This is a genomic window from Streptosporangium longisporum (assembly GCF_039534895.1).
Classification (GTDB): Bacteria; Actinomycetota; Actinomycetes; order Streptosporangiales; family Streptosporangiaceae; genus Streptosporangium; species Streptosporangium longisporum.
The window spans coordinates 1-115343 of sequence record NZ_BAAAWD010000029.1; the positions used below are offsets into that span (position 1 = coordinate 1).

The window sequence follows — 115343 nt, forward strand, 5'->3', positions numbered from 1 at the left end:
TCCGCCCACTCGGTGACGGACAGCTTGCCGGACATGAGCTGCCCGGAGGCCGCGGCCACCTCGTCGTGCAGCTCGGCGTACCACTTGCGGAACAGGAACCAGACGGCGTTGTCGCCCGCGGCGGCCAGCGCGGTCGAGGCGCTCTTCAGGCCCGGCTTGAGCGTGCGGCCCTGGTCGGCCCCCTTGACGACGGTGAGCGTGTGAGACCATCTCCATGAACCCGCCCGCCCCCTCCTTGGAGAGCATGGCGCGCATGTACTCCAGGCCCGCGCGGGGGTTGGCCGACCTGGCCGGGACGATGTACTCCTCGCCCGGCTGGGCGTGCAGGGTGCCGTACGGCAGGGCGTCGGAGGAGCCGAAGTCGGGCAGCGGGAACATGGCGTAGTCGAAGCCGCCGGGGGTGGAGTCCTTCTGCTCGTTCTCCAGCCAGGAGCCGCAGGGCAGCATCGCGACCTGGCCCCTGTTCTGGGCGGTCTGGGTCTGCACGTGGTCGAGCCCGGCGGTTGCCCTGGAGCAGGGTACTTCGACCCGAGCTCGGCGAACGCCCCGGCGGCCTGCCTGACCGGCTCGGCCTTCCAGGCGCCCTCCTGGAGGTTGTCGATGTTCTTGAGCACGTCCTTGCCGCCGATCTTCGCGGCGAGCGTGAGGATGGCCTCGTAGATGTAGAACGGGTGCTTGCCCGCGTAGGTGAAGGGGGCCGTCCTGCCCGCCTTCCTGATGGTCTCGCACAGGGCCAGGAAGTCGTCCCAGGTCCTGGGGACCTGCCAGCCCTCGGCCTCGAAGAGCGTGCGCGAGTACCAGATGCCCCAGACGGTGTTGGCGTAGTTGAGGACGTACGGCCTGCCGTCGTAGCTGCCCAGCTCGATGGCGGCGGGGTCGATGGTGTCGCGCACCTTCACCGCGGGGTCGTCCCAGCTCGGCGCGTCGTACAGCGGCGTGAGGTCGGCGAGCTGGCCGTCCTGGACCAGGGCGCCGAAGTCCATGGCGCCCGCGCCGGAGTTGTTGACGACCTCCGGCGGGTTCCCCCCGGCGAAGCGCGGCTGGAGGGTCTTGGCGACCTCCTTGGTCGCGTTGTGCTTGATCTCCAGGTCGGGGTGTTTCGCCGTGAGGATCCGCTCGTGGACGTCGCGGGCGTAGGCGTCGCCGAACCCGCCGTCGAAGATCCAGATCTCCAGGGGCCTGTTCCCGGCGAAGCCGAGGGGGTTGGCCGCGCTGGTGGCCCCGGCGGCGGGGGTAGAGGACGCGGCGCCGTTCCCGGCCGGGGTGGCGCACGCGGACAGGGCCGGCAGGGCGAGACCGGCCAGGGCCGCGCCGCGCAGGAGCTCACGCCTGGACAACTGGGTCATCAGTTACCTCCTGGGAGTGGAAGGCGATGGTCAGGCACCTCGCCGGATCCGTCCGGCGTAGCGGTTCTCGAGGAGGCGGTTGTGCTCGTCGCCTCCGGTCACGTTGGCGGAGCGGTAGATCGGCGGGGTCCGGCCCGCCCGGGTCAGGCCCCGTACCACCTCGGCCACGACCATCTGGGCCAGCAGTGCCGAGGTGATCGTGGAGACCGCCCCGAACGTGCCGCCGCCCGGCAACGGCAGGACCGCGTCGCCGTACGGGGCGCGGTTGTCGAGCACGACGTCGGCGAGGTCGAGCAGTTTGCGGCCCGAGGGGTGGCGGGAGGTCATCGCGGTGCTGTGCCGCACCGAGGTCAGGGCGATCAGGCCGTGCCCCCGCTCCTTGACGATCGAGGCGAGCTCGACCACCGAGCCGTTCACCCCCGAGCTGGAGATCAGCACGAACACGTCCCGGGGGTGGACGGGCGCCAGGTCGTAGATCCTCCGGGCGACCGACGGGTCGCGCTCCAGCTCACCGGCCGGCCCGAGCAGGGTGGCGACCGGGGCCTCGCCGTACAGCACGACGTCGCGCAGGGCCAGGCGGTTGCTGGGCACCAGTCCGCCCGCGCGGCCGGCGATCTCCATGGCGATCGCCTCGGAGTGTCCCGAGCCGAACGCCTGGATCACGCCGTCGTCGAGCAGGCAGGCGACCATGAGCTCGGCCGCCCGTCCCACCGCGTCCGTCTGGGTCCGGGAGACCTCGTCGACGAGGGCCTTCACCCGGTCGACGTAGTCGGCGGCCCCGACGTCCCCCGTGCCGTCGCGCACCCTGCCGTCGTGTCCCGTGCCGTCGCCCACGGCGCCGTCAGCCGTGCCGTCCGCCGTGCCGTCGCCCGCTGTGCCGTCCACGCTCAGTTCCTCTCGACGCGATGGCTCTCCAGAGCCCGGATCGTCCGCTCGAACGCCTCGTTGGTCTGCTCGTAGGTGCGCTGCGCGACCGCGACGTAGACCGCGTCGAGGACGAACAGCTGGGAGTGGACGGCGGCCAGGCCGCCCAGCCGGAAGGTGGTCTCGCGGCTGGCCGTGGTCAGCACCAGGTCGGCCAGCTCCGCCAGCGGGGAGCGGGCGAAGGAGGTGACCGCCACGGTCAGCGCTCCCCTGTCGCCCGCCTCGGCGAGGGACTCCAGCACCTCGCGCGTACGGCCCTGGTGGGAGATGCCGATCGCGACGTCGCCCTCGCCCAGCAGCGCGGCGTCGGCGAGCGCCTCGTGCGCGTCGGCGTGGCTCCAGCAGGGGATCCGGATCCGGCGCAGCCGCCCGCCCGCCATCCCGGCCACCGCGCCGCTGGTGGAGACGCCGAAGATGAGGACGCGGCGGGCCGCGACGACGGCCTCGGCGACCGTGGTGACGGTGCCCGCGTCGAGCTGCGCCGCGGTCTCCTGGATGAGCCGGGAGTCGGCGGCGGCCATCACCCCGATCGCCGCGTCGAGCGGGTCGGTGGGGCCGATCTCGTGGCCCACCCCCATGTCCCAGTTGGCCTGCGCGGCCCGGCCGTCCTCGGTGGCCAGCGCGACCCGCAGCCCCGCGTACCCGGCGAAGCCGAACACCCGGCAGAAGCGGGTGACGGTGGCGGGCGAGCTGCCGCTCCGCTCGGCCAGCGTGATGATCGTGGAGCGGGCCGCCGCGGCCGGATCGGCCAGGATCGCCTCCCCCACCCGGCGCAACGCCTCGGGCAGCGCCGGGGTCTCGGTCCGGATGCGTCCGAGCGCACCTGCGGCCACAGGCATTCCTTTCACCACTGGTCAATTGGATGAAAATTATTCTCACATCGAGACCGCGTCAAGGCCGTCCGGGACACGAAAAGGGCCCGGCTCCCTTCCCTATCGCGGCCTCCGGCGGACGATCCGGGCTTCCGGAGAGAGGATCGACAACCTTTGCGGGGTCCTGGGCGTCGTTTTTAACAGAGGTTCCAGACAAGGAGCCGCCTGACGGAGGCGAACCCACGATGACTCGACGTCCGGCCGACGCGCCGCACCAGGTTCCCGGCACGCACGTCCACGACGAGCTGGCCGCCCGCCGCGCCCGGCGCGCCGGGGAGCAGAGGCTGCGCGACGAACCGCACCTGCGGCTGCTGGAGCGTGAGCACGGTGTCCGCCTGACCGTCGAGGAGCTGCAGGCCGCCGACCGGCGGATGCGGCAGGTGCCGTCACCGCGCCGTAGGGAGTCCGCGCCCCCGGAGCCCAGGTCACGGGATTCCCGGTCGAGGGAGTCCAGGTCGCGGGAGTCCGAGCCGCGCCGGGAGGTCTCGCCGATCGCACGGCTCTCCCCGGCCGAGGAGCCCTCTGCTCCCGTGGAGCCCGCCAGGACCGAGCTGGACGAGGAGACGCTCTCCCTGCAGCTGCTCGTCTGGCGCCGCCTGGGCCCGAGGGGGTTCGCGGGCTTCATGCGGGACCTGGAGGAGATGGAGGCCGAGCTGTCCAAGGCCCGTGACGACGGCTGGGGCGAGCCCGGCTGAGCACCCCTTCCTCAGGCAAGCGACTGCTCGGTAAGCCGGGGGACGTCACTCCATTGGCTACCTGTACTATCCAACAATGCGGATATCAGAACTCAGCGCCGCATCGGGCGTGGCCATCCCAACGATCAAGTACTACCTGCGCGAGGGTCTGCTCCCCGCGGGTGAGCAGACCTCGGCCACCAGGGCGCGGTACGGCGAGGACCACCTGCGGCGGCTCCGGCTGATCCGGGCGCTGCTGGAGGTCGGGCGGCTGCCGATCGCGTCCATCCGCAGGGTCATCGAGGCCGTCGACGACAAGACCCTGAGCCTGCACCACGTGCTCGGCACCGCGCAGTACGCCATCGCTCCCCCCGTCGAGCCGGACGCCTCCGGCCAGGACTGGGCCGAGGCCTGCGCCAGGGCCGACGCCCTGATCGAGGAGCTGGGCTGGCGGATCGACCCGGCCGCCCCCACCCGCCAGGAGCTGGCCCAGGTCATCCTCACCCTCGTCCGGCTGGGCATGCCCGCCGACGGCGAGGCCCTGCTCCCCTACGCGAGCACCGCCCTGAACCTGGTGACCGAGCACGAGATGCGCGTGATCCCCGTCGACGGCCCCAGGGAGGCGGCGGTCGAGGCCCTGGTCCTCGGCACCGTCCTGCACGGCAGGGTGCTGGACATCATGCGGCGCCTGGCCCACGAGTCGGTCTCCGCCCGGATCTTCGCCGACACCCGGACCGACACCTCGGACGACACCTCGGACGGCACCGGACCGCCCGGGTGACGAACGTCTCCCTCACCCTCGCGGACCGGGAAAAGGGCAGCTCACAGCCGTGGAAACGGTGAGTGCGAACTTTTCTCACCGCCTCTGCCTGCCCAAACGGCGGCGAGTAACATTCTGTTCACACATGGGCAACAGATGCGAAATCGCGACTTGCGAATCTTTGGGGGCAGCAGATCCCTCCATCCCAAGGACCTCGCCGATGACCTTCAAGGCTGAATACATCTGGATCGACGGCACCAAGCCGACCGCCAAGCTCCGTTCCAAGACCAAGGTCCTGGCGGACGGCGCCGAGCTCCCGATCTGGGGCTTCGACGGGTCCAGCACGAACCAGGCCGACGGTTCCTCCTCCGACCGCGTGCTCAAGCCCGTGTTCACCTGCCCGGACCCGATCCGCGGCGGTGCGGACGTGCTGGTGCTGTGCGAGGTCCTCGACATCGACATGACCCCGCACGAGAGCAACACCCGTGCGGCCCTCGTCGAGGTCGCGGAGAAGTACGCCGACCAGGAGTCGTGGTTCGGCATCGAGCAGGAGTACACCTTCTTCAAGGAGGGCCGCCCGCTCGGCTTCCCGCTCGGCGGCTTCCCCGCCCCGCAGGGTGGCTACTACTGCGGCGTCGGCGCGGACGAGGTCTTCGGCCGCGAGATCGTCGAGAAGCACCTCGACTACTGCATCCAGGCCGGCCTGGCCATCTCCGGCATCAACGCCGAGGTCATGCCCGGCCAGTGGGAGTTCCAGATCGGCCCGGCCGGTCCCGTGGAGGTCTCCGACCACATGTGGATCGCCCGCTGGCTGCTCTACCGCACCGCCGAGGACTTCAACATCGCCGCCACCCTGGACGCCAAGCCGGTGAAGGGCGACTGGAACGGCGCGGGCGCGCACACCAACTTCTCCACCAAGGCGATGCGCGAGGGCTACGACCCGATCATCACCGCCTGCGAGGCCCTGAGCGGCAACGCCCTGGAGCACGTCAAGCACTACGGCGTCGGCATCGAGGACCGCCTCACCGGCCTGCACGAGACCGCCCCGTGGAACGAGTTCAGCTACGGCGTCTCCGACCGCGGCGCCTCGGTCCGCATCCCGTGGCAGGTCGAGGTGGAGAAGAAGGGCTACATCGAGGACCGGCGTCCGAACGCCAACGTCGACCCGTACCTGGTGACCCGCCTGATCGTGAACACCTGCTGCTCCGCTCTGGAGAAGGCCGACCAGGTCTGATCCGACCGGTCGGCCCGAGGGCCGCGGAACCGTCCCGCCGGGGGCGTTCCGCGGCCTTCGGCGTTCCCGGCGGCCCCTTTGACAAGACGAGACGTATCGGCTCATCACTTGGTACATTCGAGCCGTGAAGACACCGAACCCGGCCCGTCGCAGCGAGCAGTCCCGCCGGGCCATCCTGACCGCCGCCTTCGACCTGGTCGCCGAGACCGGGTACGCCAAGCTGACGATAGAGGCGATCGCCGCCCGCGCGGGAGTGGGCAAGCAGACCATCTACCGCTGGTGGCCGTCCAAGGGCGCCGTCTTCGTCGAGGCCGTGCTCTCCATGGGCGGGGGCGAGGGTCAGGACCTGTCGCTGCCGGACACCGGCGATCTCGGGGCCGACCTGCGGCAGGTGCTGCGGGCCATCGTGGACGAGTACAACGACCCCAGGCTGGAGGCGATGAGCCGCGCCCTGAACCTGGAGCTGCTGCAGGACCCGTCGATGAACACCGAGATCACCGAGCGGGTCATGGGACCGCACCTGGAGGCGACCAAGGAGCGGCTGCGCAGCGCCCAGCGGGCGGGCCAGGTGGCCGCGGACGCGGATCTGGACGTGGCCGTCGAGCTGCTGTACGGGCCGGTCTACCACCGCTGGATGCTGCGGACCGCCCCGCTCACCCACGCCTACGCCGACACCCTCGTGGAGTTCGCCCTGGGCGCCCTCAGGCCGGCGTAGGCCTCACGGAGACCCTACGGAGGCCTCGCGGGGGCCTCGCGGGGGCCTCGCGGGGTCCGTCCGGCTGAGATGTGGCTCGTCCTAAATAAACGTAAAAATCTGGACTTTCTAGATCATGTCGGGCTCCGCCCCAGCTCCAGAGCCTAAAGCAGGTACGAGTGATGAAAATCCCTCGAAACAGGTGCTTTAGGACAGCGCTAAACAGGTAGCTCGCGCCGTACCATAACTGCGATGCGGGACGTAGTGGAGCAATTACAGCGTTTGGGCATGTCGGGCTATGAGGCCAAGGCATACGTCACCCTGGTCGGTGCCGGGCAGCCTCTCAACGGTTACGAGGTGGCCAAGCGCTCCGGCGTGCCGCGCAGCACCGTCTACGAGACGCTGGGCAAGCTGGTGGCCAAGGGTGCGGCCTACGAGCTGCGCGGCTCGGACGACGCCACCGACTACCTGCCGCTGCCGCCGCGATCGCTGCTGCAGCGGATGCGCCGGGAGTTCGACGACTCGATGGAGGCCCTGGAGGTCTCGCTCCCGGCGATCGTGGCGCCTCCCCGGGCGCACCTGATCCACAGCCTCAAGGACGCGGGAGCGGTCCTGGCGCGGGCCGAGGACGTGGTGGCCGGGGCGCGTACCGACCTGTTCGTGTCGATCTGGCCCGAGGAGATGACACTGCTCTCCCCGCTGGTCGAGCGCGCGGTCCAGCGCGGGGTCACCACCTCGGTGATGCACTTCGGACCGGCCCGCAAGCCGGTCGGGCGGCTGTACGAGCACCGCTTCCCCACCCGTGCCGCCTCCCCCGAGGGGCGGGGCGGCCGGACCCATGGGCGGCCGGACCTGGACCGGCGGCTGCTGGTCGTCACCGGCGACCGGCGGGAGACCGTGGTCGGCGGGTTCACCGAAGGCGCCGCGTGGGGCGTCTACACCGAGGACCCGGCCGTGGTCACGATGGCGGTGGAGTACGTCAGGCAGGACATCGCCCTGCAGATCATCGCCGAGCGGGTCGGGCACGAGACCATGGGCGAGCTGTGGGCCGGTGACGCCGAGCTCCGGAGCCTGCTCGCCGGCCACGACCGTCCCGCCGCCCTGCTCCGCGCCGCGGGCATGCCCGGCCGTCCCGGCGCGCGCCCCCAGGAGGCCGCGGGCCGGGCCGCCGAGCCCGGCACGCCCTCCCGGGAGGGCGACGCCCCGGCCCGGCGGGTCCCCGGAGCCGACGATCCATCGGATGCCGGATAAAACCGTGCTTTAACCCGCGTGTGACATCCTGCGTAGAGGTTGTCCCACAGCGATCCTTCCGTCTCGGGGAAAGGCAGGACATGGAGAAACCGGTCATCGTGACGGTCGACGACGATCCCGGGGTGTCCCGTTCGGTGGCCCGTGACCTGCGCCGGCGCTACGGTCACTCGTACCGCGTGGTCCGGGCCGACACCGCGGCCGACGGCATCGCGAGCGTCCGCGAGCTGCGGCTGCGCGGCGACGACGTCGCGGCGATCCTCGCCGACTACCGGATGCCCCAGATGAACGGCGTGGAGTTCCTGGAGCAGGCCATGGACCTGTACCCCTACGCCCGCCGCGTGCTGCTGACCGCCTACGCCGACACCGAGGCCGCGATCCAGGCGATCAACGTGGTCGACCTGGACCACTACCTGCTCAAGCCGTGGGACCCGCCCGAGGAGAAGTTCTACCCGGTGCTGGACGCCCAGCTGGAGGCCTGGCAGCGCACGGACCGGCGCCAGTCCGACGAGCTGCGGGTGGTGGGCGCGCGCTGGTCGGCCCCCTCGTACGAGGTCAGGGACTTCCTGGCGCGCAACCAGGTGCCCTACCGCTGGATGCTGGCCGACTCCGCCGAGGGCGCCGAGCTGCTCGCGGCGGCCGGGCAGGCGGCCACGACGGCGGACCCGGCGGCGAACACGGCGGCGGGCGGGAAGCCGAACGGGACGGCGACCGGGATCGGGGGCGGGGGCGGAACGGTCCCGGCCAGGCTTCCGCTGGTCGTCACCGCCGACGGCACCACGCTCGTCGCGCCGGCCCCCGCGGAGCTGGCCCAGGCCGTGGGGCTGGCCACCGCACCGGCCACCGACTTCTACGACCTGATCGTGATCGGCGGCGGCCCCGGAGGGCTGGGCGCGGCCGTCTACGGCGCCTCCGAGGGGCTGCGCACGGTGATGGTCGAGCAGCACGCCTCCGGCGGGCAGGCCGGGCAGAGCTCCCGGATCGAGAACTACCTGGGCTTCCCCGACGGCGTCTCCGGCGCCCAGCTCGCCGACCGGGCCAGGCGCCAGGCGCTGAAGTTCGGCGCCGAGCTGCTCAGCGCCCGTACGGTCACCAGCCTGGAGGTCAAGGGCCAGGCCCGGGTGGTCGGCTTCGACGACGGCGGCAGGATCGCCGCGCACACCGTCATCCTCGCCACCGGCGTCTCCTACCGGCGCCTCGGCGCGCCGGGCCTGGACGACTTCATCGGCTCCGGCTGCTACTACGGCGCGGCCCTGACCGAGGCGCCCGAGTGCCGGGACCGCGAGGTCTACATCGTCGGCGCCGCCAACTCGGCCGGCCAGGGCGCGGTCTACCTGTCGGGGTACGCCAGCAGGGTCCACCTGATCGTCAGGGGCGACGGCCTGGAGCGGACCATGTCGCACTACCTGATCGAGCAGATCTCCCAGATCCCGAACATCGAGGTGCACCTCGGCACCGAGGTGGTGGGGGCCGAGGGCGACGGCCACCTGGAGCGGATCACGCTCAAGGACGCGGACGGCGAGCGCACGGCCGACGCCGAGTGGCTGTTCGTCTTCATCGGCGCCGAGCCGTTCACCGACTGGCTGGGCGAGATCATCGAGCGCGACGACAGGGGCTTCATCCTCACCGGCCCCGACCTGACCGCCGACGAGAACCGGCCGCGCAACTGGCCGCTCCGGCGCGAGCCCTACCACCTGGAGACGAACGTCCCGGGGGTGTTCGCCGCCGGTGACGTCCGGGCCGAGTCGATCAAGCGGGTCGCCTCGGCGGTCGGCGAGGGAGCGATGGCCGTCGCCCTGGTCCACCGCTACCTGGAGAAGACGTGACCGCCCCGGACGAGGTCCCCCGCGGCACCCACGAAGGAGGCGGGATGATCGACATCGACGTGCTCCGCGGGCTGTTCCTGTTCGAGGGACTGTCCGACGACCAGCTCCGGTGGCTGGCCGAGCACGGGACCGAGCAGGAGTACGACGCGGGCGAGACGATCATCAAGCAGGGGGAGCCCGCCGACTGCTTCGTCGTGCTCGTCGAGGGCGAGGTGGTGATGTCCACCGAGACCCAGGTCGGGCCGGGCAGCATGAGCCCGACCTCGCAGCCGGGCGTCTACGCCGGGGCCGTCTCCGCCTACCTGGTCGACCGCGCCCCGGCGGCCTACGGCCACTCGCTGCGCGCCACCAAGCCCACGCGGATGCTCGCGCTCCCGGCCAGGGAGTTCGGCCTGATCATGGGCGAGTGGTTCCCGATGGCGGTCCACCTGCTGGACGGGGCCCGCCTGGGCGGCCTGGCCCATCGGGAGTTCGTCGACCGGCGGCAGCGGCTGACCGCCCTGGGCACCATCACCGCCGGGCTCACCCACGAGCTCAACAACCCGGCCGCGGCGGCCGTACGGGCCGTGGACGACCTGCGCACGAAGGTGCGCTCGTCGCGGCGGCGGCTGGCCGCGCTGGCCGGGGAGGGCATCGAGCCCCAGCGGCTGCGCGCCTTGGTGGACCTGCAGGAGGCGTGCGCCGCCGGGATCGCCCAGGCGCCGACCCGCTCGCCGCTGGAGGTCTCCGACGCCGAGGACGAGCTGTCCGACGCCCTGGAGGAGGCCGGGGTCTCCGACGCCTGGGAGATCGCGCCCGCGCTGATCGCGGCCGGGTTCGAGGTCGGCAAGCTGGACAAGGTCCGCGAGATGATCGGCGAGCGGCACGTGGACGCGGCGATGCACTGGCTCTCGGAGGCCATCGAGATCGCCCAGATGCTGGACGAGGTGACCGACGCGACCGAGCGGATCTCCTCGCTGCTCGCCTCGGCCAAGCAGTACTCCCAGATGGACCGGGCGCCGTACCAGACGGTCGATCTGCGGGAGCTGCTGGACAGCACCCTGACCATGTTCCGCGGGAAGATCCCGCCGGGGATCAGCGTCGCCACCGACTACGACCCCGACCTGCCGCCCGTCCCGGCCTACGCCGGGGAGCTCAACCAGGTGTGGGCCAACCTGATCCACAACGCGATCGACGCGATGGCCGGAAGCGGCGTGCTGACCGTCCGCACCCGGCTGGAGCACGAGACGATCGCGCTGATCGAGATCTGCGACACCGGCCCGGGCGTCCCCGAGGGCCTGCGGGACCGGATCTTCGAGCCGTTCTTCACCACCAAGGCGGTCGGCGAGGGCACCGGGCTCGGCCTGGACATCTCCTTCCGCATCGTCGCCGGCCGGCACGGCGGCGACCTGCGGGTGGAGTCGGAGCCGGGCGACACCCGCTTCCAGGTACGCCTGCCGGTCACCGAGACCGTCACCTCCTGATCCCGCCTGATCCCGCCGGTCCCGGTTCCGGGACCGCACGGGACCGGGGCGTGTCCTCGTAGCACGCGTCCGGGCGGTCAGGAGCCGTGGGCGCCCCGGGCGATGTCCATCAGGCGGGACAGGACGCGGGCGCCGGAGACCCGGACGCCGTCGTGCTCCAGCTCGTTGGTGACCCAGGTCCGCACGTTGCCGACCGCGCGGGCGGTGCGGACGGACAGGCCCTCGTCGACGTACATGTCGTCGTAGTAGACGGCGGCGACCACCGGGACGGTGTTGGCGGCCAGCCGGGCCGGGTCGTACAGGGCGGGCCAGCCGGAGGTCTCCGCCAGGATCTCGGCGGCCCCCTTGAAGGGGCGGAGCGCGGCGATCTCGTCGAACATCCAGGGGTAGATCATCTCCCCGGTGGGGAGCGTCGGCCCGGCGTCGGGGTGGAAGTCCTCCGGCAGCAGCCGGTGCGCGGCCCAGGCGGTGGCGGCCCCCTGGGCGTAGATCGACTCGTGCAGGACCGCGTAGAGCGGGTTGCCGACGAAGCCGGTGGCCATCATGACCTCGTACAGGAACAGGTCGGAGAGCCGGTCGCCGGACCAGGCCTCCTCCAGCACCCAGTGCAGGTACTCCGGCCCGTCGCTCATGCCCAGGCACATGCCGAGGGTCTGCAGCCGTCGCACGCTCAGCACGTCCCCGTCGGGCAGGCGGACCTCGTGGCGGCGCAGGTGGGCGGCGATCTCGTCCAGCCGGGCCGAGTCGTGCGGGTAGCGGGCGAAGTGGCGGCGGACCCGGTCGCGGACCCGGGGGTAGGTGCGCGTGTAGACGTCCTCGGCGGTGGCGTCCAGCCCGGCCAGGCCGCCGGTGACGTAGCAGGTGGCCAGGCCCTCGGGCGCCTGCGACAGGTAGGTGAGCGTGATGAAGCCGCCGTAGCTCTGGCCCAGGGTGTCCCACGGCCGGTCCCCGCACAGCTCCCGCCGGATCAGCTCGGCGTCGGCCACGATCGCGTCGGCCCGGAAGCGCGTCAGGCGGGCGGCGAGCTCCGCGTCGGTGCCGTCGATCGTCCTGGCGGTGATCGGGGTGCTGCGCCCGGTCCCCCGCTGGTCGAGCAGCAGGACGCGGTGGGTCCGCAGCGCGTGCCCCAGCCAGCCGTCGGCCGCGGCCGGGCGCGGCGACTTCCCGCCGGGACCGCCCTGCAGGTACAGCAGCCAGGGCAGGTCCTCCCCCCCGCCTGGCCGGGTCCACCGCCTCCCGGGCGAAGACCTCGATCGTCCCGGCGCCGGGGTCGGCGTGGTCGAGGGGGACGGTGAACGCGTGGTCGGTGAGTGCCACACCGGGCAGAAGGACGGTCACCCACGGAAAGCTACCCGAGCCCGGGCCGCGTCCCTCCCGCGTCCCTGCCCCGTTCCACCTCCGGCGACCAGGGGGCGGAGCGCGGGGACGCCCTGCCCGGCCACCGCGCGCCGTGCCCCCGCGGCACCGGCCGGGACGCGGGGGGCCGGGAACGACTCGGTAACGTCACCTTGACGCGGACCTAGTTTTGCCTCTTAAATTTCAATATGAATTAAGCGTCGAAGCGAGTGGCCACCCTCTCCTCCCAGCACGCCGACCGGCGGCGGGCGGGTGGCGCGACGTGCCACGAGCACCGTCTCGGCGCCACCCCGGCGAACCCGCCACCGATCGTCGTCCCGGCGTGCCCGGCAGGCGATCAATCCGTGTGACCACGCAAGGAGCGTTCAAGGGATGACCCAGACCGACGACCGGACCGGCACCGGCCTGGCCCTGTTCCCCACGGGTTTCCGCTGGGGGGTCGCCACCGCGTCCTACCAGATCGAGGGCGCCACCCGCGAGGACGGCCGGGCCCCCTCGATCTGGGACACCTTCGCCCGGACCTCCGGCCGGGTGCACCTGGGACAGACCGGTGACGTCGCCTGCGACCACTACCACCGCTATCCCGAGGACGTCGCGCTGATGCGGGAGCTCGGCGTCGACACCTACCGCTTCTCGGTCGCGTGGCCGCGGATCAGGCCCGACGGCACGGGCCCGGTGAACCCGCGGGGCCTGGACTTCTACGACCGGCTGGTGGACGCCCTGCTGGCCTCGGGCATCGAGCCCATGGCCACGCTGTACCACTGGGACCTGCCGCAGTCGCTGGAGGACCGGGGCGGCTGGACCGTCCGGGAGACCGCCGAGTACTTCGCCGAGTACGCGGTGGCCGTCCACGACCGCCTCGGGGACCGGATCCGGACGTGGACGACCCTGAACGAGCCGTGGTGCTCTGCCTTCCTCGGGTACGCCACCGGCGACCAGGCACCGGGCCGCACCGAGCCGGGAGCGGCCTTCCGCGCCGCCCACCACCTGCTGCTGGGCCACGGCCTCGCGGCCCGCGCGCTGCGGTCGGCCGGGGCCAGGGAGGTCTCGGTCACGGTCAACCTCACCCCGGTCTCCCCGCGCGACCCGCTGGACCGGCACGACGTCGCGGCGGCCGGGCTCGTCGACGGCCTGCACAACCGGATCTTCCTCGACCCGCTCCTCAAGGGCCGCTACCCCGCCGACATGCTGGAGCACATGGCCCGCTTCACGAGCCTGGAGCACATCGCCGACGGCGACGAGGAGATCATCGGCGCCCCGATCGACCTGCTGGGGGTCAACTACTACGCGCCGACCTTCGTCGCGGCCAGGGTGGGCACGCCCTCCTCCGACCGCTTCCCGGGCACCGAGGGCGTCGAGTACCCCGAGCCCGGCCTGCCGGTGACCGCCATGGGCTGGCCCGTCGAGGCCGACGGCCTGCGTCGGCTCCTGGTGCGGCTGGCGCGGGACTACCCGTCCACCCCGCTGATGATCACCGAGAACGGGGCCGCCTACCACGACTCCGCCGTGGACGGACGGGTCGCCGACGCCGAGCGCATCGACTACCTGCGCTCCCACCTGCTCGCCGCGCACCAGGCGATCGGCGAGGGGGCCGACCTGCGCGGCTACCTGGCCTGGTCGCTCCTGGACAACTTCGAGTGGGCGTACGGCTACGACAAGCGGTTCGGGCTGATCCACGTCGACTACGCGACCCAGCGGCGCACCCTCAAGGACAGCGCCCTGTGGTACAGCGGGGTCATCGGCAGGAACGGGATCTGACTCTCTGACCGGCCGTCCGGCCCGCACCGACTCACACCGCCCCGCACCGTCACCGGTGCGGGGCGGTTCCGGTGTTCAGCGGGCGGCCCAGACCAGGCCGCGCCGGGTGAGCTCGTACACGGTGGGGTGACGCAGGTCGTCGAGCCGGTGGCCGACGGCGGAGAAGAAGACCTTCCCCTTCCCCCAGCGACGGGTCCAGACGACCGGCATGGGGGTCGGCGGGGAGACGAACACGGTGGTGGCGAGCACCTCGTTGCGGGCGTCGGCGAGCATCCAGTACTGCTCGGTCTCGACGGTGAAGTCCCCCAGCCCGGCGACGATCGGGTGATCCGCGTGCGCGGGGTCGATGCTCACGTCGTAGGTGAGGAAGTCGTCCGGGTGGTGCAGGAAGAGGCCGCCGACCATCCGCAGGTAGTCGCGCCCGCCGAAGGCCGCCACCACGCCGCCGTGCCAGCCGGCGAAGCCGGTGCCGTCCTCGACCGCGGCGACCAGGCCGGCCTCCTGCTCGGGGGTCAGCACGCCGTCCGTCCAGCACTGCACGATCAGGTCGGTACCGGCCAGCAGCGACCGGTCGGCGTAGACCTCCAGGTCGCCGGTGACGGTCACCGCGAAACCGGCCGCGGTCAGCTCCGGGATGAACAGCTCGGTCGCCTCGACCGGGGCGTGCCCCTCCCAGCCGCCGCGGACCACCAGCGCCGTTCTCGTCCCCGGCCCGGCGCCCGCCGGCGGCCCGCCGATCGCAGGCCCGCTCGCCGGTGTCCCGCTCGCCGATGTCCCGCTCGCCGGTGCCTCGCTCATCGGTGCCCCGTCCGTCGATGTCCCGTCCGTCGCAGGCCCGTTCGTCGCAGGCCCGTTCGTCGCAGGCCCGTCCGTCGCAGGCCCTCTCGTCGACGGCCCGCTCATCGACGGCCCGCCGGGGCGCTCGTCAGGGCGGCCGCGGCACCGATGGCCGCGGGGGTCGCGCCGGTCGCGGTCGTGCCCGCGGGTTCCCGGCCGGCCGGGCGTACCGCGTGGCTGCGCAGCAGGAAGTCCTCGACGACCAGGGTGGCCGCGCCCAGCGCGACCGCCTCGGCGCCCAGCCTGCCCAGCTCGATCGAGGCCTGCGAGAACGGCAGGGGCAGGGCGTACCGGCCGGCGGCGGCCCGGATCTCGGGCAGGAACTCCCGTCCCAGCAGGGACCCGGCCCAGCCGCCGAGGATGACGCGCTCGGGGTTGAACAGGTTGATCAGGTCGGCCAGCCCGGCGCCCAGGCAGCGGACGGCCTCCTCCAGCGCGGGCCGCGCCAGCGGGTCGGCCAGCAGCGCGGCGAACACGCTCTCCTCGTCGTCGCCGCCCAGCTCCCTCCCGGCCCCGGCGAGGATCGCCTCGGCCCCGACGTACGCCTCCAGGCAGCCCCGGCTGCCGCAGCGGCACGGCCGCCCGTCCAGGACGATCTTCGTGTGCCCCCACTCGCCCGCGCCGCTCGCCGTGCCCCGGTAGGTGACGCCGCCGTTGATGATGCTCGCCCCGGCCCCGGTGCCGATGAAGGTCATGACCAGGTGCTGGGCCCCCTGGCCCGCACCGAACCAGAGCTCGGCCTGCCCGGTCGTCTTGACGCCGTTGTCGGCGAAGACCGGGATCGAGGTGCCCTCGCGCAGCAGCGCGCCCAGTGGCACGCCGTCCCAGCCGAAGGCGCGGGCGTGGATGAGCAGGTCGGCCCCCTGCTCGGCGACGCCCGGGACGCCGAGGCCCATGCCGATGACCTCGGACTCGGTCGCGCCGGCCTCGGCCAGGACCGCCTCCAGCCCGTCGAGGATGTACCGGGCGACCACGGCGGGCTCGTGGTGGCTGGGGTCGAGGGCGAACTCCTTCCTCGCCCTCTCGGCCATGGCCAGGTCGTACAGCTCGACGCGGACGCGCGTCTCCCCCACGCCCACGCCGACCACGTACCCGTACGAGGGGTCGACCTTGAGCATGATCCGGGGGCGTCCCCCGTCCGAGTCGACGGAGCCGGTCTCGACCACGATGCCGTCCGCGATGAGGTCGGCGATCACGTTGCTCACCGTCGCGGCGCTGAGGCCGGTCGTCTGGGCCAGGTCGTGCCTGCTCAGCTCGCCGGCGAAGTAGAGCGTCCACAGGACGACGGACCGATTGCCCTTCCGCACGTCGCGGAGGGTCCCCCGCTGTGGACGGCTCATGGTTCTCCCCGGGCAAGTAATTTCACATGTTAGTACAACTATTCTAGTCACGGCTTGCACGGGTTCCCCGGGCACACCGGTCCCCGGCGCGGCAGGGTACGCCGCACCGGGGGACGAGGTGAGTTTCCCAGAGACGGGGTCAGGACGGCGACGGCCAGAAACCGAGGTCGTGGTCGGCGGCGTAGTCGACGGGCCCGACCGTGCCCGGCCTCAGGGCCTGGGTGTACGGCACGCGCGCGGCGGCGTCGAAGCGCTCCCAGCGGGGCAGCCCGGCGCCGTTGGGGTCGCCGGTGCGGGCGAACCGGGTCCAGTAGCCGGTCATCCGGTCCGACAGCTCCCGCTGGGCCGGGCTCAGCGTGACGTTCCGCTCCGGGAACAGGTACGGCAGGTCGCCCGCGTGGAAGGCGCCGAACGGGAAGTCCGTCTTCATCGGAAGGAACATCGGGGCCCGGCGGTCGGCGAACTGGTAGGCGTAGACCGGGGCCCTGGCGGCCAGCAGCCTGTTCTGCTCGAAGGTCGCGCGGGCCCACATCCTGTCGGTGATCACCGCGGCCCAGGCCAGCGAGGGCGAGCCGTACCTCCGGGGCGGGTACCGGTTGGCCACCCTGGCCGCGTCCGCGCCGAACGCGACGCGCAGCAGGCCGCGGTACGAGGCGGCGGTGACGGGCCGGCCGGCCAGGTCGTGCGTCATGGCGACGAAGAGCCGGTGCTCGTCGCGGGTGGCGCCGGAGATCACCGGCACCGGGTGCCCGCGACCGGCCCGCAGCTCGGCCGCGGGCGACCGCGGCAGCGTCTCGTTGCCGTACGCGTAGGACTGGAACATGTTCATGATCTGCGGAACCTTGAGGATGGTCCTCACCGGCAGGGCACGCAGGCAGCGCAGGTCGGAGCAGCCGAGCTTGCCGGCCGCGTACCGGCCCGTCTCCTCGACCTGGGCGGCGGGGAGCCAGGCGTAATCCGGGCGGCCGGGCATGCCCTCGCCCATGCTTCCGGGGAGCATGTCCATCATCGTCTCGCCGCTCTGCATGACGGCCCGGTCGAACAGGCCCTTCGCCCTCGGCGAGGTCAGGTGACCGCCGATGCTCATCGCGCCCCACGAGACGCCGAGCACGGTCACGTTCCGCGGGTCGCCGCCGAACGCGGCGGCGTTGCGGCGCACCCAGCCCAGGGCGGCCTGCTGGTCCTGGAGCCCGTACGTCCCCGACCCGGCCAGCCCCGGATATCCGAACCCGCCGAACACCCCGAGCCGGTAGTTGATCGTGACGGCCACCACGTCCCCCCGGGTGGCCAGGCGGCGCACGTCGGTGAAGTCCCCGGAGCCGAGGGCGCCGTCCCCGTGGATCCACACCATGACCGGCCTGCCGGTCCTCGGGGTGCGCGGCACGGTCACGTTGAGGAACAGGCAGTCCTCCTCCTCGCTGGTCACCTTGGCGTAGTCCGCGCCGACCTGGGGGCACATGGCGCCGGGCCGGGTGGCGTCCCGGGTCCCGGTCCAGCTGGCGGCCGGGCGCGGGGAGCTCCAGCGCAGCTCGCCGACGGGCGGGGCCGCGTACGGGACGCCGTTGAAGATCCTGTGCTCGCCGGTGACCGTGCCGCGCAGGGCTCCGGTCTCGACGCGCACGACGCGCGGATCGTCCGCGCCGGTCCGGCGCGGCTCTCCGTCCGGAGCCGCCGCGCACGCCGCCGCGAGGGCGGTCGTCGCCAGAACGCTCATGATCTTTGTTCGCATGTCCTCCACGCTGTCAAGGACGGGGACGGGCGGGCAGAGCCGTCGATACGCAATGCCAGGGGACAAATGTCCCGGCCGGGACGGGGGGAAGGTCCCCGCAGGCTCCGGCAAGGGCTCGGAAGGCTCCTCCCGGAAGGCCCAAGGACACGACCGCGCACCCCCGGCCGGGGTGCGGCCGGAGGAGCGTCGGCGGGTCGGCCGAGGGTCCCGCGCCGGTCTCCTGGGCCGGGGCGGCCCCGGTTGTTAGGCTCGGCCACCAAGCAAGTGCTCACTTCCGGACGAGGCGGGGCGGACGATGACGGCAGAGGACACGACCCGGAGCGGCGTGCGGACCCACGGGCACTGCGACCCCCGTTTCTCCCGGGTGCGGGAGGTGTTCGACGGGCACTTCGCCGACGGCGAGGAGCTGGGCGCGGCGTTCGCGGTCTTCGTGGACGGCGAGCCGGTCGTCGACCTGTGGGGCGGGACCGCCGACCGCAGGAGCGGGCGCCCCTGGGAGCGTGACACCCCCGTGCTGGCGTACTCGTGCACGAAGGCGGTGACCGCGACGGTGGCGCTGACGCTGGCCGAGCGCGGCCTGCTCGACGTCTCCGCCCCGGTCGCGGACGTCTGGCCGGAGTTCGCCCGCCGCGGCAAGGACCGCGTCACCGTCGAGCACCTGCTCACCCACCAGGCGGGACTGCCCGCGATCGAGGAGCCGGTCCCGGTGGAGGAGTTCGAGGACCAGGCCGCCATCGCGGACCGGCTGGCCGGGCAGGCCCCGATCTGGGAGCCCGGGACCGCGCACGGGTACCACGCGCTGACGTACGGGTTCCTGGTCGGCGAGGTGATCCGCAGGGTGTCGGGCTCGTCCGTGGGGGAGATCGTCGCCGCCGAGATCTCCGGGCCGTCCGGCCTGGACCTGTGGGTGGGGGCCGGCGACGATGTGGCGGCGCGGGCGGCGCGGCTCTCCGCCGGGGACCGCAGGCCCCCCGCTCCCGACGGGCCCCCGGCGACCCCGGACGCGGACGCGGGAAGCACGGCGAACCGTGACGCGGTGGGCGGGGACCCCGCGGGCGGGGGTACGGGCGCCGGAGGTACGGGCGCCGGGGGTACGGCGAACCCGGCTCCCGCCGGAGAGGACCGCGCGGGCGAGACCCCCGCGAGCGGGGGCGCCGTGGACGAGGACCCGCTCCTGCTGATGGCCCGGGCGGCGATGGACAGGGACAGCCTGATGAACCGGGCGCTGGGCAACCCGCCGATCCACCTGCTGCCCGGCGGCGCCAACCACCCGCTCGTCCTGCGCGCCGGCTGGCCCGCGATGGGCGCCGTCACCACCGCCCGCGGCCTGGCGGGCTTCTACCGCGACCTGGTCGCCGGGCGGATCGTCCGGCCGGAGACCCTGCGGGAGGCGACGCGCAGGAGGGTGAACGGCCCGGACCGGGTGCTGTTCGTCGACAGCTCCTTCGGCCTGGGGTACATGCGCCCGGCGATGACCTTCCTCACCCCGTCCGCCGGCGCGGAGTCCGCGTTCGGCCACACCGGCATGGGCGGGTCGCTGGGGCTCGGCGACCCCGCGTACGGCCTGGGCATGGCGTACACGATGAACAGGATGGCCGGCGCCGTCTCGGGCGGCCTCCGCGGCCACCGCCTGGCCGAGGCCGTCTACGAGTCGCTCACCCGGGACCGCGCGGCGCGCTGACCGTCTGGGCCCTCCGTCACGTCCGGACCCCCGCGAACCCGGCGGCGGTCACCCGCGTTCTTCGCCGAACTTGACCGATCGTGACAACCGACCACGGGGGTGAGACCGTCGAACAAGCGACGGCACGCCGAAGGGGGCTGGATGGTTCCGGAATACCGCGAGATCCGGGAACTCGGTGCCGGCGGGGGCGGACGCGTGGTGCTGGCCACGTACGCCCCCACCGGGGCCTACGTGGCCATCAAGTACTTCGACGCGACCCTCAAGGACGACCCCGGCTTCCTGGCGCGCTTCCGGGCGGAGGCGCGCGTCCTGGTGGAGCTGCGGGATCCGAACGTGGTGGGGCTCCACGAGTACTACGAGGACGTGCTCGAGGCCGCGGTCGTGATGGAGCTGGTCGACGGGGTCGCGCTCCGGCGGATCCTGGACGAGCACGGCACGACCAGTCCCGAGGCGGCGCTGGCCGTGCTCAGGGGCTCGCTGCTCGGCCTGGCCGCCGCGCACGACGCCGGGGTGCTGCACCGCGACCTCAGGCCCGAGAACGTGCTGGTCCAGGCCGACGGCGGCAGCAAGCTGGCCGATCTCGGCATCGCCCTCCCCGCCGGGCACCCGGGTGGCCTCGCCTACCTGGCGCCCGAGCGGCGGCAGGGGGCCCCGGCGAGCGCGGCGGCCGACGTCCACGCGGCCGCGTGCGTGTTCTACGAGTGCCTCACCGGCCGCAGGCCGCCGGAGACCGGTCCCGGCGCCGCACCGGCGCACCGCGGTGCGGCGCCCGTCCCGGTCGACGAGGTGCCCAGCTCGGTACGCGGGCTGATCACCCGCGGCATGGCCGTCGACCCGGCGGACCGGCCGCGGAGCGCGCGGGAGTTCCTCCAGGAGGTGGAGGCCGCGGCGCCCGCGGCGTACGGGCCGGAGTGGGAGCAGCGCGGGCGGCGGCATCTCGCCGAGCTGGCCACGCTGCTGGCGCTGACGTTCCCGCTGGCGCGACCGGCGGCGGAGGCCGGGCCCGCGGGCAGAGGGGGCGTGTTCGGCCGGGGAGGCCGGGCCGGGCGGGCGGGGCGGGCGGACCGGATCCGGCGTCCCCGGCTGGGTCCCAGGACGCTGGCCGGGCTGGGGGTGATCACCGTCGCGATGACCGCCGGGGTGATCGCGGGCAACCGGCCGCAGGACAGGCTCTCCGCGGACACGATCTTCACCCCGCCGCCCGACTCCGCGGTGGTCGAGGAGACCCCGGTACGGCAGCGGACGCGCGCGACCGCGCCGGCGGGACCCGGGAAGCCGCGACCCTCGCGGAGCACGGTCGCCGAGCGGATCCCGTCCCCCTCGCGGGCCACTCCCGCCGACCGCGCCGCCCCGGTCCCCGTCGTGCCCCCGCCGCCTCCGATGTCCCCCGCGGTCCCGACGTCCCCGCCGACCCCGGCGGTCCCGCCGCTCCCGGAACGCCCCCGCACGACCGCCCCCACCCCGACCGGCTCCCGGACCCCCTCCGCCCGCCCGCCGGACCCCACCCCGAGCACCACGCCGAGCCCCACGGGGTCGCCCACCGGGACGCGACGGCCACCGGCGCCCGCGCACACGGTCGGCGACCTGTCGATCCCGCGGATCGACGCGTACGGGGCCGTGGTCCGTCTGCGCGCCTCCACGCCCGACGACGTCACGGTCACCGTCACGTTCGCCGAGGGGCCCGACCCCGGGCGTCTCGCCGAGGCGCCCCCGCGCACCGTCGTGCTCGGCGGGTCCACGTCCTACTCGCACGCCCTCCCGTACGCCTTCGCCGACCCGGCCTGCGGGCACACCGTCCACCGCCGGGTCACGGTCTCCACCGTGCCCGGGGCCCCCGGCGGGGCGTTCAGCCGCACCGAGGAGGCCCGCGGCGAGCCGTGCGAGCCCCCCGCGGTCTCCATCACCTCCTTCGACGGCACCACCGTCGCGTTCCAGGTGACGACCTCCGGCCCCGAGCCCGTGACCGTGCGGCTCGGCTTCGCCCAGGGACCGGGCGGCGCGCACGACACGCCGCCCTCGGACACGCTGACCTCGGACACGCGGGAGCTGGAGCTCTCCGGCGGCACCGAGTACGCGCGGGAGGTGACCGGGGAGTTCGGCGAACCGCAGGGGTGCGACGGGCACGCCACCCGGCTGGTGACGATCACCACCCTGCCGGAGGGCGCCGTGTCCTCCGGGACCGCCCTCGTGGACCTGCCCCCGTGCTCTCCTGACCGCTGAGGCCCCTGACCGACGGACCCCCGGCCGACAGGCCCCGGCCGGTGGGGCCCCGGCCGGTGGAAACCTTGGACCGGGGGACGTCCGGGCCGCCGGAACCCCGGAACCGCCACGTCCCGCGGGCATGCCCCCCGCAAAGGCCCGCCCGTGCGGTGACCGTACGGACACGGCGCGTACCGGGAGGTCACGCCCTGCGCATAGTGTGGAGACGCCGGTCCGGATCCAGCCACACGGCGGTCCACGTGACGAAGCCGGCGTGAGGTCCTGATGGACGAGGTGGCATCGGTCGCCCGCAGGCGTCGGCAGGCAACGGACCTGCCGTCCGAGGTGACCAGTTTCGTAGGACGTCGGCATGAGATCGCCGAGGTCAGACGCCTGCTGTCCATGGCCCGCGTGGTGACCCTCACCGGTCCCGGCGGGGTCGGCAAGACCCGGCTCGCCCTGCACGTCGCCGCCGACGTCCAGCGGGCCTTCCCCGACGGGGTGTGGCTGGTCGAGCTGGCCGGGCTGCGGGACCCGGAACTGCTCGTCGGGTCGGTGAGCGAGATGCTGGCCATCCGGGACGTCTCCACCCGGCCCCCCGCCGAGGTGCTCACCGATTACCTGCGGCCGAAGCGGGCCCTGCTGATCCTGGACAACTGCGAGCACCTGATCCGCGACTGCGCCGTGCTGGCGGAGAGCCTTATCCGCTCCGCCCCGGGCCTGCGGATCCTCGCCACCAGCCGTCAGGCGCTGGGCATCGCCGGGGAGCAGAGCCTTCCCGTGCCGCCGTTGCCGCTGCCCCCCGCCCCGCCGGACCCGGACCGTCCCGCGCCGCCCGCGGCACCGCCCGCCACCTCGGAGGCGGTACGGCTGTTCACCGAGCGGGCGGCCTCGATCGTCCCGGGGTTCACGGTCACCGACGGCAACCGGTCCGACGTGGAGCGCATCTGCCGCAGGCTGGACGGCATCCCGCTCGCGATCGAGCTCGCGGTCGTACGGCTGCGAGCCCTGTCCCCCGCCGAGCTGCTGTCCCGCCTGGACGACCGCTTCCGGCTGCTGACCGGGGGATCGCCCGCGGCGCTGCCCCGCCAGCGGACGCTGCGCGCCCTGATCGACTGGAGCCACGTCCTGTGCACCGAGCAGGAACGGCTGCTGTGGGCGCGCATGTCGGTGTTCACCGACGGCCTGGACCTCCAGGCGGCCGAGGCGGTCTGCTCGGGGGACGGCATCGAGCGGGACGAGGTGATCGACCTGGTGATCGGGCTGGTGGGCAAGTCCATCCTGATCCGCGAGGACCACCCCGGCACGCCCTCGGCCGCGCGCTACCGGCTGCTGGAGACGCTCAGGCAGTACGGCCGGGAGCGCCTGGTGGCATCGGGACAGGAGACCGCGCTGCGGCGGCGCCACCGTGACCACTACCGGCGGCTGTCGGCACAGGCGTACGCGGAGCGGTTCGGTCCCGGCCAGGTGGCCTGGTTCGGCCGGTTGAAGCTCGACCACGCCAACCTGCGCACCGCGCTGGAGTACTGCTTCACCGAACCCGGCGAGGGGTCCGAGGCCCTGGGCATGGCCGCCGACCTGCTCTACCACTGGATCACGAGCCACTACCTCGGCGAGGGACGCCGCTGGCTGGACCGGGCCCTGCTCGGGACCGGGCCGGACGGGACCAGGGGCCGGGCCCTGTGGTCCGGTGGCTGGCTGGCCGTCATCCAGGCCGACATGACCGCCGCCGAGGCGATGCTGGAGGAGGCCGGGACGATCGGCAGGAGACCGGGACAGGAGGCGATCCTCGGCTACGTCGCCCTCTTCTCGGGGATGATCGCGATGTCCCGGAACGAGGTCGACGTCGCGATCAGGCTGTACGAGGACGCGGCGGAACGCCACCGCGCCGAGGACGACCCGACCGGTCAGGCCGCGGCGCTCATCCGGCTCTGCCTGGCCCACTCCTTCCGGGGGGACTGGCCGAACTCGATCTCCTTCGGGGAGCGCTGCCTGGAGCTCTGCGACGCCCACGGGGAGGGCTGGCACCGGGCGTACACCATGATGGCGCTCGGCGTCGCGGTCTGGCGTCAGGGTGACGCGCGGCGCGCGATCGAGCTGGAGAAGGAGAGCCTGAGGTTCAACCGCTCGATCGACGACCTGCTGGGCACCGGCGTCAACCTGGAGGTGCTGGCCTGGATCGCCGCCGCCGAGGGCGACCACCTCCGGGCGGCCAGGCTGCTGGGGGTCCTGGAGCGGATCTGGCAGGCTCTGGGGGCGCGGCTGTCCGGATACGGGCACCTGGTGTGCTACCACGACGAGTGCGAGGCCGCCGCCCGTGACGCGCTGGGCGGGGCCGCCTTCGACGCGGCGGTCCGGCAGGGGGCCAGGATGACCTGTGACGAGGCGATCGCCGCCGCCCTGGAGGAGCTCGATCGTCCCGTCGTCCCGGTCGCCGAGGCCGAGCCGTCGCCGCTGACCCCCAGGGAGACGGAGATCGCCCAGCTCATCGCCCGGGGGCTCAGCAACAGGGACATCGCGACCACGCTGACCATCGCCCGCCGCACCGCGGAGGGCCATGTGGAGCACATCATGACCAAGCTCGGCTTCCACTCACGGGCCCAGATCGCGGTCTGGACCGGTGAGCGCAACCGGACCGGCGACCGCGACGGTTTCCAGGACGGCACCCGGGACGACGACGGGGGCACGAACGGACGCCACCCTCCGGGCGCCTGACGACGTCCTGACGTGGACGGGCACGGTGGCCGAGGTCCCCAGGCCCAGGACACGCGATCGGCCGCGAGAGGGCCGTCAGGAGACGCGGGAGAGACCTGGACCGACCCACGAGAGGGCTTCCCGGGAGGGCGAGAGGGGCCGGGGGCGAGGGGGATCCGGGCGAGGGGGAGGCCGGAGCCGGTGAGTGCGATGCTCACCGGCTCCGGCCTTCGGCGGGAGACGACGGGTCGGGGGACCCGCTCTCCGCCTCGGGGAGAGGCAGGTGGGTTCAGCCCTGCGCGGGGGACGCGGTGAGCTCGAACCAGACGGTCTTGCCGGTGGCGGTACGGGCGCTGCCCCAGCAGCAGGAGAGCAGTTCGAGCAGGTACATCCCGCGTCCTCGCTCGTCCTCGTCGCGTGCCTGGCACACCCGGGGCAGGGAGGGGTCGGCGTCCTCGACCTCGCCGCGCAGCATGCCGTCCGTGAAGTACAGGGCGAGGCGGATCGCTCCCCGCGAGTGGCGCAGCGCGTTGGTGACCAGCTCGCTGACGAGCAGCTCGGCGACCTGGCTGTGCTCGTGCAGCCCCCAGCCCTCCAGGCAGTCACGGGTCATGTGACGTGCCCGGGGCACGGACGAGGAGTCGGGGGCGAACAGGTGCCAGCGCTCCCGGACGACCGGGCGGCCGGGGTGGGGGTCCGTGGACGGCCGTCCGATGGACACCGGTGAGACGGCCTGCGGGCACGGCTCCGACGATGTCGCACCGTCCGCGTCGTCACGGGCGCACGAGGTCCCGAACACGTGGACGATCCCGGGGGCGCCGGCGATGCCGGACGTCCCGGTGGGGGTGGTCGCCTCGACGGCGGGGGCGGGGGGTGCGGAGGGTGCGGGGGCTACGGGGGACGCGTCGAGGGTGTCGGCGACGCGGAGGGGGCCGCTCACGCCGCACGTCCCAGAGAGTCCCGGTGGACGGGGATGCCGTGCACGGGGACGCTGCTCCCGTCCGGAAGGAGTGCTCCGGTGTCGTCGAAGACCACGACCCCGTTGCAGAGCAGACCCCATCCCTGTTCGGGATGGAAGACCACCAGGTGGGCGGCGTCGTGGTCGGGGGCGCTCGCCAGGGGACATCGAGGCTGGTGCTGACACATGGCTCGTACCTTCGATCCTTTTCCGCTTGCAGGAGCCTTTGCTGGATGAGACCAGCCTCTCGCACAAGCGATTCCTACACATGGGGACAAATACCTACACGACTACCCATATACCCCAAACGGGAGGAAAACTCGCAGAAAATACCAGACTACCCGGGGCGTCAGGGAGGCGAAGGTCCGGGCCGGCCGGACGCGAGGCTCTTTGGTAGATCTTTTGTTGGAGCGGTTTGGTGGCGTAAAGTCCGAAATCGGCCGTTGACGTCGTTGTTTGTTTGATTGCGTGACCGTGGGTGACGCCGCGAGCACCGTGGTGTGTCGTAAATCCCCCTTTTGTCCGGGTAACCTCCCTCGTCACGGAAGACATCCGGTCAATGGCACCGCCACACGCGCCCCACCGCCCCCGCGGTGGGTCGTCGTGCACGTGCCGTCGTCCAACCTCGTCTCCCGGTGGCCGGGTCGCAGGGCGGAGCGACCGGACGCACGGCCGCCGGGGGTCCCCCTGATGCCTCACATGATTCCTGAGATGCAGAAGTTCATCGAGCTGCTCGAGAGCCAGCTCGGTTACTCCGAGAAGAGCGGCGGCTACACCAAGTTCGGTAGCTGGTACGGCAAGACCGTCGAGTTCGACGCCGACTACACCTCCGCGCCGTGGTGCGACATGTACCTGTCGTGGGCGGCCGAGCAGCTCGGCTACGAGGCCTGGGTGGGCCAGTTCGCCTACACCGTGTACCACGCCGAGTGGTTCCGGGAGCAGGACGCCTGGGGGACCACCCCCAAGCCCGGCGCCATCGTCTTCTTCGACTGGGGCGGCTCCGGCAGCGTCGACCGCATCGACCACGTCGGGATCGTCACCGCGGTCGAGGGCGGCAGGATCCACACGATCGAGGGCAACATCGACGGCGGGGTCGCCAAGCGCAAGGAGCGCGAGACCGACAAGGTCGTCGGCTACGGGTACCCGGAGAAGATCAAGGCCCGGCTGGACAGGGAGGCGCAGCAGGAGACGATCCAGAACCCCGCCACCATCAACGGCCCCGCCGGCCCCACCACCGACGTGCCCGGGCTCGTCGCCGTCGTCCCCACTCCTGCCCCCACCCGCTCCTCCACGGGTTCCGGTACGACCAAGGCCTCCCCCAAGCACGCCAAGAAGCCCGCCGAGCAGACCCGCGACCAGGGCCCCCGGGCCGCGGACGGCGACAGGACGCCCCCCTCCAAGAAGGGCGACGCCGCGGAGGCGTCGAAGAGCACGACCGGGACCAAGACCGGGACCAAGGCGGGCATCCAGGCCAAGGGCCCGGCCGTCGCGGGCCGTACCTCGCAGGGCAAGCACGCCAAGGCGTCCACCGCCGACACCAGCGCGCTCGCGACCACGCCCGTCGCCTCCACCGGCGACGTCACCGGGTACACCCCGGAACTCGGCACCCCCGCGGTGCTCGCACCGGTGCTGCTGGCCGCGGTCGCGATCCTCGCGCACACCAAGGCGAAGCAGTCGCGGCTCCGGTTCGCGGCCGCCGCGGAACGCGCCGTACCGGTCGCGCCCCCTCGCAGGTCCCCCGGCCGCCGGCGCGCCCCCGGGCGGCGCCGCATGCCGAGGAACGCGCCCGTCACGGCCCGTCTCGTCGGCAGGCCCTCAGAGCTCGTCCCGGCCACCACGTCGTTCACCCCGGCCGCGGCGGCCGAGTTCCCCGCGGTCACGGCCCCCGTCGGCGTCCTGGAGGAGACCGGGGCGCGGACCCCGCGCGACGACCGTGCCCGCGCGCCCTACCAGGGCAGGCGCCGCCTGCACGAGCGTCCCGTGGTGGAGTCGTCCACCTTCGTCCAGGACGCCCCCCTGCGCGGCCGCCGTCATCGACGCGGCGACTCCATGGTCAGCACGACCATCGCGGCCGGCCCGGCCAGGCCCGCCCCGTTCACCACCTCCGCCGTGCCCGCCCGCCCCGCCCTGCCGGGGGGTCCCCGGGTGCCGGCCGGTCCCGCCGTGTCCGTTCCCGCGCCGCACGAAGGCCGGGGCCGTCCCGTCACCCGGACCGGACCGTACGCGCCACCGGCCGGGTCCGGCGACATCCTCGTGCACAGCGGCTACCAGGGACGCCGCCGGGCGAGGGTCCCCGCCTAGGGACGTCCTCCGGCCCCGTCCGGACGGGCTCCGGCTCCGGCCGGACGGGCACGCGATCGGGCGGGCGCCGGACCGGACCGGACCAGGCGGACGTCGACTCGAACGGACGCCGGACCGTACGGGCGCGCTCGGATCGGACGCCGGGTCGGGCGGTGACGTCAGCGGTGGTCGGGCGGGCGCTGCGCCATGTTCCGGCGCAGCTCCTCCAGCTCCGCCTCCAGCCCGGCGATCCGGGTGTCGGCCCCCGGGCCGGCCGGACCCCGCCGGGGCTGCTCGTAACCGTACGGCGACTGCGGCCGTACCGCCCGGGTGTCCTCGGGCGCGCCCGGATACGGGTAGGCCGGGCGCTGCTGCTGCGGGTACGGGTGCTGCGGCGCCCCGTACGGCTGCGCCTGCGGCGGGTACTGACCGTGTCCCGGCACCGGATGGCCGGGCCGATCCCCGTAGGGGACCGGCGGGAACGGGGCCGCTCCCCTGGCGCGGCGCCTGCCCCTGGTGACCGCGACGATCGTGCCGATCACGAACAGCGCGACCAGCCCGCCCCCTCCCCACAGCAGCCACGGCAGGATCGGCGTGCCGCTCTCGTCCTTGCCCGCCGTGATGGCCTGCTGGGAGTCGCGGATGTAGACGGCGACGTAGGGGTGGTTCGGCTGGAGTGCCTGCACCTCGCGGAACTTGGGCAGCGCGTCGGAGTACCTGTTCCTGAAGAACAGGTCGAGCGCCTCGTTGTACGCCGTCGTCGTCGCCGAATGGGCGGGCTTGATGTTCTTCTCGTTCAGCTTCTCCTTGACGACGCTGACCGGCAGCACGAAGCTCTCACCCTCGGTGGAGCCGCCGTCCTGCTGGATCAGCCCGCCGACGAGGATGCCGATGACCTTGCCGTTCCTGCCGAACACCGGCCCGCCCGAGTTGCCGGGGTAGGACGGCGCCTGGGTCTGGATGTACGGCACGCCCTCGGGGGTCTGCCGGTCGGCGTTGTAGGGGCCCTCGGTGAAGGCCGGGTCCAGCTTGGACTCGATGTTGAAGATCGAGGTCTGCGTCACCGTGCCGGGGAACCCGCTGATGTAGAGGGTGTCGCCGACCCGGACGTCGGAGTCCTCGCCCAGCGGCACGGTCGGCAGGTTGCTCTGCCCGTTGGCCTTGAGGATCGCGACGTCCTTGCCCGGGTAGACCGTGCCCTTGGCCACCAGTTCGAGCGGCACCGTCTTGGTGGTCTTGTCGACGCCCCCGCCGGGCAGGCTCTGCAGCAGCGAGAGCGAGCTCTGGACGTTGCGGATCTTGATGTTGTCCGCGTTCCAGACCTGGAAGATCTTCGCCGCGGTCCGCAGGATCTCCTCGTCGGAGGCCACGTCACCGAGCTCGGCGACCAGGTCCGCGGCGTCCTTCTCGTTGATCTTCGTGAGGGCCTGGGTGGCGAAGGTCTTCGCCAGCGCGGTCTCCTCCTGGCCGACGCAGTGCGCCGCGGTGACCATGTAGCCGTCCGGCGTGACCCACCAGCCGGTGCAGAGCCCTCCGGCCGTCGCCTCGACGACCCGCTCCCGCCCGCCGGGCGAGAAGTAGCGACCCGGGTTCTTGGCCATCTGCTGCACGACCCAGCGGTAGATGCTCCTCTCGTCGGAGGAGATCTTGCCGGTCTGCACGGCGGCGACCCCCTGCTGGGTCAGTCCCTTGATCGCGTCCAGGTTCGCCACGGGCGTCGGCACCGCCACGTCGGCCGTGTAGGAGACCGAGGTCAGCTGGACGGCCGGGTGCGTCCTGGCTGCCAGCCACGTCCCGACGGGGACGTCGACCTCTTCGGGTTCCGCCGTCGCGGTGCCCGGCAGCGCCAGCGTGCTCGCCAGCACCAGGCCCGTCACGGTGCCGATTCTTGCCCACATCTGCGCACTCTCCCCAAACTCGCTTCCCAGGCGAGAGCATGACGGGAGCGACTTGAGGAGCACTTGGAAGCGACTGGGAGGAGAGGCACCGGACGCCCCCGGGCACGCGCGAGGCGTCTCCCGGACGCAACCGGCCCTCCTCGGACGTGACCGGCCCCCCGAGGCACGACCGCCCCCGGGAGGCACGAGCGGCCCTCCCGGGAGGCAAGACCGCCCCCCGGGAGGTGCGAGCGGTCCCTCAGGGCGTCGTGACCGGCCTCAGGAGGCGTGACCGGCCCCGACGAGCTCCCGGCGCGGCTCCGGCTTCTCCTCCTCGTCCTCCTCCTCGTGGCCCTCCACGGAGAGGTTCGGCAGGATGCGGTCCAGCCACGGAGGACACCACCAGTTGAGCCTGCCCAGCAGCACCATGGTCGCCGGGACGAGCAGGCCCCGGATGATCGTGGCGTCCACCGCGATGGCCACCGCCAGCCCGACGCCGAAGATCTTGACCATGGGGTCGGGGTAGGCGATGAAGGCCACGAAGACCGCGACCATGATCAACGCGGCGGAGGTGATGACCCGGCCGGTCGAGCCCAGCCCCTCGGCCACCGCCCTGCGGTTGTCGCCGTGCCTGAGGTAGGCCTGGCGCACCGCGGTGAGCAGGAAGACCTCGTAGTCCATGGACAGGCCGAACAGGATCGCGAACAGCATCAGCGGGATGTAGCTGTCGATCGGCACCGTGAAGAAGATCGTGCTCAGGTAGGAGCCGTCCGTGCTGACCGGCGGGTCCATGCCGACCAGGCCGCTGCCCAGCCCCAGGGAGAACACCAGCGACAGCGCGCCGAACGCGGCGCCGAGCGAGACCAGGTTCATCAGCGCGGCCTTGATCGCCACGACCGGCGAGCGGAACGCCAGGAGCAGCAGCAGCGCGCTGAGCAGAATCACCACGCCGACGACCAGGGGCGTGCGGCCGGCGATCCTGTCGCCGGCGTCGGCCATGCCCGCGACCTTCCCGCCCACGTGCACCTGGGCGCCGGGGACGTCGAGCGCGCGTACCGCCTCCACCACCTCCAGCGCGCGGGGGTCGGCCGGGGCGTAGTCGGGGATCGCCTGCAGCAGCGCCGCCGTACCGCCCTTGTTGAGGACCGGGTCGGTGACGTGGGCGACCCCGTCGACGTCCGCGACGCGGTCCTTGAACAGCTGCAGCACGGCCGGGGCGGGCTCGCGGTCCACGACCCTGACGTCCAGGTCCGCCACCACGACCAGCGGTCCGTTCATGCCGGGCCCGAACCCGGCCTCCAGCAGCTCGTACGCGCGCCGCGTGTCGGTGCCCCGGTCGCTGTAGCCGTCGTCGAGCGTGCCCAGCTTCATCGCCAGGGCGGGCGCGGCCAGCGCGCCCAGCAGGGCGACGCTGAGCGCGAGCACGGTCCAGGGGCGCCTGGCCACCCACAGGCCCAGCCCGGTCCAGCCGGAGGAGCCGTGGCTGCCCCGGCGTCCCACGAACGGCAGGCGCAGCGCGTTGACGCGGTGCCCGAGCAGGCCGAGCAGCGCGGGGACCAGGGTGACCGAGGTGAACACCGCGGCGACGACCGAGATGCCGGTGATCCAGCCGAGCGTCTGCAGCAGGGGGAAGCCCGCGAGCAGCAGCGCGCTGAGCGCGATGATCACCGTGCCGCCGGCGAACACCACGGCGCCGCCCGAGGAGGCGACCACCCGGCGGACCGCCTCGTGGACCGGCAGCCCGTCGGCCAGCAGCTTGCGGTGCCTGCTGAGCAGGAAGAGCGCGTAGTCGATGCCGACGCCGAGGCCGATCATCGTCGCCATGATCGACGCCTGCTTGGGCACGTCCAGCAGGTGGCCGAGCAGGCTGATCACGCCGAGGCCGGTCGCGATGCTGATCAGCGCGACGAAGATCGGGATCATCGCGGCGACCAGGGTGCCGAACGCGAGCAGCAGGACCAGCAGCGCGCAGACGATGCCGATGATCTCGCTCGTCCCGGTCTTGATCTCCTTGTCCGCCGGGTTGGACGAGTCGGCCGGGACCGCCTCGATGCCCGCCTGCCGTACGGGCTCGACCGCCTCGGAGACGAGCTTCGTCGTCTCGCTCCGGGTGGCGGAGTCACCTTCCTTGAGCTTGACGGTGATGAGGCCGATCTCCAGGCTGGGCGCCAGACCGCCGATCCGGTAGGGGGTCTTCACCTCCGCCACGTTCGGCACGTCACGGACCTGCTCCACGGCGCGTTCCACCGCGCGTTTCCTGGACTTCGCGGTGAGCGCGCCGTCAGGCGAGTAAAGGACCATCTGGAAGGTGCCACCGGTCCTGTACTCGGAGCCGAAGCCCTCCTTCATCAGGTCCAGGGCCCGCTGCGCGTCGGTCCCGGGGATGCTGGTGTCGTTGCTGGTGGGGCCGGGAAAGAACACCGAGCCCGCGGTCAGCAGCACCGCCGCCGCCACCCACAGCGCCAGCACCGCCCTTCCGTGCCACGCGCACCAGCTTCCCAACCGCCCCAGCAAACCAGACATCGATGTCCGCCCCGTATGAATGTGAAATATGCCTGAAACATCGTCCTGTACGGTCGTACAAACCGACGATATAAGGGTATGCGGGTATATTGCGAAATGGTGCGGACGGCGTGGGAATGAGACGATGACCACACTTGACCCTGGAAGCGACACACGCGACCGGATCCTGGACGCCGCCCGGCGGTTGTTCGCCGAGCGCGGCTACGCGGCGACCTCGCTGGCCGACATCGCCTCGGCCGTGGGCCTGACCAAGACGGCGGTCGCCTACCACTTCCATCCCAAGGACCGGCTGGCCACGGAGCTCATCTCACCGGCCAGCGAGGACATCGTGGGCCTGCTCGAAGGCGACTTCGACGACGACCGGGCCTTCGTCGAGGCCCTGGTGACCTTCATCGTGCGGCACCGGGCGATCATCCGGTTGATCATGGAGGACATCAACACGGCCGACGACGCGCCGCCCGGCTCCCCCGGCGAGGCCCTGCGCGCCTTCCGCGACCGGATCTACCAGCGCCTGGCCGGGTCCGACCCCGGCCCCGAGCGCAGGGTCCGGGCGTGGGCCCTTCTGGGCTCGCTCCAGTACGCGGTGGTCAAGACGATCGACCTGCCCGAGGAGGAGGTCAGGACGACCCTGCTGACCGCCGCGCTGGCCTCCTTCGAGTCCGGGTCCCGCTGACCTTGCGCTCCGGGCGGGGCGCGACGACCCCCCGCTCCGGCCCGCGGATCACGAGCCTGCGGGCCACCGGCTCACCGGACCGCCGGCTCACCCGGTCACCCCGAGGGGACGGCGTGGCCGGGAACGGTCTCCGGCGCGTCCGTGGGACTCGGTGGCGCGCTGGTCTGCCCGGGATCGGGGTCCCGGGTCGGCTCCGGCCCCGGCCCGGGTCCCGGCCCGGTCTGGCTCCTGACACCGACAGTGATCACGATCGTCGCGCCGGGCCGGGCACAGGCGCCGGGCGCCGGGCTCTGCGCCAGCACCATGCCGTCCCGTGCCTGGTCGGTGACCAGTCGCGCCCGGCTCCGTACCGCGAAGCCCGCACCGCCCAGCGTGTTCGAGGCGTCGGTCGCGCCCTGACCGGTCACCGGCGGCACCGGGACCCCGTACCGGGAGACGACCAGCGCCACCGCGCCGCCCGCGGAGACGCTCGCGCCCGCGCCGGGGGTGCTGGCGAGCACCTGTCCGGCGGGCTGTTGCGAGCAGCGCCTGCCGACCCCTCCGACGACCAGCCCGGCCCGCGTCAGCGCCGCCTGGGCCTCGCGCCTGGCGAGACCGATCAGGGTGGGCACCCGGGTCCCCGCGGACACCTCCAGGTCGACCCTGCCCTTCCTGGACAGCGCGGTCCCGGCGACCGGTGAGCTCCCGAGCACCTGCCCGACGGGCCGGTCGGAGGAGACGCTCCTGACCGTCCCGGGGACCAGCCCGGCCTTCTTGATCAGGGCCGCCGCCTCGGAACGATCCAGTCCGACGAGCGCGGGCACGATCACCGTGGTCACCGGGGGCGGCAGCGGCGAGGACCTGACGCCCTCGGCGCGCGGGGGCCCGGCCGAGGGTCGTGGAATGCGGCCGGGCGAAGGGCTCGTCCTGCCGGGCTGCGGCGTGCTCCCCGTCTGCGGGCCGGCCTCCACCACGGGGAGGGCGGAGCGGTGCTGCGGGTCCGGCGGGGCCGCACCGCTCAGCGCCGGGACCAGGACCCCCACCAGCACGGCCGCGCTGATCAGCAGTGCCCCGGAGACCGCGACCGAGGCCCTGGTGGCCGCCCGGCCCGGATGGGTCCTGGGCTCGTCGAACTCCCCGTCGCCGAAGGACGCGAACCGGCCGGACCGGCCCGGCGGCACCGGCGGGGCCGAACGGGAGAGGCGGCCGGACGAGAGGGACGCCGCACGGGAGGGGCCGGACGAGAGCCCACCCGAGGGAAGGCCCCCGGCCGGAAGACCCTCGGGCGAGCTCGCGGAGCTCGGGAAGACCGGCGGCGAGGAGAGGGCGACCGGGCCCACAGGACCGGACCGGCCGGACCCACCGGACCTGCCGGACGCGCCGGGACCTATGGACGACCCTCCGGAGACCGCGCGGCCGGGAAGGGCCCCGGCGCCGAGCACCGACCGGTTGACGTCGTCGCCGAGCAGCGCGAGCAGCAGCTCCCGGCTGCCGGGCCGGTTGCGGGGGTTCTTGTCCAGGCAGTCGGCCACCAGCGCGCCCAGCAGCCCGTCGAGCCGTCCCAGCTGCGGGGGCGCGGTGAGGATCCGGTTCAGCACGGCCGCTATGGAGTCCTGGCCGAAGGGGGCGTGGGCGTTGGCGGCGAAGCACATCGTGGCGCCCCAGGCGAAGACGTCGGCCGCCGGGGCGATCTCGGCGCCCTCCACCTGCTCCGGCGCCATGTAGGCCGGGGTGCCCGCGCCGCGTCCGCTCTGGGTGGCCGCCGCGTCCAGCGCCCTGGCGAGCCCGAAGTCGATGACCCGGGGCCCGTCGGGCCCGAGCAGCACGTTCTGCGGCTTGAAGTCGCGGTGCACGATCCCGGCCCGGTGGATGGCCGCCAGCGCGGTGGCCGTGCCGATGGCCAGGCGCTCCAGCCTGCCCCCCTCGTGGGGGCCGCTGACCGCGACCTCGCGGTGCAGCGACGGGCCGTCGACGTACTCGCTGACGATGTAGGGCCGTTCGCCGTCCAGGCCCGCGTCGATCACCTGGGCCGTGCAGAACCGGGCCACCTGCTTGGCGAGCTCGACCTCGCGCAGGAAGACCTCCGAGTCCTCCCCCAGCGAGCCGTGCAGGAGCTTGATCGCGTAGGGCTCCGAGCCGGTGTCGGGGCGCACCCCGACATAGACCACCCCCTGGCCTCCCTCTCCGAGGCGCCCGATAATCTCGTACTCACCGAGCGTCGCCGGATCCCCCGTCTTGAGCGGCTGCGCATACGGCACGCGAGCCTCCCCTCGCCGCCACCCTTCTCACTCAAGAAGAAGGATCGCCCAGAGTCAACGGGGATGAAGGTCTTGTGTCCCTCACCGTGACACTCATGTGATGCTCAGGCCAGGACAAGACATGGCACACCATCCGAATCGCCCTGGGTGACGGCCGGCCCTCGGCCGGGCGCGGTCCGATGCCCGCCGCCGTTCCGCCCAGAAGGCCGAGGAGGCCCGAGGAGGCCCGAGGAGGCCCGAGAGGGTCGTCTCCGCGACGTGAGGACGCCGCACGGGCACCGCGGGCCCAACCGGTAACCTGGCCGGGTGCTCGAAGAGATCAAGGCCACCCGTTACGTGACGCCCCTGCGCGAGGGCGGCTCGCTCCCCGGGATCATGGAGGCGGACGACCTCGGCACCCACGTCGTGAAGTTCCGCGGCGCCGGGCAGGGCCGCCGCGTCCTGGTCGCGGAGATCGTCTGCGCCGGGCTGGCCCGTCGCCTCGGTTTCCGCACGCCCGAGCTGAAGGTGATCGACGTCGATCCGCAGCTGGGCGCCCGCGAGCCCGACGAGGAGATCCAGGACCTGCTCAAGGCCAGCGAGGGCAACAACCTCGCGGTCGACTTCCTGCCGGGCGCGCTGGGCTTCGAGCCGCTCGCCCGGCCGCCGGAGGCCGGCTTCGCCTCCCGGCTGCTCTGGTTCGACGCGCTGATCCACAACGTCGACCGCAGCTGGCGCAACCCGAACCTGCTGCTCTGGCACGGCGACACCTGGCTGATCGACCACGGCGCCGCGCTCTGGTTCCACCACAACTGGCCCGCCGCCGACCCCCTGCGTCCCTTCGCCGCGGACGACCACGTGATGGCCCCCTTCGCCACCCGCCTGGACGAGGCCGACGCCGAGCTCAGCGTGACGATCACCAGGGACCTGCTCGACGGGGTGGTGGACGACGTGCCCGACGAGTGGCTGGAGGACGAACCGGGGTTCGACGGGGCCCAGGCCGTGCGGCAGGCGTACGTCGACCACCTGCTGACCCGTGCCCAGGGGCCGCGCACCTGGCTGCCCCGGCCGTCCGGTCAGGACCCCCGGCAGGAACGAGAGAAGGGGACCGGCTCGGTGGGCGCGTTCTGGAAGGACAACCGGTGAAGGACGTCTACGAGTACGCGGTCATCCGGGTCGTCCCCCGGGTGGAGCGCGGCGAGCTGATCAACGCCGGCGTGCTGCTCTACTGCCAGCCCCGCGGCTACCTGTGCGCCCGGATCGAGCTGGACGAGGCACGCCTGCGTGCCCTCGACTCCGGCGTGGACCTGGACGGGGTACGCGACGCGCTCGGCGCCTACCGGCTCTCCTGCGACGGCGAGGCCGGGCCGCTGGCCGCGGAGCCCCTGGGCGGCCGGTTCCGCTGGCTGACCGCGCCGCGCAGCACGATCGTGCAGACCGGGCCGGTGCACGCGGGCCTCACGGCCGACCCGGAGGCGGAGCTGGAGCGCCTGGTGGCCCACCTGGTCCGCACTCCCTGAGCGCGTTCCCGAAGGGGTCCCGTGACCGGATCTTCGTACGGGTCCCTCATGCGGGAGCCTTCGCTCGGGGTCTTCATGGCGAGGGCTTCGCACCGGGTCCTCGCAGGCCGGGCGTCACGAGGGCCCGGAACGGGAAGGCCGAACATGAAAAGGCCGAACGCGGGAAGGCCGGTCGCGGGAAGGCTCAGAAGAGCACCGACATGAAGGTGCCGACCTCGACGAAGCCCGCCCTGCGGTAGGCGGCCCTGGCCGGGGCGTTGTAGTCGTTGACGTACAGCGAGACCACCGGCGCGAAGTAGTCGAGCGCATGGTTGATCACCGCGGCCATCCCGGCCACCGCGTGACCCCGGCCGCGCAGGTCGGGATGGACCCACACGCCCTGGATCTGGCAGACCTGCGGCGTCACCGCGCCCACCTCGGCCTTGAAGACCACCCTGCCGCCCTCGATACGGGCGTAGGACCTGCCGATCCTGATCAGCTCGGCGACCCGGGACCGGTAGAGCGCCCCGCCGTCCCCGGCGTCCGGGGAGACGCCCACCTCCTCGGTGAACATCGCCACGCAGGCCGGCAGCAGGATGTCGAACTCGTCCGGCCGGACGCGCCGTACCAGCGGATCCGGCGCGACGGGGGACGGCTCGGTGGCGACCATGACCGGCTGCGCCCAGCGGATCGCGCGGGCGGACCCCCAGTAGGGCTCCAGCCGCTCCCAGAGCAGCTGGACCGCATCGGCGGGGCCGACGATCGAGGAACAGCGTCGGCCCTGTTTGCGCGCGCGGTCGGCGAAGGCGTAGACGGCGTCCGTCCCGGCGTTGACCGGGACAAGGTTCGCCCCGGCGTAACAGACGGAGGTCAGGCCGCCGCGTGGCCCGAATCCCCACATCTGGCCACCGAGCCTGGCCGGATTGAGCCCGACCGAGCGGACCCTGGAGGCGACGAAGACATTGCCGACGGGGTCGGTGTCCAGAAGCGCCAGGACCTCGTCCCGATCGTTGTCGTCGAGCACGCGCGACGCCGTTGTGCGCAGCATCACGTGCTCAGCCTACGCGACCCCCTCGATTTTGGCAGGAACCGACACAGAGCGACTCATCTACTGCTCAGGTGACTCCCCCGTGCCGCGTGACCGGCGGGTACCCGCATCGGGGCGGACGCGCCCGCCGGGACCGGGGCGGGGACTCCGGGGCACCGGGCGTCGGCAGCGCCCGCGCTCCGGCGGCCTCCACCGGGCAGCGTGCCGTCCCGGAGGTAGGCGGCCAGGCGCCGGTCCACGCAGGCGTTGCCGTTGAGCGCGACGCCGTGGTTCCCGCCCGGCACGGTCAGCAGCCGGGAGGTGCGCAACAGCTCGCGCATCCGCAGCGCGCCCTCGTACGGGGTGGCGGCGTCGCGCTCGCCCTGGATCAGCAGGACCGGCGGCAGGCCGTCGCCCCCACGCACCTGCACCGGGGTGCCGCCCTGCTCGGGCCAGAACGCGCACGGCGCGTTGTACCAGGCGTTGGGCCAGGTCAGGAAGGGGGCGCGGGCGTTGGCCCTGGTCATGTCGGTGCGCCAGCGGGTCCAGTCGCGCGGCCAGGGGGCGTCACGGCACTCCACCGCGAGGTAGACCGCGTAGCTGTTCTCGTCCTTGGCGTCGTTCTCGGCGTGCTTGCGGTAGGCGCCGAGCAGCGGGACCGGGTCGCGCCGCTTGACGTAGGCGGAGAACGCCTTGGCCAGCTGCGGCCACACGGCGTCGGAGTAACCGCCGACGGTGTAGATGTCGTCGAGTTCGCTCGGACCCACCACCCCCTGGGCCGGACGGGCGGCCAGCCGCTCCCGCATGGCGTACCAGGCCGCCGAGACCGCCCTGTGGGTGGCGCCGAGCCGGTAGACCGGGTGGTGGCGGGCCACCCACCTCAGGAAGTCCTCGTGCCTGTCCTCGAAGGCGATGCTCTGGGCGAGGTTCGAGCGGTACCAGACACCGCGCGGGTCCACCACGCTGTCCAGGACGAGCCGCCTGAGCCGGTCGGGGAAGAGCGTGGCGTAGACCGCTCCGAGATAGGTCCCGTACGAGTACCCCATGAAGCTGATCTTCGACTCGCCGAGGGCGGCCCTGATCATGTCCATGTCCCTGGCCGAGTTCTCGGTGGTCATGTGGGGCAGCATCCAGCCCCACCGGGTGCCGCACGCCTCGGCGTACTCGCGGGCGCGTTCGAGCAGCACGCCCTCCTCGCGCCGGGTGTCCGGGACCTGGTCGGGGCGGGGCGCCCGGTAGAACGTCCGCGGGTCCGCGCACGTGAGGGCGGGGTCGCTGGCCCCGACACCCCGCGGGTCGAAGCCGACCACGTCGAACCGGCCCACCACCCCCTGCGGCAGTCCCGCCACGACCGCCTTGGCCAGGTCGCGGCCGGACGCGCCCGGACCGCCCGGGTTGACCAGCAGCGTGCCCAGATGACCGCGGGAGACCCGGCTCCTGATCCGGTTCAGGGCGATGCCCACGGTCCGGGACGGGTCGTCGTAGTCGAGCGGCACCCTGAGCGTGGCGCACTCGATCCGGGCAGGCCGCGCCCCGGGCAGGGCGCCGGTGAGATGGGCCCTGCCGTCCCGGCACGGCCCCCACACCAGCGCCTGCCTCTGCTGAGCCGCTGCCGGCACCTGCCCTTCGGAGGCCGCCGCTCCCTGCGGCACCCCCACCGCGGCGACCAGCATCCCGATGCCCGCGGCAATTCCGGCGACCCTCTTCTTCACTGTTCCGATCCCCCCACTCGTACGGCAGAGGCGATGGTCTCCCGCTCGGCGGCACGATCACCCGTGACACAACCGGATGCCTGCCAAAGTGTAGTCAGATGATTGCTAACTGTAACGACAGGGTGGGTGACCGCACGGAACGCCTACCGGGCCCGGATCCCGGGAGCGGATCCCGGACGCGGGACGACGGAGGGATCGGCGGGGACGGCCAAGGCCCCGCGCCGCAGGGCCCGCGCATGCCCGGCAAAGTCCCCCGGAGGGTCCGGGAAGGGCTCAAGGACCCGTGGAACGAGAAGGGCCCGCCGGGACGAGAGCCGGGCGGGCACCGAGGAAACACGAAAGGATCAAGCGGGGACGACCCGTCGGAAGGGGCGCGGGCCGCGCCCCTTTCGACGTCTCAGCCGACGACCACCTGGGGTCCGGTGGTCTCCTCGTCGTCGAGGTCGACCTCCACGCCCATCGCCTCGGCCAGGCGCAGCGCCTCCTCGATCAGGGTCTCCACGATCTGCGACTCGGGGACGGTCTTGATGACCTCCCCCTTGACGAAGATCTGGCCCTTGCCGTTGCCGGAGGCGACGCCGAGGTCGGCCTCGCGGGCCTCACCGGGACCGTTGACGACGCATCCCATCACCGCGACGCGCAGCGGGACCTTCAGCCCCTCCAGACCGGCCTGGACCTGCTCGGCCAGGGTGTAGACGTCCACCTGGGCACGCCCGCAGGAGGGGCAGGAGACGATCTCCAGGCCGCGCTCGCGCAGGTTGAGCGACTCCAGGATCTGGTTGCCGACCTTGACCTCCTCGACCGGCGGGGCCGACAGCGACACCCGGATGGTGTCACCGATGCCCTCGGCGAGCAGGGCACCGAACGCCACCGCGGACTTGATCGTGCCCTGGAAGGCCGGGCCCGCCTCGGTGACGCCCAGGTGCAGCGGGTAGTCACAGCGGGCGGCGAGCAGGCGGTAGGCCTGGATCATCACGACCGGGTCGTTGTGCTTGACGGAGATCTTGATGTCACGGAAACCGTGCTCCTCGAACAGGGAGCACTCCCACAGCGCCGACTCCACCAGCGCCTCGGGGGTGGCCTTGCCGTACTTCTGCAGCAGGCGCGGGTCGAGGGAGCCGGCGTTGACGCCGATCCGGATCGGCACGCCCCGGTCGGCGGCGGCGCGGGCGATCTCACCGACCTTGTCGTCGAACTTCTTGATGTTGCCGGGGTTGACCCGGACGGCCGCGCAGCCCGCGTCGATCGCGGCGAAGACGTACTTCGGCTGGAAGTGGATGTCGGCGATCACCGGGATCTGCGACTTCCTGGCGATGATCGGCAATGCGTCGGCGTCGTCCTGCGACGGGACGGCGACCCGGACGATCTGACAGCCCGAGGCGGTCAGCTCGGCGATCTGCTGGAGCGTGGCGTTGATGTCGGCGGTGACCGTGGTGGTCATCGACTGCACGGAGACCGGCGCGTCCCCGCCCACCGGGACGGAACCGACCATGATCTGACGGGACGTGCGTCGCTCGGCGATCGGCCTGGTCCTTACGGACGGGATTCCTAGAGCAACAGAAGTCATTTTCAGCCCTTGAGAGTGGACGACGCTCACCAGTCTAGGCAGTCCCGGTGAGCTCGCGTGCCCGTATCCTCGCCCACGCGTCCGCGTCGAGCACCTCGGCCACCGAACCGGCCTCGGTGACGGTGTGCTCGGTGACCACCGAGGCCACGGTGTCGACGATGCCCAGGAAGGGCAGGCGCCCGGCCAGGAAGGCCTCGACGCAGACCTCGTTGGCGGCGTTGTAGACGGCCGGGGCCGTGCCCCCGGCCCGTCCGACGTGCCGGGCGAGCGCGACGGCGGGGAACGCCTCGTCGTCGAGCGGCTCGAACGTCCAGGTGTGGGCGGCGGTCCAGTCGACCGGCCGGGCGGCGTCCGCGACCCGCTCGGGCCAGCCGAGGGCCAGCGCGATGGGCAGGCGCATGTCGGGCGGACTGGCCTGGGCGATGGTCGAGCCGTCGACGAACTCCACCATCGAGTGGATGACCGACTGGGGGTGGACGACGACCTCGATGCGGTCGAAGCCGATGTCGAAGAGCAGGTGGGCCTCGATGACCTCCAGCCCCTTGTTGACGAGTGTGGCGGAATTCACCGTGATGACCGGCCCCATGGACCAGGTGGGGTGGGCGAGGGCCTGCTCGGGGGTGACCCGCGACAGGTCCGCGCGCGGCCTGCCCCGGAAGGGCCCGCCGCTGGCGGTGACCACCAGCTTCCGTACGGCCCGCGCGTCCGGGCCGCCGGGTCCGGCCGCCCACAGGCACTGGGCCAGGGCGGAGTGCTCGGAGTCCACCGGGATCAGGCTGCCGGGCTTGGCCAGGCGCTTCACCAGCGGCCCGCCCACGATCAGCGACTCCTTGTTGGCGAGCGCGAGCACCCGTCCCGCCTCCAGCGCGGCCAGCGTGGAGGTCAGCCCGAGGGCGCCGGTGATGCCGTTGAGCACGATGTCGGCGGGCCAGGCGGCGGCCTCGGTCACCCCCTCGGGACCGGCCAGCACCCGCGCGTCCACCCCGTAGGCGGCCAGGGCGGCCCTCAGCCCGGGCACCGCCGAGGGGTCGGCGACGGCGACCACCTCGGGCCGGAACTCGGCCGCCTGGCGGGCCAGCAGGTCGACCCGGCTCCCTCCGGCGGCCAGGGCCGCCACCCGGAACCGGCCGGGGTCACGGGCGATGACATCGAGGGACTGGGTCCCGATGGAGCCGGTCGAGCCCAGCAGGACGACGGAACGGACGGTGTCTGGTTGCACCGCCCCATTCTCCCGGCTGTGACGGCACTGTCGAATCGACCGGACCCCTCGACCGGACCCCGATTCCCGGATCGCCGTGGACCCGCGCGGTCACCGGGACCGGCGGGACGTGCGTGATCGGCGCGGCCCGCGGGACGTGCGGTCCGGGAAGGCGGACGGATCATTCCGGCGGACCGGATCGGCGGGTGATTCTGTGATCCCTGAAACTCACGATAAAAGGGAACATTTAAGTCTGAATTCCCCTATATCAATACTTCAGATTTTGAGAAATGCATATGTATCGCCCGTTAGCGTCCCGGACAGCACCGATCTCGGGAGGTATGTATGCGGCGCAATGCACGATTTGTCCCCGTCCTTGGCCTGGTCGCGGGGGGCACCCTGCTCTCCACGGCGATCGCCACCGGCGCCACCGCCGCCACCGGTACGGGCGCCGGCAGGACCACCGGCACGACCGTGAGCGCCGGCACGGAAAGGGGCACGGCCGCACCGGTCACCACCGGGGACACGGCCCGGGGCAGGGCCGACAGGACGGGCCGCGCCGGTACGGCACGCGCCGTCCCCGAGCCCGTCGAGAGGGAGGCGGCCGACACCACGGCCGAGCAGCGGACCGTCCGGCGCTACTGGACCGAGGCGAGGATGGAGGCGGCCAAGCCGCTCGCCGCCCTCGTCCCCACGAAGGACGGCGCCCGGCTCACCGCGGCGGCGACCCGGGCCCAGGCCGCGGCCGACCCCGTCTCCGTCCCCGCCACCACACCGGACGGCGAGACCGTCACGGCCGTCCGCGGGACGGCCGCCCGCCCCTCCAACGGCGCGCCCTGGACCCGCGGCGGGGCGATCGCCACGACCACGGGCCGGGTGTTCTTCACCTATCAGGGCCGCAACGCCTCCTGCTCGGCGAGCGCGGTGACCAGCGAGAACAGGAGCACCGTGATCACCGCGGGGCACTGCGTGCGAATGGGAGGCGCCTTCCACGGCAACTGGGTCTTCGTGCCGGGGTACCGCAACGGCGAGCGTCCCCACGGCACCTGGGTGGCCACCACGCTCTACACCACCCCGCAGTGGAACAACAGCGAGGACGTCAACCACGACGTGGCCTCCGCCGTGGTGGCGCCGCTGAACGGCAGGTCGCTGACCGACGTGGTCGGCGGCCAGGGGATCTCCTTCAACCAGCAGCGCCGCCGGCAGATGCACTCCTTCGGCTATCCCGCGGGAGCCCCGTACGACGGCTCCAAGCTCGTCTACTGCGCCGGTCGCGCGTTCGACGACTTCATGATGACCCGTGACCTCGGGCTGAACTGCACCATGACCGGCGGGTCGAGCGGCGGCCCCTGGTTCCTCGACTTCGACGAGAGCACCGGGTCGGGCACCCTGAACTCGGTGAACAGCTTCAAGTACGGCTTCGCCTCCGGCTGGATGTTCGGGCCGTACTTCGGGACCGAGGCCCAGGCCGTCTACGAGGCCGCGCAGACCACCGGCACCCCCTGAGATTCACCAAAAGTAACTACAAGAACACCCGGGGTAGTGCAAAATCGGATCCCATGACCCCGAGCCTCCCCCTGCTTGCGGCCGTCTCGCTCGTCGTCGGCCTGCTGAGCGCCCCGGTGACCGGCGCCACGGCCACCGGGCGGCCTCCCCTGGACCTGACGGCCCCCGCGCGGGCGATCACCGCAGGGTCCCCGGCGTCCGGCGCCCCGGACGTGGCCGAGCGGTCCGGCGCTCCGGACGTGGCCGAGCACGTGCCCGTCCACACCGCCGCGGAGCGGGAGCGTGTGCTCGGCTACTGGACCCCCCGCCGGATGGCCGCGGCGCTCCCCCTCGACCCGCTCGCGAAGGTCACCGGGGCGCTCCGGCGCCTGTCCGCCAGGGCCGGGGCACGGCTCGTCGTCCCCGCCAGGGGGCCGCACTCCCCCTCCTCCGGTGCTCCCGGAGGGCTCGCCCTGCCGTCGCGTACCGCCGGGGCCCGCTGGACCGGGGGCGGCATGGTGGGGCGGACCACGGGGCGGGTCTTCCTGACCATCGGCGGGAGCGATTTCGTGTGCTCGGCCAGCTCGGTCAGGAGCGCCAACAGGGACCTGGTGGTGACCGCGGGCCACTGCGTCAAGGACGGCGCCGGGGCGTGGGCCGACAACTGGACCTTCGTCCCCGGCTACGCCCAGGGCCGCCGCCCGTACGGGCAGTACACCGCGCGCCGCATGTTCGTCGCGGGTCCCTGGTCGCGCAAGGGCGACGACAGCCACGACATCGGCATGGTGGCGGTCGGCACCAGTGGCGGCAGGCACCTCGGTGACGTCGTGGGAGGCCAGAACATCGCCTTCGGCACGCCCAGGGGACGCTCCACCAGCGGTTTCGGCTTCCCGGCCGACACCCCCTACGACGGCGAGCACCTGGTCTACTGCGCGGGGCCGCTCCGCGACGATCCCAACGGGCAGACCACCGGCCAGGGCATGCGCTGCGACATGACCGCCGGATCCAGCGGCGGCCCCTGGCTGGCCGGTTTCGACGCCTCCACCGGCCGCGGCACGATCGTCTCGGTCAGCAGCTTCAAGTACAGCGACGACCGCCGCACCATGTACGGCCCCTACTTCGGCGGCTCCGCCAGGGACCTCTACGTCGCGGCGGGCAGGGCCTGAGCCGGTCGCGGCCCGCTCACCGCTCTTCCCGCCCGGACCCGCCCGAGGGTCCGCGGGACCACGACCGTCCGAGGGCCCGCCCCGGCCGTGACCGTTCAGAGGGTCAGCCCGGTGAGGACCATGACCTTCTCGTAGGTGAGGTCGGCGATGGCCGAGCGGATGCCCTCGCGGCCCACGCCCGAGTCCTTGACCCCGCCGTAGGGCATCTGGTCCGCCCGGTAGGACGGCACGTCGCCGATGATGACACCGCCGACCTCCAGTTCCCGGTTGGCCCGGAAGGCGATCTCCAGGCTGCGGGTGAAGACCCCGGCCTGCAGCCCGTAGCGGGAGTCGTTGACCGCGGCGAACGCCTCGTCCACGCCGGAGACCCTCTGGACGATCATGACGGGGCCGAAGACCTCCTCGCGGGAGACCTTGGCGTCGGCCGGCACGTCGGCCAGGACGGTCGGCGCGACCGTGGCGCCGTCGCGGGTACCGCCGGTCAGCAGGCGGGCGCCCGCGGAGACGGCCTCGGCGACCCAGCGCTCCACGCGTTCGGCGGCCTCGACCGAGACCAGCGGGCCCACCTGCGTCTTCTCGTCGGCCGGGTCACCGGTCACCAGGGCCTCGACGGCCGGGACGAGCCGGGCCACGAAGTCGTCGTGCACCGACTCCTCGACGATCACCCGCTGGACGGCGATGCAGCTCTGACCGGCCTGGTAGTTGGAGAACAGCGCGATCCGCGAGGCGGCCCGGTCGAGGTCGGCGTCGGCGAGCACGACCGCGGCGGCGTTGCCCCCGAGCTCCAGCGTCACGTGCTTGCGCGGCACCTGATCCATGATCGCGTACCCCACGGGGGCCGAGCCGGTGAAGGAGACGACCGGCAGGCGCGGGTCCTCGGTCAGCGTCCCGGCCCGGTCGTTGGGCACCGGGAGCACCGAGAACATGCCCTCGGGCAGGTCGGTCTCGGCCAGGATCTCCCCCAGCACCAGGGAGGAGACCGGCGTCGCCGGGGCGGGCTTGAGGACGATCGGGGCACCGGCCGCGATCGCCGGGGCCACCTTGTGCGCCACCAGGTTCAGCGGGAAGTTGAACGGGGTGATGCCCAGCACCGGGCCGTACGGGACGCGTGAGACGTAGGCGAGGCGGCCGGCGGAGGCGGCCTCGGTGTCCAGGCGGACGGTCTCCCCGCTCAGGCGGCGGGTCTCCTCGGCGGCGAACCGGAAGGTGGAGACCGCACGGCCGACCTCGCCGCGGGCCCAGAAGACGGGCTTGCCGTTCTCCGCGGTGATCAGGTGGGCGATCTCGTCGGCCCGCTCGGCCAGGCGGCGCGAGACGTGCGCGAGCGCCTCGGCCCGTACGTGGATCGGGAGCGCGGCGGCCTTCTTGCGCACGGCCGCGGCCGCGGCCACGGCCTCCTCGACCTGCTCGGGGGTCGGCACGGAGCAGACGGCGACGACGCGGCCGTCATACGGGTTGGTCACGGTGAGCTCGGCGTCGCCCGTGACGGGGCGGCCGGCGAGCCAGAAGGGGCGCACGTCCATACCCCGACGCTATGTCACCGATGGGCGGGCGGCTCTGCTCCACTCCGCACAACGGGCCCGTGACCGCGCGCCGTTCCGCATAAAAACCGCTGTGTACCCGACCTGTAACGAAAACGCCTGCATTTAAGGATATTCCTCATAGGGGCCGGTTTGAATGATCTTCACTGTGGCTAAGTCACCGGATGGACCCCAAGAGCGGAAGGGCGTGGGCGCATGATCCCCTCGGCGCCACGCGGCCTTCAGGGCGCCTACCTGGTCGGCGAGCGGGCGTCACAGGACCGTTTGCGGATGCGGCTGCTCGACGTCGCCAGCCAGCTGCTCGTCACCATCGGCCCGGAGAGCCTGTCGATGCGCCGCATCGCCACCGAGGCGGGCTGCTCGACGACCGTCATCTACACGATGTTCGGCAGCAAGGAGGGCCTGGCCGAGGCGCTCTACCTGGAGGGTTTCGAGCGCTTCCGGCGCCGCCTGGAGGCGGTGCCCCCGCGCAAGAACGCCCTGGAGCACCTCACCGCGCTCGGTCCCGCCTACCGGGAGGCGGCGCTGGCCGAGCCCGGCTACTACGCCCTCATGTTCGAGCGCGCCATCCCCGGCTTCGTGCCGAGCGAGCGGGCCAGGACCCTCGCCCGCGCGGCGCTGAACATCGTCGATCGGGTGATCGCCGACTGCATGTCGTCCGGGTACATCGTGCCCACCCAGCCCAGGAAGATCGCCGACGCCGTGTGGGCCGCCGCCCAGGGCGCGATCAGCCTGGAACGTGCCGGGCACCTGCGGGACGGCGGCACCTACGAGGCCGTCCTCCAGGCGGTGATCTCCCGGTACATGATCACTCCTCGTCGTCCCTGACGTCCGGCCGGGGCGCCTCGGGCGCCGTGACGGCCAGGGCGACCCAGAGCTCGGCGCGGACGGCGGGGTCGTCCAGGTCGCGGCCGACGAGGTCGGCGACGCGGCGCATCCGGTAGCGCAGGGTGTGGCGGTGCACCCCGAGCCGTTGCGCCGCCGCGTCCCAGTGACCGTTGCACTCCAGGTAGGCGCGGAGCGATCCCAGCAGGTCGGCGCGGGAGCCGTGCCCGACGAGCGGGGCGAGCAGCGCCGAGGAGAACGCCGCCGCCGTACCGGGGTCGATCAGGGAGAGCAGTCCCTGGCCCGCCAGTTCGGTGAAGCGCATCACCGGCGCGGTGCCGCGCCCGGCCGCGGCGAGCGCCCGCTCGGCCCGGACGAGACCGGCGCGCAGGTCGTCCGGCCCGGCCGCGTCGCCGATGCCGACCGGCCCGTGCCCGCCGAGCGCCGCCGCCCCGGCGTCCGCGGCCGGGGCGGGCACGATCAGCACCACCCTGTCGGCGCCGGTCGCGTCCCGGTCGGCCGCGGCGAACCCGCCGGGCACGGCCTCCGCCGCCTCCAGCACCGCCTCCGGCCCCGCTCCCGAAGGCGCTCCCGGCAGCGCTCCGGGCCCTGCCCCCGCCGCCGCGTCCGCCGCGTCCGTCGCCGCGTCCGGCTCGGCGGGCGTGACGAGCACGGCCAGCGGCCCGCCGGGAAGCCCCTCCCCCAGCCGCTCCAGGGTCTCGCGTCCCGCCTCCACCTCACCGGCCAGCAGCAGCCGCAGCACCGCGGAGCGGACTCTGCGCTCCGCGGCCACGTGCTCCCCGCCGTGCTCGACGGCGAGCGTCAGCAGCGACCCGGCGGCGTTGACCACGGTGTGCGCGACCGGGGTGAAGGGCCGGCCGAGGCCGACGGCGAGGAATCCCCTGACCCGGCGCGCCCCGAGCGGCCGTACGACGATGTGCTCCCCCGGCGAGGACAGGGCCAGGCTGGCAGGCGCGCCACGGCGGCCGCCCCTGAGGCGTTCCAGCTCCGGGCCGAGCTCCCCGGCCGCGGCCGTCGCGCCCCGGCCCGCCGCGTGCCGCACCGCCCCGGCCCCGTCCAGCAGGACCGCCCAGCCGCCGAGTTCCCTGGCGAGGCGGTCGATCACCGCGCGCGGGCCCTCCGGCCGCAGGGCGGCGCGGGTGAGGCGGCCCTGGGTCGCGAAGGCACGGCTGAGCTCGTCGTACTGCTCGGCGGCGATCAGCTCGCTGACCGCCTTGCCGATCGCGACGAACGGGGTGTCGCGCGGCACCTCGACCAGTGGCAGCCCGGCCCGCACGGCAGCCTCGACCAGCGCCGCGGGGATCACCTCGTGGCCGAGCCCGGTGCCGAAGCCGAGACCGGCCACGCCCCTGGCGACCAGGCGCTCGACGTAGCGGGCGGCGTTCGCGGCGTCCAGGCGCATGCCCGTGGTGAGGACCAGCTCGTCGCCCTCCAGGAACGGCGTGGGGTCCTCCAGCTCGCTGACCGCCACCCAGCGCACCGGCCGGTCGAGCGCCTCCCGCCCGGCGAGCACGGCCAGCCCCAGCGACGGCCGCCGTACGACGGTGCGCAGCGTCGGCGGCACGGCCACCCCCGTTTGTACGTTATGTAGAACAGCGTCTTGGCAATTTTGCCATAGTGCATCATCGGCACCCTGACATCGGCGACATACGTTCGCAGGATGAGCACCGTCACCAGCACCGCCGGTCAGGGCGGCCCCTCGCTTCCGCAGGAGCGCCGCCTCGTCACCGAGATCCCCGGCCCGAGGTCCCGCGAGCTGTTCGCCCGCAAGCAGGCCGCCGTGCCACCGGGCATCGGCACCACGCTGCCCGTCTTCGTGACGCACGCCGGCGGCGGTGTCGTCGTCGACGCCGACGGCAACTCGCTGATCGACTTCGGTTCCGGCATCGCGGTGACCGGCGTCGGCAACGCCGCCCCGCGCGTGGTCGAGCGGGTGCGCAGGCAGGTCGCCGACTTCACCCACACCTGCTTCATGGTCACCCCGTACGAGTCGTACGTGCGGGTCGCCGAGGAGCTGAACCGGATCACCCCGGGTGACCACGAGAAGCGGACCTTCCTCCTCAACAGCGGCGCCGAGGCCGTGGAGAACGCGGTCAAGGTGGCCCGCCACGCCACCGGCCGCCAGGCGGTCGTCGTCTTCGAGCACGGCTACCACGGCCGGACCCTGCTCACCATGACGCTGACGGCCAAGAACATGCCCTACAAGCACGGCTTCGGCCCGTTCGCCCCGGAGGTCTACCGGGTGCCGCTGGCGTACCCGTTCCGCTGGCCCACCGGCCCGGAGAACTGCGCCGAGGAGGCCGCGGCCCAGGCGATCGACACGATCACCAAGGAGATCGGCGCCGGGAACGTCGCCGCCGTGGTGATCGAGCCGATCGCGGGCGAGGGCGGTTTCATCGAGCCCGCCCGGGGGTTCCTCCCGGCGATCCTGGAGTTCTGCCGGCGCAACGGCATCGTCTTCATCGCCGACGAGGTCCAGACCGGCTTCTCCCGTACCGGCGACCTGTTCGCCTGCGAGCACGAGGGCATCGTGCCCGACATCATCGTCACCGCCAAGGGCATCGCCGGAGGCCTGCCGCTGGCCGCCGTCACCGGCCGCGCGGAGATCCTCGACAGGGTCCACGTGGGCGGGCTGGGCGGCACCTACGGCGGCAACCCGCTCGCCTGCGAGGCGGCGCTGGGCGTGCTGGAGACCATCGAGGCCGAGGACCTGACCGGCAGGGCCCGGCGGATCGGCGAGACCATGCTGCCCCGGCTGCGCGCCCTGGCCGAGCGCAACCCGGTGATCGGCGACGTACGCGGCCGGGGGGCGATGATCGCCATCGAGCTGGTGGTGCCCGGCACCACGGAACCGCACCCCACCGCGGCGGCCGAGATCGCCGCGAGGTGCCACGCCGAGGGGCTGCTCGTGCTGACCGCGGGCACCTACGGCAACGTGCTGCGTTTCCTTCCCCCGCTCGTCGTTCCCGACCACCTGCTGGAGGAGGGACTGGCGATCCTGGAGAAGGCGGTGAACGAGACGTGACGGTTTAGACCCCACCAAAAGGGGCACCCGGCTTGACGCCCGGTGTCCCTTTTGCCGTTATACGGCCTGCATGCAGGCCGTGATTTAACCACCGCTTGACACCGGCCACAGCGATCACGGGTCATGACCGCGTTATAACGGTTCCGATGTGAAAGTGCGCGATCAAGACAGAAAACGTGTCGACCTCCTCCCCACGGCCGCATCGGGGAGCAGCTCGAGGTCTCCACACGGAGGGATTCAGATGAACTGGGGGCCGACCAGAACGGCACACGTGACGATGACCTTCGACCCTGAGGGGCTGACCCGCACCCAGCGTGAGGGCGACGCCTGCGTGGCCTGCCACAAGAAGTGGCCCCGCCCGCGGACCAGGATCGGCCGGCTGCCCGACGGCACGGCCCTGTTCGCCTGCCCGGAGTGCGCCGACGCGCTGCTCCCGCAGCAGGGCGACAACCACTCCCGTCCCCGCCGCGCCGCCTTCTTCTGACGACGGCGAGGCGGTGACGGGCACCGTACGGAAAGGGGTCTCAGGCGACCAGGAGGGAGTCCTCGGCGACCCGGGGGACCCCGGTGACCCCGGCGGCCTGCTCGCGCATGCCCCACGGTGAGCCGTAGGCGTTGAGCAGTTCCAGGAAGGGCACCGCGTCGAAGGCCTCGGGCCCGAGCACCCCGGTCCCCGACCAGACGCCGGTCGCCAGCAGCTCCAGGGCGACCACGGGGTGCACGGCCGTCTGCCAGACCACGGCCTGGCAGCCGTACTCGCGCATCGACCACTCGTTGTCGACCACGTGGTAGAGGTACACCTCGCGCGGCGCGCCATCCGGGCCCGTGCCCTTCACCCAGGTCCCGGCGCAGGTCTTGCCCCGCATCCGGTCGCCCAGCGTGGCCGGGTCCGGCAGGCTGGCCGCGACCATCTCGCGCGGCGACGCCTCCACCCCGCCCACCCTGATCTTGCCCGCGTTGTCCAGCCCCAGCTTGCGCAGCATCTTCAGCACCCCGATGAACTCCTCACCGAGGCCGTACTTGAACGTCACCCGCCGGGCGTCGATGTAGCGCGGCACCAGGAGCACCTCCTCGTGCTCGACGTTGACGCACTCGACCGGCCCGATCCCCTCGGGGAAGTCGAAGACCTCCGGCTCGCTGAACGGCTCGGTGGTGTGCCAGCGGCCGTCCTCCCAGACCACCGGGGGGTTGAGGCACTCCTCGATGGTCGTCCAGATGGAGAACGTCGGGGCGAAGTCGTAGCCGTCGACCACCAGGTTGGACCCGTCGCGGATGCCGATCTCCTCGATGTCCCGGAACAGGTGGTCGGCGGCGTAGCGCGCGAAGACGTCGGCCAGGCCCGGTTCCACGCCCATGCCGACCAGCGCCAGCCCGCCCCGCTCCCGCCACGCCGCGCCGCGCGCGAACTGCTCGTCGCCGAGCTTCACCCCGGGCAGCTCGTACGGGCTGAGCGGGTGGGGGCGCGACAGCGACATCGCCATGTCCAGGTAGCCGGCCCCGGCGTCGAGCGCCGCCTCGAACAGGGACATGGTGAACCGGGGGTCCACCGCGTTGAACAGCACGTCACAGCGGTGCTCGGCGAGGGCGGCCCGCACCGCCGCCCGGTCGGAGGCGTCCAGTCCGATGGCGCTGAAGCGCGGGTCCGCGATCCGGGCCACGACGGCGGCGGCCCGGTCCCGGTCGAAGTCGGCGACCACGATGTGCTCGAAGAAATCCCGGCGCGCGGCGATGGGGACCACGGCGGAGCCCACGCCGCCCGCCCCGACAAGAAGAATCCTCATAACGGACATAATACTCACTGACTGGTCGACCAGTCGATAGAAAGTTCATGATCTCGACACCGGATCCGCACCCAGAATGGATCATGACAACGGAAAGCGTCGTCCCGGCCGACCTGCGGGGACGGGAACGGAGAAGGCCCCTTCACGCGATGTCGGCCCGAAGGCCCGGAAGGACGGGCCGACCCGAAGGACGGCCCCGGCCCGGGAGGAGCAGGCCCGGCCCGGGAGGACGAATCCCGCTCGGAAGGACGGATCAGGCCCGGGAGAAAGGATCAGGACAGGACGAACGGACCCGAAAAAGGCCCGGGGGATCGACCGGGGTGACGGGCCCCGGTCACCTCACCAGGTCCTTCCAGCGTTCCGTCCACTCGGCGTAGTCGGCGCACGTCCCGCCCCGGCCGCCGCAGTCCGGTGCCGGGCGGGAGGCGAACAGCACGTCGCGCAGCCCCCGGCCGTCGCGGACGCGGTAGGCGTCGCATATCCGGCCCGCGCGCCCGCCGCACGCCTCCGGGTTGGCCGGGGCGAGCCCGGTCCAGGCCGCGGCCGAGCGCTGGGCCCGCTCCGAGCTCATCCAGTCGAGCCACCGGTAGGCACAGTTCGGGCTGGCCGACCGGGCCGAGATCATCCAGGAGTCGACCCACCCGGTCACCGGCCCTCCCTCCGCGGCCCTGGTCTCCCGGCCCGCCCTGCGGAAGAGGTCCAGGTGGTAGGGAAGGGCCTGGGCGATCCGTACCGACCCGGACGACATGGCCCTGACCAGGTCGAGGGAGTCGTCCCAGTAGAGCCGGTCGGGGCCGTCGCCCCGGGTCAGCAGCGCGACGGCCGCGTCGAGCTGCTCCGGGGTGAGCTGGAACGGGTCGTCGATCTCGGGGCCGGTGCCCCCGCCGAGGGCGAGCGCGGCGTCGGCGATGCTCAGCGGGCTGTCGCGGATCGCCGCCGGAGCCCTTTCGTACAGGGCCGGGGGCTTTCGCGTCCCCTCCCCCTCGTAGATCACCCGGTTGACCCCCCACAGGTAGGGGACGCCGTAGACCAGGCCGTCCTCGCGCAGGCCGGGCAGCTCGCGCAGGCGCTTGGGGATGTCCCGGTACGCCCCCACCAGGGAGGTGTCCAGCGGCGTGACCTTCTTCTGCTCCACCAGCAGCCCGGCCAGCTCGGGCGAGGGCGAGACCACGTCGTAGGTCCCGGCGGCGAACCTGGCGGCCATCTCCTCGGCGGTCCGGACCCGGTCGACCCGTACGACGCAGCCGCTCCTGCGCTCGAAGGGGGTGACCCAGTTGATCCGCGAGCCCGCGCCGCCGAACTCGACGTGCCCCTGGAAGGTGAGCACCTGCAGGGTCCCCTCGCCCTTGCCGATGGACGCCGACGGCGTGGGAGAGACCGACGGGGCGGGAGAGGCGGGGGTCGCGGTGATCCCCGCGGAGGGCTCGAGGGTGGAGGTCACCGGGGAGGGGGAGGTCGCGGCCGGAGACGGGTTCCCCGCGGGCCGGACCGCGCTCACGGTCCCGGTGCCGGTCTGGGTGCACGCGGCGAGCAGCAGACCGCCCGCCCCCAGCAGCGCCGCACGACGCGCCCGGCCGAGCCTGTCCCCGCCCACGAGCTCTCCTCCCGACGTCCACCGACCTGCCCGGGAGCCTACCGGCCCTCCCCCGCCGCCGCAGGCGCGCGTGCGCGGCCCCTACCCGGAGGCCGTCCGCCGGGCAGGGGCCGCACACGCGATCGTCCGTCGCCGGGGAGCCCGGCCGCGGTCTATCCGTTGACGGGGAAGCCGAGGTTGACGCCGCCGTGGCTGGGGTCGAGCCAGCGGGAGGTGACGACCTTGCCGCGAGTGTAGAAGTGCACGCCCTCGGTGCCGTGCATGTGGGTGTCACCGAACAGGGAGGACTTCCAGCCGCCGAAGCTGTAGAAGGCCATCGGGACCGGGATCGGCACGTTGATGCCGATCATGCCGACCTCCACCTCGTTCTGAAAACGCCGGGCCGCGCCGCCGTCGTTGGTGAAGACCGCGGTGCCGTTGCCGAACTCGCCGCCGTTGATCAGCGCCAGCCCTTCCTCGTAGGAGGAGACGCGGACGATCGCCAGGACCGGGCCGAAGATCTCCTCGGTGTGCACCCGCGAGCCGGCCGCAACGTGGTCCAGCACCGTGGGGCCGAGCCAGAAGCCGGGCGTCTCCTCGGCGGCGGCGCCTCCCAGCACGGCCGTGCGGCGGCCGTCCACGACGAGCTTGGCACCCTCGCAGACGCCCAGGTCGAGGTAGGAGAGGACCTTGTCGCGGTGGGCGCCGGTGATCAGGGGCCCCATCTGGGAGGCCGGGTCGTCGCCGGGGCCGACGGTCAGCTCGCCGACCCGCGAGACGATCCGGTCGACCAGATCGTCCCCGACCGGGTCGACGGCCAGCACCACGGAGATCGCCATGCAGCGCTCGCCCGCCGAACCGAAGCCCGCCGACACCGCGGCGTCGGCCACCAGGTCGAGATCGGCATCGGGCAGGACCAGCATGTGGTTCTTGGCGCCGCCCAGCGCCTGGACGCGCTTGCCGTGCCGGGTACCGGTCTCGTAGACGTAGCGGGCGATGGGGGTGGAGCCGACGAACGAGACCGCCGTGACGTCCGGGTGCTCCAGCAGCCGGTCCACCGCGACCTTGTCGCCCTGAACGACGTTGAACACGCCGTCGGGCAGCCCGGCCTCCTTCCACAGCGCGGCCATCAGCAGCGACGCCGAGGGGTCCTTCTCCGACGGTTTGAGGATGAAGGCGTTGCCCGCGGCGATCGCGATCGGGAACATCCACATCGGCACCATGGCCGGGAAGTTGAACGGGGTGATCCCGGCCACGACGCCCAGCGGCTGGCGGATCGAGTAGGAGTCGACCCGGGTGGAGACCCCCTCGGAGAAGCCGCCCTTGAGCAGGTGCGGGATACCGCAGGCGAACTCCACGACCTCCAGGCCCCGGGCGACCTCGCCCAGCGCGTCGGAGTGGACCTTGCCGTGCTCGGCGGAGACGAGCCGGGCCAGCTCGTCGCGGTTGGCGTACACGAGCTCGCGGAAGCGGAACAGCACCTGCGCGCGCCTGACCAGCGAGGCGTCCCGCCAGGCGGGCCAGGCGGCCACGGCCGCGGCCACCGCCGCGTCGACCTCGGCCACCGAGGCCAGCTGGACCGACCCGGCGACCTGCCCCGTCGCCGGGTCGAAGATGTCCGCGGTCCGGCCGCCACCGTCGACGCCCCCGGCGGGGCCGCCACCGATCCAGTGGGTGACGTTCTTCACGAGGCGACCTCCGCGTTGACGGTCTCGAGCGCGTTGACGATGATCCCGAGGCCCTCGGCGGCCTCGTCCGGGGTCAGGGTGAGCGGCGGGGCCATCCGGAGCACGTTGCCGTACAGGCCGCCCTTGCCCGCCAGCAGGCCCGCCTTCTTCGTCTCCTCCATGAAGCGGGCGGCGAGCGCCGGGGCCGGCGCGCCGGTCGCCGGATCGACCAGGTCGAGGGCGAACATCAGGCCCTTGCCGCGGACGTCGCCGACGATCGGCAGGCGCGGTGCCGCCTCGCGGAGCCCATCGATGATCAGCGCGCCGGTCCTGGCCGCGTTCGCCTGAAGGTCGTGGTCGAGCACGTAGTCCAGGGTGGCGTTGGCGGCGGCCATCGAGATCGGGTTGCCGCCGAAGGTGGAGAGCCCGACGGCGTGCAGGCCGTCCATCAGGTCACCGCGGGCGACGACGCCGCCCACCGCGAAGCCGTTGCCCAGCCCCTTGGCGAAGGTCATCATGTCCGGCGTGACCCCGTGGTTCTGGATGCCGAAGAACGCCGATCCGGTACGGCCCCAGCCGGTCTGCACCTCGTCGGAGATGAACAGGACGCCCTCGGCGGCGAGCACCTCCCGGTAGGCGGCGAACAGGCCGTCCGGGGGCATGGTGAAGCCGCCCACGCCCTGGACGGGCTCGGCGATCAGCGCGGCCACGTCGCCGCCGACCGCGGTGGAGAGCACGTGGCGCAGGTCCTCGACGCAGGCGGCGATGTAGTCGGCGTCGGACATGCCGCGGAACGGGGTCAGGTGCCGGTCGGCGCCGTGCAGGAAGTGCACGTTGAGCGGCGAGAGCGAGCTGTTCTTCCAGGCGCGGTTGCTCGTCACGCCGACCGCGCCGAAGGAGCGGCCGTGGTAGCTCTGGCGCATGGCGAGCACCTGGTCGGACCGGCGCGCGTAGGTCGCCAGCAGCAGCGCGGTCTCGTTGGCCTCGGTACCGGAGTTGGTGAAGAAGACCTTCGCGTCCGGGATGCCGGAGAGCCTGGCGATCTTCTCCGCCAGCTCGACCTGGCCGCGCATCAGGTAGAGCGTGGAGGTGTGCACGACCCCGGTGGCGAGCTGCCGCTCGACGGCCTCGCGCACCTCGGGCACGTCGTACCCGATCATGTTGGTCAGGATCCCGGCGAAGAAGTCGAGATAGCTCTTGCCCGACGCGTCGATGACCCGGTTGCCCTTGCCCCCGACGATCTCGATGGGGTCGTCGTAGTAGAGGGCGAGCCAGCTGGGCATTACCGCGCGATGACGCGCAAGGAGGTCCGACATGTATCGAGTATCGCCGGTCGGGCCCACCACTCCTACCGTCAACGTGTTGGTATGTACCGATCAAACCCGTCATGTTGTCAGCGATGGGGCAGCCGGTGAGGACGGGTCCGCGTCCGCGTCCGCGCCCGGTCCCGTCGTCGCGGGCGCGGGCCGCAGCACCAGGAACGCCAGGGTGGCCGCGGCCAGGGTGAAGGCGACGCCCACCCAGGAGCCGAGCGACATGGCCGAGACGAACGCCTCGCGCGCGGTGCCGATCACGCCGGGGTCGCCCAGGCGCATGGCCTCGCCGATCGACTCGCGGGCGGCGGCGGGCGCGTCCGCGGGCATCGACGCGGTGTAGAAACCGGCCAGCACGCTGCCGAGCACGGCGATGCTCAGTGCCATGCCGACCTGCTGGACGGTGTCGTTCAGCGCGGACCCGACGCCGGCGTGCGCGGGCGGCACGGCGCCCATCAGCGTCGCGTAGGCCGCCGGGCCCGCCAGCCCGCCGCCGATCCCCATCAGCATGAGGCCGGCGATCAGCACGCCGTACCCGGTCCCGGCGGTCATGAAGGCGAGCACGGCGAAGCCGCAGGCCATCACGGCGAGACCGGTGGCGACCAGCACCCGGTTGCTGACCCTGGTCCCCAGACCGGCGCCCACCGCGTTGAACAGGGCGGCGGCCACCGCGTACGGCAGCAGCGCCAGACCGGCCCGCATGGGGCCGTAGCCCAGCACGAACTGCAGGTACTGGGTGAGCATCAGCAGCAGCGCGCCGGTGCCGAACGACATCAGCACGATCGAGAAGGACGCGCCGCTGAAGTTGCGGTCGCGGAACAGCTCCAGCGGGAGCATCGGGTGCTCGGTCCTGCGCTCCCAGATCACGAACGCGGTCAGCGCGGCCACGGCCACGGCCGCCGCGACCAGCGTCTCCGCCGAGGTCCAGCCCGCGGACGGCGCCGAGATGACCACGTAGACCAGCGCGCCCATGCCGACGGTCGACAGCAGCACGCCGGCCGGGTCCAGCCTTCTCGCCGGGCCGCGTGACTCGGGCATCAGCAGCACGGCGGCGATGCCCGCGACGATCGCGACCGGCACGTTGATCAGGAAGATCGAGCCCCACCAGTAGTTCTCGAGCAGGAAGCCGCCGAGCGTCGGACCGGCGATCACGCCGACCATGGCCACCGCGCTCCACGCGGCGATCGCCTTGCGGCGCTCCTCCTCGTCGAAGACGGTGATCAGGATCGACAGCGTGCTCGGCATCAGGATGGAGCCGCCGACGCCCATCAGGGCGCGGGCGCCGATCAGGTGCCAGGGCTCGGTGACCAGCACGGCGAGCAGCGAGGCTCCGCCGAACAGCGCGAGCCCGATGATCAGGAAACGCTTGCGGCCGTAGCGGTCGGAGAGGCTGCCCGAGGTGAGCAGCAGTCCGGCGAAGACCAGGACGTAGGCGTCGATGATCCATTGGATGTCGGCGGGGCTGGCGCCCAGGTCGACCATGAGGGCCGGGATGGCCAGGTTCAGGACGGTGTTGTCCACCACCAGGACCAGCAGGCTCAGGCAGAGCACCCCGAGGATCCACCAGCGTCTCGGGTCACGTTCGTCTCGTACAGTGTTCGATTTCACTCGCACACTGTACGACATCGTCGAACGGTGTACTACCGGATTTATGCTGGTCGTGTGAAAGAGCACTTCAGCTCCGTCTGGACGCGCGAGCCGCGTACCACCAAGAGCCCGGCGCTGGGCCGCGAGCAGATCGTGCGCGCGGCCATGACGCTGCTGGACTCCGAGGGCCCGGACGCGCTGAGCATGCGCCGTCTGGGCGCCAAACTCGGGTCCGGGGCCACCAGCATCTACTGGTACGTCGCCAACAAGGACGAGTTGCTGGAGCTGGTCCTCGACGAGGTCTACGGGGAGTTCGACGTCCCGGACGTCGACGAGACCAGCTGGCGCAACGTCGCCGCCTCCTTCGCCTACGGCATGCGCCAGGCGCTGATGCGCCACCCCTGGGTGATCAACCTGGTGGGGTGCACCCCCGCCCTCGGCCCCAACGCGATGCGGATGATGGGGCGGCTGGTCGCCACCTTCGACCGGGCCGGATTCCGCGGCATGGACCAGGACTACGCGGCCTCGGCGCTGATGTCCTACGTCATCGGGGTCACCACCCCCGAGCTGTCCTGGCGGAACACGATGGAGCGGACCGGGCTCGACTCCAACGCGCTGAACGCGGCCATCCAGCCGGTGGTGGAGAAGGCCGCGGCCGACCACCCCGAGCTGGCCGCCCGGTACGCCGAGTTCAGGGGCATGGACGTCGACACCGCCAGGGCGCTCAACTTCGAGTTCGGCCTGACCTGCCTGCTCGACGGCCTGGAGGCCCGCCTGAACCGCGCGGCCTCACGCCCGACGGTCCCCCCGGGGGACCGCGCGGCCTCACGCCCGGCGGCCCCCCCGGGGGTACCACCCGCCCGGCCCCGTCATTCCTCCTGACGGTCCTGCGCGGCGAGCACGGCGTCACCGTGGGTCTCGGCCCACCGGGACAGCATCTCGATGGGCTCCAGGAGGGTCCGGCCGAGGTCGGTGAGGTCGTACTCGACGCGGGGCGGGACCTCCGGGTAGGCGTGCCGGCTGATCAGGCCGTGCCTCTGGAGGCGGCGCAGGGTCTGGGTCAGCATCTTGGAGCTGATCCCCCCGATGAGGGCCTTGAGGTCGCCGTAACGCCACGGCCCCTTCCTCAGGGCGCAGACCACCACGACCGACCACGTGTCCGCGACGACCTCGACCGCGAGCCGGGCCGGGCAGTCGGCCAGGAACACGTCTCCGGGCCGGTCGAAGTCCGCCACCTGCTGCTCCCCCATCGGTCGCCCCCGACAGGAACCTGCCGGTAACCATCGGATCCATAACGTGGGTACCGATCGGCGACGGGCCTCGTGAGACCCGGGACGCGCCCGGCGGCACACCACGCGCGTCCCGACCCGCCCGTCGCCGCCGGTGACCGTTGTGCCAAGTATGGAGGAGAAGCATGAAGATCGGTGTTCTGGGTGCCGGGCTGATGAGCGACGCGCTGGCCACCCGCTGGGCCGGGGCGGGGCACGAGGTCCTCGTCGCCGGGCGGACGCCCGAACGGGCCGCCCGCCTGGCGGAGAGGATCGGCGCGGGTGCCCGGCACGGCACCCTGCGGGAGGCGGCCGCCTTCGGTGACGTCGCGCTGGTGGCGATCCGTCACGAGGGCGTGCTGTCCACGCTGCGGGACGCGGGGGCCGCCGAGGGCGCCTTCCGGGGGAAGACGATCATCGACTGCAACAACCCGGTGGAGGTCGGGGACTTCACCCTGGTGACACCCCCCGGCACATCGCTCGCCGAGCGGATGCAGGATCTCGCGGTGGGCTCGAACGTCGTCAAGGCCTTCAACCTCTGCCAGGCCAGGGTGTGGGAGATGACGCCCCCGGTGTTCGACGGCCGCCCGCTGGCCGTCCCCTTCGCCGGCGACGACGCCGCGTCCAACGCCCTCGCGAGGACCCTGATCACCGACCTCGGCTGCGTGCCCGTGGAGATCGGGGCGCTGCACCGCGCCCGCCATCTCGAGGCGATGGCCGCCATCGTCATCGGCCTCCTGCACGGCGGGGCCGACCCGCACACCGTGTTCAACCTGATCACGCCCGTCGCGGCCTGACCGTCCGGACGGCGCGTGTGCCGGGCCCGTGCGGCGCCCGGCCTTCGGAGCGGGTGACACGGTACGGGTGACGCGGAGCGGCGGGCGCCGGGACGTCGTCATCCGGATGCCGGTCCGGCCGCCTCCGCGTACCGGGTGGCCAGGGTCCGCAGCAGGGCGCGCAGCTCGGGCGGGTCCAGGACGGTGAAGGGGACGTCCAGGCTGCCGAGGAAGGCCGCCAGGTCGTGCAGCGAGTCGGCGCCCGTCTCCAGCAGGCAGCCGCCCTCCCCGCCCTCACCGTCGGCACCGTCGGCACCGTCGGCGGCGCGCAGCAGCCCCGCGGCCGGGGTGAGCCGTTCGGCGATCACCTCCAGGGGGGCGTGCAGCCGGACGCGGGCCGGGTACCGCAACGCCGCCGACCCCGCCCCGCGCAGCACGTGCGCGGCGGCGTCGCCGTCCGGCAGGGGACGCGGGGCGAACCGGGGGCCGTTCGGGGTGCGGGGCCGGACACGGTCGGCGCGGAACGTCCGCCAGTCGCCGCGCTCGTCGTCCCAGGCCAGCAGGTACCAGCGCCGCCCGGTGTGGACCAGGCGGTGCGGCTCGACCGTGCGGACGCTCTCCTCGCCGTCGTGGCCGCGGTAGTCGAAACGCAACCGCTCCCGATCCCGTACGGCGGCGGCGATCACCGCGAGCGTCCCGGCGTCCACGGTGGGGACGCGGCCCGGCACCGACACCGTCGCCTCGCGCAGCGCGTCGATCCGGCCGCGCAGCCGGGACGGCAGCAGCTGGCGCAGCTTGGTCAGCGCCCGCAGCGAGGTCTCCTCGATGCCGGTCACGGTGCCACCGGCCGCCGCGTGCAGGCTGACGGCCACCGCGACCGCCTCCTCGTCGTCGAGGATCAGCGGCGGCAGGGCCTTGCCCGCTCCCAGCCGGTACCCACCGGCCGTACCGGTCGTGGAGTGGATCTCGTAGCCGAGGATGCGCAGGCGTTCGACGTCGTTGCGGACCGTCCTGGTGGTGACGCCGAGCCGGTCCGCCAGCTCGGCGCCGGACCAGTCCGGACGCGCCTGGAGCAACGACAGCAGCCGCAGGAGCCGCACCGAGGTTTCCAACATCCGCCCAGTCTCCCAGCCCTTGAGGAACCGGAGCTTCCTCAAGGGCTCGTAACGTCCCGGATGTACGGCGAGAGCCGCCGTCGGAGAGGGGACCCGACATGTTCCGAGGATTCGCCACCGCCAGCTTCTACGCCGACGACGTCGTCAAGGCGCGGGCCTGGTACGCCGAGCTGCTCGGCGTCGAGGCGTACTACGAGATGGCCGGGCCGGACGGCGCGCCCGCGTACGTGGAGTTCCGCGTCGGCGACTACCGGCACGAGCTGGGCATCATCGACCGCCGCTACGCGCCGGAAGGACCCTTCACCGGCCCCGGCGGGGCGGTCGTCTTCTGGCACGTGGACGACCTGCCCGCGACGGTCGAGCGGCTGCTGCGGATGGGGGCCGGGGAGTACGAACCGATCACCGAGCGGGAGGCGGGGTTCGCCACCGCCTCGGTGACGGACCCGTTCGGGAACGTGCTCGGCGTCATGCACAACCCCCACTACCTGGAGGTCCTGCGCTCGTTCCGGACCGCCTGAGGCGGTCACCGGCTCCCTCCGGCCTCGCCGCCCGGGTCCCGGGACCCGGGCGGCGCCGACGGGGCGTTCCTTCCTCCGGTCGTCCGGGACGGGTCAGATCTCCAGCCACCGCTGGATGCGGCGGAGCAGTTCCTGGGCGTCGACGGGCTTGGTGACGTAGTCGCTGGCGCCCGCCTGCAGGGTCTTCTCCCGGTCGCCCTGCATCGCCTTGGCCGTCACCGCGATGATCGGCAGGTCCGCGAAGTCGGCCATCTTGCGGATGGCCGCGGTCGCGGCGTAACCGTCCATCTCCGGCATCATGATGTCCATCAGGACCAGGTCGATGTCCTCGTTGCGCGACAGGATCTCGATGCCCTTGCGGCCGTTCTCCGCGTACAGGACCTGCATGCCGTGCAGTTCCAGGATGTTGGTCAGCGCGAAGACGTTGCGGACGTCGTCGTCGATGACCAGGACCTTCCTGTCCACCAGCACCGTGTCCACCTGCTCCACCGGCTGGGGCCGCTCGTCGGGGCTGGGCTGCACCAGCGGCAGCACGTCACCCGGCTCGGGCGCCGACAGGTGCAGGGTGATGCGCTCGCGCAGCTCGTCCAGGCTGGGCAGGCGCTCCAGCGGCTGGGTGTTGGACCGGCCCTTGAGCAGGTTCTCCTGCGGCCGGGTGAGCGTGCGGCTGTGGTGGGCGAGCACCGGCAGCTCGCGCAGGACCGGATCGTCGTCCAGCATGCGCAGGAAGTCGGCCGCCGCGTCCTGGCGCATGCCCAGGTCCAGCACGATGCAGTGGTGGGTGTCGGTGTTCAGCATCTCCATCGCGGCGACGGGGTCGTTGGCCGCGGAGACCTGCACCGGCCCGTGCGTCTCGGGCAGGTCGGCCACGACGCTCTCGGCGAGCTGGGACAGCAGCCCGTTGGGCCGGGACTCCAGGACCAGCAGGCGCCGACCCTCGGTGCCGGGGAACCGCTCCACCGACGGGGCCGGTAAAGCCACGGGCTCGGCGACGGCCGCGACGACCGTCCCCCGGCCGGCCCCCTGGCCGACCGCCTGGCCGGTGCCGCCGGGGGTGAGCTCGGCGATCGGCAGGCAGAGGCTGAAGGTGCTGCCGGCCCCCAGCGTGCTGACCGCGCGGATCTCGCCGTTGAAGAGCGCGGCGATCTCCCGGCTGATGGACAGTCCCAGCCCGGTGCCGCCGTACTTGCGGCTGGTGGTGCCGTCGGCCTGCTGGAAGGCGTCGAAGATCTGCGAGAGGTTCTCCTCGGCGATGCCGATGCCGGTGTCCACCACCCGGAAGGCGAGCGCCTCCTGGTCGGGCACCCCGGCCAGCTCCATCGGCCCCACCCGCTCGATGCGCAGCTCGACCGAGCCCTTCTCTGTGAACTTCACCGCGTTGGAGAGCAGGTTGCGCAGCACCTGCCGGAGCCGCTGCTCGTCCATCAGCAGCTCCTCGGGGACGTCGGGGGAGACCACGACGTCGAACCGAAGCCCCTTCTCGGTGGTCAGCGGGCGGAAGGTCGCCTCGACGTAGTCCAGCAGCTGCCGCAGCGGCAGCGGTTCGAGGCTGACGTTCATCTTGCCCGCCTCGATCTTCGACAGGTCGAGGATGTCGTTGATCAGCTGGAGCAGGTCGGTGCCGGCCGAGTGGATGACGTTGGCGTACTCCACCTGCTTGGCGGTGAGGTTGCGCGCCGGGTTCTGCGCCAGCAGCTGGGCCAGGATGAGCAGCGAGTTGAGCGGGGTGCGCAGCTCGTGGCTCATGTTGGCCAGGAACTCGCTCTTGTACTTGGAGGCCAGCGCGAGCTGCTTGGCACGGTCCTCCAGCTCCTGGCGGGCCTGCTCGATCTCGCTGTTCTTGGTCTCGATGTCGTGGTTCTGCCGGGCCAGCAGCTCGGCCTTCTCCTCCAGCTCGGCGTTGGAGCGCTGCAGCTCCTCCTGCCCGACCTGCAGCTCGGTCGCCAGCCGCTGCGACTCGGTGAGCAGCGCGTCGGTACGGGCGTTGGCGACGATGGTGTTGACGTTGACGCCGATGGTCTCCACCAGCTGCTCCAGGAAGGCCCGGTGCACCTGGGTGAAGCGGTTGAGGCTGGCCAGCTCGATCACGCCGAGCACCTGGTCCTCGACGATGATCGGCAGCACGATCAGGTTGACCGGGTCGGCCGCTCCCAGGCTGGAGGAGATGGTGAGGTAACCGGGGGCGATGTCCTCGACCAGGATGGGCCGCTTGGCGACCGCGGCCTGTCCCACCAGGGAGTCGCCGAAGAAGTGCCTGCGGGCGGTGTCCCGGTGCCCGTAGGAGCCGACGACCCGCAGCTGCGAGCCGTCCGGCTTCTCCTCGGCCAGCAGGAACGTCCCGTGCTGGGCGTAGACCAGCGGCGCCAGCTCGTTCATCACCAGCTCGGCCACGACCGCGAGGTCGCGGTGTCCCTGCATCAGGCCGGAGATGCGGGCCAGGTTCGACTTGAGCCAGTCCTGCTCCTGGTTGGCCAGGGTGGTCTCGCGGAGCGACTTCACCATGGAGTTGATGTTGTCCTTGAGCTCGGCCACCTCGCCCGAGGCGTCGACGGTGATCGACCGGGTCAGGTCGCCCGAGGTCACCGCGCTGGTCACCTCGGCGATGGCCCGCACCTGGCGGGTCAGGTTGCCGGCCAGCTCGTTGACGTTCTCGGTCAGCCGCTTCCAGGTGCCCGAGACGCCCTCGACCTCGGCCTGACCGCCCAGCCGTCCCTCGCTGCCCACCTCCCGCGCCACCCGGGTGACCTCGGCGGCGAACGACGACAGCTGGTCCACCATCGTGTTGATGGTGGTCTTGAGCTCCAGGATCTCGCCCCGGGCGTCCACGTCGATCTTCTTGGTCAGGTCGCCCTGCGCGACCGCCGTGGTGACCTGCGCGATGTTGCGCACCTGGTTGGTCAGGTTGTTGGCCATCGAGTTGACGTTGTCGGTGAGGTCCTTCCAGGTGCCCGCCACGTTGGGCACGCGCGCCTGGCCGCCCAGCTCGCCCTCGGTGCCGACCTCGCGCGCCACCCGGGTCACCTCGTCGGCGAACGCGCTCAGCGTGTCGACCATGGTGTTGATGGTCTGCGCGAGCGCGGCGACCTCGCCCTTGGCCTCCACGGTGATCTTCTGCGACAGGTCGCCCCGGGCCACGGCCGTGGTGACCTGCGCGATGCTGCGCACCTGGCTGGTCAGGTTGTTGGCCATCGAGTTGACGTTGTCGGTGAGGTCCTTCCAGGTGCCCGAGACCCCCCGCACGGTGGCCTGGCCGCCGAGGTTGCCCTCGGTGCCCACCTCGCGCGCCACCCGGGTCACCTCGTCGGCGAACGCCGAGAGCTGGTCCACCATCGTGTTGATGGTCTCCTTCAGCTCCATGATCTCGCCCCGGGCGTCCACCCGGATCTTCTGCGACAGGTCGCCCTTGGCCACGGCCGTGGTGACCTGCGCGATGCTGCGCACCTGGGCGGTGAGGTTGTCGGCCATGACGTTCACCGACTCGGTCAGCGCCTTCCAGGTGCCCGAGACGCCCTTGACGTCGGCCTGGCCGCCCAGCCGTCCGTCGGTGCCGACCTCGCGCGCCACCCTGGTGACCTCGTCGGCGAACGACGACAGCTGGTCCACCATCGTGTTCAGCGTGTTCTTCAGCTCCAGGATCTCGCCCCGCGCCGAGACCGTGATCTTCTGCGACAGGTCGCCGCGGGCGACGGCGGTGGCCACCTGCGAGATGTTGCGGACCTGGTCGGTGAGGTTGCCGGCCATGTAGTTGACCGAGTCGGTGAGGTCGCGCCAGGTGCCCGAGACGCCCTTGACGTCGGCCTGGCCGCCCAGCCGTCCGTCGGTGCCCACCTCGCGCGCCACCCTGGTGACCTCGTCGGCGAACGACGACAGCTGGTCCACCATCGTGTTGATGGTGTTCTTCAGCTCCAGGATCTCGCCCCGGGCGTCCACGGTGATCTTCTGCGACAGGTCGCCCTTGGCGACGGCCGTGGTGACCTGCGCGATGCTGCGCACCTGGTCGGTGAGGTTGCCCGCCATGAAGTTGACGGAGTCGGTGAGGTCGCGCCAGGTGCCGGCGACCCCGGTCACCTCGGCCTGGCCGCCCAGCCTGCCCTCGGTGCCCACCTCGCGCGCCACCCGGGTCACCTCGTCGGCGAACGACGACAGCTGGTCCACCATCGTGTTCAGCGTGTTCTTCAGCTCCAGGATCTCGCCCCGGACGTCCACGGTGATCTTCTGCGACAGGTCGCCGGTGGCCACCGCCGTGGCGACCTGCGCGATGTCGCGCACCTGGTCGGTGAGGTTGCCCGCCATGGCGTTCACCGAGTCGGTGAGGTCCTTCCAGGTGCCCGAGACGCCCGGCACCTCGGCCTGGCCGCCCAGCTGTCCCTCGGTGCCCACCTCGCGGGCCACCCGGGTCACCTCGGAGGTGAAGAGGGAGAGCTGGTCCACCATGCCGTTGAACACGGTGGCGATCTCCTGCAGCAGCCCGTCGCCGTCCTCGGGCAGGTGGGTGCCGAAGTCACCGTCGCGCACCGCCGTCAGCCCGGCCAGGAGCTGGCGGAGATCGAGCTCTTCCACCCCCGCCGCGCCCGTGACGGCCTTGCCCCGTCCCGCGCCGGCCGTCTCAACCATGTTCACATCGCGCCTCTCGGCCAGAAAAAGGTGAGGTAATCCTATGACCATGGGCCCGGAACGTCCCTGGGCGGCCCGGCCGCGTCCCGCCACCCCGGCGGGCCTTCGGGGCCCCGGCCGGAGCCGTCCCCGTGAGGTCGCGGACCGTCTTGGGGGAGGGAGAGGGCTTCTGGACATCCTGTAAGGCGGGGTCAGCTCGTACTTACATGTTGATCGGATACGCTCGACGAGTGCTCCCTACCGTCGCCGACGTCCTCGCCCTGGACACCGTCCGCCGGGGCGACCCGCGGGTGGTGGCGGGGACCGACCGGCTGGACAGCCGGGTGCGCTGGGTGCACGTGGGCGAGGTGACCGACATCGCGCACCTGCTGCGCGGCGGCGAGCTGGTGCTCACCACCGGCATAGCCCTGCCCGACGACCCGGTCAGGCTGACCGAGTACATCGCCGAACTGGTCGCGGTGGGCGCCTCGGGCCTGATCGTGGAGCTGGGCCGCAAGTTCATCGGGGAGCTGCCCCGCGCCGTGGTCGCCGCCGCCGAGGAACGCGGCCTGCCCCTGATCACCCTGGCCAGGGAGACGCCGTTCGTGCAGATCACCGAGTCCGTGCACGCCCGGATCATCGACGTCCAGCTGGAGGAGCTGCGCGCCTCCGAGCAGCTGCACGAGGTCTTCACCCAGCTCTCGGTCGAGGGCGCCTCCCCGGCGAAGGTGCTCGGCCAGGTCGCCCGCCTGTCCGGCCACCCCGCCCTGCTGGAGAACCTCACCCACCAGGTCCTGGCGTGCGAGACCGCGGGACGCGACCCCGGGACCCTGCTCGCCGGGTGGGAGAGCCGTTCCCGCACCGTCTCCCCCGGCGCGCGCACCGCCTACGACGCCGCCTCCGGCTGGCTGGTGACGATGGTGGGCGCCCGGGGCCAGGACTGGGGACGGCTGATCCTGCTGTGCGACGCCGAACCCGGCCCGCGCGACATCGTGCTCGCCGAGCGCGCCGCGACCACCCTCGCCCTGAGCCGCCTGCTGGAGCGCCACCAGGAGTCCCTGGAACGCCGCGCGCACGGCACGATCATCACCGGCATCCTGACCCACGCGTACGCCGACCCCGAGGAGGCCGCGGCCCGCGCCCGCGCGGTCGGCGTCCCGCTCACCGGCCGCAACCTCGTCAGCGCGGTGCTCCGCCTGACCGAACCGGCCGACGGCCCGCTGAACGGCCAGGAACAGCTGGCCCGGCTCGGCGAGCTGGCCGACGCGGCCGCGGCCGCCTGCCGCGAGGCCCGCCTGCCCGCGCTGATCGGCGCCCTGGACCAGAACCGGGTCGGCCTGCTGCTCCCGCTGCCGCCGCGCGTCCCCGCCGAGTCCGCGCTGACGTCGCTGTCCGAGAAGCTGAGCGCGGCCTTCACGACCCCCTTCGTGCTCGCCGCGGGCTCCGTGGTCGAGTCGGTACGCGACGTGCGGCGCAGTTTCCTGGAGGCCGAACAGGTCGCCGATGTGGCCGTCGGGCAGCCCGACGGACGCGCCTTCTACCGGCTGCCCGACCTCCGGCTCAGAGGGCTGCTCCACCTGCTCCGCGACGACGCCCGGTTGCAGACCTTCGCCGAGCGCGAGCTCGGCCCCCTGCTTGCCCACGACGCCCAGCGCGGCGGCGACCTCGCCGGGATCCTCCGCGTGTACCTCGACGCGGGCCGCAACAAGGCCGTCGCGGCGCAGCGGGCCCACCTGTCACGGCCCGCCTTCTACGACCGCCTCCGCAGGTTGGAGCGCGTCCTCGACACCGATCTGGACGATGTCGAGTCCTGTCTCTCCCTCCACGTCGCCCTGCTGGCGCTGGAGTCCATCCGGAGAGACGATCCCCGCCCCTGAAAGGTCCCCATGCCCGAGATCTTCGTTCCCGAGGCCGCCGATCTGGCCCGGATGCTCACCGCCGCCGGAGCCTTCTCCGTACCCGCCGGCGACGTACGGCTCTCCCCCGACGAGCTGGAGCCCGGTCAGGTCCTGGCGGGCTCCCCGCGGCTCTCCTCGATCGAGCTGTGGTCCTCACCCGACGGGAGGCAGAGCCGGGGCATCCGCGAGCTCACCGCGGGCACCGTGATCGACGTGGAACGTGACAATCTCGTGGTGGTCCTCGCCGGACGCGCCACCCTGGAGGTCGACGGCGGTGCCGTGCTGGAGCTCGTCCCGGGGTCGGTCTGCCTGCTCGCCGAGGGGGCCAAGACCGTCTGGATCGTCCACGAGACCCTGCGCGTGGTGTACCACCGCGTGAACTGACGCGGGTACGGAGGGCCTGCCGGACGCCGCGTCCGGTACGGCACCGGACACGGCGTCCGGCACGGCACTGAACAACCGCGTCCGGCACGGCACTGGACACCGTGTCCGGAACGGCGCTGGACAACCGCGTTCGGCATGGCACCGGACGCGGCGTCCGGCGGCGTGTTCACGCGGGCGCCCTCGGCGCCTTCGCACCCCCGGTCCCGGGGGTGCCCGCCGTGCCGTCCGCCGGTTCCCGCGCGGGGTCGTCCACTTCCCGCGCGGGGTCGTCCACGCAGACGTGGAGATCCCAGCGGCGCGGGCGCGTCAGGACCGCGCCGAGGATGAGCCCGAGGACCAGGCTCGCGATGATCACGATGAGAACGCTCAGCCCCATGACGGCTGCCTCTCGGAAGATGTGCCGCTCGCCCTGTGGAAATGCGGCCTACCGCACCGTAGCGCCGCATTCTCACACCTGCGGCGAAACGCCCGGGGGCTAATCCTTATTGACCAGGGGATCCGTCCGGCCCGTTCCGGGAGGACCCGCCCGTTCGGCGCGTCCATGACCAGGGTGATCCGGCACACTTTCTTGTGATGTTTAGCGTGTTTCGCTCCCCTTAACCCGTAAATCTCGGCACGATGGTGCACGAAGTCGGAGACCAATGGGGAGAGATATACATGTCGCGACGTCTTGTCGCCGGATTCACGGTGCTGGCGCTCACGGCCACGGCGATTCCCGCCGCGGCCGAGCAGGTGAGTTCGGGGTTTCCCTCCTCGGCTTTTCCCCTGGGCGTGAGCACGGCCACGGCAAAGAAGGAACAGAGCGTGGCGCCGGGAATTACCCTTTTTAGTGTGAAACACGGCAAATCCACTCAAGGATGGACAGTCTCCGCACTTATGCCCAATGGGCACGATAGTGGTCGTCTTGAGACAGCCCAGACGGTGGCCGAGGCGGTGGAGGCCGCCGGGTTCACCCCCAGCATTCTGAAGATCGTGCAGCCCGCCGCCGCGGACGCTCCCGCCGTGGAGCGATACATGGTGCGGATCGGCCTGTGGTCGTTCGGTCAGCGTGCCAAGGCCGACAAGACGGTGAAGGAGCTCAAGGAGCAGGGCATCCGGGCCAAGACCGACTATCTCGGGGACGACGGTGCCGAGACCACCGGTCCCTGGGACATGCGCGTGCTGATGGTCGACCCCAGGAGGTTCCGGGGGTCGTACAGGACCAGCGTCGGCAAGAGCGTGGCCAAGCGCGAGACCACCAGCTCGATGTCGAAGCTGAACGGTGCCATCGCCGGGGTCAACGGCGGCTTCTTCAACATCCACACGGCCAAGGCGCTCCAGGGCGACCCGGTCGGCGTCTCCGTGGTGGGCGGCCGGCTGCTCAGCGAGGCCGTCCCCGGACGGAGCGCACTGGTCATCACCGAGGGCCGCAGGGCACGGATCACCGAGCTGGAGACCGTCGTCACCGCGGTCTCCTCGGACGGCACCAAGACACAGGTCAAGGGCATCAACAGGGCCGCAGGCCCCGAGGAGCTCGTCCTCTACACCGAGGAGTTCGGCGGCAAGACCGCGGCCGACGGCGGCATCGAGGCCGTCATCGACTCCCAGGGCATGGTCGTCAAGCTCCGGCAGGCCGGTGGCATCGTCGCGCGGGGCACGTCCGTCCTGCACGGCACCGGTCTCATGGCCGTCTGGCTTCAGGAACACGCCGTGGGCACCGGCATGAAGGTGGACACCAAGGTCATCGACATGCGGACGCGCCGGGCCGTCCCCCTCACCCCCACGACCTACGCCATGGGTGGCGGGGTGGGACTGGTCAGGAACGGCCGGGTGCGCATCACCGCCGCGGCCGACGGGCACGCCTCGGTCAACATGATGCTCCGGCGCCACCCACGCACGATGGTGGGCGTCAGCAAATCCGGAGGGCTGATCCTGGCCACGGTCGACGGACGCAACCCCGGCGTCTCGGTGGGCGCCTCCATGGTGGAGGAAGCCCACCTGATGCGCTGGCTGGGCGCCAAGCAGGCCATCAACCTCGACGGCGGCGGGTCCAGCGTGATGGTGGTCGGCCACAAGGCCGTCAACCGCCCCTCGGACGGCGCGGAGCGCACCGTGGGCGACGGCCTCTTCATCACGCCGTGACGCTTACGCGACATCCTGAGGTTCTGGGGTCCTGTTGAAGGGCTTCAATGCGATTCCGGGGCGCGTGGACAGGGCCGGCACCCTGTCCACGTGCCCCGTGGCGTTCCTGAGAGGTCATGGGGGCCCGCGCTGCGGATAGGCCTTCCGGCTCGTTCGAGAGGGAAGGGGCGTTCCCGGACGAACCGGCCCATGAAAACACGAAGGCCCCCACCAATGGTGGGGGCCTTCGAAAGATTGTCCGGCGGTGACCTACTCTCCCACACCGTCCCCGGTGCAGTACCATCGGCGCTGAAGAGCTTAACTTCCGGGTTCGGAATGTAACCGGGTGTTTCCCCTTCGCCATAACCGCCGTAACCCTATGAAACACACAAACACTGTTTGCTGTCTCAGAATTGCATAGTGGACGCGAGCAATACCTTGGTCTGGCGCTGCTCCGGACCCGGCGAAGGGACAGAGCGCTGCACAGACCAAGCCATGTTGCTTTGTGGTCAAGTCCTCGGCCTATTAGTACTGGTCAGCTCCACACATTACTGCGCTTCCACTTCCAGCCTATCAACCCGGTCGTCTCCCGGGAGCCTTACCCACTCTCGTGGTGGGAGACCTCATCTCAAGGCGAGCTTCCCGCTTAGATGCTTTCAGCGGTTATCCCTTCCGAACGTAGCCAACCAGCCGTGCTCCTGGCGGAACAACTGGCACACCAGAGGTTCGTCCGTCCCGGTCCTCTCGTACTAGGGACAGCTCCTTTCAAGTCTCCTGCGCGCGCAGCGGATAGGGACCGAACTGTCTCGCGACGTTCTAAACCCAGCTCGCGTACCGCTTTAATGGGCGAACAGCCCAACCCTTGGGACCTACTCCAGCCCCAGGATGCGACGAGCCGACATCGAGGTGCCAAACCATCCCGTCGATATGGACTCTTGGGGAAGATCAGCCTGTTATCCCCGGGGTACCTTTTAGCCGTTGAGCGACGGCGCTTCCACATGCCACCGCCGGATCACTAGTCCCAGCTTTCGCTCCTGCTCGACCCGTCGGTCTCACAGTCAAGCTCCCTTGTGCACTTACACTCGACACCTGATTGCCAACCAGGCTGAGGGAACCTTTGGGCGCCTCCGTTACTCTTTAGGAGGCAACCGCCCCAGTTAAACTACCCACCAGACACTGTCCCTGATCCGGATCACGGACCGAAGTTAGACGTTCAAAACGACCAGAGTGGTATTTCACCAATGACTCCACCACCACTAGCGTGACAGCTTCACAGTCTCCCACCTATCCTACACAAGACGTTCCAAACGCCAATGTCAAGCTATAGTGAAGGTCCCGGGGTCTTTCCGTCCTGCTGCGCGTAACGAGCATCTTTACTCGTAGTGCAATTTCGCCGGGTCTGCGGTTGAGACAGCGGGGAAGTCGTTACGCCATTCGTGCAGGTCGGAACTTACCCGACAAGGAATTTCGCTACCTTAGGATGGTTATAGTTACCACCGCCGTTTACTGGCGCTTAAGTTCTCAGCTTCGCTGCTCCGAAGAACAACTAACCGGTCCCCTTAACGTTCCAGCACCGGGCAGGCGTCAGTCCGTATACATCGTCTTACGACTTCGCACGGACCTGTGTTTTTAGTAAACAGTCGCTTCCCCCTGGCCTCTGCGACCCCCACCAGCTCACACAGCAAGTGTGATCACCAGCGAAGGCCCCCCTTCTCCCGAAGTTACGGGGGCAATTTGCCGAGTTCCTTAACCACAGTTCACCCGATCGCCTTAGTATTCTCTACCTGACCACCTGAGTCGGTTTAGGGTACGGGCCGCCACGACACTCACTAGAGGCTTTTCTCGGCAGCATAGGATCACCCACTTCGCCACAATCGGCTCGGCATCACATCTCAGACTTAATGCGTTGCGGATTTGCCTACAACACGTCCTACATGCTTACCCCAGGACAACCATCGCCTGGGCTGGGCTACCTTCCTGCGTCACCCCATCGCTTACCTACTACCAGTTCAGGCCAGGCGTTCAGCCTCACCCCAAGCCCGAAGGCCAACAGGGGACTTAAGGACCCTTAGTATCACTGGATTCAGTATTGGCGCATCGTAGCGGGTACGGGAATATCAACCCGTTGTCCATCGACTACGCCTGTCGGCCTCGCCTTAGGTCCCGACTTACCCTGGGCGGATTAGCCTGCCCCAGGAACCCTTGGTCATCCGGCGCAGAAGTTTCTCACTTCTGATTCGCTACTCATGCCTGCATTCTCACTCGCACGGCCTCCACAGCTGGATCACTCCGCTGCTTCCCCGGCCGCACGACGCTCCCCTACCCATCCACACACCTAGACAGACAAGCTGCCAGACTAAAAGTGTGAATGCCACGACTTCGGCGGTGTACTTGAGCCCCGCTACATTGTCGGCGCGGAATCACTTGACCAGTGAGCTATTACGCACTCTTTCAAGGGTGGCTGCTTCTAAGCCAACCTCCTGGTTGTCACTGCGACTCCACATCCTTTCCCACTTAGCACACGCTTAGGGGCCTTAGTCGGTGGTCTGGGCTGTTTCCCTCTCGACTACGGAGCTTATCCCCCGCAGTCTCACTGCCACGCTCTCACTTACCGGCATTCGGAGTTTGGCTGACGTCAGTAACCTTGTCGGGCCCATTAGCCATCCAGTGCTCTACCTCCGGCAAGAAACACGCGACGCTGCACCTAAATGCATTTCGGGGAGAACCAGCTATCACGGAGTTTGATTGGCCTTTCACCCCTAAACACAGGTCATCCCCCAGGTTTTCAACCCTGGTGGGTTCGGTCCTCCACGCGGTCTTACCCGCGCTTCAACCTGCCCATGCCTAGATCACTCCGCTTCGGGTCTACAGCATGCGACTCAAACGCCCTCTTCAGACTCGCTTTCGCTACGGCTCCCCCACACGGGTTAACCTCGCCACACACCATAACTCGCAGGCTCATTCTTCAAAAGGCACGCAGTCACATCACAAACACTCCGAAAAGTGTTTACGCTCCTACGGCTTGTAGGCACACGGTTTCAGGTACTATTTCACGACCCCTCACCGGGGCGCTTTTCACCTTTCCCTCACGGTACTTGTTCACTATCGGTCATCAGGGAGTATTTAGGCTTACCAGGTGGTCCTGGCAGATTCACACAGGATTTCTCGGGCCCCGTGCTACTTGGGATCCCCTCCAACAGTCCAACCAATTTCGCCTACCCGACTCTCACGGTCTACGGCGCCACTTCCCAGAAGCTTCGACTATCAGTTGGATTTCTTACTGTTCACGGTCTCGGCAGAAACCGTAAGAGGGTCCCACAACCCCGTAAACGCAACGCCTGCCGGCTATCACACGCCTACGGTTTAGCCTGATCCGCTTTCGCTCACCACTACTCACGGAATCACTATTTGTTTTCTCTTCCTACGGGTACTGAGATGTTTCACTTCCCCGCGTTACCACCAACCGCCCTATACATTCAGGCGGAGGCAACACCACATGACTGGTGCTAGGTTTCCCCATTCGGACATCCCCGGATCAAAGTCTGGTTGGCGACTCCCCGGGGCTTAACGCAGCCTCCCACGTCCTTCATCGGCTCCTGATGCCAAGGCATCCACCGTGTGCCCTAAAAAACTTGGCCACAAAGATGCTCGCGTCCACTATGCAAATCTCAAACAACAAACAGCAACCTCTCGAACCTGCCACCAACACCCCTCACGACACGCGTGACGAGCTGGTCTGGCAGATGATCGGTCCTGCATGAGGGTCAAACAGACAGCAAGCCCGCCTCAGCGGGCCCACCTGGTGTCCGTTTCCTCAGGACCCAACAGTGTGTTCGCCCCAGCCCGACCCCTGACCCGACGTTCCCACTCCCCACGGCCGAAGCCGGGGGCGGTACTGATCGGTCAGCGATCACGCTGAACCGAGTAGCCAGTGCTCCACTAATGAGCGCGCCGAGCGTGAGACGTTCGCTCACGAACACGACATGGACCCCCACGATCCCAGAGGATCGGTGAAGGGCCGGTGCTCCTTAGAAAGGAGGTGATCCAGCCGCACCTTCCGGTACGGCTACCTTGTTACGACTTCGTCCCAATCGCCAGCCCCACCTTCGACCGCTCCCCCCAGACAAGCTGGTTGGGCCACGGGCTTCGGGTGTTGCCGACTTTCGTGACGTGACGGGCGGTGTGTACAAGGCCCGGGAACGTATTCACCGCAGCGTTGCTGATCTGCGATTACTAGCGACTCCGACTTCATGGGGTCGAGTTGCAGACCCCAATCCGAACTGAGACCGGCTTTTAGGGATTCGCTCCACCTTGCGGTATCGCAACCCTCTGTACCGGCCATTGTAGCATGTTTGCAGCCCAAGACATAAGGGGCATGATGACTTGACGTCGTCCCCACCTTCCTCCGAGTTGACCCCGGCAGTCTCCAATGAGTCCCCAACCACCCCGAAGGATGTTGCTGGCAACATTGAACAAGGGTTGCGCTCGTTGCGGGACTTAACCCAACATCTCACGACACGAGCTGACGACAGCCATGCACCACCTGTCACCCAGTCCGAAGAGGGCTCCATCTCTGAAGCTTTCCGGGCGATGTCAAGCCTTGGTAAGGTTCTTCGCGTTGCGTCGAATTAAGCAACATGCTCCGCCGCTTGTGCGGGCCCCCGTCAATTCCTTTGAGTTTTAGCCTTGCGGCCGTACTCCCCAGGCGGGGCGCTTAATGCGTTAGCTACGGCGCGGAAACCGTGGAAGGTCCCCACACCTAGCGCCCAACGTTTACAGCGTGGACTACCAGGGTATCTAATCCTGTTCGCTCCCCACGCTTTCGCTCCTCAGCGTCAGGTAAGGCCCAGAGAACCGCCTTCGCCACCGGTGTTCCTCCTGATATCTGCGCATTTCACCGCTACACCAGGAATTCCGTTCTCCCCTACCTACCTCTAGCCAGCCCGTATCGAATGCAGACCTGGAGTTAAGCCCCAAGCTTTCACACCCGACGTGACAAGCCACCTACGAGCTCTTTACGCCCAATAATTCCGGACAACGCTTGCGCCCTACGTATTACCGCGGCTGCTGGCACGTAGTTAGCCGGCGCTTCTTCTGCAGGTACACGTCAACTTCGTCCCTGCTGAAAGAGGTTTACAACCCGAAGGCCGTCATCCCCCACGCGGCGTCGCTGCGTCAGGCTTTCGCCCATTGCGCAATATTCCCCACTGCTGCCTCCCGTAGGAGTCTGGGCCGTGTCTCAGTCCCAGTGTGGCCGGTCGCCCTCTCAGGCCGGCTACCCGTCGTCGCCTTGGTAGGCCATTACCCCACCAACAAGCTGATAGGCCGCGAGTCCATCCCCAACCGAAAAAACTTTCCACACACCATCGATGCCGACATGTGTCATATCCGGTATTAGACCCAGTTTCCCGGGCTTATCCCAGAGTCAGGGGCAGGTTACTCACGTGTTACTCACCCGTTCGCCGCTCGAGTACCCCGAAGGGCCTTTCCGCTCGACTTGCATGTGTTAAGCACGCCGCCAGCGTTCGTCCTGAGCCAGGATCAAACTCTCCAAACAATGTCTGAACAGTCCTTACCCGGCTGAAAGCCCACCACCATCCCCAAAACACAAGGCCCGGGAACGCGATGGATGTTCAACCAAAGGAATCCGTCCCCCACCCGCAAGGGTGGTTAGGACAGGGTTGTGCTTCATGCACTGGCTTTTAACACACTGTTGAGTTCTCAAGAAACGGACGCGTACACCCGGCCACCCGGACCCGTTCGGGCCGACCACCAGGGGCGTTCCATTTCGTACTACCATTCTAGTGAATCCGCGTGATTCGTGTCAAACTGTCGGTTTTCCCGACCCTCGACCCGAACCCGTCGCAACCGCTAGGATGTCGACCGCCCTGCTTCCAGGGCAACCCCTCTAACTTACTCCAACATCCGGTCGATGTCCAACCGGTCTCCGTCGTGACGCGAACGCCCCGACGAAGGGAGATGATCAGAGGGATGGTCCCGAAGTGCTGGTGATCTTCACCGGCTCCCTCGGGCCTGTGAACTCTATGTACGACGCCGGGGTCCGTCAAATCGAAGTGCGCTCCCTGCGCGGACGTGTTTTCCGCCTGCTGGGTAGAGATCGAACATGACGGACCAAAGAGTGTTGCCCAGGGCACTCGTCGTGCTTCTCTGCACCGCAGGCGCGGTGGTCACCCTGGCGGGAATCCGGGAGGTCGGATCGATCGTCGGGCCGGTGCTGCTCGCACTCGTCCTGGTCCTGGCGGTCTCCCCGGTCAGAACCTGGCTCCGCGGGCGCGGGGCCCCGGGATGGACGCTGGTCGCGGCCCCGCTGGTGCTGGTCCTGCTGATCCTGCTCGGCATGATGGCCATCCTCATCCTGGCGGTCGCGCAGCTCGCGGGGCTCGCGCCCACGTACCAGAAACAGTTCGGCGAGCTCGTCGTGCAGGCGCAGCAGTTCGCGGCCGGGCTGGGGATCGGCACCGATCAGATGAACCAGGCGATCAAGTCGTTCGATCCCGGCAAGATCTTCGCGCTCGCCCAGGGGTTCGTCAGCGGCCTGCTGGGGGCGTTCTCCGGTCTGATCCTCATCGTCGTCCTGGTCCTGGCCATGTGCCTGGACGCGCGGGCCTTCTCCGGGGTGCTGAAGGCGGGAGCGGCGCGCAGGCCCCTGCTGATCGAGGCGCTCCGGAACTTCGCCCGCAAGACCCGCCGCTACCTCCTGGTCTCGACGGTGTTCGGGCTGATCTGCGCGGTACTGGACGTGGGCGCCCTGTGGTTCCTCGGTGTGCCGCTCCCGCTCCTCTGGGGCGTGCTGGCGTTGATCACGAACTACATCCCCAACGTCGGTTTCGTGCTGGGACTGGTCCCTCCCGCGTTGCTCGCCCTCCTGGAGGGCGGGATCAAGACCATGATCTTCGTGATCGCGGCCTACATGGTGATCAACTTCGTGGTGCAGTCGCTGATCCAGCCCAAGTTCCTCGGGGACGCCGTCGGCCTGTCCACCACGGTGACCCTGCTGTCCCTCATCCTGTGGGCGTTCCTGCTCGGCCCGCTGGGCGCGCTGCTGGCCATCCCGCTCAGCCTGCTGGTCCGCGCGCTGCTGGTCGACAGCGATCCCGACGGTGACTGGGCCGCCGCCCTGATCTCGGGGGAGGTACCCGGCCGGGACCGGCCGGCCTCCGACGAGAAGGCGGCCGGGGACGAGGGGCCGGGCCGGGAGACAAGGCCCGCGCCCGTACGCTGAGGGCATGTACCGCGAGTGGGCGCCCGACGAGCGGGTCACCGGGCGCGTGACCTGCGCGTGGACCAGCGAGACGAGGTCCGCCACCACGAAGCTGGTCGTGCCCGACAGCTGCGTGGACCTCGTCTGGGGTGCGCGGGGAGTGCACGTCGCGGGGCCCGACACCGGCCCCAAGCCCGTCACGATGGCGCCGGACGAGCGTTACGTCGGGGTCCGCTTCCGGTGCGGCTCGGCGGGCGAGGTCTTCGGCGTGCCGCTCACCGACCTGCGCGACCTCCGGGTGCCCCTGTCGGAGCTGGGGCCGCTCACCGGCCTGTCCGCCCTGGACGCGCTCATCGCCGGGACCGGGGACCGGTCACCGAGGGCGGTCGCGGCGACCATGCAGCGGGCCCTGGCGGTGCGGCTGCGTTCGGTGCCGGACCCCGACCCGGCCGCGCCGGTGATCGCCCGGGCGCTGCTGGCGGGGCGGAGCGTCGCGGAGGTGGCCCGGGACCTGGGGTTCGGCGAGCGGCAGTTCCTGCGCCGGACGTCGCAGATCTTCGGGTACGGCCCCAAGGTGCTGCAGCGGGTGGTGCGGTTCCAGCGGGCGCTGGGGCTCGCCAGGAACGGCATGCCCGCGTCCGAGGTCGCCGCCACCAGCGGTTACGCCGACCAGTCGCACCTGGCCAACGAGGTACGGCGGCTGGCGGGGGTGCCCCTGGGCCGGCTGGTCGCCCCCTCGGGCGACCAGCCGGTCGCCTGACGCGACGCCCGGCACCCGGGAGCGCGGGACGGGCCCGGGTCGGAGAGGCGGCCGGGTGCGGCCGGACCCGAGAACCGGGGGCCTACGTCAGGAGGTCTCCAGGACCACCGCTCCGCCGCTCACCCGGCTCCGGCCGTCGGGGTCGGCGATCGAGACCTTCAGCGTGCTGGGCCGTCCCATGTCCACGCCCTGCACGATCGTGAACTCCGCGGAGCCCGTGCCCAGGACCCTCAGGTAGCCGCCGAAGGCCGCGGCCGCCGCGCCGGTGGCCGGGTCCTCCACGACACCGCCGACCGGGAAGGGGTTGCGGGCGTGGAAGCGCTCGTCGCTCTCCTTCCAGAACAGGTCGACCGTGGTCCAGTCCTCGCGGGTCATCACCGCCTTGAGCCGCTCGTAGTCGTAGTCGAGGCCGGCCAGGCGTTCGCGCGAGGCCGCGGCGAGCATGAGGTGCTGGACGCCGCCGAACGCGACGTGCGGCGGGAAGGCCGGGTCGAGGTCGTCCCGGGACCAGCCCAGGGCGGCGAGGGTCTCCTCCAGCGTCTCCTCCGCGACGGGCGCCGAGCGCGTGGGGACGCTGGTGAGCGTGGCCCGCAGCGCGTCGTCGACGATCTCGGTGTCCACGGCGATCTCGCCGGCACCGGTGTCGAAGAGCAGCCTGCCGGTTCCCAGCCGTTCGGCCAGGGCCACCGCGGTGGCGATGGTGGCGTGCCCGCAGAACGCCACCTCCGCCGTGGGGGCGAAGTACCGGACCTGGAAGGCGCGCCGCTCGTCGTCCCTGGCGGTCACGAACGCGGTCTCGGAGTAGCCCACCTCGGCCGCGACGGCGAGCATCTCGGCGTCGGAGAGCGCGGCGGCCTCCAGGACGATCCCGGCCGGGTTGCCCCCCTCGGGATCATGGGTGAAAGCGGTGTAACGCAGGATTTCCACGGTGTCGTTCACGGACATCGGAATCTACCAGCCCGTTCTCGGATGCCCCGGGCGGCCCGTCGTCCGGGAAGGGGACGCGGGCCGCGTGGCCGGGGCGGATCAGGCGGGTGTGGAGACGGGCGTGCGGGGCGGCGGGCCGCCGGGCGTCCCGGCCGGCCTGGGGACGAGGCGCTCCCAGGGCATGGCGAGCGCCAGGATCGGCAGGAGCACCACGGAGCACTGTGCCCAGATCGAGTGCAGGTTCCACCAGGTGGTGGTGTCGAACTGGGTCATGTAGAGGTAGCCGTACCCGGCCCACAGCGAGACGCCGATGATGGCGGGCCAGGCGAAGCGGGTGGGGCGGGCGACCAGGAACGGCATGAACCACAGCAGGTACTGCGCGCCGAGCCTGGGGGTGACGACCATGAAGGCCAGCAGCAGCGCGGTGGTGAGGTCGACCGGGTCGGCGCGGCGCCACAGCAGGGCCGTGAGCAGCAGGGTGACGTAGATCAGCCGGGTGCCGAAGGTGGCGATCTCCGGGGACAGGGTCCAGTCGCCGCCGACCAGGACGGCGCTGTAGCCCCACTCCCCCACGATCGGGCGGATGTCCTGGATCACCCTGATGACCTCGGGGATCTGGTTCAGCGAGGTGCCGGCGAAGATCGGCAGGGTGACCAGGAAGAAGATCGGCGCGGCGGCCGTCGCCACGAGCGCCACCACGCGTGCCCGGACGGTGGGCAGCAGCAGGAGCATGCCGGGGATCAGCCAGATCGGCCAGCTCTTGGCACACAGCGCCAGTCCCATCAGCAGTCCGCCGAGCAGGGCGCGGCGCAGTACCTGACGGTCGTCGGGACGCGGGGTGAGCGCCCGTTTGACCACGCCCGCGGGGCCGGTGGCGTGCCGTACGGCCCCGCCGAGGCCGCGGAACGCGACGCTTCTGCGGACCAGCCCGACCACGTCCGTCGTCATGCCCGGCCGGTTCGGGTCGCCGGGGCCGCGGGCGACCACGAAGGCGGCGACCCCGAAGACCAGGGCGACCGGCTCGACCTGCCCGTGGACGGAGGCGACGAGGATGGCCAGTGGGTTGCAGGCGTACTGGAAGGCGCGCAGCGAGGCGGTGGGGCCGCCGGCGAGCCTGCCGACCAGCGGGATCAGCACGATGTCGGCGACCACGGTGACCAGCCGCCCGCCCACCTCCCACGGGATGCCCAGCCAGAGCAGCAGGCCGTAGACGTAGGGGATGGTCGGCAGGAAGTGCCAGCCGCCCTCGCTGCCGAGGACGGGATCCTGCCGGTTCAGGATCGCCTCGCCGGCCGGCTTGAAGCTCTCCATGAAGTCGACCGGCTGCCAGCTGTCCAGCGCCGAGGTGGTCATGATGAGCACCCTGAAGCCGATTCCGACCGCCAGCACGACGAGAAGGGAGGGCCGCCAGCCCTTCCACTGTGCCACCAGGGCGAGCACGACACCTGTGACGAGGACGAGCCCCGTGAGAATTGCGTAGTCCATGACGGCCTATAGCCTGCCGGATCCCGGAGCCTGCTAGCGACCCGGTCCCTGAAACGAGACCACTCTGCCAGCTTTCATGTGGGACCTCGCCGCCGGAAGTCCGTCTCTTCCGGCGGCGAGGGGTTCGGTCAGCCCAGGGCGTCGAGGTAGGCCCGGTGGCTGCGGGAGAACTCGAAGGCGTTGTACCTGTCCCAGTTGATCGACCAGGACATCAGGCCGCGGAGGTTCGGATAGACCCCTCTGGGCCGGTACGACCCGCAGTTCGTCCCCTTCGCCAGGCAGTCGAAGGCCTTCTGCACCTCGGCCACCGTGGTGAATCCGTTCCCGGCGAACGCGGCCGCGGGCAGGCCGATGGCGACCTGCTCCTGGCGCAGCGCGGGGAAGACGTTGTTCGGGTTGCCCGCGATCGGGAAGCCCGCGAGCAGCATGTCGGTCATGGCCACGTGGAAGTCGTGCGTGCCCATGGTGTGGTACTGGCCGTCCAGCCCGACGATCGGCCCGGAGTTGTAGTCCTGCACGTGCAGCAGGGTCAGGTCCGCGCGCAGGGCGTGGATGACGGGGAGGTAGGAGGCGGCCCGCCGGTCGGCCGATCCGTTCGGGCCGGGGCCGTAGAACTGGTGGCCGAGCTGGACGAAGAACGTCTCCGGGGCCATGGTCAGCACGAAGCGGGAGCCGTACCTGGCCTTGAGCGTCCGCAGGGCGGAGATCAGGTTGACGATGACCGGGGTGGTGGGGGCGGACAGGTTCGTGTCGCCGGCGTCGAGGTAGAGGGAGTGGCCCTCGAAGTCGATGTCCAGCCCGTCCAGGCCGTACGTGTCGATGATGGCGCTCACCGAGCGGACGAACGCGTCGCGCGCGGCCGTGGTGGCGAGCTGGACCTGGCCGTTCTGGCCGCCGATCGAGATCAGCACCTTCTTGCCCAGGGCCTGCTTGGCGCGGATCCCGGCGATGAACTCGGCCTCGGACTCGACGTTGGGGCATTCGGCGACCGGGCACCGGGTGAAGCGGATGTCCCCGGAGGTGACCGAGGTGGGCTCGCCGAAGGACAGGTTGATGACGTCCCATTCGCCTGGCACGTCGGCCATCCGGATGTAGCCGGAGCCGTTGGCGAAGGAGGCGTGCAGGTAGCCGACCATCACCCGCTTGGGCAGGCCGCCCGGCTGGGTGCCGGTGACCGTGGCGGAGACCTCGCCGGAGCGGGCGGACTCCCCGGCGGCGTTGACGGCGGCGACCCGGTAGACGTGGGTGCCCGCGCCCGGGGTGTCGGTGTGGGAGGTGGCGGTGGGCGTGCCGATCCTGGTGCCGCCGCGGTAGACGGCGTAGCCGGTCGCCCCCGTGGAGGCGTTCCAGCGCAGCGAGACCGTGCCGCCGCTCACCGTGGCGGCGAGACCCGACGGTACGGGGGGCGGCTGCGGCTGGTCGGTGCCGACCGTCACGGAGACCGTGGCGGACCTGGCCGACTCGCCCGCCGCGTTGACGGCGCTCACCTGGTAGGCGTGGGTGCCCGTGCCGGGGCTCTCGGAGAAGGTGGTCCCGGTCGTGGTGCCGGCCTTGGCGCCGTTGCGGTAGACGGTGTAGCCGGTCGCTCCCGGGGAGGCGGCCCAGCTCAGCGAGGCGGCGGTGGCGTTGCCGGTGCCGGTGAGCCCGGTGGGCGTGGCGGGGGGCTGTCCCTGGCCCGGGGCGCCGTCCAGGACGACGTCGTCCGCCTGGTAGGCGCCCTGGCCGTACCAGCCGTTGACGTGGATCGTCACCGAGGTGGTGGAGGGGCCGGTGGTGAACGAGGTGGACAACCGGGTGTAGGCGGACGGGGAGGACGTCCACGTGCTGGGGTCGGTCCCTCCGGTGCCGGTCGCGCCGAGGAAGACGTAGCCTCCCCTGACCCAGGCCGACAGCGTGTAGGCCGAGGACGGCTTGACGGCGACCGTCTGGCCGCAGCGGGCGGTGTCGCTTCCGGCGGGCGTGGCCTGCAGTGCCCGGGTGCCGGCGTGCACCGGGGAGGTGATCGCCTCGGCTCCCGAGGACTGCGTGCAGGTCCAGCCGGTCAGCCCGTTCTCGAATCCGGGGTTGACCGCGATGTTGGCGGCGTGGGCGGGCGTCGCGGCGAGCATGGCGCCGCCGAGCGCCAGCACGACGGCCGCCGCGAGTTTCCTGAGGTTCATCGGATGTACCCCGCTGAGATCTTTGGAGGGTGGGGGGAGACGGCCCGCGTCACCGGGACGCGGGCCGTGAGCCGTTCGGGGCCGGTGAGGGCCGGTGGAGGGCCGGTGGGGGTCGCTGAGGACGGGTGACGATCCGGTGGGGACCGCTCGGCGACCGGCCGGGGCCGGTCGCCGGGCGGGTCAGAAGCCTGCGGTGACGCGGGTGAAGTCCCACTCGGCCTGGGCGATGCCGCTGCAGTTGGAGGTCACCCCGCCGCCCGGGCAGGGACGGTCGCGGTTGACCGACCAGTAGGCGAACCGGGTCAGGCCCTTGGAGCGGGCCCAGTCGCGGATCTGGGTCCAGGCCGCCACCGTGGTCAGCTCCTGCTGGTCGGACAGGCCGTTCATGCCGGAGATGCCCATCCGGGCATACGCCTGCGCGTCGCTCCATCCGTGGGCGGCCTTGAGCGCGTTCTTCAGCCCCTCGGAGGCGTTGACGGTGTCGGTGTAGATGTTGGAGCTGCCGAAGTCGAACGGCATGATCGTGTAGTTGTCGATCGGCACCGCCAGCGCCCTGGCCTGGTTGATCAGGCGCAGGCCGTGGGCGTTCGGGCCGGTGGTGGTGGTGCCGAAGGTGACGGCGATCTTGACGCCGGGGTTGTTCTGCTTGACGATCTTCAGGCCGTTGAGGATGCGGTCCTGGACGGTGTAGTTCTCGAACTCGTCGCTGTTTTCGATGTCGAAGTCCACCACCGCGGGGCCGACGGCGTTGATGACCTGCTGCACCGCACCGGCGAACGCGGCCGGGGTGGCGCAGTTGGGGCCGAGCTTGTTGCCCGACCAGCCACCGAAGGAGATCTGCACACTGCCACCCGCGGCCTTGATCTGGCTGATCGCCTGCGCGTCGGCGCCGCCGGTCAGCGGCCGGTTACCGTCCCACGCCGGGGTGCAGCCCCCGCTGGACAGGATGAACGCCATCGTGAACGACTTCACCCCGGTCGCACTCATCACCGCGGCAGGACTGGGCGGGCTGCCCCAGCCCATGTACAGGTACGGCGCCCCGGGCATCTTCCCGACCGGGTCGGGATTGGTGCAGCCGGTGGTGGTGGCGCTCACCGGGCCGCTGGCGGACGACTCGCCCTGGGCGTTGTACGCCTTGACGGTGTAGGTGTGCGCGGTGCAGGTGCCCAGCGAGCCGATGGTGGCGCTCGTCCCGCTGACCTGTGCGCGCTGGGTGCCGCCCTCGTAGACGCGGTAGCCGGTGACGGTGCCGCTGGAGGCGCCCCAGGACAGGGAGATCGAGGAGTTGGTGGTGCCGGTCACCGACGGGGCGCCGGGGGTGCCCGGGGTGCCGGGGCCGCTGCCGCCGCCGCAGGACGCGCCGTTGAGCGTGCAGTTGGACGGGGTGGCACTGCCGGGGGTGCCGTTGAATCCGAAGCTGGCGGTGGCGCCGGGGGCGAGGGTGCCGTTCCAGCCGACGTTGGTGAAGGTGAAGCGCTGGCCGTTGCGGCTGAGGGTCGCGTCCCAGGAGGAGCCGATGGTGGCGCCCGCGGGCAGGTCGAAGGCGACCGACCAGCCGTTGATGGTGGTGGTGCCGCCGTTGGTGATCGTGTACTTGCCCTCGAAGCCGCTGCCCCAGTTGGAGACCTTGGTGAAGGCGGCGGTGGGGGACGCGGCGAAGGCCGGGGTGGCGACCGCCGACAGGCCTGCGGACATGCCGATCGCGGCGAGGACCGCGACCAGCGTTCGACGTAGTCTCATGGCTCTTCCTCGTTCGGGGAGGTGGGGGGTGCCGAGGTGGGCCGGGCCGGGGTCAGGGGGGCCGGCCCGGCCCGGTGGAGGATCAGGGCAGGGTCGCGAGGTGCGGCTTGACGGTCCGCGAGAAGTTCCAGCCGTTGCTGGCGTCCCAGTTGATGGACCAGGTCATCGCGCCGCGGATCCCGGGGTAGGCGCGCGGCGGCACGAAGCTGCCGCAGCCGGTACGGGTGGCCAGGCAGGTGAGGGCCTGGTTCACCAGCGCAGGGGAGACGATCCCGCCGCCCGCCGCGCCGGGCCCGGCGGGCAGGCCGAGCGCCACCTGGTCGGGACGCAGGCCGTTCTCCAGCTGGATGCAGGCCAGCGCGGTCATGAAGTTGACCGTGCCCTGCGAGTAGGCGGCCATCTGGTCGCAGCCCAGCATGGAGCCGGAGTTGTAGAACTGGGTGTGGACGACGGTGAGGATGTCCTTGATGCCCAGGGCCAGCTTGAAGTACTCGGCACCGGTGGACTGCATGTCGATGGTCTGCGGCGCCATGGTGATGATCAGGTCGGCACCGGCCTTGGCGCGCAGCTGCCGCAGGGCCTGGCCCATGTAGGTGGCGTTGAGCCCGTTCTCCAGGTCGATGTCGACGCCGTCGAAGGCGTACTTCTGCATCAGGGCGTACACGGTGTCGGCGAAGAGGGTCGCGGCGGCGGCGCTCGCCACCTGGACGCGGCCGGCCTCGCCGCCGACCGAGAGGATGACCTTCTTGCCGCGCGCGTGCAGGGTCTGCACGTCGGCCCGGAACTGGGCGTCGGTGTAGCCGCCCAGGGAGGCCGACAGGCCCGGGTCCACGCCGAAGACGACCTCGCCCGGTGTGGCGGTGGCCTCGCCGAAGGAGACGGCGATCAGGTCGTACTCGTTCGGCACCGCGGAGAGGCGGAGCTCGACGGCCGGGTTGTCGAAGTTGTGCCAGTAGCCGGTCAGGAAGTGCTTGGGCAGCGGACCGCCGCCGGTGCAGCCGGTCGTGGTGGCGGTCACCGGGTCGCTCTTGGGGCCCTCACCCGCGGAGTTGTAGGCCGCGACCGTGTACGTGTGCGCCTCGCACGAGGCCAGCCCCGACACCGTCGCGCTCGTCCCCGACACCGTCGCCCGGACCGACGAACCCTCGTACACCCGATACCCCGTCACCGAACCCGACGACGCACCCCACGACAACGCCACACTGCTGGCCGACGCCGTCGCCGACACCGCACCGGGCTTGCCGGGGGCACCGCCGGTGCAGCCGGTCGTGGTGGCGGTCACCGGGTCGCTCTTGGCACCCTCACCCGCGGAGTTGTAGGCCGCGACCGTGTACGTGTGCGCCTCGCACGAGGCCAGCCCCGACACCGTCGCGCTCGTCCCCGACACCGTCGCCCGGACCGACGAACCCTCGTACACCCGATACCCCGTCACCGAACCCGACGACGCACCCCACGACAACGCCACACTGCTGGCCGACGCCGTCGCCGACACCGCACCGGGCTTGCCGGGGACGGCAGGGCCGCTGCCGCCGCCGCAGGGCGCGCCGTTGAGGGTGCAGCCGGCCGGGGTGGCGCCGCCGGGGCTCGCGATGAAGCCGAAGCTCACGCTCGCGCCGGGGGCCAGGGTGCCGTTCCAGCCGAGGTTGGTGAAGGTGAAGCGCTGCCCGCTGCGGCTCGACGTCGCGTCCCAGGAGGAGCTGATGCTTCCCCCCGCCGGGAGGTCGAAGGAGACCGACCAGCCGTTGATCGTGGTGGCGGTGCCGTTGGTGATCGTGTACTTGCCCTCGAACGCCGAACCCCACTCGGAGGTCTTGACGAAGACGGCGGTGGCCGAGGCGGCCTGGGCGGGTGGCGCGACCACCATCGCCAGGACGAGGGCCGCCAGGGCGACGAGGGAACGAGCGATGACGCGTGGTTTCACGGTGGACCTCATGTGTTCGGTGGGGGTGACCGTACGGCCGCGCCACGCGGGGGGTGCGCGGGGGCGGACGTGGACGCGAGCCGTACGGCGAGGTGGGCACGGTCCCGTACGGGGACCGTGCCGTGGATCGGCGAGGGATCAGGAGGAGCGGCGGAGGGCGTCGGGGGGTGACGGGGAGGCCGGGGTCACCGGGCCGGCGTCACCGGTGTCGTCCGGGGTGGCGTGCCCGCTCGCGGGACGGGGCTCACGGCGGCCGGAACTGTCACGGCGGCCGGAGCGGTGGTCCGGGGAACCGGCACGGTGGCCGGAGCGGTGGTCCGCAGGCTGGGCACGGCGGCCGGGGCGGTGGCCCGCGAGGCGGCCGGGGCCGCGGGGCCCGTCGCGGCCGGGCCGCGGAAAGGGCTTGCAGCCGGTGTCAGGACGAGTAAGGAAAAGGTGCGCCGCATGATCGCTCCCATGGACGGGAAACCTGGGGGGTGAGGCGTCCGGACGGTCGGACCTTCGGTGGTGACGGCTGCCGTCACCGGGTTTTCGCAGCTCGCAGCGGGGCCGGAGGGGGCGGACGGGCCATCGGCTCTCCCGTTCTTCATTTCTTTTAGGAAAGTTTCCTAAGAGTTGCCGTGATCGTAGCCTTGACACGGATTCGCCACAAGGCCCAAAAGTCGGATACGCGAATTATGGGCGGCGGTAAGGACCCTCGTACCGGTACGGTGGTGTCTCTCCTGCAGTGCCCTCGCCTGCAGCGTCCCCGCGCAACGCCCATGGAGCGGCACCATGTTCTTCGGCATCGTCGACATCTGGACCTACGTGGTCGGCGCCTTCTTCATCGTCATGCTGCCCGGCCCGAACTCGCTGTACGTGCTCGGCATCGCCGCCCGGCACGGGGTGCGGCAGGGGTACCGGGGAGCCATGGGGGTCTTCCTCGGCGACGCGGTCCTGATGGTGCTCGCGGCGGCCGGGGCGGCCTCGCTGCTGACGTCGACGCCGATCCTGTTCGCCGTCGTCAAGTACGCCGGGGCGGCCTACCTGGTCTGGATCGGGTTCCAGATGCTCCGGTCGGCCTGGCGCTCGTGGCGCTCCCCCGCGACCCCCGGCTCCGCGAGCTCCACGGGCTCCGCGGGCTCCGCGAGCTCGTCCGAGGCCGCCGAGGCGGCGGGAGCGGCCCCCGTCCGGAGCCCCTTCCGCAGGGCCCTGGTGATCAGCCTGATGAACCCCAAGGCGATCCTGTTCTTCATCTCGTTCTTCATCCAGTTCGTGGACCCGGGCTACGCCACCCCGGCGCTGTCCTTCCTGATCCTGGGCGCGATCTGCCAGGCGTTCAGCATCCTGTACCTGTCAGCGGTGATCTTCGGAGGGGCGTTCCTGGCGGCGCGCCTGCGGGCCCGCCGACGGCTGTCGGCCGGGCTGCGGACGGGCGCGGGCGCGCTGTTCATCGGTTTCGGCGCGAGGCTGGCCACCGCGAGCCTCGGCCGACCGATCCGCCCTCGCGGCCCTCGCTGACCTTGATCGCGACGCTGACCAGCGAGAGGAAGAGCTCGGCGTCGGCCCGGCCCTCGATGTCCATGGACACCCACCCGGCGTCGGTACCGGGGGTGATGCGGTGGCAGTCGGTGAGCACCCGGGCCCACCGGTCGATCACCGCGGTGGTCAGGAGCAGCTCGGCGGTGTTGTCCCCCGGCATCCTGACGATCTCCCGCCCGTGGGTGCGGAACCCCAGTCCCCGGCGGGTGCGTTTCAGCGCGAGGTCGGGCCAGCAGATGAGCTGGGCGGCCACGTTCGCGACGCCCTCGGTGGAATGGCCGGACGCGCGCGTGCGCAGCACTGGCATGTCTCAATCGTCGCGGACCCAACCCCATCAGGAAAGCTTTCGTTTCCCAACCGTTATCGACATAGCGATCCTCTTCATGAATCGTAATGATCTGTACCCTTCATAGATTCCTTGGGGTGGTATCGGCCGGTTTTCAGGAGGACATGGCACGGCGTCAGGTACGGTGAGGCGCCGATGAACAACGGAAACAGCCTCTGCACACGCCTGTCCGGGTGCCCGCGTGACGAGTCCGATCCGCTCGTGACGTGCCGCGACCAGCGTGAACGCCCAGTGCCCGCCGCCGCACCGTCCCGTGGAGCGCCATGAGCCACCAGCCCATCGTCCTCCCCCGTCTCACCGCGCTGGCCAGACAGGCGGCACCGAAGATCCTGGAGGGCGTCATCGCCCCCCTCGCCGTCTTCTACGCGGCGCTCGCCGTGCTCGGCCTGAAGGGCGCCCTCGTCGCGGCGGTCACCTGGGTGTACGCGGGGGTGGGCTGGCGGCTGGTCCGCCGCATCCCCGTGCCGGGGACGATGATCCTCGCCGTGATCGCGATCACCGTCCGTGCCCTGCTCGGGTTCTGGACCGGGAGCGCGGTGATCTACTTCCTCCAGCCGGAGCTGGGCACCATCTGCATCAGCATGGTCTTCCTCGCCTCGGTACGGCTCAACCGGCCGCTGGTGCAGAAGCTGACCCTGGACTACATCCACCTGCCCTCGGCCGTGCTGAAGCACGAGCGGGTCCGCCGGTTCTTCGCCCGCATCACCCTGCTGTGGGCCTTCGTGCTGCTGACGAACTCCGCGGTGAGCATCTGGCTCCTGCTGCACCAGTCGATCGGCACCTACCTGCTGGTCCGCACCGCGGCGGTGGCCGTGATCAGCGGCCTGGCGGTGCTGTTCTCGGTCCTCGCCTTCCGCCGGGTGCTCGGCCGCCTGCACCACGACCCGGTCCCCGCCCCGTCGGCCTGAACGGCCCTGCCGTACGCGTGCCCTCCGCGGGAAACCGCCGGACGGTAGAGGCGCGAATGACAGGGCAGGAGGTTCGCATGGTCATCGCAGGGCAACACCCGAAACGCTGGGCCGGGCTCCCGGTCTTCCTCGTGGTCCTCGCGCTGGTGGCGGTCGTGGGATCGCTGGCGGCCGTGAACGCCGGCGGCGAGTACCTGTCACTGGAACGGCCGGACTGGGCACCGCCGCAGTGGCTGTTCGGCCCCGCCTGGACGGTCCTGTACATCATGATCGCCCTGTCCGGCTGGCTCGCCTGGTCGGCGGCCGGCCTGACACCGGCGCTCGGCGTGTACGCGGTCCAGCTGGTCCTCAACGCGGCCTGGACACCGCTCTTCTTCGGCGCCGGGCGGTACGGCCTGGCGTTCGCGGAGATCGTCGTCCTCTGGCTCGCGATCGTGCTCACCATCGTGCTGTTCCGGCGGATCAGCCGCCCGGCCGCCTGGCTCCTGGTGCCCTACCTGGCCTGGGTGACGTACGCGGCGGCGCTGAACTTCGCCATCTGGCAGCTCAACTGAGCCGTGCGGCCTCCGGTCCTCCGGTGCCGGGCTCCGGTCTCCTGGTGATCTCAGGGACGTGATCGGGAACTTCGGGGTCCGTCCCCGATGTCCTCCGCTCGACGGGACGCCAGCGTGGTGCGCGAGAGATCTCTCTCCGCGACCACGCCCCCGCATCCCCGAGACCGGAGACCCGCATGACGCAGACCATCCTCGACCTCCTGCACGACGTGATGACGTCCCCCTGGATCTATCTGGCGCTGTTCGCCGTGGCGCTCCTGGACGGGTTCTTCCCGGTGGTCCCGGCGGAGACGGCCGTCATCACGGCCGGGGTGTTCGCCGCCGCCACCGGCGCGCCCGACCTGCCGCTGGTGATCGTGGTCGCCGCGCTGGGCGCCTTCGTGGGCGACCACGTCTCCTACCTCATCGGGCGTACCGCCAACGGCCGGTTGCGCAACGGCAGGCGCAGCCGCAAGGCGTTCGCCTGGGCGGAGAAGGCGCTCGCCGAGCGGGGCGGGCTGGTCCTGGTGGTGGCCCGCTACATCCCCGGCGGCCGGACCGCCTGCACCCTGACCATGGGCGCGGTCGCCTACCCCCGGCGCTCGTTCGCCCTGTTCGACGCGGTGGCGGCGGTGTCCTGGGCGGTCTACTCGGGACTGATCGGCTACGTGGGCGGCGCGGCCTTCGAGAACGACCCGATCAAGGGACTCCTGCTCGGTCTCGGCATCGCCGTGACGGTCACCGTCGTCGTGGAGGTCGTCCGCCACCTGCGGCGCCGCGGCGCCGTGGCGGAACCGGAGAGCGCCCTGGCCGGCTCCCGCGACTGACCGCCCGGCGTCCGGACGTCATGACCTCCTCCAGATCACGGTGTGCCAGGAGCCTCCCTCGGCCGCGGCCAGGACCAGCCGGTCGTCGTCGGCGTTCAGCTCGCGGACCTGCACCACACCGGCCAGGGCCGGGTCGATCGCCACCTCGATGTCGTGGGCGATCTGGCCCGCACGGACCTCGTACCGGCCCGCGTAGGCGAGGAACGGGGTGGGCGCCCGCTCCGGCTCCCCGGGGAACGCCGCGCGCGGGCTCTCGCCGCTCCCGCCGCTCTCGACCGGTGACGGGGCGTCCTTGCCCCCCGCCACGGTCATGCTCATGTACCCGTCGGGGGTGTAGCAGAGCAGACCCACCGCGTCCCTGCCGAAGGGATAGGAGACCTTGCTCCCCGGACCGCCGATCCGCCACTCGACCAGGCGCCAGGCGCCCACGAGATTCATGCCCGCGAAACTACGATAAGAAAAGCCAGCGGGTCAACAGCCCCGACGCGAAACTCGGGGAATCCCCACGGAAGTCAGGGTGAACCCCTATGGCTCCGGCATGCGCGGCCGGGGCACGCTTCCACTGTTCACCGCACGACCCCCACCGGACGCCTCCGCGAGGTGATCCGGCCATTTCGCCATGTCTTCATCTGTCCGTGAGGAGTGCGCATGACCGTGCTGGCGGCAGGGCTGGCGTTGCTCGGGTCCCTGTTCTTCGCCCTGGGTGCCGCCCTGCAGCAGTTCGAGGCCGCGCGCACCTCGCCGGCCGTGCTCGGACGGCTGGTCAGGCGGCCCCGCTGGCTGCTGGGCGGCCTGTCCATCGCGGCCGGCACCGCCCTGCACGTCGTGGCGCTGAAGTACGGGCCGCTCACCCTGGTCCAGCCGATGGGCGTGGCCAGCCTGCTGTTCGCCCTGCCTTTCGCCGCCGCCCTGCAGCGGCGCAGACCGGGGACGCGCGAGCTGGCCGCCGCGGCCGTGATCGCCATCGGCCTGGTCGGCCTGGTGCTGGTCGTGCCCGTCCACACCGGCGAGCCCCACCTGTCCACGGCCGAGGCGGTGGTCCTGCTCACCGGAGCCTCGGCCGCCGCCCTGGCGCTGTACGTCACGGCCCGGCACGCCTCGCGCGCGGTACGGGCCTGCCTGCTCGCGACCGGGGCGGGGGTGCTCTACGGGGCGACCGCCACGCTCACCCGCGTCCTGGTCGACGGTGCGTGGGAGCCGTGGTTCCTGCTCGCCGTCCCGATGCCCGCCCTGCTCGCGCTGGCCCTGCTCCAGCGCGCCTACGCCGTCGGCCACTTCGGCGTCGCCTTCGCCGCGCTGCAGGTGGCCGACCCCCTCACCGCCGTCGCCTTCGGCGCCCTGCTGCTCGGCGAACCGCTGCCGACCGGCCCGGCGAGCACGCTCACCGCGCTGGTCGCCGCGGCGCTCACCGCGGCCGGGACCGCCGCGCTGGCCCGCACCACCCCGATGTCCCCGTCGCACGAGGCGACGACCCCATGAACGGAGCACCGATGGCCCTGTCAGTCGCCGCCCCCGCGCCGGCACCGTCCCTCGTCGCCACCCGGCCCCGCCGGGTCCTGATCGGGACGGACACCTACCCGCCGGACGTGAACGGCGCCGCCTACTTCACCCATCGGCTGGCCGCCGGCCTGGCCGGGCGCGGCAACGAGGTGCACGTGGTGTGCGCCTCGGACGACGGCCCGTCCAGGACCGAGCAGGTGGAGGGGGTGACCGTGCACCGGCTGCGCTCGGCGCCGGTGCTCGTCCACCCCACCATGCGGATCTCGGTGCCGGCCCGGCTGGACCGGCTGATCGACGAGATCGCCCCCGACGTCGTCCACGTGCAGGGACACTTCGTCGTCGGCCGCGCCGCGATCTCCGCCTCCCGGCGCGGCGGCATCCCCGTGGTGGCGACCAACCACTTCATGCCGGACAACCTCTTCCAGTTCGCGCGCGTCCCCGAGCCCCTGCGCGAGCGGGCGGGCGCGCTGGCCTGGAAGGACTTCAGGCGCGTCTTCTCCCGCGCCGACCGCGTCACCACGCCCACCCGCATCGCCGCGGGCCTGCTCGCCGGCAAGGGCTTCGGCACCCCGGTGGAGGCCGTCTCCTGCGGCATCGACCTGACGCGGTTCCGGCCGCGCGCCGAGCCGAGAACGTGGTCCCGGCGGGCCTTCGGGCTGCCCGAGCGGGACACGATCCTGTTCGTCGGCAGGCTGGACGAGGAGAAGCGGCTGGACGAGCTCATCCGGGCCCTGCCGATCGTCCTCAACACCGCCGACGCGCAGGTCGTGCTGGCGGGCACCGGCGGGCGGCGGGACGCGCTCGCCACCCTGGCCGACCGGATCGGGGTCGGCGACCGGGTCGCCTTCCTGGGCTTCGTGCCCGACGAGGCCCTCCCGCAGCTGTACGCCGCCGCCGACGTCTTCGCCATGCCGGGCGTCGCGGAGCTGCAGAGCATCGCCACCCTGGAGGCCATGGCCAGCGGGCTGCCGGTCGTCGCCGCGGACGCGATGGCCCTACCCCACCTGGTACGGCCCGGCGAGAACGGCCGGCTCTTCCAGCCGGGTGACGTACAGGAGCTGGCCTGGCACCTGGGCGGCCTGCTCGCCTCTCCGCAGGCGCGCACCGCGATGGGAGCCGCGAGCCGGGCCATCGCACTGACCCACGACGACCGGGCGTCCCTGGCCAGGTTCGAGGCGATATACCAGGAGGTCGCGCGCTGAACGACCCGGTCCGTCACGACCGCGCGCACGGCGGGCCCGCGTACGGCGGCCCGCCCTCCCGCCCGCCGGGGTGGATGCCCGGACGCCCGGACCTCGGCGAATGAGACATGGAGCACGTACCCGCGCCAGGTCTACCTACGCTAACGTAGGTTACGGTCGCGTAGTCTCTGAGGGAGAAGGCCTGATGCGCACGTTCAGTGAGACCGAGCTGCTGCTCGAACTTGAGCCCGTCGTCGCGGGGGAGCTGGATCGCCACCACAGGATGGCCAAGGAGTGGTTCCCGCACGAGTACGTGCCCTGGTCGCAGGGGCGTGACTACGACGGTGTCTTCGGCGGCGAGGCCTGGGCCGAGAGCGACAGCCGGATCCCCGAGGACGCGCGCATCTCCCTGATCGTGAACCTGCTGACCGAGGACAACCTCCCCAGCTACCACCACGAGATCGCCACCACACTGGGCCGCGACGCCGCCTGGGGCACCTGGGTGCACCGCTGGACCGCCGAGGAGGGCCGCCACGCCACCGCCATCCGCGACTACCTGACGGTCACCCGCGCGGTCGACCCGGTGGCGCTGGAGCGGGCCCGGATGGTGCACATGGGCGAGGGCTTCACCAACTCCTACGAGGGCGTGCTCGCCTCGGTGGCCTACGTCTCCTTCCAGGAGCTCGCCACCCGCATCTCGCACCGCAACACCGGCATGGCCTCCCAGGACCCGGACTGCGAGCGGCTGCTCGCCCGGATCGCCGCCGACGAGAACCTGCACATGCTCTTCTACCGCAACCTGCTCGCCTCGGCCTTCGAGCTCGCCCCCGACCAGGCCATGCGCGCCGTGACCGACGTCGTCACCACGTTCCAGATGCCCGGCACCGGCATCGAGGGCTTCACCCGCAAGGCCATGATCATCGCCAACGCCGGCATCTACGACCTGCGCCTGCACCTGGACGACGTGCTCCAGCCGGTCCTGCGCCAGTGGGACGTGTTCGACCTCAAGAACCTCGGCCCCGAGGGCGAGAAGGCCCGCGAGGAGCTCGCCGAGTTCCTGGAGCGCCTGGAGGTCACCGCCTCCCGCTACGTCGAGCGCCGCGAGGCCCGCCGCGCCCGCCAGGCCGCCAACGCCTGACCGCGTCCGCACCGGGAACCCGGAGCGGTTCCCGGTGGACCGCCGAGCCCTCCCCTGCCACGGGTCCCCCGGCCGTGATCGCCCGCACCGCTCGCCCAGACCTCAGGCGGCGGTGACCAGCTCGCGGACCGGCCCGCGCTCCGCCCGCGGGAGAAGGCGGCGCAGGGACACCAGCACGAGCAGGGCGGCCGCACCGGTCGTGACCGGGGGCACGAGGAAGGCGACCGAGGGGCCGAAGCCGTCCACCAGCCGGCCCGCGACGGACGCGCCCGCGGCGACGCCCAGGCCGACGGCGCCGTTGAGCCAGGTGAAGGCCTCGGTCCTGACCTCGGCCGGGATGAGGCCCTCGACGAGGGTGTAGCCGGTGATGACGGCGGGGGCGATGACGAACCCCGCCACGGCCGCCCCGCCGTACAGCAGCGGGACGGTCCCGGCCAGGGTCAGGGCGACGGTGGCGGCGGAGAGCAGTCCCAGGGTGACGGCCAGCCTGACCGGGGCGCCGGCCCTCCAGCGGACGGCGCCGTACAGGAGGCCCCCGGCCAGGCTCGCGCCGGAGAAGCTCGCGTAGACCGGTCCCGCCGCCGCGGCCTGGCCGAGGGCCGCGGTGGAGGAGGTGATGCCGACCTGGAGGCTGCCGAAGACGGTGCCGAGGGCGGCGAACGCCCCGGCGAGCACGGCCACGCCGCGCATCCGCAGCACACCGTGCCGGGAGCGGACCCTGACCGGCATCGGCTCGGGGGCGCCGCCCCGGACCCCGGCGAACGCGAGCGTCCCGGCCACGACCATGACCAGCGCCACCAGCAGCGCCCACACCGGTGAGAACCCGGTCGAGACGGCCACCAGCAGCACCGGGGCGAGGGTGAAGGTCAGCTCGTCGGTGATGGACTCCAGGGCGAAGGCCGTGCCGAGCCCGCCCGACCCGCCGAGCACGTGCGCCCAGCGGGCGCGGACCATCGCGCCGATCTGCGGCATCGAGGCCCCGGCCAGTGCCGAGGCGACCACCAGCCAGACCGCCGGGGCGTGCGCCGAGGCGAGCGCCAGCAGGGCGCCCAGCGCGGCGGCGTGCACGGCGATCTGCGGGAGGAGCACCCTGGCCTGGCCGTAGCGGTCGGCGAGCCGTCCGGTGCGCGGGCCGACCAGCGCGGGCGCCACGGCCGCGGCCGCGGCGGCGACACCGGCCGCGCCGTAGGAGCCGGTGGACCAGTGCACGAGCAGCAGGACGCCGAGCTGGAGCATCGCGTTGGGCAGCCGCGCGACGAACGCGGGAACGAGGAAGCGCCAGGCTCCGGGCGTGCCGAGCACGGCGAGGTACGACCTCAAGGAATCTCCGTCCATCATCCAGACGGAGGCTCCGCCCGGTTCGGGGCCCGCCGGGAGGGCGGGCTTCGACCGGGGTGATACCGCGTGTCGCGGCCGCCGAGCGGTCATGGCATGCGTCCGTTCCGGACGCACCAGCCGGTCAGCTTATGCCATGACGTCCCTTACGTCACATTCGGGGATCGCCCGGGGGCGTGTCCCACGGGGAGCCGGAGCCGACGGCCGACCGCAGCAGGGGCCAGGCCAGGACCGCGAGCGCGGCGGCCAGGACGGCCACGGCCGCCATCGCCCCCGGCAGGCCGGTCGCCTCGGCCCAGCGCCCGACGTAGACGGGACCGGCCAGGAACCCCAGGTAGCCGACGGTCGTCACCACGGCCGTCGCCCTCCCCCGCGCCGCCTCGCCCACGTGCGCCGCGACGACGCTCATCATCGTGGGGTAGAGCACCGCCGTACCGGCGGCGGCCAGGGCCAGCCCCGACAGGACCACCCAGACGGACGTCGCGGCGGACACCAGCGCGGTCCCGGCGGCGGCCGTCGCGGCACCGCAGACGAGCACGGCCGCGGCGTGCCGAGGGCCGATCCCCCCGGCGGAGAACCGGGTGAGCGCGACGACGGCGGCGAAGACCGCGGGGCCCGCCGAGGCGAGCGCGGGACCGGCTCCGGCCACGTCCGACAGGTAGACCGCGCCCCAGCTCTGGTGGGCGTTCTCCGTGGCGAAGGCCAGCGCGCCCAGGGCTCCGACGACCAGCAGCGGGAACAGGCGCACCGGGTGACCGTGCCGCCCTCCGCCGCGGGCGTCCCCCGCCGGGGCCGGGTGAGGCCGGGTGATCGTCACGGCGACGGGGTCGGCGGGACCGGCCGGGGCGGCCGGGGCGGCCGGGCGGGTCCGGGTGGGACGGCCGGTCGGGGCGGTGGCGGCCGGGGTGGTGGCGGCCGGGGTGGTCCGGGCGGTGGGGGCCGGAGCAGGGGCCGGGGTGGTCCGGGCGGCCCCCGCCGCGACCGGACCGGCCCGGAGCGTTCGCGCGTCGGCCGCGATGCCGAGCGCGGCGCCGATCGAGGCCACCGCGACCAGCAGGAACGGCACGACGATCGGCGGCCCGAGACCGGACGACAGCCCGGTGGCGAGGCTTCCGGCCACCACCATCGTGGAGAAGGTGCCGTGCGCGCGGGTGATGACCGGCCGGCCGGAGGCGCGCTCGGCCGCCCCCGCGGCCGCGTTGATCGCGACATCGGCCGCGCCCGAGACGGCGCCCAGCAGCGCCAGGCCCGCCGACAGGCTCCACACGTCGCGGCTCGCCACGGCCACCAGCGTCCCGGTCGCGCCGAGCGCCACCAGCAGGAGCGCCCCCACCCGGACTCCCCAGCGGTCGACCGCCCTGCCGGTGACGAGCATCGCGGGCAGCGCCCCCGCGCCGATGAAGAGCAGGGCCGTGCCCAGCTGCCCGTCGGTCAGCCCGGCCTGGTCGCGGATCCCAGGCACCGAGGCGCCCCACACCCCCCCAGAAGGCACCGTAGGCCGCAAAACCCGCGTAGGCCGTCCGCGCCCCCACACCCGTCGTCGTCTCCCGCATGTGTGTAACGATACACAAAAAGTCTGTGTATCGATACACAGCTATCCTCTGACCATGAGCGGACGGACGGCCAGGCGCAGGGTGACCATGGCCGAGGTGGCCCGCGCGGCCGGGGTGTCCGTGATGACCGTCTCGTACGCGTACGGACAGCCCGGAAGGGTCTCCGACGAGGCGCGGGCCAGGGTCCGCGAGGCGGCCGAGCGCCTCGGCTACCCGGGGCCGCACCCCGGTGCCCGCTCGCTGCGCAGCGGGCGTACCGGCAACCTGGGCGTGGTGCTCGGCGAGCACCTCACCTACGCCTTCGACGACCCGCAGGCCACCCGCTTCATGTCCGGCGTCGCCCAGGTCTGCGCCGACCACGGCATGGCGCTGACGCTCGTCCCCATCACCGGCGGCCCCGCCGACGTCGACCGGGTCACCGAGGCCGCCGTCGACGCCTTCGTGGTCTGGACGACCGCCGACGACGACCCGGTCGTCGACGCCATCGTCGCCACCGGCCTGCCCGCGGTGATCCACGGCGGGCCGCGCCGCGAGGGTCTCTCCTTCGTCGCCGCCGACGACCGGGCCGCCGCCGTCGCCGTCGGCCGCGAGGTCTTCGCCGGAGCACGCCGTCCGGGGGTGCTGAGCTTCCCGCTCGACCGCGCCCGCGTCTCCCGCCTCGGCTTCGGCGCCTCCCCCGCGCACACCTCCGGGGAGGTCGCGTCCTCCCCTGCCTCCGCCGGCTTCGGCGGTGCCGCACCCTCTGATACCGGCCCCTCGCCGGAGGGGATCGACCCGGACGCCTCGACCTTCCGGGTCACCCGCCAGCGCCTGCGCGGCTACCGCGACGCCTGGACCGGGACGGGCGGCGACTGGTCGCGGGTCCGCGTGGCCGTCTGCTCCACCAACAGCGCGTCCGAGGCCGAGGCGCTCGCGGCCGAGCTGCTCACCGGCCCGCACGCCTGCGACGCCGTCGCCGCGATGGGCGACGAGCTGGCCCTCGGCGTCCTGCGCGCCGCCTCCCGCCTGGGCCTGACCGTCCCCGGCGACTTCACGCTCAGCGGCTGGGACGACTCCGCCGCCGCCGCGCCCGCCGGGCTCACCACCATCGCCCAGTCCCTGCGCGACCAGGGTATCCGCTGCGCCCGTACCGCCCTCGGCGTCCTCGCCCCCGCCGACCGCGACAGCGAGGTCCCCTGGACCCTCATCAGGCGCGAGTCCACCCGCAGGCCCTGAGGACCTCGTCCCTCCGTCCGGCCCGCGTTCCCTCGACCCGGCGCAGGGGGCGTGCACGCCGCGTTCCCCCGCCCCCGGCGCCGTGGCCGGGCCTGGCGCCTTCCGTGGTCACGGCCGGTCAGGGGTTGCCTTGACGCCGGTGACAGGGTTCTACCGTGGCCACGACGACCGGCCGCCGGCGGAGGCCGTCGGCGGACGACCGGACCGGGCGCGCCTTCACGGCGTCCCCCCCGCGGCACCGGGTCTCCCTGACATCGGGGCTCGGTGGCACCGGGCCTTCACGGCACCGGGGCCGCCGCACCGGGTCTCCGTGACACCGGCCGTACGGGCCCGTGACCGGCCGTTCATCGCGTCGGCCGACCCGAGGAGTGACGGTGAAGTTCGGAATCAGCTACAGCACGCCCTACCACGGCATCGACCCCGACGGGATCGTGGCCTACGCCCGGCACGCCGAGGACTGCGGCTTCGAGTCGCTGTACGTGCCCGAGCACATCGCGCTCTATCCCGGTGCGACGGTCGGCAGTTTCGAGCTCCCGCCGGCGCTGCCGTACCTCGATCCGCTCGACTGCCTGAGCTTCGTCGCCGCGGCCACGCGTCGCATCCTCCTCGGGACGGGCGTGCTGCTGCTGCCGTACCACCACCCGGTGGTCCTCGCCAAGCGGCTGGCGACCGTCGACGTGCTGTCCAGGGGGCGGATGCGGCTGCTGACCGTGGGGCTCGGTTCCCTGCCCGGCGAGGCCCGGGCGGTGGGTGTCGACTTCACCACCCGCGGCCGTCGCGCCGACGAGGCCATCGACGTGATGCGGCTGCTGTGGGCCGGTGGCGAGGAGGGCGTCGGCTTCGACGGGCGGTTCTTCGCCTTCGACGACCTGTGCCAGTTCCCCAAGCCCCACGGGACCGTCCATCTGCCGATCCACATCGGCGGATCGAGCCGGGCCGCCGCACGCCGTGCCGGGCTGCGCGGTGACGGCTACTTCCCCGGCGGCGCGCTCGGCCCGGACGAACGCGCCGCCCAGATGGACATCGCCCGATCCGCCGCCGTCGAGGCCGGTCGCGACCCGGAGGCGCTGGAGTACACGCGGTCGGGATCGATCGACATGAGCGCCGACCAGGTCGAGGCGCTGGCGGCGCAGGGGGTGACCCGCATCGTGGTGAGCGCCACCGCCACCGAACCGGACCGGCAACGCGAGGAGATGTCCGCCTTCGCCGAGCGGTTCGCCCTCCTCGCATAGGGCCTGTTCCAGAGGTCGGCCGGGATCGGGCGGATCCCCGCCCGCGCAGGGATCACCTCGCCGAGAAGCGGTTCAGAGATCAACCCGCGAAACGGTCCTGGTGTCCTGTCACCCAAGCCATCCGCCTACGGCGTAGTCCCCGATGAGAGCGGTTCACGCGAAAGGACGGGACGGTGGATGGGTTCACCGAATATGCCGGGCACAGCCATGAGCGATTGTGCCGCACGGCGTACCTGCTCACCCGGAACTGGGCGACGGCGGAGGACCTGGTGCAGACCGCGCTGGTCAAGGCGTGGACGGTGTGGCGCAGGATCGAAGGCGACCCCGATCGGTACGTGTACCGGATCATCGTGAACACGCACGCCTCCTGGTGGCGACGGCGCTGGCGGGGTGAGGTGCCCACGGAGGTGATGCCGGAAGGCTCCGCGGGGCGGGACCTTGCCAAGACGGTGACCGACCGCGAGGCCCTGTGGGCGGCGACCGGTGCCCTGCCCGGGCAGCAGCGCGCGGTGGTCGTTCTGCACTACTTCGGTGACCTTACTCACCAGCAGGTGGCGGACGTTCTCGGATGCTCGCTCGGAACGGTGAAGAAGCAGCTCAGCCGGGCGCTGGCGCGGCTGAGGGTGGATTCGACCCTGCATGACCCGGATATGGAGGAAGCCGTCAGATGACCCGGTACACCGAGAACGATCTGCGGACGGTGTTCGCCGACCACAGCAAGGACGGACCCGTGCCGCCGCCCCGCCTGGAGCTGATCGTACGGCGAGGGCGCCGGGCGCGGCTACGCCGCAGAGCGGCGACCGGGGCGGTGCTGACGGGGGCCGCCGTAGTGGTTGCCGGCGTGGGCGGCTTCCTGCCGGACGTGAACAGGAATACGACCGGGTCGGCCTCCGGCCTCTCCTCCCGGGCGACGATCAGCGCCAAACCGTCCGGGACGATCAGAGGAATGAACGGGGAGACGCTGTCGGTGATCCACTCCGAGACTCATCGGACCATGGGCGCACCGGTGACGGTGGTCTATCGTCCGACCAGCGTCAGCACCGGCTACTCCATCCGGTGCACCGACCCGAAGGCGTGGGTGGTGATTCACCACGTGAGAACGGGGGAGGCCGATTTCGGCCGCTGCAACGGATCGGGAGACGGTCCCGACTCCGAGAACGACGCGCTGTCGGTCGCGCCGGGATGGCTCGACGAGCCGCAGACCCTGAAGATCTGGGTGTTCCCGGCTGACGCGCCGATCGCCGAGGGGCATTGGAAGGACGACGGCACTCCCAATCCCGACGTCCCGCTGAACAATCCGTATGCCTCCTGCAAGAAGGCCAATCGCAAGCTGGGCCTCTGTGACGGCAAGTTCATTCAGGACGTGGTCCACGTCAAGCCGGAGCGGCTCGCGGCCGTGGTCAAGCGCCGGCAGGGCGAACCATGGACGGTCAAGGTCTACGACAGGCCCGCCGGTTCCTGAATCCGGGCCGATCGGCGAGAAAGTCGCCGGTCGGCCTTCCCGACGCGGCCGGGACCGTCCGGCCGCACCGCTCCCCCACGGAAGCCGGTCTCCGGCCGACTTCCCGAACAGGCCCCGGACGTACCGGACGTTTCCCGGAGGAGCCCATTTGTTCCATCCCTATCTCCGAACCGGTCTCATTGCGAGAACAGGTACTGGCGCCCGCGGACTCCGCTGGCCCACAGGTTCCACTCCGGTCTCATTGTGGGGGCACCCACGCCGGATTCGGCTCGATCCCTGAAGCACAGTTCCGCCCCAGGCTTTGGACCGGTCTCGTTCCAGGAAGTACTCTCCCGGTCTGCAGGGCGGTCGTATCGGCGAGATCAGATTGCCGGATCGTCGAATTCGCCGCTCTTGATGCTGCCGATGAAGGCACGCCACTCGACAGCCGTGAAGATCAGAATGGGACCGCTTCGATCCTTGCTGTCACGGACGCCGAAGCGCCTCGCGTTCAGCGAGGCGACCTCGACACAGTCGGGACCGTTTCCACTGAGGGAGCTCTTCCGCCACACGAACCGGGACAGGTCTTGCGCAGACATTTCATATCCCCTTCATCATGATCGGCCAAGCTGAGCAACCGTCTTCGTGATGAAACGCCGAGAGTCATCGGGACTCAAGGCCTTGGCGCGCAAGTGATCGAACGCCACCGTATAACGGTAAACGTCCGCTTCGCTCTCTACATATAGGTTGCCTCCAAGGTTCTCCACGAAGACCACCTCGGGGTCAGCAAGACTGGGGAACTTCAGGATATGGAAAGCACCACCTGTGGCCGTATGGGCTCCAGCGGCAAATGGGAGCACTTGCACGGTGATGTTGGGTAGGTCCATCAGCTCAAGGAGTCGCTTGAGCTGAGATCGCATCACAGACGAACTCTCGATAACACGACGGAGAGCGGCCTCATCCAAGACGGTCCAGAAGCACAGGGGATCGTCGCGGAAGAGAAGCGCTTGGCGTGCCATACGAACTTCAACGCGACGTTCGATCTCGCCTGGAGGCGACATGACCAAGGCTGCGCGGATGACAGCACGCGCGTAGTCCTCGGTCTGGAGAAGGCCGGGCACAAGGGTGGCCGCGAAGCCGCGCATCGAGGCGGTCTCGGCTTCCAACCCTATGTAGGTGGCGTACTCGGTAGGGAGGTCGGCGTACGCCTGCCACCAGCCCTTTTTCCGGGAGTCTCGCGCCAGGTCGATCAGTTCCTCTCGTTTGGAGGCGTCGATCTCGTACAGATCGAGAAGGCACCCGACATCCTTGAGGGTGACACCTACTCGGCACGTCTCGATCCGCGAGACCTTGGTAGCCGACCAGGCAAGTCGCTCAGCGACTTCCTCCAGGGTCAGCTGAGCCCGGTCGCGCAGGCGGCGTAGCTCAAAGGCGAGGCGACGCCTACGTACCGTCGGACTTCCCGTTTTCCTCATGTCCACCCCCATCGGATCGGTGCCAACAGTAACCGACCACGAACGGAGAGTGGCCGCGCTTTTCGAAACGCAATTTGCGTTTCCAGTGGCGCTCCCGGTTGCGACGATGCATGCTCTGTGCGTACGAGTCGTGACTCTCTGTGGAGAGGAGGCTCCGACAAGTGCCCATAAGGGACAAATACATGAAGGGCGGATGATCAGATGAGAGTGCGTGATCTTCGGGGGTGTGGGGGCGTCTGGTGGAGCTGGCCTGGGAGTTGAGCGAGCTTGGGGTCGACTCCGTGGTGCGGCTTCCTCCCGACGGGCCCGCGAGCATGGAGATCTTCCTGCCGCCCGGACGGCGAAGGTCCGCATCCGGGAAGCGCGGTCGCGGCTCGATGTTCGCTGGGGAGCGGAGGCGCAAGCGGGACGTCCGGATCGGGGCGGGAGAAGCGCGCGAGCGGGGCGAGCGGGTCGCGGGGGTGACACGGTGAGGGAGGTGGGCCTGCTGGGGCAGGTCGAGGTGCCCGCGCGGGTGGCGGCCGTACCGCGCGCCAGGGGTTATGTCCGCGACCTGCTGGAGGCCGCAGGTCACCCGCACACCGACGACGCGCTGCTGCTCGTCACCGAACTCGTCACCAACGCCGTCCGCCACTCCGACTCCGGCCGACGCCCTGACGGACGGGTCACGATCGCCGTCGCCGGCCATGATGGAACGCTCCACATCGACGTCGTCGACGCCGGATCGGCCGGATGCCGACCTCGTCTCTGCGCGGGCGTGAGCCCCGAGAGCGGTGGGGGGCGCGGACTCTGGCTGGTGCAGGAGCTGTCCTCGGCCTGGGGGTGGTACGAGATGCCGGCCGGACGCGTGGTCTGGTTCCAGCTCGGCGGACGGCGACGACCGGCCGTTACCTGACGTCGCCGAGGTCGAAGGCGACGTCGGCGAGTCTGATCGTCCGCACCTCCGGGTCGTCGAGGAGCGGGCGCAGATCGGCGAGCTTCCAGCGGTCGAGGACGAGCCGGTGCACGACGCCCTCGTAGGCCGCCCCGGCGAGCCACCAGTCGTACAGGTCGAACTCGCTGAGGTCGTCGTCCTCGTCGAGCGCTTCGACCCATCTGCGGAACGCCGCCAGCGCGATCTGCGGCTCGGTCTCGCACTGGTACTGGGGAGGGATCACGGTGTGCTCGTCGGCCATGTCGCGGTTCCAGACGACCCTGTTCGTCGGAGGGTCGCTGCCGGAGTCGTCGTGATAGCCCAGGGCGTAGACATAGGAGACGTCCACCCCTCCGCAGAGTTCGTGGCGCCGGTTGAAGGCGATGAGCCGCTCGGTGGTCATGGGGTGCGCGAAATGCACGACCGCGAGGGCGTCGAGCGTCCGGGGGAGCCTGCCGATGGTCGTCCGGGCCTCCTCCTTGGCCTGCTGGTCCCCCATCACTTTCGCGTCGACATGGGAGGTCAGGCCGATCCAGTCGATCGCATGGGTGAGGCGGGAACTGGTCGGCCATGTGTCCAGGCGCCGTTCCGGGTTCGCGACGCGATCGGCCGTTGCGCGTATCCCGGCCGCCCGCCACTGCCCGAAGTCGACGTACGTCCGCAGAAATCCCCCGGCCATGTTCAGGGCCATGAACAGCGCCGCGCTGACGGCCAGGACCTTGACGAGGGACCGGCCCACGTACGCCCAGTCGGGTTCCCTGACGTCCACGGCCGCACGCTCCTGCGATCTGGATTCGAATGTCGCCCGGGACGGGCGGGACGGTGGTCCGGAAGGTCAGCTCACGCAGTCCTGGGTCTTGAGCCCGAGGCCGAACTCCCGGAGCCTGTCCCGCCCGTCGACGCCGAAGTAGTAGTACGCCTTGGGGTTGCCGGGCACGGCGGCGTAGTAGCCGTTCAGCCTTCCCTTGGCGTTCGGGTAGGCCTTCTTGATCTGGCGCAGGGTGGAGCCCAGGCCGATGCCCCGGGGGGTGCGCACCCCGGCCGACGCGAAGATGACGGCGACGCCGCGCTTCCTGGAGATGAAGACCCCTCCCGTGTCGCGGGTGCCCCGGTGGGCCTTGTAGGTCCAGCGGGAACAGTAGCCGCGCTCCTTGAGCACGACCTTGCCGGTGGCCTTGGCCTGCGCGGCGGTCATCCCCAGCCTGACGCCGCCGTAGCCGTACGGGCCGAAGGTGCCCGGCGCGGTCGCGGCCGTGGTCGCGGGGGCCTGCGCGGCGGCGACGGCTCCCGTCGGGATCGCCATCGCCAGTGCCGCGCTCACGGCCAGAACCGCCACCGTCGGTCGGATCACCTGCATGCCATTGCCCCGTTCCTGAAACAGTCGATGAAATCGCTTTTATGACGCCGTCCACCGGAGGAAAGTTCACGGCCGGAACCGGAATGTGATCACCGGTCGGGCGGAGCGCGCCGCGCCGGGGCCCCCACGGATCCGGGCATACGATCTCGGCTTGACCTCAACCTTGGTCGAGTTCCTAGCGTGATCCGTGATCGGTACGGCACACGAGAGGACGACCATGACCAACGTGGAGAAGAGCGACGACCGGGGGGCGACGAGGCGACGTACGAGCTGTACCGTCCGGCGCTCGGGCTCCTCGGCGGTCGCGGCGTCCTGGTCTCGGCCGACGCGGGCGTGCCCGCCCTGTACGGGATGGCCGTGCACGGCACCATGTGGGGGATGCTCAACGGGTTCCTGCACGCGGCGGCGCTGCTGTCGAGCGAGGGCATCGAGGTGCGGCGGTTCCTGGAGCACGTCGGCGCCTCCGTCTCCGCGCTGCCGTCGCTCCTGCCGTCGATCGCCGACGAGGTCGACCGGAGGGAGCACGCGGCCGAGTACGGGGCGCTGCGGCACCACCTGCCGTCGGTCGAGGACCTGGTCAGGGAGAGCCGGGCACGCGGCATCGACGACGAGCTCCCCGGCCACACCCTGGGCCTGGTGACCCGGGCCGTCGGCGAGGGTCACGCCGACGACGGCTACTCGCGCCTGGTCGACCACTTCGGGAGGCGATGAACCGCACGCTTCCGTGAACCACCAGAAGGTACGGGAGAGCGTAATCGGCGCGATCCACACACAGGGGCGATCAGGCGACGAGCCCATGCATATCCTGTCCACATGACGATCACGGACAGGGATCTGGTCCTCGCGGCGGCACGGGCGGGAGCCGACGTCGTCGGGGCCATGTACGGCACGTCGCTGGAGCGCTTCGACAAGTCCGCGGTGGACTTCGCCACGGCCGCCGACCTCGCGGCGGAGAAGGCCATCCTCGACGTCATCCGCGCCGCCCGGCCGGACGACGCGGTGACGGGCGAGGAGAGCGGGCGTACCGGCTCGGCCGACGCGGAGCGCATGTGGCTGGTCGACCCCCTGTGCGGCACGCTGAACTACGCCGCGCGCACCCCGCTGGTCTCGGTGAACGTCGCCCTGCGCGTGGGCCGGGACCTCACCGTGGCGGCCTCGGCCGACCCGTTCGCCGGCGAGGTGTTCTGGACGGACGGCGACCGCGCCTGCGTCCGCCGCGACGGCGTGGACGAGGGTCTCACGCCCTCGGCCGGGTCGCGGCTGGTGGACGTCAACCTCGATCCCCCGTTCCCGAACGCGCCGGGCTTCCAGGCGGCCCGGCTGTTCACCGACCCCGCGTTCACGGGGCGCTTCGGGCCGCGCGTCGTCTCCACCACCCTGGCGGTGGCCTGGGTGGCCGCCGGCCGGCGGGCCGCGTTCGTCACCGACGGCCCCATGTGGGACAACGTGCACTTCGCCAGCGGGATCGCGTTGTGCCGGGCGGCCGGGTGCGTCATCACGGACGTCCACGGCGGGCCGCTGTACGACGGCCCGGGCGGGATGGTCGTGGCGGCCGACCGCGAGACGCACGCCGCACTGCTGGAGATCGTCGCCGCCCGGCGGGAGGTCAGCTGACGCGGTCCTGGGTCTTGAGCCCGAGACCGAACTCCCGGAGCCTGTCCCCCATTGCCCCGTTCCTGAGCGTTCGCCGAGTGGAAGGTTCACGCCCGGAACCGGAATGCGATCGCCGGCCGAGCCGTTCCCGGCGCGTCCTCGGGATGATCGCGGCCACGAGGGAGAGCGCGCGGCGGCGACGGCTCGCGTGCCGGCCGGGTCCTCGGGTCATGCTTACTCCGGAACCACCGTCCACGTCAGGAGGAACACCATGATCAAGCGCACGCTCGGCAGTGGCGGCCCGGAGGTGTCGGCCATCGGGCTCGGCTGCATGGGCCTCAGCCACGGTCTGGGCCCGGCCGTCGACCACGGGGACGGCATCGCCCTGATCCGCGCCGCCGTCGAACGCGGCATCACCTTCTTCGACACCGCCCAGGTGTACGGCCCGTTCACCAACGAGGAGCTCGTCGGGCAGGCCCTCGCACCCGTGCGCGAGCAGGTCGTCATCGCCACCAAGTTCGGCTTCGCCTTCGAGGGCGGCCGCTCCACCGGCCCGGACAGCCGCCCCGGCAACATCAGGGCGACCGTCGAGGACTCCCTGCGTCGGCTGGGCGTGAGCCACATCGACCTGCTCTACCAGCACCGCGTCGACCCCGACGTGCCGATCGAGGACGTCGCAGGGACGGTCGGGGAACTCGTCGACGCCGGCAAGGTGAGGCACTTCGGCCTGTCCGAGGCCGGTGTGGACGTCATCCGGCGCGCGCACGCCGTTCACCCGGTCACGGCCCTGCAGAGCGAGTACTCCCTGTTCTGGCGCGAGCCGGAGGAGGAGATCCTGCCGGTGCTCGCCGAGCTCGGCATCGGTTTCGTCCCCTTCGCCCCGCTCGGCAAGGGCTTCCTCACCGGGGCGATCACCCCCGGGACGTCGTTCGGCGCCGGTGACCTGCGCGGCAGGCTGCCGCGCTTCACCGAGGAGGCCCGCGCCGCCAACCAGTCCCTCGTCGACCTGCTGTCGTCCGTCGCCGCGCGCAGGGGCGTCACCAACGCGCAGGTCGCCCTGGCGTGGCTGCTGTCCCGGCACCCCTCGATCGTGCCCATCCCCGGGACCACCAAGGTTCACCGGCTCCTGGAGAACAGCGACGCCGTCGACGTCGGCCTCTCCCCCGAGGACCTCGCCGAGCTCACCGAGGCCTCCGGGCGGATCGAGATCCTCGGCGATCGCTACCCCAAGGAGATGCAGCGGTGGATCAACCGCTGACCCGGCGACGGGCCCGGGGCCACCCCCGGGCCGGCGGCCGCGAGCCGATCCGCGCCGGGCACGCCGGACGCGCCGGGCATGCCGGACGCGGCCCGCGCGGGACCGGGCCACGTCCACCCCGAGCGCTTCGGGGTCGCGTCCGGACGGGTCCCGCCTTCCGGAGCGTGATCCCCTAGGCGCCGTCGAAGGCGGGGTATCCCGGCAGCGGGGGGACGTCCCAGCTTCCGGCCACGTCCCGCAGCAGCAGCCGCATCGTCCGGGCGAAGGCCGGGAACTCCTCCAGGGTGCTCGCCATCTCCCAGCGGTGCCTCATCAGCTGCCGTACGGTCGGGGACCGCCGGAAGCGGTGCACCGGCTTGTCGTCGGCCATGCGCGGGATCAGGTTGACGGTCAGGTGCACCGTCCAGAGCGCGATCGCCCGCCGGAGCCCGGCCCGCCAGATCTCGTCCTCGGCCAGCTCCGGATAGGCCCGGACGACCTCGGCGCGGTAGATGTTCTCGATCTCCTCGGCCACGCCAGGGGGCAGGGAGAAGACGCACCAGCAGCTGGAGAAGGGCATCCGGCAGTAGGCGGCCGTCAGGAAGACCGGCTGGAAGCACGCCGCCTCGAAGTCGAGCAGCCGCAGGCCGCCGGGGGTGATCAGGTTGTTGTCGGGGCAGGTGTCGCCGGGGGTGAAGGCGAGGTGGTCGCCCGCGCCGGTCACCGCGAGCCGCGTCAGCTCGTCGGCCAGTTCGCGCGGCACGTCGAGGCCCATCCCGGCGAGCGCCGGGGGGAACTCGGCCGCGCGCCGCACGGCCCACGGCTCCTCGTCCCAGGAGGGTGCTCCCCTGCCGTAGCGGGCCGACAGCTCGGCGAGGTCGGCTCGCCGGTGCACCGACCCGGCCGCGATGACCCCGAGCCCGCGTGCCCAGGCCGCCAGGCCGTCCAGGGCGGCCCGTGGGTCGTCCCCGAGCAGCACGTCCGCCAGCGTCGGCGCGGACCCGAGGTCCTCCATCACCACCAGCGGGAGCGAGGGGTGCACGCCCAGCAGGCCGGGGCCGCCCAGCCCCATCGAGAGCCCGGCCGCCTCCGCGGTGAAGCCGCGCAGCCCCTCGGGCTCGGTGCCGAACCGCTTGACGATCACGGTGCCGCCCGACGCCGTACGGCAGCGCACGACGACGCTGCGGCGGTTGCCCCCGAGGTCGACCGGGTCGGACAGCTCGGTCCCCAGCACCTCGCCCGCCGCGCGCAAGATCGTGTCCATCCCGGCATTCTGCCACCCGGTCCGGCCGGTCCGGCGCGGCCGGGGAACCGCCCTCACCTTCGGCGGTTCCCCGGCGCGTCCGGCCGTCCCGTGCGCACCGGTGCACGGCACGCGTCCCGGCCGGCGGGCGTCCGGCTCGCGGGCATCCGGCTCGCGGACGTCAGGCTCGCGGACGTCAGGCTCGCGGGCGTTCGGTTCGCGGGCGTCAGGCTCGTGTGGGTCCGTCCCGTACGGGTCCGGCTCGCGCGCGCGTCCCCGTTCAAGCGCGCGTCGTGCGGGCGTGGGAGTAGGCGGGCCATCGGGGCGGGGAGGCCGAGCCGCTCCAGCCCGCAGGCAGGCCCCAGCGGGCGAAGACGACCTTCCCGCCCCCCGGCGCCGGAAGGTGACCCCACTCGTCGCTGCACATGCCGACGAGGTACAGGCCCCGGCCGCTCTCGTCGTCCTCCCCCGCGTCGGCGGGCCGGGGCGTGCCGCCGCAGTCGTCCCACACCTCGGCGAACAGGCCCGTGGCGGTGAGCCGCAGCCGCAGCAGGATCGAGTACGCCCCGATGCCCGCGGCGGGCCCGGTGGAGGGCGGGAGGGAGCCCGGGGGAAGGGGTGAGGGCGGACGGTCGGGCACGTCCCCGCCCTCGGGGAAGGACCGGGCACCGGGAGGCAGCGGGCGGACGTGGCCGCAGGCGGCCTGCGTCAGGCGGGTGACCGTGATGGCGTTGGTGGTCATCTCCGAGACGACCAGGACGCAGGCGTCCGACATCTCCCCCAGCCCCCACCGGGCCAGCCGGACGCGGGTGAACTCGCGGGCCTGTGCGGCCGCGGCCGGCTGCGCCACCAGCCGTACCTCGTCCACGCAGGTGGTCAGATGATCGGGGTCGTCCGGATCGGAATGAAACGGTGAGTACATCGGTCCCGGCCGTTCGACGGGGAGCACGCTCATGGATGGCTCCTGGGAAAGGACTGCGGAGATTCGGTCGCGTCCCCGGCGCAGGAAGGGACGCCCGCCCGAGCGGAGACCCCGCGGATCCGGCGGCTCGGGCGTTGTTCTCAACCCTGATGCACGGAGCGTGCTGGAAACAGGTGACGACGTCGCATCCGTTCGTCACTTTCCGGAGTCGAATCACTCCCGCACGTGACGATCTTGCAGACATCGGCGATCCGATCACCGATTTCTGCACTCGCCCGTCACGGAACGTGATCGGCAAGTAACGTTCTGCGCGAAGAATCGCCACCGGAGGACCCGCCGGGAGGGGCCGAGACAATGCCACGTGCACCGCGCAGCGTCAAGCAACAGATGGACGTCTTCAGCGCCGAGCTTCGCGAACGTGGCTGTACGTGGGCCGAGGTCGCAGCAGAGTTCCAGCGACGTTGGCGCCTGAACTCCCGCCAGGGCTTCCGCGAGGCGCATCGACTGACACAAGCCAAGGTCTGCCATCTATGGAACGAATACTGGCCGAACGAGCCGCTGACGACCCGGAAGCTCGGGTCGTGGGAGGCATGGCCCGGCCCCACCGGCAACGAGCCGCCGATCGCCGGCCTCAACCGGCTGGCCCGCATCTACCAATGCCGCACCGCCGACCTGGTCGACGGTGAGGACCACCGCGATGCCGACGAGCACAACGTCCTGGCCACCCGGTTCCAGGGACGGCCGCTGGTGGCGGCCGGTGCCGCGGGCAGCCTGGGCCCGGAGGACATCCGGGGAGTGCTGTCGGCCCTGCCCGACCTGGTCACCGGCCCGGTGCCCGTCGGCAGGTCGCGCGACGAGGAGTACGACGCGCTGGTACGGGCGCTCGCCCAGTGGGCGGCGAACATGAAACGGCGCGACGTGCTGGCCCTGATCAGGGCCGCGGCGTCCGCCGCCGCGGCCTCACCGCTGCTGGCCCGGCTCGACGAGGACGAGTTCGACCGGCTCGCCCTGGTGTCCACCGAGCCGTCCCGGGTCGACACGGCGACCGTGGGCCACATCGACGCGGTGCTGCACCACTGCATGCGCCAGGAGGACGCGCTCGGCCCCCAGTCGGTGCTGGGCACCGTGCTGGCCCAGCAGCACCTGGTGCGGTCGCTGATCCCCTCGGCGCCCAACGACGAGGTGCGCGAGCGGCTGCTCACGCTGCTGGCCAACATCTGCCGGTTCACCGCCTGGGTGCTGTTCAACCTCAACGACTTCAACGGGGCCAATTACTACTACGACCAGGCCAAGGTGGCCGCCCACGCGGCCAACGACGACGCGATGAACAGCTTCGTGCTGGCCAACTGGTCACAGCTCGCGACCTGGCAGGGCGACCCCCGCCAGGGGGTGGAGCACGCGCTCGGGGCGCTGGCCTGGGGGCAGCGGGCCCGCAGCAGGCTGCTGGTGTCGTACGCGTGCGACGTCGGGGCCCGCGCCTACTCGGCGGTGCTGAGCCGTTCGCCCAGGACCGACCGGCGCAAGGACCACGCCCGGTGCATGACCAGCCTGGACCAGGCGCGGCGGGAGCTGGTGCACGCCGGTGAGGGGGACGTGGCGAGCCACCTGCTCTACTTCTACGGGGACGGGCAGTACCTGTCGACGAAGACCAAGTGCCTGCTGAACATGGGGGACGCGCAGACCGCCGTCGAGGTGGCCGCCCGGTCCCTGGCCAAGATCGATCCGGCGTTCGTCCGGAACATGGCCTTCAGCCGGCTGGACCTGGCACGCGGGCACCTGCAGCTGCGCGCCATCGACGAGGCGTGCGAGCATATCGGCGAGGCGGCCCGCCTCACCTGCAAGAACACCTCACCCCGGCTGGCCCGGTCGGTGGTGGAGGTCCGCGAGACGCTGAATCCGTGGGCGAGGACGCGCCAGGTCGCCGCCCTGGACGAGAAGCTGCACGCCTTCCAGCTCATCGCCTGACGGGCTCGTCACCGGCGGGTCCACTCCGACAGGCCCGTCACCCGAAGGGCCCGGTCACCGGCAGGTTCACCCGACGGACCCGGTCACCCGACGGAACCGGTCACTTGAAGGGCCCGGCCACTTGAAGGACCCGGTCACCCGACGGGACCGGCGTCCGGCGGGCCGGGCATCGTCTCCAGCACCAGCACGTCGAAGACCGGGGCGGGGATCGGCGGGTCCATCGTTCTGCGGGACACCTTGCGCCAGCCCCACCTGCGGTAGACGGCCTGCGTCCGCACGGCCGCGGGCTGCACCGTCAGGGTGGCCCGCTCGGCTCCTGATCCGCCGAGCAGCTCGTCGTGGATGCGGCGCCCGATCCCGGCGTTCCTGCTGCCGGGCAGCACCCCGTAGTCGATGACGGCGAACGTCCTGGTCCCGGTCTCGGTCGCGAACTCCTCGTCGACCGGGTCGGTCAGGCGGCTCCACCATGCGGTGTCGGGGGGCAGCAGGTAGCCGTACCCGAACCCGATGAAGTCGGGCCCGGACCGTGCGGTGGTCAGCCGGAAGCCGGGCCGGTGGAGCAGCCGGGGAAGGTAGCGGCGCTGGTTGGCGAACTCCTCGGCGTTGCCGTTGAACGGGGGCAGCGAGAACACCGCCCGGTAGAGCTCGCAGACCGTCCCGGTCAGGGCGTACGCCTCCGAGGGGCCGTGCGTCTCGATGACGATCTCCGTGGTGGGGGGTGTGCCGGTCATGATCGCCTCCTCGCCTTCGTCATCGCGGCCCTCCCCTGGAGGGTCTTTCTACCCGTGGACGGGTGGGGTAGCCGCGCCGGTTCCCCTCACCCGCTCCGGCGGAAGATGATCACCAGCACCCGCAAGGCCAGGATGGTACTGACCAGCAGCAGGTTGTAGCCGATGAGCTGGTGCAGCCCGACCTGCGTGGTGACGCGCGGGCCGGTGTCCGACCCGAGCAGCAGTACGGCCATCAGGCCCGTGGTGGCCGCCATCACGGTGAGCAGCACCTGGTGGAGCATCCCGGTGACGTGCCGCCGGTCGCGTTCGTCGGCGAACAGGCGCACGTTCACGCCGAAGCGGCCGTGCTCGGCCGCGTCGGCGATCCGCTCGATCCTGCGGGGCAGGCGGCGCACCATGGGGAGCAGGCCCAGCGCCTCCTGCATGACGGCGTCCCGTACCCGCCGGGCGTCGGGGACCTCGGTGAGGTGGCGGACCGAGAACGCGCGCGCCTCGGTGACGATGTCGAAGCCGGGGGCCAGCCGGGCGAGCGTGCCCTCGATCGTCGCCAGCGCCCGGAACACCGCGGCCACCTCGGGCGGCAGGGACAGGCCGTGCGAGGAGACGATCCGGAAGAGCCGTCCGAACATCTGCGCGTCCGGGGAGGCGCCGGCGACCAGGTGCCGGGCCATGAACCGGCCGAGCTCGCGTTCCAGCTCCCGCTCGTCGATCTCGTCCGGCCGCGGTACCACCTCCAGCAGGGCGTCGCTCACCCCGAGCGGGTCCCCCCGGTCCATCGCGCCGAGCAGGCGCTGCAGCGAGTCCCGCAGCGACCCGTCGAGCCGTCCCACCGAGCCGAAGTCGAGCAGGGCCAGACGCCCGTCGGCCAGGAGCATGAGGTTGCCCGGGTGGGGGTCGGCGTGGAACACCCCGTGCAGCATGATCTGGCGCAGCAACGTGTCGAGCAGGGTCCTGGCGAGGTCCTGCCCGGCCTGCCCGCCGGGCACGGCCGATCCGAGCGGGGTGCCGTCCAGCCACTCCATGACGAGCACCCGCCGGCCGGACACCCGCGGGTAGGGCACCGGCACGTGGACCGGCTCGCCCTCGGAGGCCGCCGCCACGGCGGCCATGTTGCCGGCCTCGATCCGGAAGTCGAGCTCCTCGCGCAGGGCGTCGGCGAATCCCCTGGACAGGTCGGCCACGCCGAAGGCGCGTCCCCACCGGGTGCGCCGCTCCAGCGAGTGGGCGAGGCGGTCGATGATGTCGAGGTCCTGCTCGACCACGGTGGTGATGCCCGGACGCTGGACCTTGACCACCACCTCCTCCCCGGTGCGCAGCCGCGCGCGGTAGACCTGTGCGATCGAGGCGGCGGCGAGCGGCTCGCGGTCGAAGTGGGCGAACGTCTCCTCCAGCGGCCCGCCCAGCTCGGCCGTCAGCACCGGTTCGATCTCCGCCCACGGGGCCGAGGCCGCGCCGTCCTGCAGCAGCCGCAGCTCCTCGACGAACTCCACCGGCAGCAGGTCGGCACGGGTGGACATGATCTGTCCCAGTTTCACGAACGTGACCCCGCCGTCGTCGAGGGCCTCGCGCAGCGACCTGGCCAGCCGGGCCCTGCTGGAGGGCGCGCCGAGGTCGGGGTCGCGTCCGCGCAGGTACGGCCCGAGACCGTGCCGCATGAGGATGCGCGTGATGCGCAGGTAGCGGCGCGAGCGGGTCAGGTGGCGGCGCAGCCTCCCGGCCAGTTCCAGCGGTCCCGGCAGCGATCCGGACGGGATCAGGATCTCGGCGATGACCAGCGGTATCAGCCCGGCCAGCAGGGCACAGACCACGGCGAGGATGAAGAACCAGATCGGCGTGATACCGGGGTCGCCCGGGTCCACCGTCCTGGCGAACGCCCTCATGAGCGGCTCGGCGATCACGAGCATGAACGTCCCGGCCAGCAGCATGCGGACGTTCCCGAACCGCAGGCCGAGCAGGCGCCGCGTGGCCACCGTGAACGCGGCCACCGTGAGCAGCACGCCTGCCGCGAGCGCCAGGGCCATTAGAAGATCCACATTTGTTCCGTTCGATCTGCCGTGTGTGCGTCGTTCTCACCGGGCGGGGCCCGGTCGCGACCTCGGCCCCCGGCGCGTTCCCGGCCGGGGCGCCGTTCTCCCCCGCCGCGTGCGCGGGGCACGCGGGGC

General features: G+C 71.6%; 88 protein-coding genes and 3 rRNA genes. 44 read left to right on the forward strand and 47 right to left on the reverse strand.

The window, feature by feature from the left end; genetic code table 11:
• From ABD832_RS38580 to ABD832_RS38590, 3 genes are all read right to left on the reverse strand, one after another.
• The coding region (locus ABD832_RS38580; protein WP_344906608.1) for an extracellular solute-binding protein at window positions 1-1346 on the reverse strand (1346 nt) is incomplete at its 3' end.
• 30 nt (window positions 1347-1376) lie between these two features.
• Window positions 1377-2231, reverse strand: a complete 855-nt coding sequence (locus tag ABD832_RS38585) for a sugar isomerase domain-containing protein (protein WP_344906611.1) — start codon at window positions 2229-2231, stop codon at window positions 1377-1379.
• Window positions 2232-2233: 2 nt separating this feature from the next.
• Complete coding sequence (locus ABD832_RS38590) at window positions 2234-3109, reverse strand: MurR/RpiR family transcriptional regulator (RefSeq protein ID WP_344906614.1); 876 nt, start codon at window positions 3107-3109, stop codon at window positions 2234-2236.
• 218 nt (window positions 3110-3327) lie between these two features.
• On the opposite strand from ABD832_RS38590, the gene ABD832_RS38595 reads away from it, so the two are divergent.
• The 7 genes from ABD832_RS38595 to ABD832_RS38625 all read left to right on the forward strand — a co-directional run bounded on the left by ABD832_RS38595 (window position 3328) and on the right by ABD832_RS38625 (window position 11041).
• Window positions 3328-3837 (forward strand): hypothetical protein, encoded by a 510-nt coding sequence (locus ABD832_RS38595; RefSeq protein WP_344906617.1) that lies wholly within the window; start codon window positions 3328-3330, stop codon window positions 3835-3837.
• A 76-nt stretch (window positions 3838-3913) separates the two neighbouring features.
• Entirely contained in the window at window positions 3914-4597 is a 684-nt protein-coding gene (locus ABD832_RS38600) for a MerR family transcriptional regulator (protein WP_344906620.1), read from the forward strand.
• A 199-nt stretch (window positions 4598-4796) separates the two neighbouring features.
• Window positions 4797-5810, forward strand: coding sequence for a glutamine synthetase (gene glnII / locus ABD832_RS38605; protein WP_344906623.1), 1014 nt, complete (start codon window positions 4797-4799; stop codon window positions 5808-5810).
• Between the two features lie 124 nt (window positions 5811-5934).
• A complete protein-coding gene (locus ABD832_RS38610) occupies window positions 5935-6525 on the forward strand; it encodes a TetR/AcrR family transcriptional regulator (RefSeq protein ID WP_344906626.1) in 591 nt (196 codons plus the stop codon).
• Window positions 6526-6756: 231 nt separating this feature from the next.
• Window positions 6757-7755 (forward strand): TrmB family transcriptional regulator, encoded by a 999-nt coding sequence (locus tag ABD832_RS38615; protein WP_344906629.1) that lies wholly within the window; start codon window positions 6757-6759, stop codon window positions 7753-7755.
• An 80-nt stretch (window positions 7756-7835) separates the two neighbouring features.
• Complete coding sequence (locus ABD832_RS38620; RefSeq protein WP_344906632.1) at window positions 7836-9578, forward strand: NAD(P)/FAD-dependent oxidoreductase; 1743 nt, start codon at window positions 7836-7838, stop codon at window positions 9576-9578.
• Window positions 9579-9622: 44 nt separating this feature from the next.
• Entirely contained in the window at window positions 9623-11041 is a 1419-nt protein-coding gene (locus ABD832_RS38625) for an ATP-binding protein (protein ID WP_344906635.1), read from the forward strand.
• Between the two features lie 77 nt (window positions 11042-11118).
• Here the strand turns inward: ABD832_RS38625 and ABD832_RS38630 are convergent, their stop codons facing one another.
• Window positions 11119-12360, reverse strand: a complete 1242-nt coding sequence (locus ABD832_RS38630) for an alpha/beta fold hydrolase (protein ID WP_344906637.1) — start codon at window positions 12358-12360, stop codon at window positions 11119-11121.
• Between the two features lie 409 nt (window positions 12361-12769).
• On the opposite strand from ABD832_RS38630, the gene ABD832_RS38635 reads away from it, so the two are divergent.
• A complete protein-coding gene (locus tag ABD832_RS38635) occupies window positions 12770-14155 on the forward strand; it encodes a GH1 family beta-glucosidase (protein ID WP_344906640.1) in 1386 nt (461 codons plus the stop codon).
• Between the two features lie 75 nt (window positions 14156-14230).
• On the opposite strand, the gene ABD832_RS38640 is transcribed toward ABD832_RS38635, so the two are convergent.
• The 3 genes from ABD832_RS38640 to ABD832_RS38650 all read right to left on the reverse strand — a co-directional run bounded on the left by ABD832_RS38640 (window position 14231) and on the right by ABD832_RS38650 (window position 18061).
• Entirely contained in the window at window positions 14231-14953 is a 723-nt protein-coding gene (locus tag ABD832_RS38640; protein WP_344906642.1) for a ThuA domain-containing protein, read from the reverse strand.
• Window positions 14954-15054: 101 nt separating this feature from the next.
• Window positions 15055-16299 (reverse strand): ROK family transcriptional regulator, encoded by a 1245-nt coding sequence (locus tag ABD832_RS38645; protein WP_344906645.1) that lies wholly within the window; start codon window positions 16297-16299, stop codon window positions 15055-15057.
• Between the two features lie 172 nt (window positions 16300-16471).
• Window positions 16472-18061, reverse strand: coding sequence for a carboxylesterase/lipase family protein (locus ABD832_RS38650; RefSeq protein ID WP_344906647.1), 1590 nt, complete (start codon window positions 18059-18061; stop codon window positions 16472-16474).
• Window positions 18062-18356: 295 nt separating this feature from the next.
• Between ABD832_RS38650 and ABD832_RS38655 the strand changes: the two genes are divergently transcribed.
• The 3 genes from ABD832_RS38655 (at window position 18357) to ABD832_RS38665 (ending at window position 24656) form a co-directional block, all read left to right on the forward strand.
• The gene (locus tag ABD832_RS38655; RefSeq protein ID WP_344906649.1) at window positions 18357-19742 is read left to right on the forward strand and encodes a serine hydrolase domain-containing protein; all 1386 of its coding nucleotides are present in this window, start codon (window positions 18357-18359) and stop codon (window positions 19740-19742) included.
• Window positions 19743-19883: 141 nt separating this feature from the next.
• Entirely contained in the window at window positions 19884-21962 is a 2079-nt protein-coding gene (locus tag ABD832_RS38660; RefSeq protein ID WP_344906652.1) for a protein kinase domain-containing protein, read from the forward strand.
• 264 nt (window positions 21963-22226) lie between these two features.
• On the forward strand, window positions 22227-24656 hold the full coding sequence (locus ABD832_RS38665; protein ID WP_344906655.1) for an ATP-binding protein: 2430 nt from the start codon (window positions 22227-22229) through the stop codon (window positions 24654-24656).
• 268 nt (window positions 24657-24924) lie between these two features.
• Here ABD832_RS38665 and ABD832_RS38670 read toward each other — a convergent pair whose 3' ends face one another.
• Window positions 24925-25575: an ATP-binding protein gene (locus ABD832_RS38670; RefSeq protein WP_344906658.1), complete on the reverse strand. Its 651-nt coding sequence runs from the start codon at window positions 25573-25575 to the stop codon at window positions 24925-24927.
• Window positions 25572-25781: a DUF5999 family protein gene (locus ABD832_RS38675; RefSeq protein ID WP_344906661.1), complete on the reverse strand. Its 210-nt coding sequence runs from the start codon at window positions 25779-25781 to the stop codon at window positions 25572-25574. The genes ABD832_RS38670 and ABD832_RS38675 overlap by 4 nt, the downstream gene beginning before the upstream one ends.
• A gap of 523 nt (window positions 25782-26304) precedes the next feature.
• Here ABD832_RS38675 and ABD832_RS38680 point away from each other — a divergent pair.
• Window positions 26305-27894, forward strand: a complete 1590-nt coding sequence (locus tag ABD832_RS38680) for a CHAP domain-containing protein (RefSeq protein ID WP_344906664.1) — start codon at window positions 26305-26307, stop codon at window positions 27892-27894.
• 158 nt (window positions 27895-28052) lie between these two features.
• On the opposite strand, the gene ABD832_RS38685 is transcribed toward ABD832_RS38680, so the two are convergent.
• Window positions 28053-29771, reverse strand: a complete 1719-nt coding sequence (locus ABD832_RS38685; RefSeq protein ID WP_344906667.1) for a trypsin-like peptidase domain-containing protein — start codon at window positions 29769-29771, stop codon at window positions 28053-28055.
• A gap of 258 nt (window positions 29772-30029) precedes the next feature.
• Window positions 30030-32273, reverse strand: a complete 2244-nt coding sequence (locus ABD832_RS38690; protein WP_344906670.1) for an MMPL family transporter — start codon at window positions 32271-32273, stop codon at window positions 30030-30032.
• Window positions 32274-32397: 124 nt separating this feature from the next.
• On the opposite strand from ABD832_RS38690, the gene ABD832_RS38695 reads away from it, so the two are divergent.
• Window positions 32398-32946: a TetR/AcrR family transcriptional regulator gene (locus tag ABD832_RS38695; RefSeq protein WP_344906673.1), complete on the forward strand. Its 549-nt coding sequence runs from the start codon at window positions 32398-32400 to the stop codon at window positions 32944-32946.
• Window positions 32947-33041: 95 nt separating this feature from the next.
• Here the strand turns inward: ABD832_RS38695 and ABD832_RS38700 are convergent, their stop codons facing one another.
• Window positions 33042-35183, reverse strand: coding sequence for a protein kinase domain-containing protein (locus ABD832_RS38700; protein ID WP_344906675.1), 2142 nt, complete (start codon window positions 35181-35183; stop codon window positions 33042-33044).
• Between the two features lie 306 nt (window positions 35184-35489).
• Here ABD832_RS38700 and ABD832_RS38705 point away from each other — a divergent pair, with 306 nt between their 5' ends.
• Together ABD832_RS38705 and ABD832_RS38710 are read left to right on the forward strand one after the other, a co-directional pair.
• The gene (locus ABD832_RS38705) at window positions 35490-36308 is read left to right on the forward strand and encodes a HipA family kinase (protein WP_344906678.1); all 819 of its coding nucleotides are present in this window, start codon (window positions 35490-35492) and stop codon (window positions 36306-36308) included.
• Complete coding sequence (locus tag ABD832_RS38710; RefSeq protein ID WP_344906681.1) at window positions 36305-36682, forward strand: DUF3037 domain-containing protein; 378 nt, start codon at window positions 36305-36307, stop codon at window positions 36680-36682. Before ABD832_RS38705 ends, ABD832_RS38710 begins: the two co-directional genes overlap by 4 nt.
• A 184-nt stretch (window positions 36683-36866) precedes the next feature.
• On the opposite strand, the gene ABD832_RS38715 is transcribed toward ABD832_RS38710, so the two are convergent.
• The 4 genes from ABD832_RS38715 to dxr form a co-directional block, all read right to left on the reverse strand.
• A complete protein-coding gene (locus ABD832_RS38715) occupies window positions 36867-37709 on the reverse strand; it encodes a GNAT family N-acetyltransferase (RefSeq protein WP_344907132.1) in 843 nt (280 codons plus the stop codon).
• A 56-nt stretch (window positions 37710-37765) separates the two neighbouring features.
• On the reverse strand, window positions 37766-39400 hold the full coding sequence (locus ABD832_RS38720; RefSeq protein ID WP_344906684.1) for an alpha/beta hydrolase: 1635 nt from the start codon (window positions 39398-39400) through the stop codon (window positions 37766-37768).
• Between the two features lie 397 nt (window positions 39401-39797).
• Window positions 39798-40967, reverse strand: a complete 1170-nt coding sequence (gene ispG / locus ABD832_RS38725) for a flavodoxin-dependent (E)-4-hydroxy-3-methylbut-2-enyl-diphosphate synthase (protein ID WP_344906688.1) — start codon at window positions 40965-40967, stop codon at window positions 39798-39800.
• Window positions 40968-41001: 34 nt separating this feature from the next.
• Window positions 41002-42186 carry a 1-deoxy-D-xylulose-5-phosphate reductoisomerase gene (dxr, locus tag ABD832_RS38730; RefSeq protein ID WP_344906691.1) on the reverse strand — a complete coding sequence of 395 codons (1185 nt, stop codon included), beginning with the start codon at window positions 42184-42186 and terminating at the stop codon, window positions 41002-41004.
• A gap of 324 nt (window positions 42187-42510) precedes the next feature.
• Between dxr and ABD832_RS38735 the strand changes: the two genes are divergently transcribed.
• Window positions 42511-43671 (forward strand): trypsin-like serine peptidase, encoded by a 1161-nt coding sequence (locus tag ABD832_RS38735; protein WP_344906694.1) that lies wholly within the window; start codon window positions 42511-42513, stop codon window positions 43669-43671.
• Between the two features lie 53 nt (window positions 43672-43724).
• On the forward strand, window positions 43725-44816 hold the full coding sequence (locus ABD832_RS38740) for a trypsin-like serine peptidase (protein ID WP_344906697.1): 1092 nt from the start codon (window positions 43725-43727) through the stop codon (window positions 44814-44816).
• 95 nt (window positions 44817-44911) lie between these two features.
• Here the strand turns inward: ABD832_RS38740 and ABD832_RS38745 are convergent, their stop codons facing one another.
• Window positions 44912-46339: an aldehyde dehydrogenase family protein gene (locus ABD832_RS38745; protein WP_344906700.1), complete on the reverse strand. Its 1428-nt coding sequence runs from the start codon at window positions 46337-46339 to the stop codon at window positions 44912-44914.
• A 213-nt stretch (window positions 46340-46552) separates the two neighbouring features.
• Here ABD832_RS38745 and ABD832_RS38750 point away from each other — a divergent pair, with 213 nt between their 5' ends.
• Window positions 46553-47185 carry a TetR/AcrR family transcriptional regulator gene (locus ABD832_RS38750; RefSeq protein WP_344906703.1) on the forward strand — a complete coding sequence of 211 codons (633 nt, stop codon included), beginning with the start codon at window positions 46553-46555 and terminating at the stop codon, window positions 47183-47185.
• On the opposite strand, the gene ABD832_RS38755 is transcribed toward ABD832_RS38750, so the two are convergent.
• The gene (locus ABD832_RS38755; RefSeq protein ID WP_344907135.1) at window positions 47166-48767 is read right to left on the reverse strand and encodes a PucR family transcriptional regulator; all 1602 of its coding nucleotides are present in this window, start codon (window positions 48765-48767) and stop codon (window positions 47166-47168) included. The two genes, ABD832_RS38750 and ABD832_RS38755, sit on opposite strands and share 20 nt — an antisense overlap.
• 96 nt (window positions 48768-48863) lie before the next feature.
• On the opposite strand from ABD832_RS38755, the gene gabT reads away from it, so the two are divergent.
• Both gabT and ABD832_RS38765 read left to right on the forward strand, forming a co-directional pair.
• Window positions 48864-50228 carry a 4-aminobutyrate--2-oxoglutarate transaminase gene (gene gabT / locus ABD832_RS38760; RefSeq protein ID WP_344906708.1) on the forward strand — a complete coding sequence of 455 codons (1365 nt, stop codon included), beginning with the start codon at window positions 48864-48866 and terminating at the stop codon, window positions 50226-50228.
• Between the two features lie 277 nt (window positions 50229-50505).
• A complete protein-coding gene (locus ABD832_RS38765) occupies window positions 50506-50712 on the forward strand; it encodes a hypothetical protein (RefSeq protein WP_344907138.1) in 207 nt (68 codons plus the stop codon).
• Window positions 50713-50752: 40 nt separating this feature from the next.
• Here the strand turns inward: ABD832_RS38765 and ABD832_RS38770 are convergent, their stop codons facing one another.
• The 5 genes from ABD832_RS38770 to ABD832_RS38790 all read right to left on the reverse strand — a co-directional run bounded on the left by ABD832_RS38770 (window position 50753) and on the right by ABD832_RS38790 (window position 58170).
• Window positions 50753-52009, reverse strand: coding sequence for a saccharopine dehydrogenase family protein (locus tag ABD832_RS38770; protein WP_344906711.1), 1257 nt, complete (start codon window positions 52007-52009; stop codon window positions 50753-50755).
• A 334-nt stretch (window positions 52010-52343) separates the two neighbouring features.
• Entirely contained in the window at window positions 52344-53603 is a 1260-nt protein-coding gene (locus ABD832_RS38775) for an extracellular solute-binding protein (protein WP_344906714.1), read from the reverse strand.
• Between the two features lie 152 nt (window positions 53604-53755).
• Window positions 53756-55270 (reverse strand): CoA-acylating methylmalonate-semialdehyde dehydrogenase, encoded by a 1515-nt coding sequence (locus tag ABD832_RS38780; RefSeq protein ID WP_344906718.1) that lies wholly within the window; start codon window positions 55268-55270, stop codon window positions 53756-53758.
• Entirely contained in the window at window positions 55267-56565 is a 1299-nt protein-coding gene (locus ABD832_RS38785) for an aspartate aminotransferase family protein (RefSeq protein ID WP_344906720.1), read from the reverse strand. The genes ABD832_RS38780 and ABD832_RS38785 overlap by 4 nt, the downstream gene beginning before the upstream one ends.
• Window positions 56566-56634: 69 nt before the next feature.
• Window positions 56635-58170 carry an MFS transporter gene (locus ABD832_RS38790; protein ID WP_344906723.1) on the reverse strand — a complete coding sequence of 512 codons (1536 nt, stop codon included), beginning with the start codon at window positions 58168-58170 and terminating at the stop codon, window positions 56635-56637.
• Between the two features lie 54 nt (window positions 58171-58224).
• Here ABD832_RS38790 and ABD832_RS38795 point away from each other — a divergent pair, with 54 nt between their 5' ends.
• On the forward strand, window positions 58225-59031 hold the full coding sequence (locus ABD832_RS38795) for a TetR/AcrR family transcriptional regulator (RefSeq protein WP_344906726.1): 807 nt from the start codon (window positions 58225-58227) through the stop codon (window positions 59029-59031).
• Here ABD832_RS38795 and ABD832_RS38800 read toward each other — a convergent pair.
• Window positions 59019-59399: a winged helix-turn-helix transcriptional regulator gene (locus tag ABD832_RS38800; protein WP_344906729.1), complete on the reverse strand. Its 381-nt coding sequence runs from the start codon at window positions 59397-59399 to the stop codon at window positions 59019-59021. The two genes, ABD832_RS38795 and ABD832_RS38800, sit on opposite strands and share 13 nt — an antisense overlap.
• A 164-nt stretch (window positions 59400-59563) precedes the next feature.
• Here ABD832_RS38800 and ABD832_RS38805 point away from each other — a divergent pair, with 164 nt between their 5' ends.
• Window positions 59564-60214 (forward strand): NADPH-dependent F420 reductase, encoded by a 651-nt coding sequence (locus ABD832_RS38805; protein ID WP_344906732.1) that lies wholly within the window; start codon window positions 59564-59566, stop codon window positions 60212-60214.
• A gap of 98 nt (window positions 60215-60312) precedes the next feature.
• Here the strand turns inward: ABD832_RS38805 and ABD832_RS38810 are convergent, their stop codons facing one another.
• Window positions 60313-61308, reverse strand: a complete 996-nt coding sequence (locus ABD832_RS38810) for a helix-turn-helix transcriptional regulator (RefSeq protein WP_344906735.1) — start codon at window positions 61306-61308, stop codon at window positions 60313-60315.
• A 98-nt stretch (window positions 61309-61406) separates the two neighbouring features.
• On the opposite strand from ABD832_RS38810, the gene ABD832_RS38815 reads away from it, so the two are divergent.
• Complete coding sequence (locus ABD832_RS38815; RefSeq protein WP_344906738.1) at window positions 61407-61826, forward strand: VOC family protein; 420 nt, start codon at window positions 61407-61409, stop codon at window positions 61824-61826.
• 93 nt (window positions 61827-61919) lie between these two features.
• Here ABD832_RS38815 and ABD832_RS38820 read toward each other — a convergent pair whose 3' ends face one another.
• On the reverse strand, window positions 61920-66440 hold the full coding sequence (locus ABD832_RS38820) for a hybrid sensor histidine kinase/response regulator (RefSeq protein WP_344906741.1): 4521 nt from the start codon (window positions 66438-66440) through the stop codon (window positions 61920-61922).
• 230 nt (window positions 66441-66670) lie between these two features.
• On the opposite strand from ABD832_RS38820, the gene ABD832_RS38825 reads away from it, so the two are divergent.
• Entirely contained in the window at window positions 66671-68296 is a 1626-nt protein-coding gene (locus ABD832_RS38825) for a PucR family transcriptional regulator (protein ID WP_344906745.1), read from the forward strand.
• Between the two features lie 9 nt (window positions 68297-68305).
• Window positions 68306-68701 (forward strand): cupin domain-containing protein, encoded by a 396-nt coding sequence (locus ABD832_RS38830; RefSeq protein WP_344906748.1) that lies wholly within the window; start codon window positions 68306-68308, stop codon window positions 68699-68701.
• 166 nt (window positions 68702-68867) lie between these two features.
• Here the strand turns inward: ABD832_RS38830 and ABD832_RS38835 are convergent, their stop codons facing one another.
• Window positions 68868-69077: a hypothetical protein gene (locus ABD832_RS38835; RefSeq protein ID WP_344906751.1), complete on the reverse strand. Its 210-nt coding sequence runs from the start codon at window positions 69075-69077 to the stop codon at window positions 68868-68870.
• A gap of 545 nt (window positions 69078-69622) precedes the next feature.
• On the opposite strand from ABD832_RS38835, the gene ABD832_RS38840 reads away from it, so the two are divergent.
• Window positions 69623-70822 carry a phosphodiester glycosidase family protein gene (locus ABD832_RS38840; RefSeq protein WP_344906754.1) on the forward strand — a complete coding sequence of 400 codons (1200 nt, stop codon included), beginning with the start codon at window positions 69623-69625 and terminating at the stop codon, window positions 70820-70822.
• A 236-nt stretch (window positions 70823-71058) separates the two neighbouring features.
• Here the strand turns inward: ABD832_RS38840 and rrf are convergent.
• The 3 genes from rrf to ABD832_RS38855 all read right to left on the reverse strand — a co-directional run bounded on the left by rrf (window position 71059) and on the right by ABD832_RS38855 (window position 76358).
• Window positions 71059-71175: ribosomal RNA gene (rrf, locus tag ABD832_RS38845) — 5S ribosomal RNA — on the reverse strand.
• Between the two features lie 131 nt (window positions 71176-71306).
• A 23S ribosomal RNA gene (locus ABD832_RS38850) occupies window positions 71307-74439 on the reverse strand.
• A 394-nt stretch (window positions 74440-74833) separates the two neighbouring features.
• Window positions 74834-76358 (reverse strand): 16S ribosomal RNA (locus ABD832_RS38855).
• The 16S, 23S and 5S rRNA genes sit together here, the layout of an rRNA operon.
• A 567-nt stretch (window positions 76359-76925) precedes the next feature.
• Between ABD832_RS38855 and ABD832_RS38860 the strand changes: the two genes are divergently transcribed.
• Together ABD832_RS38860 and ABD832_RS38865 are read left to right on the forward strand one after the other, a co-directional pair.
• Entirely contained in the window at window positions 76926-78044 is a 1119-nt protein-coding gene (locus tag ABD832_RS38860; RefSeq protein WP_344906757.1) for an AI-2E family transporter, read from the forward strand.
• Between the two features lie 4 nt (window positions 78045-78048).
• Window positions 78049-78783, forward strand: a complete 735-nt coding sequence (locus ABD832_RS38865) for a helix-turn-helix domain-containing protein (protein WP_344906760.1) — start codon at window positions 78049-78051, stop codon at window positions 78781-78783.
• An 87-nt stretch (window positions 78784-78870) separates the two neighbouring features.
• Here ABD832_RS38865 and ABD832_RS38870 read toward each other — a convergent pair whose 3' ends face one another.
• The 5 genes from ABD832_RS38870 to ABD832_RS38890 all read right to left on the reverse strand — a co-directional run bounded on the left by ABD832_RS38870 (window position 78871) and on the right by ABD832_RS38890 (window position 87015).
• Entirely contained in the window at window positions 78871-79728 is an 858-nt protein-coding gene (locus ABD832_RS38870; protein WP_344906763.1) for a PhzF family phenazine biosynthesis protein, read from the reverse strand.
• A gap of 81 nt (window positions 79729-79809) precedes the next feature.
• Window positions 79810-81195 (reverse strand): hypothetical protein, encoded by a 1386-nt coding sequence (locus ABD832_RS38875; RefSeq protein WP_344906766.1) that lies wholly within the window; start codon window positions 81193-81195, stop codon window positions 79810-79812.
• Window positions 81196-81323: 128 nt separating this feature from the next.
• On the reverse strand, window positions 81324-83354 hold the full coding sequence (locus ABD832_RS38880) for a carbohydrate binding domain-containing protein (protein WP_344906769.1): 2031 nt from the start codon (window positions 83352-83354) through the stop codon (window positions 81324-81326).
• 180 nt (window positions 83355-83534) lie between these two features.
• Window positions 83535-85094 (reverse strand): cellulose binding domain-containing protein, encoded by a 1560-nt coding sequence (locus ABD832_RS38885; protein WP_344906772.1) that lies wholly within the window; start codon window positions 85092-85094, stop codon window positions 83535-83537.
• Window positions 85095-85176: 82 nt separating this feature from the next.
• Complete coding sequence (locus ABD832_RS38890) at window positions 85177-87015, reverse strand: cellulose binding domain-containing protein (RefSeq protein WP_344906775.1); 1839 nt, start codon at window positions 87013-87015, stop codon at window positions 85177-85179.
• Between the two features lie 774 nt (window positions 87016-87789).
• Between ABD832_RS38890 and leuE the strand changes: the two genes are divergently transcribed.
• Window positions 87790-88515 carry a leucine efflux protein LeuE gene (gene leuE, locus ABD832_RS38895; RefSeq protein WP_344906778.1) on the forward strand — a complete coding sequence of 242 codons (726 nt, stop codon included), beginning with the start codon at window positions 87790-87792 and terminating at the stop codon, window positions 88513-88515.
• Here leuE and ABD832_RS38900 read toward each other — a convergent pair.
• Entirely contained in the window at window positions 88445-88843 is a 399-nt protein-coding gene (locus tag ABD832_RS38900; RefSeq protein WP_344906781.1) for a luciferase domain-containing protein, read from the reverse strand. The two genes, leuE and ABD832_RS38900, sit on opposite strands and share 71 nt — an antisense overlap.
• A 302-nt stretch (window positions 88844-89145) precedes the next feature.
• On the opposite strand from ABD832_RS38900, the gene ABD832_RS38905 reads away from it, so the two are divergent.
• From ABD832_RS38905 to ABD832_RS38915, 3 genes are all read left to right on the forward strand, one after another.
• The gene (locus tag ABD832_RS38905) at window positions 89146-89790 is read left to right on the forward strand and encodes a VC0807 family protein (protein WP_344906784.1); all 645 of its coding nucleotides are present in this window, start codon (window positions 89146-89148) and stop codon (window positions 89788-89790) included.
• Window positions 89791-89867: 77 nt separating this feature from the next.
• Entirely contained in the window at window positions 89868-90344 is a 477-nt protein-coding gene (locus ABD832_RS38910) for a TspO/MBR family protein (protein WP_344906787.1), read from the forward strand.
• A 176-nt stretch (window positions 90345-90520) separates the two neighbouring features.
• A complete protein-coding gene (locus ABD832_RS38915; protein WP_344906790.1) occupies window positions 90521-91150 on the forward strand; it encodes a DedA family protein in 630 nt (209 codons plus the stop codon).
• A gap of 18 nt (window positions 91151-91168) precedes the next feature.
• Here ABD832_RS38915 and ABD832_RS38920 read toward each other — a convergent pair whose 3' ends face one another.
• Entirely contained in the window at window positions 91169-91588 is a 420-nt protein-coding gene (locus ABD832_RS38920) for a lipocalin-like domain-containing protein (RefSeq protein WP_344906793.1), read from the reverse strand.
• Between the two features lie 210 nt (window positions 91589-91798).
• On the opposite strand from ABD832_RS38920, the gene ABD832_RS38925 reads away from it, so the two are divergent.
• From ABD832_RS38925 to ABD832_RS38935, 3 genes are all read left to right on the forward strand, one after another.
• Window positions 91799-92629, forward strand: coding sequence for a DMT family transporter (locus ABD832_RS38925; protein ID WP_344906797.1), 831 nt, complete (start codon window positions 91799-91801; stop codon window positions 92627-92629).
• Between the two features lie 11 nt (window positions 92630-92640).
• A complete protein-coding gene (locus ABD832_RS38930) occupies window positions 92641-93852 on the forward strand; it encodes a glycosyltransferase (protein WP_344906800.1) in 1212 nt (403 codons plus the stop codon).
• A 184-nt stretch (window positions 93853-94036) separates the two neighbouring features.
• Complete coding sequence (locus ABD832_RS38935; protein WP_344906803.1) at window positions 94037-94969, forward strand: acyl-ACP desaturase; 933 nt, start codon at window positions 94037-94039, stop codon at window positions 94967-94969.
• Window positions 94970-95071: 102 nt separating this feature from the next.
• Here ABD832_RS38935 and ABD832_RS38940 read toward each other — a convergent pair whose 3' ends face one another.
• Complete coding sequence (locus tag ABD832_RS38940) at window positions 95072-96289, reverse strand: MFS transporter (RefSeq protein WP_344906806.1); 1218 nt, start codon at window positions 96287-96289, stop codon at window positions 95072-95074.
• A 166-nt stretch (window positions 96290-96455) separates the two neighbouring features.
• Window positions 96456-97766 carry an MFS transporter gene (locus ABD832_RS38945; protein ID WP_344906809.1) on the reverse strand — a complete coding sequence of 437 codons (1311 nt, stop codon included), beginning with the start codon at window positions 97764-97766 and terminating at the stop codon, window positions 96456-96458.
• A 145-nt stretch (window positions 97767-97911) separates the two neighbouring features.
• Between ABD832_RS38945 and ABD832_RS38950 the strand changes: the two genes are divergently transcribed.
• The 4 genes from ABD832_RS38950 (at window position 97912) to ABD832_RS38965 (ending at window position 101766) form a co-directional block, all read left to right on the forward strand.
• Window positions 97912-99072, forward strand: a complete 1161-nt coding sequence (locus ABD832_RS38950; protein WP_344906812.1) for a LacI family DNA-binding transcriptional regulator — start codon at window positions 97912-97914, stop codon at window positions 99070-99072.
• A 374-nt stretch (window positions 99073-99446) separates the two neighbouring features.
• Window positions 99447-100304: a TIGR03619 family F420-dependent LLM class oxidoreductase gene (locus tag ABD832_RS38955; protein WP_344906814.1), complete on the forward strand. Its 858-nt coding sequence runs from the start codon at window positions 99447-99449 to the stop codon at window positions 100302-100304.
• A 173-nt stretch (window positions 100305-100477) separates the two neighbouring features.
• On the forward strand, window positions 100478-100975 hold the full coding sequence (locus tag ABD832_RS38960) for a SigE family RNA polymerase sigma factor (RefSeq protein ID WP_344906818.1): 498 nt from the start codon (window positions 100478-100480) through the stop codon (window positions 100973-100975).
• Entirely contained in the window at window positions 100972-101766 is a 795-nt protein-coding gene (locus ABD832_RS38965) for a hypothetical protein (RefSeq protein WP_344906821.1), read from the forward strand. Before ABD832_RS38960 ends, ABD832_RS38965 begins: the two co-directional genes overlap by 4 nt.
• Window positions 101767-102128: 362 nt before the next feature.
• Here ABD832_RS38965 and ABD832_RS38970 read toward each other — a convergent pair whose 3' ends face one another.
• Together ABD832_RS38970 and ABD832_RS38975 are read right to left on the reverse strand one after the other, a co-directional pair.
• Window positions 102129-102344 carry a DUF397 domain-containing protein gene (locus ABD832_RS38970; protein ID WP_344906824.1) on the reverse strand — a complete coding sequence of 72 codons (216 nt, stop codon included), beginning with the start codon at window positions 102342-102344 and terminating at the stop codon, window positions 102129-102131.
• 15 nt (window positions 102345-102359) lie between these two features.
• The gene (locus ABD832_RS38975; RefSeq protein WP_344906827.1) at window positions 102360-103232 is read right to left on the reverse strand and encodes a helix-turn-helix domain-containing protein; all 873 of its coding nucleotides are present in this window, start codon (window positions 103230-103232) and stop codon (window positions 102360-102362) included.
• A gap of 457 nt (window positions 103233-103689) precedes the next feature.
• Here ABD832_RS38975 and ABD832_RS38980 point away from each other — a divergent pair, with 457 nt between their 5' ends.
• Entirely contained in the window at window positions 103690-104115 is a 426-nt protein-coding gene (locus tag ABD832_RS38980; protein WP_344906831.1) for an ATP-binding protein, read from the forward strand.
• Here ABD832_RS38980 and ABD832_RS38985 read toward each other — a convergent pair.
• Both ABD832_RS38985 and ABD832_RS38990 read right to left on the reverse strand, forming a co-directional pair.
• A complete protein-coding gene (locus tag ABD832_RS38985) occupies window positions 104108-104902 on the reverse strand; it encodes a hypothetical protein (protein WP_344906834.1) in 795 nt (264 codons plus the stop codon). The two genes, ABD832_RS38980 and ABD832_RS38985, sit on opposite strands and share 8 nt — an antisense overlap.
• Before the next feature lie 66 nt (window positions 104903-104968).
• Complete coding sequence (locus tag ABD832_RS38990; RefSeq protein WP_344906836.1) at window positions 104969-105490, reverse strand: hypothetical protein; 522 nt, start codon at window positions 105488-105490, stop codon at window positions 104969-104971.
• Between the two features lie 180 nt (window positions 105491-105670).
• Here ABD832_RS38990 and ABD832_RS38995 point away from each other — a divergent pair, with 180 nt between their 5' ends.
• From ABD832_RS38995 to ABD832_RS39005, 3 genes are all read left to right on the forward strand, one after another.
• On the forward strand, window positions 105671-106201 hold the full coding sequence (locus ABD832_RS38995) for an imine reductase family protein (RefSeq protein ID WP_344906839.1): 531 nt from the start codon (window positions 105671-105673) through the stop codon (window positions 106199-106201).
• Window positions 106202-106303: 102 nt separating this feature from the next.
• On the forward strand, window positions 106304-107104 hold the full coding sequence (locus tag ABD832_RS39000) for an inositol monophosphatase family protein (protein ID WP_344906842.1): 801 nt from the start codon (window positions 106304-106306) through the stop codon (window positions 107102-107104).
• A gap of 250 nt (window positions 107105-107354) precedes the next feature.
• Window positions 107355-108341, forward strand: coding sequence for an aldo/keto reductase (locus ABD832_RS39005; protein WP_344906845.1), 987 nt, complete (start codon window positions 107355-107357; stop codon window positions 108339-108341).
• A 172-nt stretch (window positions 108342-108513) separates the two neighbouring features.
• Here the strand turns inward: ABD832_RS39005 and ABD832_RS39010 are convergent, their stop codons facing one another.
• Both ABD832_RS39010 and ABD832_RS39015 read right to left on the reverse strand, forming a co-directional pair.
• Window positions 108514-109584, reverse strand: a complete 1071-nt coding sequence (locus ABD832_RS39010; protein WP_344906848.1) for a hypothetical protein — start codon at window positions 109582-109584, stop codon at window positions 108514-108516.
• A gap of 259 nt (window positions 109585-109843) precedes the next feature.
• Window positions 109844-110518, reverse strand: coding sequence for an ATP-binding protein (locus ABD832_RS39015; protein ID WP_344906851.1), 675 nt, complete (start codon window positions 110516-110518; stop codon window positions 109844-109846).
• 321 nt (window positions 110519-110839) lie between these two features.
• Between ABD832_RS39015 and ABD832_RS39020 the strand changes: the two genes are divergently transcribed.
• Complete coding sequence (locus tag ABD832_RS39020) at window positions 110840-112450, forward strand: NsdA family TPR-like regulatory protein (RefSeq protein ID WP_344906854.1); 1611 nt, start codon at window positions 110840-110842, stop codon at window positions 112448-112450.
• Between the two features lie 134 nt (window positions 112451-112584).
• Here the strand turns inward: ABD832_RS39020 and ABD832_RS39025 are convergent, their stop codons facing one another.
• Window positions 112585-113181 (reverse strand): GNAT family N-acetyltransferase, encoded by a 597-nt coding sequence (locus tag ABD832_RS39025; RefSeq protein ID WP_344906857.1) that lies wholly within the window; start codon window positions 113179-113181, stop codon window positions 112585-112587.
• Window positions 113182-113267: 86 nt separating this feature from the next.
• Complete coding sequence (locus ABD832_RS39030) at window positions 113268-115214, reverse strand: ABC1 kinase family protein (RefSeq protein WP_344906860.1); 1947 nt, start codon at window positions 115212-115214, stop codon at window positions 113268-113270.
• Window positions 115215-115343 lie beyond the last annotated feature (129 nt).

What these genes read in the sequence shown, in the direction of transcription:
- ABD832_RS38590 (WP_344906614.1), bottom strand. Translation starts at nt 3,109, where the DNA reads ATGCCTGTGGCCGCAGGTGCGCTCGGACGCATCCGGACCGAGACCCCG.
- ABD832_RS38595 (WP_344906617.1), top strand. Translation starts at nt 3,328, where the DNA reads ATGACTCGACGTCCGGCCGACGCGCCGCACCAGGTTCCCGGCACGCAC.
- ABD832_RS38600 (WP_344906620.1), top strand. Translation starts at nt 3,914, where the DNA reads ATGCGGATATCAGAACTCAGCGCCGCATCGGGCGTGGCCATCCCAACG.
- glnII (WP_344906623.1), top strand. Translation starts at nt 4,797, where the DNA reads ATGACCTTCAAGGCTGAATACATCTGGATCGACGGCACCAAGCCGACC.
- ABD832_RS38615 (WP_344906629.1), top strand. Translation starts at nt 6,757, where the DNA reads ATGCGGGACGTAGTGGAGCAATTACAGCGTTTGGGCATGTCGGGCTAT.
- ABD832_RS38620 (WP_344906632.1), top strand. Translation starts at nt 7,836, where the DNA reads ATGGAGAAACCGGTCATCGTGACGGTCGACGACGATCCCGGGGTGTCC.
- ABD832_RS38625 (WP_344906635.1), top strand. Translation starts at nt 9,623, where the DNA reads ATGATCGACATCGACGTGCTCCGCGGGCTGTTCCTGTTCGAGGGACTG.
- ABD832_RS38635 (WP_344906640.1), top strand. Translation starts at nt 12,770, where the DNA reads ATGACCCAGACCGACGACCGGACCGGCACCGGCCTGGCCCTGTTCCCC.
- ABD832_RS38640 (WP_344906642.1), bottom strand. Translation starts at nt 14,953, where the DNA reads ATGAGCGAGGCACCGGCGAGCGGGACATCGGCGAGCGGGACACCGGCG.
- ABD832_RS38650 (WP_344906647.1), bottom strand. Translation starts at nt 18,061, where the DNA reads ATGCGAACAAAGATCATGAGCGTTCTGGCGACGACCGCCCTCGCGGCG.
- ABD832_RS38655 (WP_344906649.1), top strand. Translation starts at nt 18,357, where the DNA reads ATGACGGCAGAGGACACGACCCGGAGCGGCGTGCGGACCCACGGGCAC.
- ABD832_RS38660 (WP_344906652.1), top strand. Translation starts at nt 19,884, where the DNA reads ATGGTTCCGGAATACCGCGAGATCCGGGAACTCGGTGCCGGCGGGGGC.
- ABD832_RS38665 (WP_344906655.1), top strand. Translation starts at nt 22,227, where the DNA reads ATGGACGAGGTGGCATCGGTCGCCCGCAGGCGTCGGCAGGCAACGGAC.
- ABD832_RS38675 (WP_344906661.1), bottom strand. Translation starts at nt 25,781, where the DNA reads ATGTGTCAGCACCAGCCTCGATGTCCCCTGGCGAGCGCCCCCGACCAC.
- ABD832_RS38680 (WP_344906664.1), top strand. Translation starts at nt 26,305, where the DNA reads ATGCAGAAGTTCATCGAGCTGCTCGAGAGCCAGCTCGGTTACTCCGAG.
- ABD832_RS38685 (WP_344906667.1), bottom strand. Translation starts at nt 29,771, where the DNA reads ATGTGGGCAAGAATCGGCACCGTGACGGGCCTGGTGCTGGCGAGCACG.
- ABD832_RS38690 (WP_344906670.1), bottom strand. Translation starts at nt 32,273, where the DNA reads ATGTCTGGTTTGCTGGGGCGGTTGGGAAGCTGGTGCGCGTGGCACGGA.
- ABD832_RS38695 (WP_344906673.1), top strand. Translation starts at nt 32,398, where the DNA reads ATGACCACACTTGACCCTGGAAGCGACACACGCGACCGGATCCTGGAC.
- ABD832_RS38715 (WP_344907132.1), bottom strand. Translation starts at nt 37,709, where the DNA reads ATGCTGCGCACAACGGCGTCGCGCGTGCTCGACGACAACGATCGGGAC.
- ispG (WP_344906688.1), bottom strand. Translation starts at nt 40,967, where the DNA reads ATGACTTCTGTTGCTCTAGGAATCCCGTCCGTAAGGACCAGGCCGATC.
- ABD832_RS38735 (WP_344906694.1), top strand. Translation starts at nt 42,511, where the DNA reads ATGCGGCGCAATGCACGATTTGTCCCCGTCCTTGGCCTGGTCGCGGGG.
- ABD832_RS38740 (WP_344906697.1), top strand. Translation starts at nt 43,725, where the DNA reads ATGACCCCGAGCCTCCCCCTGCTTGCGGCCGTCTCGCTCGTCGTCGGC.
- ABD832_RS38745 (WP_344906700.1), bottom strand. Translation starts at nt 46,339, where the DNA reads ATGGACGTGCGCCCCTTCTGGCTCGCCGGCCGCCCCGTCACGGGCGAC.
- ABD832_RS38750 (WP_344906703.1), top strand. Translation starts at nt 46,553, where the DNA reads ATGATCCCCTCGGCGCCACGCGGCCTTCAGGGCGCCTACCTGGTCGGC.
- gabT (WP_344906708.1), top strand. Translation starts at nt 48,864, where the DNA reads ATGAGCACCGTCACCAGCACCGCCGGTCAGGGCGGCCCCTCGCTTCCG.
- ABD832_RS38765 (WP_344907138.1), top strand. Translation starts at nt 50,506, where the DNA reads ATGACCTTCGACCCTGAGGGGCTGACCCGCACCCAGCGTGAGGGCGAC.
- ABD832_RS38770 (WP_344906711.1), bottom strand. Translation starts at nt 52,009, where the DNA reads ATGAGGATTCTTCTTGTCGGGGCGGGCGGCGTGGGCTCCGCCGTGGTC.
- ABD832_RS38785 (WP_344906720.1), bottom strand. Translation starts at nt 56,565, where the DNA reads ATGTCGGACCTCCTTGCGCGTCATCGCGCGGTAATGCCCAGCTGGCTC.
- ABD832_RS38800 (WP_344906729.1), bottom strand. Translation starts at nt 59,399, where the DNA reads ATGGGGGAGCAGCAGGTGGCGGACTTCGACCGGCCCGGAGACGTGTTC.
- ABD832_RS38805 (WP_344906732.1), top strand. Translation starts at nt 59,564, where the DNA reads ATGAAGATCGGTGTTCTGGGTGCCGGGCTGATGAGCGACGCGCTGGCC.
- ABD832_RS38810 (WP_344906735.1), bottom strand. Translation starts at nt 61,308, where the DNA reads ATGTTGGAAACCTCGGTGCGGCTCCTGCGGCTGCTGTCGTTGCTCCAG.
- ABD832_RS38815 (WP_344906738.1), top strand. Translation starts at nt 61,407, where the DNA reads ATGTTCCGAGGATTCGCCACCGCCAGCTTCTACGCCGACGACGTCGTC.
- ABD832_RS38820 (WP_344906741.1), bottom strand. Translation starts at nt 66,440, where the DNA reads ATGGTTGAGACGGCCGGCGCGGGACGGGGCAAGGCCGTCACGGGCGCG.
- ABD832_RS38830 (WP_344906748.1), top strand. Translation starts at nt 68,306, where the DNA reads ATGCCCGAGATCTTCGTTCCCGAGGCCGCCGATCTGGCCCGGATGCTC.
- ABD832_RS38835 (WP_344906751.1), bottom strand. Translation starts at nt 69,077, where the DNA reads ATGGGGCTGAGCGTTCTCATCGTGATCATCGCGAGCCTGGTCCTCGGG.
- ABD832_RS38860 (WP_344906757.1), top strand. Translation starts at nt 76,926, where the DNA reads ATGACGGACCAAAGAGTGTTGCCCAGGGCACTCGTCGTGCTTCTCTGC.
- ABD832_RS38865 (WP_344906760.1), top strand. Translation starts at nt 78,049, where the DNA reads ATGTACCGCGAGTGGGCGCCCGACGAGCGGGTCACCGGGCGCGTGACC.
- ABD832_RS38870 (WP_344906763.1), bottom strand. Translation starts at nt 79,728, where the DNA reads ATGTCCGTGAACGACACCGTGGAAATCCTGCGTTACACCGCTTTCACC.
- ABD832_RS38875 (WP_344906766.1), bottom strand. Translation starts at nt 81,195, where the DNA reads ATGGACTACGCAATTCTCACGGGGCTCGTCCTCGTCACAGGTGTCGTG.
- ABD832_RS38880 (WP_344906769.1), bottom strand. Translation starts at nt 83,354, where the DNA reads ATGAACCTCAGGAAACTCGCGGCGGCCGTCGTGCTGGCGCTCGGCGGC.
- ABD832_RS38885 (WP_344906772.1), bottom strand. Translation starts at nt 85,094, where the DNA reads ATGAGACTACGTCGAACGCTGGTCGCGGTCCTCGCCGCGATCGGCATG.
- leuE (WP_344906778.1), top strand. Translation starts at nt 87,790, where the DNA reads ATGTTCTTCGGCATCGTCGACATCTGGACCTACGTGGTCGGCGCCTTC.
- ABD832_RS38900 (WP_344906781.1), bottom strand. Translation starts at nt 88,843, where the DNA reads ATGCCAGTGCTGCGCACGCGCGCGTCCGGCCATTCCACCGAGGGCGTC.
- ABD832_RS38905 (WP_344906784.1), top strand. Translation starts at nt 89,146, where the DNA reads ATGAGCCACCAGCCCATCGTCCTCCCCCGTCTCACCGCGCTGGCCAGA.
- ABD832_RS38910 (WP_344906787.1), top strand. Translation starts at nt 89,868, where the DNA reads ATGGTCATCGCAGGGCAACACCCGAAACGCTGGGCCGGGCTCCCGGTC.
- ABD832_RS38915 (WP_344906790.1), top strand. Translation starts at nt 90,521, where the DNA reads ATGACGCAGACCATCCTCGACCTCCTGCACGACGTGATGACGTCCCCC.
- ABD832_RS38920 (WP_344906793.1), bottom strand. Translation starts at nt 91,588, where the DNA reads ATGAATCTCGTGGGCGCCTGGCGCCTGGTCGAGTGGCGGATCGGCGGT.
- ABD832_RS38925 (WP_344906797.1), top strand. Translation starts at nt 91,799, where the DNA reads ATGACCGTGCTGGCGGCAGGGCTGGCGTTGCTCGGGTCCCTGTTCTTC.
- ABD832_RS38930 (WP_344906800.1), top strand. Translation starts at nt 92,641, where the DNA reads ATGGCCCTGTCAGTCGCCGCCCCCGCGCCGGCACCGTCCCTCGTCGCC.
- ABD832_RS38935 (WP_344906803.1), top strand. Translation starts at nt 94,037, where the DNA reads ATGCGCACGTTCAGTGAGACCGAGCTGCTGCTCGAACTTGAGCCCGTC.
- ABD832_RS38950 (WP_344906812.1), top strand. Translation starts at nt 97,912, where the DNA reads ATGAGCGGACGGACGGCCAGGCGCAGGGTGACCATGGCCGAGGTGGCC.
- ABD832_RS38965 (WP_344906821.1), top strand. Translation starts at nt 100,972, where the DNA reads ATGACCCGGTACACCGAGAACGATCTGCGGACGGTGTTCGCCGACCAC.
- ABD832_RS38970 (WP_344906824.1), bottom strand. Translation starts at nt 102,344, where the DNA reads ATGTCTGCGCAAGACCTGTCCCGGTTCGTGTGGCGGAAGAGCTCCCTC.
- ABD832_RS38975 (WP_344906827.1), bottom strand. Translation starts at nt 103,232, where the DNA reads ATGGGGGTGGACATGAGGAAAACGGGAAGTCCGACGGTACGTAGGCGT.
- ABD832_RS38990 (WP_344906836.1), bottom strand. Translation starts at nt 105,490, where the DNA reads ATGCAGGTGATCCGACCGACGGTGGCGGTTCTGGCCGTGAGCGCGGCA.
- ABD832_RS39000 (WP_344906842.1), top strand. Translation starts at nt 106,304, where the DNA reads ATGACGATCACGGACAGGGATCTGGTCCTCGCGGCGGCACGGGCGGGA.
- ABD832_RS39005 (WP_344906845.1), top strand. Translation starts at nt 107,355, where the DNA reads ATGATCAAGCGCACGCTCGGCAGTGGCGGCCCGGAGGTGTCGGCCATC.
- ABD832_RS39010 (WP_344906848.1), bottom strand. Translation starts at nt 109,584, where the DNA reads ATGGACACGATCTTGCGCGCGGCGGGCGAGGTGCTGGGGACCGAGCTG.
- ABD832_RS39015 (WP_344906851.1), bottom strand. Translation starts at nt 110,518, where the DNA reads ATGAGCGTGCTCCCCGTCGAACGGCCGGGACCGATGTACTCACCGTTT.
- ABD832_RS39020 (WP_344906854.1), top strand. Translation starts at nt 110,840, where the DNA reads ATGCCACGTGCACCGCGCAGCGTCAAGCAACAGATGGACGTCTTCAGC.
- ABD832_RS39025 (WP_344906857.1), bottom strand. Translation starts at nt 113,181, where the DNA reads ATGACCGGCACACCCCCCACCACGGAGATCGTCATCGAGACGCACGGC.